The following is a 115343-nucleotide window of genomic DNA, read 5'->3' as shown; positions in this document are numbered from 1 at the left end:
CGACGACGTCCGCCTGGGCCACAAGGTGATGGACGAGGTCGGCGTGCGCCGCCCGATCATCGCGAAGGTCGAGAAGCCCGAGGCCGTCGCGCGCCTCGAGGAGATCGTCCGGGCCTTCGACGGCGTCATGGTCGCCCGCGGCGACCTGGGCGTCGAGATGCCCCTCGACGAGGTCCCGATGGTGCAGAAGGAGATCGTGCGCCTCTGCCGCGAGAACGCGAAGCCGGTCATCGTCGCGACCCAGATGCTCGACTCGATGATCGAGAACGCCCGGCCGACCCGCGCCGAGGTCTCCGACGTCGCCAACGCCGTCCTCGACGGCACCGACGCCGTGATGCTCTCCGGCGAGACCTCGGTCGGCAAGTACCCGATCGGGACCGTGCGCACCATGGCGAAGATCGTGGAGACCACCGAGTGCGGCCCGATCGCCCTGCGCGAGCTGCTCCACGACCCGAAGACCAAGTCCGGGGCGGTGACCCACGCGGCCGCCGAGATCGCCGACGCGATCGGCGCGAAGGCCCTCGTGGCGTTCACCCAGACCGGCGACACCGTGAAGCGCCTGGCCCGCCTCAAGCCGGACCGCCCGATCATCGGCCTCACCCCGATCGAGAGCGTCCGCAACCAGATGGCGCTGTCCTGGGGCACCGACGCCTACCTGGTCGACCACGTCGACCACACCGACGCGATGTTCCAGCTGGTCGACAAGACCGTGCAGGAGCACCACCTGGCCGCGCCCGGCGACCTCGTGGTCATCGTGGCCGGCACCCCGGCGGGGACGCCCGGCTCGACCAACACGGTCCGGGTCCACAAGATCGGATCCTGATGCCTGAGGTCCTCGTGGGTCAGGACGCCGTGGACTCGCTCCTCGGCGTCCTCGACCTGGAGCCGATCGACACCGGCCTGTTCCGCGGGCCCCGCGCCGAGGTCGGCCTCCAGCGGGTCTTCGGCGGGCAGGTCGCCGGCCAGGCCCTGGTCGCGGCCGGGCGCACCGTCCCGGCCGACCGGCGGGTCCACTCGCTGCACGGGTACTTCGTGCGCCCGGGCGACTCGACCAAGCCGATCCTCTACCAGGTGGAGAACATCCGCGACGGGCGGTCGTTCTCCGTACGCCGTACGGTGGCGTTGCAGGGCGGGCAGACGATCTTCTTCATGTCCGCCTCGTTCCACACCGGCGAGCCCGGCCTGGAGCACGCCGACCCCGCCCCCGAGGGCCTCCCGGCCCCCGAGGCGATCCCCCCGCTGTCCGAGCAGCTCAAGGCGCACCCCGACCGGCTCGGGATCTGGGCGCGCGTGCCGCGCCCGATCGACGTGCGCTACATCGGCGGCTCGGGCTTCTCGGCCTCGGGCGAGCGCCCCGCGCTGGACCACCAGCGCGTGTGGATGAAGACCGACGGGAAGCTCCCCGACGACCCGCTCATCCACGTGTGCGTGCTCACCTACGCCTCGGACCTGACCCTGCTCGACTCGGTGCTCAGCCGCCACGGCGCGGTCTGGGGCCCCGGCGGATACCTGGGCACGAGCCTGGACCACGCCCTGTGGTTCCACCGGCCGTTCCGCTTCGACGAGTGGACCCTCTACGACGCGGTCTCGCCGACCGCCGCGGACGGGCGGGGCCTGGCCCAAGGGCGCTTCTTCGACGCCCGGGGACGCCACCTCGCCTCGGCCACCCAGGAAGGGCTCCTGCGGCAGACACCGGAGGCCCCCGGCATCCCGTAACGGGCCGTCACCGCGCGATTGAGGCTGATATCACCCGGTTCAAGGGGGTCGGTCCGGATAAACGGGGAATGCTAGGGTCACCATTCGTCCCCGATACCGACCCCCTGACCGACCGGCCGCCGCCCGAACGGCCGGACCGAATCCTGCCCGGTGAACCGTTGCGGAGACCGAACCTATGCGTCTGACCAGCGCTGGAACAACGGCGACGCCCCCGAGCGACGCCCGTGTGCACGACACGACCGCCGAAGCGCCGAAGGCCGCCCGCCCCGGCCACTGGCGGCCCGACATCGAAGGGCTCCGCGCCGTCGCCGTCGGCGCCGTGATCGCGGCCCACATCGGCTTCTTCCACTCAGAGGGCGGCTTCATCGGCGTCGACGTCTTCTTCGTCATCTCCGGCTTCCTCATCACCTCGCTGCTCCTGCGCGAGATCGACCGGACCGGGCGCGTCTCGATCGCCGGGTTCTACGCCCGCCGCGCCGTGCGCCTCCTGCCCGCCGCCGCCGTCGTCCTCATGGCCACGCTCGCCGCCGCCTGGATCTGGCTGCCGCGCACCCGCCTGGGCGACATCGCCGTGGACGCCGCCACCGCCGCGCTCAACGTCGTCAACGTCCGCCTCGCCATGGCCGGCACCGACTACCTCAACGCCGACGCCGAGCCCTCCCCGCTCCAGCACTTCTGGTCCCTCGCCGTCGAGGAGCAGTTCTACCTCGCCTGGCCGCTCCTGCTCCTGGCCATCGCCCTGCTCGCCAGGCGCGTCTGGGGCGGCGACTTCGCGCCCCGCGCCCACCTGCGCCGCCGCCGCACCGCCACCGTCGCGCTCGCGCTCGCCCTCATCGCCGCCGGCTCGTTCGCCCTCAGCGTCCTCCAGTCCGGACCCGACCCCGTCTGGTCCTACTTCGGCATCCACACGCGCGCCTGGGAACTCGCCGCAGGCGCCCTCGTCGCCGTCGCCGCCGACCGGCTCCGGCGCCTCCCCGCGCCCCTGGCGGCCCCGGCCTCCTGGGCCGGGCTCGCCCTCATCGCCGCCGCCGTCTTCACCATCGACGAGCACACGGTCTTCCCCGGCTACGCCGCCGCCCTCCCCGTCGCGGGCACGGCCCTGGTCATCGCCGCCGGCTGCGCCCCCCACCGCTTCGGCGCCACCGCGGTCCTGGGCCTGGCGCCGCTCCAGTACATCGGCAAGATCTCCTACGGCCTGTACCTGTGGCACTGGCCGCTGGTCATGATCGGCCCCCGGATGCTCGGCGTCGAGGAGCCGCGCCTGCGCCACTACCTGCTGCTCATGGGGATCGCGTTCCTGCTCGCCGTCGCCACGTTCCACCTCGTCGAGAACCCGATCCGGACGCGCAAGCCCCTCGTCCAGGTGCCCTCCCGGGCGCTCGCGATGGGCGGCGGCCTCATCACCGCCGCGCTCGCCGTCTCCCTCCTGGTCTCGGTGCAGCCCATGCCCACCACCGACAACGAGGAGGCCGCCGAGGTCACCGGCGACGAGACCACCGTCTGGGACCTCCTCGGCGAGTCCTCCGACGTGGACACCGTCCCGGCCAACCTCACCCCCGCCCTCGACGAGGCCCGCCTCGACGAGCCGGCCGTCTACGCCGACGACTGCGTGACCGGGCGCAGCAGCACCGAGGTCCTGGACGACTGCTGGTACGGCGACCCCGACGGCGAGAAGACCGTGGTCCTCTTCGGCGACTCCCATGCGGCCCAGTGGTTCCCCGCGCTCAACCAGCAGGCCGAGGCCGCGGGCTGGCGGCTGCTCCCGCTGACCAAGGCCAACTGCTCGGTCGCCGACGTCGCCGAGCTCGACTCGAAGCTCGGACGCGAGTACACCGAGTGCCCCGAGTGGAAGGACGGCGTGTTCGACCTCCTCGAGGAGATCGAGCCCGAGGCGGTCGTCGCGGCCTCCTACGACAAGAAGGAGGTCATCGCCGACGACCCCGACCAGGCCTGGATCGACGGCTGGGCCGACAGCATCGAGCGGCTCCGGGGCGTCGCCGACGAGGTCTACTACATGGCCGACTCGGCCGACATCGGCGAGGACGTCCCCAGCTGCCTCGCCGACAACCCCGACGACGCCAGCTCCTGCGTCGCCGACCTCGAGACCGCCGTGGTCGAACCCGACCGCCGAGAGGACCTCATGGCCGCCGCCGCCGACGCCGGCGCCCACGTCGTCGACCCCCTCCCGTGGGTATGCGACGTCGACCAGGGCACCTGCCCGGTCGTCGTGGGCAACCTCCTGGTCTACCGCGACTCCAACCACCTCGCCGCGCGCTTCGTCGCCGAGCTCGCCCCGCAGCTGGCCGCCGCCGTCCCGCTCGAGGCCGCCGCCCCCGGCGAACCCGGGGGCGACGACGGGGCCGCCGACTCCAGGTAGTCCCGGAACACATTGCGCCGCACCGAGGTGGGCCCGCATTCGCACCCGAATGTAGGCTCACCTCGTTTGCGTGGGCAGGACCGAAGGAGTGCTCTGCATGGAACGCGTCGCACCCTGGCTCAAAGCGGTCAACACGGTCCTCACCCCCGCCATCGCGGGCCGCCGCAAGAAGGTCGACCGCATCATCGACCGCGCCGTCCGCGAGGCCGAGCACCGCACCGGCTCCACCGCCAGCGGCGACGAGGCGTTCATCGAAGGGCTGCGGGTCCTGCTCCGCGGCTACGCCGACATCGACGACCTCACCCCCACCGGCTGGGTCACCGTCCAGCAGGAGGTCACCGACCGCCTCGAGAACCGCCTGCGCGTCCGCAAGCTCCACGCCCTCAACCCCGAGATCGCCGACGAACCGGTCTCGCGGCCCCTCGTCGTCACCGGCCTGCCCCGCACCGGCACCACCATGCTCCAGCGGCTCCTGGCCGTCCCCGACGGCCACCGCGCCCCGCTCCTGCACGAACTCATGCACGCCGACCTGCCCGGCACCGGGCACCGCCACCGCACCGAGCGCCTCGTCGACGCCCTCGGCAAGGCCGTCCCCAACTTCGGCGCCGTCTACGACATGGACGCCGACCGGCCCGACTCGTGCGTGTTCGTCCTGCCCCACGGCATCGGCCACCTCGTGCGCGCCCAGCCGCCCGGGTACATCCAGTGGATGCTCGACCGCGACGGCGCGGCCGACTACCGCTACCTCAAGCAGACCCTCCAGGTCCTCCAGCACGGGCGCCCGCGCCGCCGCTGGGTCCTGCGCGCCCCCGCCCACCTGTGGCACCTCAACGCCCTGATGAAGGCCTTCCCCGACGCGCAGCTCCTGTGGACCCACCGCGACCCCGCCGCCGCCCTCGCCTCGCTGGCCTCCATGACCGAGACCGCGACCGCCCTGACCACCGGCCGCGTCGACCCGGCCGAGATCGGCCGGATGTGGCTGGGGCTCATCGCCACCGGCCTCGACCGCGCCCGCGCCGCGCGCCGCCGCCTCCCCGCCTACGCCGTCGTCGACGTCCCCTACCGCGACCTCACCGACCAGGCCCGCCGGGCGGTCCCGGCGCTCTTCGACCGCCTCGGCGCGCCCTGGGGCGAGCCCGAGCAGCGCGCCCTCGACGCGTCCCTGGCCGACCGCCCCGCCGCCCGCGAGTACGACCTGGCCCGGTACGGCCTCACCCAGGGCGACGTCGACCAGGTCCTCGCCGACTACCAGCGCGTGTTCGCCGACTACCTCTGAAGGTCCAGGGCGAACGCCCACAGGAGGACGTCGGGCAGGGGCCGCCAGTCCAGCTCCGGGGCGCGCTCGAAACCGAGCCGCGCGTAGATGCGGTGCGCGGCGCGCATCGACTGCTGCGAGCACAGCACGACCCGCTTGATGCCCGGGTCGGCCCGGGCCTGCTCGACGCACGCGGCGGCCAGCGCCGACCCGACGCCGCGCCCGTGCGCGGCCGGGTCGACCGCGAGCATCCGGATCTCGGCCTCGCCGGGCCCGCCGAGCTCGGCGAGCGCACTGCCGGGGAAGGCGAGCGTGACGCCGCCGAGCAGCGCGCCGCCGGCGTCGACGGCGGCGAGCACGCGGGCGGCGGCGGCCCGGCCCGCGACGTCGCGCAGATGCGGCGTGTAAGGGTCGTCGAGGCCGCCGATGAGGAACCCGCCGTCGTGATAGGAGCGGACGGTCAGCTCCCCGAGCGCGGCGTGCTCGGCGGGGAGGACGGGGCGGATCTGGAACGCGTCGTCTGAGGGCACCCGACGATTCTGCCGCGCCCCTCCGGCACCCCGCCGGCCGGCACCGGACCGCCGGGCCGGACCCGGCCGCCCACCGCCCCGAATCGGACATAAGACCAGCTCAGCGGTGGTGAAAGGCGCCGGAGGTGTGAGCCGCCGCCGTCCGGGTATCCGAAGGGCGATCACTTCGTTCATGAAAGGAGCGAACCGATGGGCGCTTTCGACAAAGCGAAGGACAAGGCCGAACAGCTCAAGGGCAAGGCCAAGGAGCACTTCGGCGATGCGACCGACAACGAGAGCCTCGAGAACGAGGGCCGCGGCGAGCAGGTGAAGGGCAAGACCAAGGAGGAGTGGCACGACCTTCGCGAGAAGGGCGAGGACAAGCTCCACGACGCCAAGGAGCGCTTCACCGACGACGACCGCCGCTGAGCGGCGACGCGAGTCGGTCACCTGAACCGCACAGGGCCGGGCCGCAGGCCCGGCCCTGAACGCCGTCCTCCCGCGCCCTACGCGGCCCGCCGCGGCGGCGCCACCGTCTCGCGCACCACGATGTGGGTCCCCAGCACCACCTGCTCGGCCTCGCGGCGCAGCCCCAGTCGCACCGCCTCCCGGCCCAGCTCCTCGTGCGGCACGTGCACCGTCGTCAACGCCGGCGTCAGGTCCGAGGCCAGCGGGATGTCGTCGAAGCCGACCACCGACATCTCCTCCGGAACGGCGACCCCCGCCTCGCGCAGCGCCTTCAGCACCCCCGCGGCCACCATGTCGGTCGCCGCGAACACCGCCGTCACGTCGGGGCGCTCGGCGATCAGCCTCCGGGTCAGCTCGAACCCGCTCGACTTGAGGAACTCGCCGGGGACGAGCAGCGACTCGTCCACCTCCACGCCGTAGTCGGCGTGCGCCCGGCGGTAGCCCGCCACCCGCTCGTTCGTGGTCGACAGCCCGATCCCCATGCCCATGTAAGCGATCCTGCGGTGCCCGGCCGACAGCAGGTGCGAGGTCATCGCGTAGGCCCCGCCCTCGTTGTCGTAGTGGACCACCGACGCAGGGACGTCCTCGCCGAGCGAGGGCCGCCCGCACAGCACCAGCCGCGACCCCGACCGGTCCAGCGCCGCCGCGAAGTACCGCATCCGCTCGTGGTACTTCTCGTCGTCCCACGAACCGCCGACGACGATCACGGCCTCGGCGTGCTGCTCGCGCATCAGCTCGACCACCGCCAGCTCCCGCTCGGGGTCCCCGTGCGTGGTGCACAGCAGGCACAGCCGCCCCTCCGAGGCGGCCTGCTGCTCGACGCCGCGCGCGATGTAGGCGTAGAAGGGCCCGGTCACGTCGTCCACGACGAACGCGACGGTCTTCGTCGTCGCCCCCGCCAGCGCCCGCGCGTGCGCGTTGACCACGTAGTCGAGTTCGCGCATGGCCCGCAGCACCTTCGAGCGGGTCGGGGGCGCGACCGGGTAGTTCCCGGCGAGGACCCGCGAGACCGTCGGCACCGACACCCCGGCCCGTGCGGCCACGTCCCGGATGGTCGGGCGCTTGCCGTTCTCGGCGTTCGACTTCCTGGGCACTGGCGCCTTCTCTCAACGTTCTGCTCGTGCGACGGGTCCGCGGCCTCGGAACCCGCGCGGTGGATCCCATTGTGCGCGAACCCGTCGCACCGTCGTCACTCGGTCACTGCGAACCCGAGCGTGAAAGCGGTCGCCTGTGGCAGCAGGCGGTGCTCGGGGAGCACCCCCGGGCCGCACGCGGCCGACCCGATCCCCTGGAGGGCGGCGTCGAGGTTCACGTACCACCGGTCGCGCTCGACGAGGTCCGTGGCGTGCGCCGCCGCCTCCAGGTCCTCGCTGGTCCACGGCCGCACGGTGAACGCGAAGTACGGCGCCCCGAGGACCGTGAGGGCCCGCTCCGGCCCGGAGAGGGCCGCCCAGCGCACGTCGATGCGCGAGCCGTTCTCCTGCGGGAACACGTACGGCGTCTGGAGACCGGCCACGGTGGACGCGAACCGCCCGACGCGGGCGGCCGCCCGCGTGTCGGCGTACGCCTCCCCGGGCCCGCCGCCGAACCACTCGATCCGGTCCAGGTCCCTCGGGACGGCGGCGCGCACGCCCAGGCGCGGCAGCGGGAAGTCCCACTCGCCCCGCGGGTCCACCTCGACGGTGAGCCACAGCCGATCCCCGTCGAGCCGCCACCGGTAGACCGCGTCCATCGCGATCTCGGCGCCGGCGGCGCCGACGCGGGTGGCGACGACGAGGCCCTCGTCCGTCGCGGCGATGTCGAGGACCTTGTGCTCCAAGCGGTGCAGCGCCGCGTCGCGGTGCCGCCACCGGTCGGCCAGGGCCTCGTTCGCGTGCCAGCCGCGCAGGTCGTTGTCGGTGGGCGCCCGCCACAGGTCCAGGCGCGGCCCGTCGATCTCCAGACCGCCGACGGACGTCAGGCGCCCGAGGGCGTCGAAGGCGGCGCTCCCGAGCCGGTACCCGCCGTCCGCGGCCTCGGCCGCGACGCCCGGACCGGTCGGCGCCGGGGCGCTGACGGCCGCGAGCGGCGCCTGGCCCCAGGCGACCTCGTGCCCGGCCCCGGCCCAGGACGCGTCCTCGGCCAGGACGGCCCGGACGGTCAGCCAGCGCTCGCCCTCGGCCGCGCCCAGCGCGAACTCGGGGAACGGGACGACGGCGGAGGCCCCGGCGCCGACGGCGGGGACGTCGAGGCCCCCGCGGGCGACCTCCGCGCCGCCGTCCTCGACGGTCCAGGTGAACCGCAGGTCGCCGGTGTCGGCGAAGTCCCGCAGGTTGGCGACCGCGATCGCCTTCGCGCCCGCCTCGACGGTGATGCGCACGGGCTCGACGACCTTCTTGAACTCGACGAGGCCGGGGGAGGGCTCGCGGTCGGGGAAGACCAGGCCGTCGATGACGAAGTCGCCGTCGTGGATCGGCTCGCCGAAGTCGCCGCCGTAGGCGAACCACTCGCGCCCGTCCGGGTCGCGGCGGCGCACGCCGTGGTCGATCCACTCCCAGACGAACCCGCCCTGGCAGCGCTCGTGCTGCTCGAACAGGCGCTGGTACTCGCTCAGCCCGCCGGGGCCGTTCCCCATGGCGTGCGCGTACTCGCACAGGAGGAACGGGAGGCTCCGGCGGTGCCCGTCGAGCGCGGGGTCCTTCGTGGCGGCCTCGGCCCGGTCGCCGATGCGGTCGGTCTCGGCGTGGTCGGCGTACATGCGGCTGTAGACGTCCACATAGCCCGAGTCCCAGTCGCCCTCGTAGTGGACGGGGCGGCCGGGGTCGCGCTCCTTGACCCACGCGGACATCGCGGCGAGGTTCCGCCCGGTGTGGGACTCGTTGCCGAGGGACCACATGACGACCGAGGCGTGGTTCTTGTCGCGCTCGACCATGCGGGCCATGCGGTCGAGGTAGGCCTCGCGCCACATCGGCTCGTCGCTGGGGTTGCGGCGCCACCCGTGGTGGAAGAAGCCGTGGGTCTCCAGGTCGCACTCGTCGACGACCCACACGCCGATCTCGTCGCACAGGTCCAGGAAGCGCCGGTCGGGCGGGTAGTGGCTGGTGCGCACGGCGTTGACGTTGTGCCGCTTCATGATCTCGAGGTCGCGGCGCATCGTCGCCACGGTGAGGGTGCGTCCGGTGCCGGGGTCCCACTCGTGTCGGTTGACGCCGCGCAGGAGGATCCGCCTGCCGTTGACCTTGAGGACGCCGTCCTCGACCGCGACGGTGCGGAAGCCGACGCGCAGCGCGACGCGCTCGGTCTCGGTGGCGACGGCCAGGTCGTACAGGCGCGGGGTCTCGGCGGTCCACGGGTCGACCGCTACTGTGGCGGTCTCGCCCGCGGCGATGTCGATCCCGAGTTCGGGGACGCGGACGCGGGCGCCTTCGGGGGCGTCGACGCGCAGGGTGCCGAGGCCGGTCAGGTGGTCGTAGTCGGCGTGGGCGAAGACGTCGTCGACGCCGCGCTCGGGGCGGTGCACGAGCGCGACGGGCCGGAAGATCCCCGAGAGCCACCACATGTCCTGGTCCTCCAGGTAGGACCCGGCGGACCACTGGTGGACGCGGACGGCGACGGTGTTCTCGCCGGGCCGCAGGTGCGCGGTGGCGTCGAACTCGGTGGGCAGGCGCGAGCCCTTGCCGTCGCCGAGGCGGGTCCCGTTGAGCCACACGGCGAACGCGGAGTCGACGCCTTCGAAGCGCAGGAGGGTGGCACCGGTGCCGGGCCAGTCGGCGGGGAGGGTGAAGGTGCGGCGGTACTCGCCGGTGGGGTTCGCGTCGGGGACCCGGGGCGGGTCGACGGGGAACGGGTAGTAGGTGTTGGTGTACTGCGGCCTGCCGTAGGGGGCCGCGCCGTCGAGGTCGTGCATCTGCCACATCGACGGGACGGCGAGGACGTCCCACCCGCGGGGGTCGAAGGCGGGGTCCTCGAAGCCCTCGGTGAGGTCGTGGAGGCCCGCGCCGAGCCGGAAGCGCCAGTCGCCGTCGAGGCCGAGGGCGGCGGCGTCGGAGGCCGGTGCCGCCCGCGGATCGCGGCGCCCGCTTCCGGGGCTAACGCTTTCCACATAGGTGAGATCGGTTCGGCTCATCGCCAGGTTCCCTTTCAGTGTGCGATCGGTCCGGCCGCACCGACCGCGGCCGCGCCGCGCCCCGTGCCGCCCGCCGGCGTCCGCCTGCGCCGGACGTGCCGGGCTTCGGCGCGACCGCCTCGTCTCGGCCCGGCGGTCCGGGTCCGGCCTATTCTGCGTCATGCGCCGGCCGCGCTGCCAGCTTCGGACCCGGCTTTCTCGATCGGCGCCCCGACGGATAGATACCGGTTTCTATCCTAGGGGCGCGGCACCGCCCGCACGATGCGGGTACCGCTCACGTTCCCGCCCGGGGAAGAATGACGGATCCCCGGAGTACTTTCGAACCAGGGGTCCCTTAAGGGGGAAATATCATCCTTTATCGTGATTGACCTTATTCCTGGGTCTCCACGGGCCTGAGCATCGCCGAGAACGCCACCGTGTCCTCCGGGAAGTGCTCGGCCGCGTAGGCCTCCAGCTCCGGCGTCACCAGCAGCGTGTCCACCAGCGCCACCCCGTTCTGCTCGTCCGCCCAGCCGCCGTACACGTACACCGGGAACTCCGCGGTCAGCTCGTCGGCGATCGCCTGGAGCTCCTCGGCGCCCAGGTCCTCGGCCGGATCGCCGATCTCCGGCTCGCTGTACTGGAGCTCCGGGTGCTCCGCCATGTCGACCTCCTCGGTCGGCACCGGGTCCTCGGTGAGCACCAGCGACTTGCCGTCGAACGCGCCCGTCACGATGTACGAGCCCCAGCGGACCCCCTCGGCCTCCTCGTGCTCGACCGCGTCCCAGTCCCAGCCGGTCACCGGCAGGCCGCCGCACTGCGGCGGATACGACTCCGCCACCACCCCGCACAGCTCCGCGGCGTCGCGCTCGACCCCCTGGAGCACCGTCAGCGCCCCCCGGTAGACCGGCCCGTCGACCGGGGCCCCGCCCCCGTCCGCGACCGCGCCGTCGGCGGACGAGGCCGGGTCCTCCGAATCGGCGCCCGTATCGGTCCCCTGACCGCACGCCGCCACCGCGAGCAGCGCCGCGACCGGGATGAGCCGCTTCCATGTCATGTGTCCCATCATGTCCTTCAGACGCCGCGCGCCGGCCCCCGGTTCCCAGTCGTTTAACAGATGACCGAAATCGGACACCAGTGCTAGATTGGGCCGGGCGCCGACGGCGCCCCCCGGACGGCGCCGACCGCCGACCCGCCCGCGGCGCGCCCGCCCGCACGAGGACGCCGCCCATCCCGAGGAGCGTCGCCCATGAGCGAGCGATTCAACCCCCGTGCGGCCGCGGCCGTCGGCGTCACCGTCCTGTGCTGGGCCTCGGCCTTCGTGTCGATCCGCGCCGCGGGGGAGCACCTCGACCCCGGACCCCTCACGCTCGGCCGCGCGGGCGTCGCCGCCGTCGTCCTCCTCGCCGTGTGGGCCCTGCGCCGCGAAGGGCTCCCCCGGCGCGCGGCCTGGCCCGGCATCGCCACCGCCGGCGTCCTGTGGTTCGGCGTGTACATGGTCGCCCTCAACTGGGGCGAGCAGCTCGTCGACGCCGGCACCGCCGCGCTCGTCGTCAACATCGGGCCCATCCTCATCGCCCTCCTCGGCGGCTGGATCCTCAAGGAGGGCTTCCCGCCCCGCCTGTTCCTCGGCATCGCCGTCTCCTTCGCGGGCGTCGCGGTCGTCGGCCTCTCCATGTCCGGCGGCGGCGCCTCCTCGGTCCTCGGCGTCCTGCTGTGCCTGGTCTCGGCCGTCACCTACGCGATCAGCGTCGTGGTCCAGAAGCCCACCCTGCGGCACTGCACCTCGCTCCAGTTCACCGCCTTCGGCAACCTCATCGCCGCCGTCCTGTGCCTGCCCTTCGCCCCGCTCCTGTTCTCCCAGCTGGGCGCCGCCCCGTCCTCGGCGGCCCTGCACGTGCTCTACCTCGGCCTGTTCCCGACCGCGCTGGCCTTCCTCACCTGGGGCTACGCCCTGCGGTTCACCTCGGCCGGGAAGCTGGGGGCGACCACCTACGTCGTCCCGGCGATCGTGGTCGGCATGTCCTGGCTGTTCCTCAGCGAGATCCCGACCTGGCTGACCATCGCGGGCGGCGCCCTGGCCCTGGCGGGCGTCGCGATCTCCCGCTCGCGCGGGAAGCGCGACCGGGACGCGGTCGTCCCGCCGGTCGAGGCCACCGACGCCGCGGCCCCCGCCGCCAAATCCTGAGGCACCGCCGGGCGGCCGGGCTCAGTCCTTGCCGCCCGGCGCCCGCGGGCCCCGCTCCCGCTCGTAGGCCGCGGCGACGGACTCGGCCCACCAGCCGTCGATCTCGAACTCGCGCACCAGCATCCGGGCGACGGCGGCGCGGTCGAGCCCGGCCGCGCCCCGCTCGTCGAGCAGCTCCCGCCAGGTCCGCCAGTTCACGCCCGTCCCCTCGATGAGCGCCTGGTCGGACGGGACCCCGCCCCGCGGCGCCGTCGGTTCAGCCATACCCCTCACTCTAGAAGCCGCCGCGCCGCCGCGGCCCCGTTCGCCGCCCCGCACCCCGTGCCGATGCGCTGCGCCCTTCGTCGCTTACGCGACAGTTCTCACCATCTATGGCGCGTTCGCCCCCTTCCTGCCTGATCGGGCAATACAGTTCCCACGAACCCGATTCGGAACGGAGCCCGCATGATCCCCGCCCGCTTCTCGGCCGCCGCCGTCGCCGCGTCCGCCGCGCTCGTCCTCGTCCCCGCCGCCGCCTCCGCCCAGACCGCGCCGGCGCCGACCGACTACGTCGCGCTCGGCGACTCCTACTCGTCGGGGACCGGCGCGGGCGAGTACTTCGACCGGGACTGCCTGCGCTCGAACCTGGCCTACCCGAAGCTGCTCGCCGCCGCGACCGGCGCCGAACTCACCTTCGCGGCCTGCTCCGGCGCCACCACCGCCGACCTCCTCGCCCAGCAGCTCGAACCGCTCGACGCCGAGACGGACCTGGTCACGGTCACCATCGGCGGCAACGACATCGGCTGGGCCGAGGCCGTCAAGGCCTGCATCACCCCGCTCACGGACTGCACCGACGACATCGAGGCCGCCGAGGAGCGCGTCCGCACCGAACTGCCCGGCCTGCTCGACGGCGCCTACGGCGCCATCACCGACCGCGCCCCCGCCGCCCGCGTCTACGTGCTCGGCTACCCGCGGCTGTTCAACGAGACCGACGACTGCGACGCCCTCGGCCAGGTCACGGTGGCCGAGCAGCAGCGCATGAACCAGGCCGCCGACCTGCTCGCCGAGACCGTCGCGGCCGCGGCCGCCGCCCACGGACTCACCTATGTGGACGTGCGCGAGGCCTTCGCCGGGCACGCGGTGTGCGACGAGGTCCCCTACGTCCACGGCCTGCGCCACCCGATCGTGGAGTCCTACCACCCGAACGCTCTGGGCCACGCCGGCGGCTACTTCCCGGCGATCGCGAAGACGGTCCAGCGGAGCTGACGGCGCCGCCTCGCGGACGACCGCGAAGCGAACGACATGTACGAGTTTCCAGTTCACGCCGGTATGGCGTCCGCTCGCAGGCCGGTGGCGGACTCACCATGCGGAGCACGTCGACGACGACACGCGGAGGACCTTCCCATGCGCCGAATCAGCAGATCAGTGGTTCTCACCGCAGTCCTCCTCGCGGCGCTCCCGCCCGCCCCCGCGGCGGCTCGGGCCCAGTCGGCCCCGATCGAGTACGTCGCCCTCGGCGACTCCTACTCGTCGGGTGCGGGCGCGGGTGCCTACACCGACCTGCTGTGCCAGCGCTCCGAGAACGCCCACCCCCGGCTGCTGGCCGAGGAGCTCGGCGCCGACCTCACCTTCGCCGCCTGCGGCGGCGCGACCACCGGACACGTGCTCAACGGCCAGGCCGGCGCCCTCGACGCCGACACCGACCTGGTCACGATCGGCATCGGAGGCAACGACATCGGCTGGTTCAACGCCATCGCCGCATGCATCGTCCCGCTCGCGGACTGCGCCCCGCAGATCGAGGAGGCCGAGCGCAAGGCCACCGAGGAGCTGCCCGAGAAGCTCGACGACGTGTACGAGGAGATCGCCGACCGCGCCCCCGCCGCCGAGGTCTACGTGACCGGCTATCCGCGCCTGTTCGCCGCGCGGAACACCTGCGACGCCCTCGGGCAGATCAGCGTCGCCGAGCAGCGGCGCATGAACGACGCCGCCGACCTGCTCTCCTCCGTCATCGAAGCGGCGGCCGAGGACCACCGCTTCACCTACGTGGACACCCGCGGCGCCTTCGACGACCACGGCATCTGCGCCGGGACCCCGTGGCTGCACGGCCTCACCATCCGCGACCTGCCGTACCACCCCAACGCCCCCGGCCACCGCGACGGCTACTTCCCGACCCTGCTCGACGCGCTCTGACGCGCGCACCGCGCCGGGCCCGGCGGCCCGTCGCCGCGCTCATGACCGCAACGCGAGCACCAGCGGATGCACCGCCCTCGCCCCCGCCTCCCGCAACCGCATCGCGCCCACCGTCAGCGACCAGCCCGAGTCCCGCGTGTCGTCCACCAGCAGCACGCTCGCCGCCGGCACCGGGAAGTCCACGGTGAACGCGTCCAGGACCTGCTGGAGCCGCTGCGCGCTGTTGGCCCGGTGCGCCCCCGCCGCCACGCCCGGAGCCCGCCCCAGCGCCCCCAGGTACTCCATGCGGCCCAACCGCGCGATCCGCTCCGCCAGCCCGTTCACCAGGCGCGGCCGCGTCAGCGACCCCATCGACACCACCGCCGAGGGCCGCTCGGCCCAGTCCCAGGACGCCAGGACCTTCACCACCGCCCCGAACACGTCCTCGGGCACCTCCCGGTCGGCCCCGTCGGACAGCAGCGCCCGCAGCGGCCCGCCCCAGCCGATGTCCGACAGCCGCGCCAGCGCCCGGCCCGCCTCGGCGCCCCGCTCCGCCGGGATCTTCCCCTTCAGGTCGATCCCGATCGCCTGCAACCCCGTGGGCCACATGCGCTTCGCCTCCACCGCGACGCCCGGCTTCGACAGCGCCGCCGCCGCGCCCTCGGCCGCCTCGGCGGAGACCCCCGCCGCGGCCCGCGAACCCGTGCAGTTGTCGCAGCGCCCGCACGGCGCCGCCTCGGCGTCGTCGAGCTCGGCGCGCAGGAACTCCAGGCGGCACCGGTCGGTCGCCTCGTACGCGAGCATCCGCCGCTGCTCGTGCTCCCGGGCCGCGGCCACCTTCGCGTACCGCTCGGCGTCGTAGACCCACGGCCGCCCCGTGGCCTCCCAGCCGCCCTTGACGCGCCGCACCGCCCCGTCCACGTCCAGGACCTTCAGCATCATCTCGAGCCTGGTGCGGCGCAGGTCGACCCGCGTCTCCAGCGCCGCCGTCGACAGCGCCCGGCCCTCCGCGGCGAGCACGTCCAGCGTGCGCCGCACCGCCTCCTCGGCCGGGAACGACAGCGACCCGAAGTAGTCCCAGATCGCCCGGTCCTCGGCGCCCGGCAGCAGCACCACCTCGGCGCGGTCGCGGGCGCGCCCGGCCCGGCCGATCTGCTGGTAGTACGCCACCGGCGACGACGGCGCGCCCAGGTGCACCACGAACCCGAGGTCCGGCTTGTCGAAGCCCATGCCCAGGGCGCTGGTCGCCACGAGCGCCTTGAGCCGGTTCCCCAGCAGCGCCTCCTCGCGCTCGAGCCGGTCGGCGCCCTCGGTGCGGCCCGTGTACGAGGCGACCGCGTGGCCTCGCGAGCCCAGGTAGTCGCTGACCTCCTCGGCGGCGGCCACGGTCAGCGTGTAGACGATGCCCGACCCCTCGAAGCGCGGCAACTGCTCGTCGAGCCAGGCGAGCCGGTGGGCGTTGTCGGGCAGTTCGGCGACCGACAGGCGCAGCGACTCGCGGTCGAGGCTGCCGCGCAGCACGAGCGTCGGCTCGCCGCGGGATTCGGCGTCCGCCCCGGGCCTGTCGAGCTGCTCGGCGATGTCGTCCGAGACGCGCGCGTTCGCGGTGGCCGTGGTCGCCAGCACCGGCACCGCCTCGGGCAGGTCCTCGATGAACGTGGCGATGCGCCGGTAGTCGGGCCGGAAGTCGTGCCCCCAGTCGGAGATGCAGTGCGCCTCGTCGACCACGAGCATCCCGCACCCGGCCGCGAGCTTCGGCAGCTGGTGGTCGCGGAACGCCGGGTTGTTGAGCCGCTCGGGGCTGATGAGCAGCACGTCCACCGCGTCCTCGGCGATCGCCTCGGCGACGGCGTCCCAGTCCTCGAGGTTGGCCGAGTTGATGGTGCGGGCGCGCACGCCCGCCCGCTCGGCGGCGTCGATCTGGTTGCGCATGAGCGCCAGCAGCGGGGAGACGATCACGGTGGGGCCCGCGCCGCGGCGGCGCAGCAGCGCGGTGGCGGTGAAGTACACCGCGGACTTGCCGAAGCCGGTGCGCTGCACGAGGAGCACGCGGCGGCCCGCGCCGTCCTCGCGCTGCTCGCACAGGGCCTCGATGGCCCGCCACTGGTCCTCCCGCAGCTTCGCGTGCTCGCCCGCGAGGGCCCTCAGCAGGGCCTCGGCCTCCTCGCGGAGCGTCCCGGATTCCTCTGGCCTCGTCTGCGCGGTGCTCGGTGACATAGGGACCGTTGTACCTCACTGCTGTGACAGGACGCGATGACACTAGGCTCGGGGCGATGGAGAACGAAGCACCCATCGACATCCCGTGGAAGTCGGGCGCCTGGACGACGCTGCCCGCCGCGGCGGAAGAGGACACCGAGGGCCGCCTGGTCGTCCACGCCGCCGAAGGCAGCGACGCGTGGCGGCACACCTGCTACGGCTTCGTCCACGACGACGCCCACGCGCTCCTGGAGGCCTGGGATCCGGGGCGGGCCGTGGAGGTCAGCTTCGTGGCCGCCCTCGACGCCCAGTTCGACCAGGCGGGGCTGGTGATCCGGGCCGACGCCGAGCGCTGGATCAAGACCGGCCTCGAGTTCGCCGACGGCGCCATGCAGCTGGGCGCGGTGGTCACCGACGGCAAGTCCGACTGGTCGACGGCGCCGGTGCCCGAGTGGGCCGGGCGGGAGGTCACGATCCGGGCCACCCGCATGCGCGACGCGGTGATCGTCCGCGCCCGCGTGGAGGACGAGCCGTGGCGCCTGGTGCGCCTGGCCCCGTTCGACCCGGACGCCGCCGCCAAGGCCGGCCCCTACTGCTGCGCCCCGAGCCGGGCGGGCCTGGCGGTCACGTTCACCGCCTGGCGCCACACGGAGCCGGACGCGGAACTGCACTGACCGCCGACCGCCGCGGGCGCGAGAGAGGCTCGCGTTCGCGGGGATGTTGTACCCCAGGTGTACTTTTGCACCAGGGGTCCCTTAGGCCGGGAATATCACGATATTTGCGGATATTCCCGGTTATCGCTGTCGCCTGGTGATGCTCAGTCCTCGCCGGAATCGTCCTCGGGGCCCGGGCCGTCCTCCTCGAGTTCGGCCGCCAGCAGCTTCAGGTCGTAGACCGACATGCGCTGGGACCGGTCGGCCCGGCCCTTGGCGCTCACCTCGACGCCGTCGTCGCGCAGCAGGTCGGGCACGTCCCGGCCGCTGCGCCCGTCGGACCAGCGGAACCCCTCCGAGACCGTCCCGCCCGCCGTCAGCACCCGGTACGCCTTCGGCACGCCGCCGTCGTCCCTCATGAACGCCCCCACCTGCCGCGGCCCGGTCCCGATCAGCTCGGCCAGGTCCCCGTACGAGGTCCAGGTGCCCTCCGGCAGCGCGTCCACGACCCGGCGCACCAGCTCCCAATCCCGTTCAGCGGTCATCCCGGCAATCTACGGCCAGCGCGAGGCGCGCCCGCGTCCGCTCCCGCCGCCCCGCGCGCTCCCCGCCACCCCGGCCCCGCGCACCCGCTACCGCCGCACCACGTGGTGTTAACGTCGAAGCCGACAGGGGAGCCGATGGGCTGAGAGTGCGGAACCGACCGCAGACCCTCACACCTGATCCGGGTAATGCCGGCGGAGGAAGTCGTTCGTCGACCGCTGTCGCGTCGTGTCCATGAATTCCACGAAAGGCATGCCCATGCCCGACAGCGTCTCCTTCAACACCCCCGCCCCCGGCCGCTGGCGCACCGTCGACATCCTCACCTGCGCCGTCCTGGCCGTCGCCTTCGGCGTCGTCTTCTGGGCCTGGAACTTCGTCTGGGCCGGCATCGAGCCCGCCCTCGCGTTCCTGCCCCCGCTCAAGGGCCTCGTCTACGGCGTCTGGCTCATCCCCGCCGTCCTCGCCCCGCTCATCGTCCGCCGCGTCGGCGCCGGTCTCCTCACCGAGTTCCTCGCCGCCGCGGTCTCCGCCCTCCTCGGCTCCTTCTGGGGCCTCCTCGTCGTCTACCAGGGCCTGGTGCAGGGCCTCGGCGGCGAGCTCGCCTTCGCGGCCGGACGCTACCGCCGCTACGGCGCCCCCACCGCCGTCGCCGCGGGCGCCCTCGCCTGCTTCGCCGCCACGCTCTTCGACGTCATCGCCTACTACCCGTACTACGACTTCTGGGCCTACAAGGTCCCCTACATCGCCTTCGCCATGCTCTCCGGCGCGATCGTCGCCGGGCTCGGCTCCAAGGCCCTCGTCAAGGCCATGCTTCCCACCGGCGTCCTCGACCGGTTCCCCGCCGGCCGCGAACGGGCCCGGATCTGACCCCGTGATCGCGGTCGAGTTCCGCGGCTTCGCCTGGCGCCACGCCGGGCGCCGCGCCCGGGCGGTCGCGGGCGTCGACCTGCGCGTCGAGCCCGGCGAGCGGGTGCTCCTGCTCGGCCCTTCGGGGTCGGGCAAGTCCACCCTGCTCGCCGCGCTCGCCGGGCTCCTCACCGGCGACTCCGGCGAGCAGGACGGCGAGGTCCTCCTCGACGGGAAGCCCGCCGCCGAGCAGCGGGCCCGCGTCGGCGTCCTCTTCCAGGACCCCGAGACGCAGCTCGTCATGGCCCGCAGCGGCGACGACGTCGCCTTCGGCCTCGAGAACCAGGCCGCGCCCCCCGGCGAGATCCACTCGCGCGTCCTCGCCGCCCTCGAAGCGGTCGGCTTCCCCTACGGCCCCGACCGCCCCACCCACGCCCTCTCCGGCGGCGAGCAGCAGCGCCTCGCCCTCGCCGGGGTCCTCGCCCGCCGCCCCGACCTGATCCTCCTCGACGAGCCGACCGCGAACCTCGACCCCGAAGGCGCCCAAGAGGTCCGCGAAGCGCTGCGCCGCTCCCTGGCCGACTCCAGGGCCACCATGGTCGTGGTCGAGCACCGCGTCGCGGACGTCCTCGACCTGGTCGACCGCGTCATCGCCCTCGGCCCCGGCGGGACCCTCCTCGCCGACGGCCCCGCCGCGGCGGTCCTCGCCGCGCACGGCGACGCCCTCGCCGCCCAAGGCGTCTGGGTCCCCGGCGCGCCCCTGCCGGTCCGGCCGGCCGGGCCCGCGGGCGAGGTCGCGCTGCGCGGCGAGCACCTCTCCCTCGCCCACCCCGGCGCCGACCGGCCCGCCCTCGACGACGTCTCGTTCGCACTGCGCCGAGGCGAACTCGTCGCCGTCACCGGCCCCAACGGCTCGGGCAAGTCCACGCTCGCGCTCCTGGCGGGCGGGCTCGCCAAGCCCACGGGCGGCGCGGCCGCCGTCCCCGGCGAGGCACGGCCGCTGCACCGGCTCCCGGCGCGGCGCCTGGCCGCCCGCGTCGGCTCGGTCTTCCAGGACCCCGAGCACCAGTTCGTGACCGCCACGGTCCGCGACGAGCTCGCCTTCGGCCCGCGCCAGGCCGGCTGGCCCGCCGACCGGACCGCCGCCCGCGTCGCCGAACTCCTCGAGCGGCTGCGGCTCGCGCCCCTGGCCGAGGCGAACCCGCACACGCTCTCGGGCGGCGAGGCCCGGCGGCTGTCCGTCGCCGGAGCGCTCGCGGCCGCTCCCGAGGTCCTGATCCTCGACGAGCCCACCTTCGGCCAGGACCGCCGCACGTGGGGCGAGCTGGTCGACCTGACCGCCGACATCCGCGACGAGGGCACCGCGCTGCTGGCGGTCACCCACGACAGGGATTTCGCCGCCGCCCTCGCCGGACGCGAACTCGTGCTGCGCGGCGGCCGCCTCGCCGAGGAGGAAGGCCGATGACGGTGCGCACGGCGACCGCGCCCGCTCCGCCCGCCCGGAGGCGCCCGTGCTGACGCTCGCGCCCGTCTGCGACGCCGACGCGCCTATCGCGCGCGTCAACCCCGTCGCGAAACTCGCGGCCGTCGCGGTCGTCTCGACCACCGCGCTCGTGGCCGCCGACTGGCTCACGCCGCTGCTCCTGCTCGCCGCCCTCGCCGCCACCGTCCCGTTCACCGGCATCCGCCTCAGGGCGCTCGGGCGCCGCCTCGCCTGGCTGTGGGTCGCCGCCGGGACGGTCGTGATCGTCAACGCGCTCTTCGCCGCCGAGCAGACCGGCCGGATCCTCCTCTCCCTCGGCCCCGTCGAGATCGGCACCGGCGCCCTCCTCGACGGCACCGCCATCGGCCTGCGCGTCTGCGTCGCCGCGACCGCCGGCGTCCTCGGTTTCGCCACCACGGACCCGACCGACCTCGCCGACGCCCTCACACAGCAGCTGAAGACCCCCGCCCGCTTCACCATCGGCGCCCTCGCCGCTCTGCGGCTGCTGCCGCTCCTGGGCGCCGAGTGGCGGCAGATCACCACCGCCCGCCGCGCCCGCGGCCTCGAAGGCGGCTGGAACCCGGTGCGGCGCGCGCGCCTGTTCGCCTCGACCATGTTCACGCTCCTGGTCGGCGCGATCCGCCGCGCCGGGCGCCTCGCCGCCGCCATGGACGCGCGCGGTTTCGACTCCGAGACCCCCCGGACCCACGCCCGCGAGCAGCGCATGGCGGCCGGCGACTGGGTCCTCATCGCGGCGTCCGCGGCCGTGAGCGCCGCCGCGGTCGCGGCGAGCGTCGCCTCCGGCACGTTCACCGCCTTCGCCTGAGTCCCGAAACGGCCGGCAACCCGCTTGCGGCCCTTGGCATGACATGCGAAAGTGAGTCCATGACCGCGCCCCCGCCCCCTCGCGACCTCGACGAGGCCCTCGCTCTCGAAGGCGAGGGCCGCTCATGGAAGTACGTGCACTTCTGGCGGCACGACCGCGAACCCGACGGCAGTGTCGGCCGCGGCTGCCTGAGCCAGTGGTGGCCGGTCGAGTTCACCGAGGACGGGCACCGCTACGCCTCCGCCGAGCACTACATGATGGCGCGCAAGGCCCGGCTGTTCGGCGACGCGGACGCCGCCGAGCGCATCCTGGCCGCCGGGCACCCGGCCGAGGTCCAGCGGCTCGGCCGCCTCGTGCGGGGCTTCGACCACGCGACCTGGGAGGCCGAGCGGTTCGACATCGTCGTGCGCGGCAACGAGCTGAAGTTCGGGCAGCACCGGGACCTGCGCGACTACCTGCTCGCCACCGGCGGGCGCGTCCTGGTCGAGGCCAGTCCGCGCGACCGCGTCTGGGGCATCGGCCTCGCCGCCGACGACCCCCGCGCCGCGTCCCCGCGCACGTGGCGGGGCCTGAACCTCCTCGGGTTCGCGCTCATGGCGGCGAGGGACCGGCTCCAGGCGTGAGCCCCGCGGCCGGTCCACGCGGGGAGCGGCACCACGGCTCGGGCGCTCACCGGCCCGCAGGGAGCGGCGGGCACCAAGGGGCACGCCGGTAGGGACGCCCGCGGGTCCGCGCGGGGGAGCGGGGAATCCCCGGATGCGGTGCACCGAACCGCCTGCGCGTCTTACGGTGAGAACATGCGACTGACCAAATTCGGGCATTCATGCGTCCGCTTCGACACCGGCGAGGGCGCCATCGTCATGGACCCCGGGGTCTTCTCCGACCCCGCGGCCCTCGACGGCGCCGACGCCGTCTTCATCACCCACCAGCACCCCGACCACTGCAACGACCCCGAACTGCGGCGCCTCCTCGAGGACCGGCCCGAGGTGCGCGTCTACGGCCCGTCCTCGCTGTCCGAGGTGCTCGGGAACCTGCCGTTCACCACGGTGAGCGCCGGCGACGCGGTCCCCGCGGCGGGCACGGAGGTCAAGGTGTTCGGCGAGGAGCACGCCCTCATCCACGCCGACATCCCCGTGGTCCCGAACGTCGGCTACCTTGTCGACGGCGTCTTCCACCCCGGCGACGCCTTCACCGTCCCCGACGCGCCCGTCCGGCTGCTCCTCGCGCCGATCGCCGCGCCGTGGCTGAAGATCGGCGAGGCCGTCGACTTCATCCGGTGCGTGGACGCCCCGGTGGTCCACCCCATCCACGACGCCGTCCTCAGCGACGCGGGCACGGCGATCGTCGACCGCATGCTGTCCAACCTCATCGGCGACCGCTACGAACGCCTCGACAACGGCCGCACCGTGGACGTCTGACCCCGCGGCGCAGGGCATCAGCGCCCATCGGGCCCGCGCAGCCGGGCCGCCTGCTTGAGCAGGTGAGCCAGTTCGGCCGTGCTCGGGGCGGCCTGGGCCGCGGCCGCGTACAGGCGCGCCGCCTCGGCCCGGTTCCCCGCCCGCTCGTGGAGATGGGCGGCCACGGCGTCCCGGCGCGGCAGCCCCGGGTCCAGCTCCTCGACCAGCCGCAGCCCGGCGAGCGGGCCGTCGACGTACCCGACGGCGACCGCGCGGTTGAGCGCCACGACGGGGTTGCCCGGAGCGAGGCGCACGAGCTCGTCGTACCACTCGAGGATCTGCGGCCAGTCGGTCTCCTCGGCCGTCGCCGCGTCGTCGTGCAGCGCGGCGACGGCCGCCTGGGCCTGGTACTCACCGAGCCGGTCGCGCGCGAGCGCGCCCTGGAGGAGCTCCACGCCTTCGGCGATCATCGCGGTGTCCCAGCGGGACCGGTCCTGGAGCGCCAGAGGCACCAGGCCGCCCGACGCGTCCAGCCGCGCCGCCCGGCGCGCGTGGTGCAGCAGCATCAGGGCGAGCAGGCCCGCCGCCTCCGGGTCGCGCGGTACTGAGGCGGCCAACTGCCGCGTCAGGCGGATCGCCTCGGCGGCCAGGTCGGTGCGGCGGTCCTGACCGTTCGAAGCGGCGCCCCGTCCTCGAGCGCCTCCGACGCCTTGCCCCTGTTCGCCTCCGGCGCCCTGCCTCTGTTCGCCTCCGGCGCCTTGCCTCTGTTCGCCTCCGGCGAAGCCGTGATCGAACATCAGGTACAGCACGCGCAGCACGGCCCGCACGTCGCCGGGCCGCTCGAACCGCTCGCCCGCCAGCGTCCGCTTGGCGCGGGAGATGCGCTGCGCCATCGTCGCCTCCGGCACCAGGAACGCGCGGGCGATCTGCGCGGTCGTCAGACCGCCCACCGCGCGCAGCGTCAGCGCGATGGCCGACCCCGGGCTGAGCGCGGGGTGGCAGCAGCGGCTCAGCAGCAGCAGCGTGTCGTCCGCCTGCTCGGCCGGGCCCGCGGGCGGCTCGTGCGCCACCGCCACCTCGCGCAGCACCCGGGACGACGCCGAGCGGCGCGTGTCCAGGAATTTGCGCCAGGCCACGGTGACCAGCCACGCCTTCGGTTCGTCGGGGACCTCGTCCTCCCAGCGCCGCACGGCCTCCACGAGGGCCTCCTGGACGGCGTCCTCGGCCGCCGCGAAGTCGGCTCCGCGGCGGACGAGGACTCCCAGGACCTGCGGGGTCAGGTCCCGCAGCAGGTGTTCGCCGATCATCGGACCGAGGTCACTCCACCACCGGCGGCTCGACCATGAACGGCCGGACCTCGAGCCACTCGTGCAGCGGCTCACCGTCCTTGCCGGGCGCCGACGACAGGACCGCGGCGGCCTCGTAGGCGCGCTCCTTGGACTCGACGTCGATGATCATCCATCCGGCGATGAGGTCCTTCGTCTCGGCGAACGGGCCGTCGGTGACCGGCGGCCTGCCTTCGCCGTCGTACCGCACGAACTCGCCGTCGGGGGCGAGCGCCTGCCCGTCCACGAACTCGCCCCGTTCGGCGAGGTCGTCGGCGAACCTGCGCATGAACTCGATGTGCGCCGTGATCTCCTCGGGCGTCCACTGGTCCATCGACGCCTCGGCGTTCGGGTGCGGCCTCGGTCCGCCGCGGTAGTGCTTGAGCAACAGGTACTTGGCCATGGTGCCATCCTCCTTCTCCGGGCGGCTCGTCTCGCCGCCGACACCCCTGTGACGGAGCCGGGCCCCGGTTCTCGACATCGTCCGGTACCTGTTTCGCAGATTTTTTCGCGAGGCCGCGCCCGGAGGCGGAGGCGCAGGTCCGCCAGGGGGTGTTCGCCCGGCGGACCTGCCGCCGCGGGTCCAGGTCTCCTTCGTGCCTTCCGGTCAGGGGTGGACGGCCTCCTCCTCTTCGACCGCCGGCCGCGCGAACTGGGCCTCGTAGAGGCGGGCGTAGGCGCCGCCCTTGACCAGCAGGGACTCGTGGTCGCCCTGTTCGACCACGCTGCCGTGCTCCATCACCACGATCACGTCGGCGTCGCGGATCGTGGAGAGGCGGTGGGCGATCACGAAGCTCGTGCGGCCCTGGCGCAGGGCGATCATGCCCTGCTGGACCAGCATCTCGGTGCGGGTGTCCACCGAGCTGGTCGCCTCGTCCAGGATCAGGATCGACGGGTCGATCAGGAACGCCCGCGCGATCGTCACCAGCTGGCGCTCGCCCGCGCTCAGGCTGCCCTCCTCGGTGCCCACGACGGTGTCGTACCCGTCGGGGAGGGTGCGGATGAAGTGGTCGGCGTGGGCCGCCGCGGCCGCGGCCGCCACCTCCTCGCGGGTCGCCTCGGGCCTGCCGTAGGCGATGTTCTCCGCGATGGTGCCGTCGAACAGCCACGTGTCCTGGAGGACCATGCCGATGCGCCGCCGCAGGCGCTCGCGCTCGACGGTCGCGACGTCGACGCCGTCCACGGTGATGCGGCCCGCGTCCAGGTCGTAGAAGCGCATGAGCAGGTTCACCAGGGTCGTCTTGCCCGCGCCGGTGGGGCCGACGATCGCGACCGTCTGGCCCGGCTCCGCCGACAGCCACAGGTCCTCGATCAGCGGCTCGTCCTCCAGGTAGCGGAAGGACACGTCCTCGAAGGCGACCCGGCCGTCCACCGCCGCGAGGGCCGCGTCGGCGGCCCGCGGGTCCGGCGACTGCTCCTCGGCGTCGAGGAGCTCGAAGACCCGCTCGCCCGAGGCGACCGCGGACTGGATCTGCCCGAACATGGCCGCCAGCATGTTCAGCGGGTTCGAGAACTGGCCGGTGTACTGGATGAACGCCTGGATCTGCCCGAAGGTGAGCACCGCGGCGGCCACCTGGAGCCCGCCGACCACGGCCACGAGCACATAGGTCACCGAGCCGAGGAAGGCCATCGCCGGGCCGAGCAGCCCCGCCACCCACTGGGCGCGGACGGTGTTGTCGTACAGCTCCTCGTTGTGCCGCTCGAACGTCTCGGCGCCCTGGGCCTGGCGGCCGAACAGGGTCACCAGCTGGTGCCCGGTGATCATCTCCTCGACGTGGCCGTTGAGCCTCCCCGTGGTGGCCCACTGCTTCGCGAACCGCGGCTGGCTGCGCTTGCCGATCATCCTGGTGGCCAGGAGCGTCAGCGGCAGCGTCAGGACCACGACCAGGGTGAGCAGCGGCGAGATGGTGAGCATCATGATCGGGACGCCGACGAGGAACAGCAGGCCCTGCACGACCCGCTGGGTCACCTGGCCCACCGTCTGCGTCAGGTTGTCGATGTCGTTGGTGACCCGCGAGAGCACCTCGCCGCGCGAGTGCGAGTCGAAGTAGCGCAGCGGGAGCGCCGAGATCTTCCGGTCGGCCTCGGCGCGCAGCTCGAACGCCATCTGCTGGGCCAGCTTCGCGATGGTGCGCCCGTTGGAGACGGTGATCGCGAACGTGGCCAGCGCCAGCGCGACGGCGAGCCCGAGCATCCGGGCGAGGGCCCCGAAGTCGAGGCCGCCCGCGGCGGCGCCCTCGATCACCAGGTCGGTGGCGCGGCCCAGGACGGTGGGGATCGAGAGCATCCCGCAGACCATGAGCACCCCGAAGCCGACCACGGAGGCCAGGCGGAGCCGGTCGCGCCGCAGCAGCCCCAGGATGCGCCGGACGGTGCCGCGGAAGTCGTCCGCCTTCTTCAGGGCCGGCATGCCCGGCCCGCCGCGCATGGTCACAGCGCCTCCTGGAGGGTGAGTTGGGAGTTGACGATCTCGGCGTACACCGCGTTGCCCGCGAGGAGCTCCTCGTGGGCGCCGGTGCCGACCACGCGCCCGGCCTCGAGGACGACGATGCGGTCGGCGTCGCGGATCGTCGAGACCCGCTGGGCCACGATGACCTGGGCGGCGTCGGCGATCTCGGTGGCGAGCGCGGCCCGCAGGGCCGCGTCGGTGGCGGTGTCCAGGGCGGAGAAGGAGTCGTCGAACAGGTAGACCCGGGGGCGCGCCACCAGGGTCCGGGCGATGGCCAGGCGCTGGCGCTGGCCGCCGGAGACGGTGGTGCCGCCCTGGCCGATGACCGTGTCGAGCCCGTCGGGCATGGCGCGGACGAACTCGGCCGCCTGCGCGACCTCGAGCGCGCGCCACAGGTCCTCGTCGCTCGCGTCCGGGTCGCCGTAGCGCAGGTTCGAGCCGACGGTGCCCGAGAACAGGTAGGCCCGCTGGGGGACGAGCCCGATGGTGCGGGCGATGAGCGCCCGGTCCATCTCGCGGACGTCGACGCCGTCGACCCGCACCGCCCCCGCGTCCACGTCGAACAGGCGGGGGATGAGGTGGAGCAGGGTGGTCTTGCCCGCGCCGGTGGAGCCGATGACCGCGGTGGTCTGCCCGGGCCGGGCCACCAGGTCGACCTCGCGCAGGACGGCCTCCTCGGCGCCGTCGTAGCGGAAGGAGACGCCCGCGACCTCGAGCTCGCCGAGCCCGGCGATCTCGGTGACCGGCTCGGCCGGGTTCGCGATGGTCGGCTCGGTGTCGAGGACCTCGCGGAGGCGGCCGGCCGCGACCTTCGCGCGCGGCAGCATCATGAACACGCCCATGGACATCATGACCGCGCCGAGGATCTGCCCGGCGTAGGTGAGGAACGCGATGAGGTCGCCGATCTGCATGGTGCCCTCGGCGATGCGGCCCGCGCCGATCCACACGATGGCGATCGAGGTGAGGTTGCCGAAGACCATCGCGGTGGCGCCGAAGAAGGCCTGGACGCGGCCGACGCGCAGCGAGGCGTCGGTGAGCGCGGTGTTGGCCTCGGAGAAGCGGCGCTGCTCGTGGTCGTCGCGCACGAAGGCGCGGATGACGCGGATGCCGGTGATGTGCTCGCGCATGACCCGGTTGATCCCGTCGATGCAGCGCTGCATGAGGCGGCTGGCCGGGATCATCGCGTGGACGATGCAGAAGATGACGGCGGCGACGACGGGGATGGCGGCCAGGAGCACCCCGGCCATGGGCACGTCGAGGCTCAGGGCGAGCGCGAGGCCGCCGATCGCGGCGATCGGCGCCGTCAGGAGCATGGTCAGGCCCATGACCAGCATCGTGACGATCTGCGTGACGTCGTTGGTGGTGCGGGTGATGAGCGAGGGCGCGCCGAAGCGGTCCATCTCGGCGGCCGAGAAGCGCTGCACCTGCCTGAAGAGGTCGGCCCTGAGGTCGCGCCCGACGCCCATGGCGGCTCTGGCGCCGAAGTAGACGGCGAGGGCCGCGGCGGTGATCTGGACGAGGGTGACGGCGAGCATGAACCCGCCGTGGCGCAGTACGTAGCCGGTGTCGCCCTGGGCGACGCCGTGGTTGATGACGTCCGCGTTGAGCGTGGGGACGTAGAGGGTGGCCATCGTCTGGACGATCTGGAAGACGACGGTGAGGACCAGGGGGCGGCGGTGCGGGCGCAGGTATTCGGCGAGGAGCCGGAAGACCCGGCCCTCCGGCGAGGGTTCCCCGCCGTGCGGGTCGGCGCCCCTTCGGGTGAGGGATGCGGCTGGTGTTCCTGTCATGCGGACGAGCATAGCAGTACTCTTGGACCCGGTACAAATTTTTTCCCGGTTCAGATTTTGATCTGGTACAGTTACGGGTGTGGAGCAACACACCGGCCTGCGCGCCCGCAAGAAGAACGCGACCTGGGGACTGCTGAAGTCGACCGCGCTCACCATGTTCGAGGAGCGCGGCTACGAGAACGTGTCCGTCGCCGAGATCGCCGCCGCCGCCGAGGTCTCCAAGGCCACGGTCTTCAACTACTTCCCCAGCAAAGAGGACCTCGTCATCGGCGGCATGCGGCACCACACCGGCGACGCCGCCCGGGTCGTGCGCGAGCGCCGCCGCGGCCAGACCCCCCACGCCGCCATGCGCGAGCACTGCCTCCACCTGGTCGAGCACCACGCCCCGCAGGTCGGCCTCAGCGACGAACCGATGTTCCTCCAGGTCCAGCGCCTGCTCATCGCCACGCCCGTGCTCATGGTCAGCGCCATGGCCTACCGCCGCCGCTCCGCGGTCGAACTGGGCGAGGTCCTCATGGCCGAGGGCCACTCCCGGCTGACCTCGAGCCTGGTCGCCTCCCAGCTCCTCCACACCCAGCACATCCTCGCCGAGCTCAACATCAGGCGGATGCTCCACGGCGACCCGGTCGAGGAGATCCGCGCGCAGGCCGTCGGCGCCGCCCAGCACGCCTTCGGGCTGCTCGAGACCGGCATCGGCGACCTGATGCGCCGCGACACCGAGCCGCCCGCCGCCCCGGACGCCGCCTTCAACCGCGACGACTGCCCCACCGGCTACGAGCCCTGCGAGAGCGAGGCGCGCGACGCCGCCGAGCGGGTCCTCGCCGACACCGGGGACGAGCTGCTCCAGGCCCTCACCGACCCGCGGCGCTGAGCCGCGCCCGGCGGACCCGCGACACGCGAGAACACGAATCGCGGTCACGCCGGTGGCCCAGCGTGACTAGACTGCCCCCTATGTCCTCACTCGACCATCTCGTCCTCGCCACGCCCGACCTCGCCGCCACCGTGACCGAAATCGAGCGCCTCACCGGGACGCGACCCGTTCCCGGCGGCATCCACCCGGGCCGGGGCACCGGCAACTTCCTGCTCGGCCTCGGCGACGGCGGCTACCTCGAGATCATCGGGCCCGACCCCGAGCAGAAGGCCCCGAAGGGCCCGCGGCCCTTCGGCGTCGACGACCTCACCGAGGCCCGCATGGTCACCTGGGCGCTGCGCGTCGACGACCTCGACGCCGCGGTCGCGGGCGCCCGCGAGGCCGGGTACGACCCCGGCGAGCCCTGGGAGATGTCGCGGCGGACCCCTGAGGGCGACCACATCGAGTGGCGGCTCACGCTCGACCGCGAACGGGGCCACTCGGGGCCCGTGCCCTTCCTCATCGACTGGGGCCGGACCCCGCACCCGTCCGCGGGCCTGCCGCTCGTGCCGCTCGTCGGCCTCGAAGCGGTCCACCCCGAGCCCGACCTGGTGGAGGGCCCGATCGCCGCGCTCGACGTGAAGCTCCCGGTCAAGGCCGGCAACCGGATCTCCCTGGCGGCCACGCTCTTCGGCGAGACCGGCCTGGTCGTCCTGCACTGAGCCGGCGCGGCGGGCCGCTAGCCTGCGGACCCGCCCGGGGCGCCCGTGCCCGTCGGCGGCTCGCCGCCGGGACCGCCCCCGCCGCCCGGCGCCGCACCGCCGCCGCCCGCCTCGGTGCCCGTGTCCACGCCCACCGCCAGCGACACGGTGAACCCGGCGGCGACGTCGCCGGTCACGGTCGCCAGCTGGGACTCCCCGCCGTCGTCGCCGAAGACGTTGTCGGTGTCGAGGGCGACCTGCCCGAGGTTCGCGACCGACTGCTCGTAGCCGCTCTCGCCGTAGACCGTGTCGCAGACGTCCTCGGGCAGAGCGACCTGGGAGGTGGCGATCGCCTCGGCGCTGTCGGCGATCGCGTCCACGTCCGGGTAGACCTCGAAGTGGACGTGCGGCCAGCGGCCCGAATAGCAGGCCGGGAAGACGCTCGTGAACGCCACGACCCCGTCCTCGTCGGCGACCTGCACGCCCCGCAGGTAGTTCTCGTCCTCCAGGCCCTCGGCGTACATCGAGTACGCGCCGTCGCGGTCGCAGTGCCACACGTACACGGCCGCGCCCGCGAAGCGGGCGTTCCCGTTCGCCATGTCGTAGACCGTCAGCTCCAGGGTCATCGGCACGCCCTCGGCCGTGGCGCCGCCGGTGCCGAAGCTCGAGCGGATGTCGCTGCGCACGACCCCGCTCTGCTCCAGGACGTCGGCGCCGTTGGAGCCGTCGCCCGGATACGGGCCCGCGGTCTCCTCCGGGATCTCGGTCAGGTCCCCTGACGCGGCCGCGCCGGCGTCAGCCGCGGTGCACGCCGCGAGGCCCGCGACCGCCAGGCCCGCGCCCGCGAAGAGCACGCCGCGGCGGCTCAGCAGCGTCCCGATGTCGAATCGGAGGCCCTGGTCGACCAGCTCCTCGTCCGGTCTGGCGTACGGACGGCCCTGGTAGGCCGGTGTTCCCTCTGTCTCGGCGGCCACTGCCCGCTCCTCTCCGCTCGTGTGCCGCCATGGTCCGGGCGGAACCTCCCCGAACGGCTGGGAGGCGGATCAGAGTCGCCTCGGAAACCTAGGTCCTGCTCGCCTTCAGCGTGTACATCAGCGGGGCCTTCGGCGTGCCCTCGGGCTGCCGGTACGCCTCGCCGTCGCGCTCGAGCGTGCCGAACTGCTGGAAGAGCGTCCAGTCGAACTCGTGCAGGAACTCCAGGCGCAGGCCGTGCGCGGCCAGCGCCGACACGACCGCGCCGATCGCGTGGTTCCACTCGTAGCTGAGGTTGCGCTCGGTCTCGGCCCGGAAGTCGACGTAGGTGCCCGGCTCGTCGAGGACGACCGGCTCGCGGCCGAGGTAGTCGCGCTCGAAGCGGGTGCCGGTGTTCCAGTCCAGGACGTTGGAGAGCGGGTGGAACTCGGCCAGGTACAGGAACCCGCCGGGGGCGACCAGCGAGGACGCGACCTCGGCCCAGCGCTCGATGTCCGGCAGCCAGCACAGGGCGCCGATGCCGGTGTAGACGACGTCGAAGACCTCGCCGCCGAGGGCTTCGCGGGCGTCGTAGACGTCGGCGGCGGTGAACGCGGCCCGCTCGGGGGCGAATCCGAGCCCCGCCGCCAGGCCGCGGGCGACCTCGACCGCCGGTTCGGAGAAGTCCAGCCCGACGACGCGCGCGGCCCCGCGCCGCGCCCACGAGAGCGTGTCCTGGCCCATGTGGCACTGGAGGTGGACCAGGCTCTTGCCGGTGACGTCGCCCACTTCATCGGCCTGGAAGCCGGCGACGGTGTCCTTGCCGGCGAGGAACGCCTCGTGGTCGTAGAAGGCGCTGGCGGCGTGGATCGGGACGCGCTCGTCCCACATGGCCCGGTTGGCCTCGCGCCAGTCCGGTTCGGATGCGGTGGTCATGTCGATTCCTCTCGTCGGGTCGGTCGGGGTCTGCGGCCGATGAGGACCGCGTGCGCGCGTTGCAGGACGCCCCCGGCCCGGGCGAGGGCGCGCATGCGCAGGCGGAACTCCTCGCGGCGGTCGTCCGGCAGGTCCTCGATGAAGGCCAGGTAGCCGTGCGAGCGGCACCAGTCCCAGAGGGCGTCGCCGTCCGGGACGGGCACGACGACCTCGATGTGCCGCTCCTCCAGGTCGACGAAGCCCGCCGCGCTCATCGCCCGGCGCATGTCGATCGCGGCCCCCATGCCGCCGCCGGGCGGCAGGTGCGGGGCGAACTCGGCGAACAGCGCGTCCATGTCGTCCTGGATCGCGGCCGGTTCGGGGGCGCGGACCGCGGCGCCGACGGGCACGGCGAAGCGCCCGCCGGGGGCGAGGACCCTGAACGCCTCCTCGACGCCTCGCGCCGGACGGTCGAGGAGGTGGACCACGAACGCGGCCGTGGCCAGGTCGAAGCTCGCATCGGGGAACACCAGGTGCTCCGCGTCCATGACCAGGGTCCGGGCCTGCGGGAAGTCGGCGGCGAGGCGCGCGACCATCGCCGGGGCGGCGTCGACCGCGGTCACCGCGCAGCCGCGGTCGAGGGAGGGACCCACCAGGGCTCCGCGCCCGGCCCCGATGTCGAGGTGGCGGGTGCCCGGCCCGGGCCCGACCGCCGCGACGAGCCGCTCCCCGATCGCGGCGAAGAACGGCAGGACCTCGTCGTAGGCGCCCGCGACGCGTTCGAACACGTGCCAGGAGGGGAGAGAGCGCATGGGCTCCACCCTTGCAGCGGGCCCCTCCGGAGGCAACCGTTTTAGTCGCTCTTGCTGCGGGCTCCGGGGAAGTCGGACACGTAGGTCCAGCCGAGGTGCTCGTACAGGGCGCGGCCCTCGTCGCTGCCCACCAGGAGGCCCCACTCCATGCCGAGGGCGCGCGCGTTCCCGGACAGGGCCCGCATCAGCGTCGACCCCAGGCCGCGGCGCTGGTGGGCCGGGGCGGTGACGACCTTGTCGAAGACGCCGAACCCGCCCGACCGGCCCAGCCGCGCCGAGGCGGCCAGGTCGCCGTTGCGGTGGAAGGCCCGGGCCACGGTGAGCGCGCCCTCGGTCTCCACCGTCAGCCGGTAGTCATCGGGGACGGCGTAGGCGGTCGGCGCGAAGGCCGTGGTCATGAGGTGCCCGGCGGGGTCCATCGTCCACGTCGAGGGCAGTGATTCGCGCAGCAGCCCGGTGGGGCCCGCGATCATGATCTGGCGGCCCGGCGCCGACAACCGCTCAGCCGCCTCGGCGAGGGACGCGGCCGTGCAGGTGTGGAAGACCCGGCGGATCTCGGCGCTGGGCGGGCCGACCGGGACCTCGAAGCCGCCGGGCACCGGGACCGGCTGCGGCGTGACGCGCGAGACGGCCCGGCCGCGGCCCCAGGCCATGACGAGGTCGGGGATCGAGTGGGGCACGGGGACTCCTTAGCGGATCGGGTCTCCGCCATCTTATTGCAAGCATCTTGCAATAGTCGAACGGCGTCGGGACTGGATTGTCGGTGGCCTCGCGTAGGCTCGGCGCGACGTGCGAGGTGAGGGGAGCCGCGGTGAGCGATGCCGTGAAGTCCGACGACGGTCTGGCGAGGTGCCCGTGGGGCGCCGACCCGCAGATCTACCGGGAGTACCACGACGGCGAGTGGGGCCGCCCGATCCGCGGCGACGACGCCCTGTTCGAACGCGTCAGCCTGGAGGCCTTCCAGTCGGGCCTGTCCTGGCTGGTGATCCTGCGCAAACGCGAGGCCTTCCGCAAGGCCTTCGCGGGCTTCTCGATCGCGAAGGTCGCCGCGTTCACCGACGCCGACGCCGAACGGCTGCTCCAGGACCCCGGGATCGTGCGCAACCGCGCCAAGATCGCCGCGACGATCGCGAACGCCAAGGCCGCCGCCGAACTGGTCGCCGCCTCGGGCACCGGCCTCAGCGACCTCGTGTGGTCCTTCGCGCCCGAGCGGCGCGAGCGCCCGAAGCGGCTGGCCGACATCGCCGCGGTGACCCCGGAGTCCACCGCGCTGTCCAAGGCCCTCAAGAAGCGCGGCTTCCGGTTCGTCGGCCCCACCACGGCCTACGCGATGATGCAGGCGATCGGCATGGTCGACGACCACCTCGCCGACTGCCACGTCGCCGAACTCCCTTAGGTCCAATGCCGTTCAGTCAGGGCGTCGGTGCGCCGGGGTGGGTGGCTCGGTTGCCGGTGGCGCCGGGGTGGCGGTCAGGGCGGCGGCGACGAAGCGGTGTGTGGAGGACCGGTGTGGGTGTGCGGGGCCCGGGTCGGCGGGGCTCGGACTTACTGCGGCGGCGACGGTGGGGTGTGCGCGGGGCTGGTGTTGGTTGGCGGGTTCGGGGGCCGGTGTGGGTCGGGCGGGGCGCCATTGTGGATCTGGTGGTCGGTGTCGTTGCGAGACAGGAACACCGGTGGAAACGTGAGGGTTCTCTACCCGTGTGGGTGTTGCCGGGGTGGGGCTATCGGGGGGATGATTGGTGGTACGTACAGGGTTACGGAATCAGTGCAAGCGAACGAGATGTGTTCAATTAATGCAGACTACGACAGCCTCTGGCCGCTCGTACCGCCCACTGGTGTCGGGGCCGCCCTCGCAGCTAGGACGGGGATTGTTTGTCCCGCGTTTCGGTCCTGCGCTGGTACCACCGTCACCGCGGTCTACGGGCATGTGACGGGAGTGCGGCCTCCTTGAGGAGGTACCGCCGGCCAGCACAGTCGGAGTCCCGCACACACCCCCGGGCGTATCCAGCACACCCACCCGACCACCACCACCGGCAGGAAGGACAGGACGAGCCGGAGGAACAAGACCGCCAGGCCCGACAGGCCCGGCAGGACGATAGATCGTCCGGCACGCCAGGCAGGACAGGCAGGCCACGGCGGCGACTACTCGACGGCGATGCGAGACCCGGCCGCGAGAGCCCGCTGCGAGACGGTGCCGTCAGGCGAGGCGATCACCATCGCGCTCACGACCGCGTATCCGCCCGGACGCGACCACACCCACCGGGAGGAGGTGAACCCACCATGACCACCACGACCACGACGATGCCCTGCACTGCGACTCCTGCGGCACCCGCCGCGCACCAGGCCGCCTGGCGGCAGGCCGCTGCGACGAACCCGGCCGCCACCGACCCCGCCGCCGCGGCGACGACCGGCACCGGCCCCACCGCAGCGGCGACCGGCCGAGCCGCCGCAGCGAGGCCCGGCCGAGCCGCCACCGCACCGGCGACCACCGGCCCCGCCACCACCGCCGGAACACCGTCGCTCGTTCCCGGCGCCACCCACACCACCCCGGCCCTGGCAACCCGCCCCCCGAACCGGCCACTCCCGCACACCGTCGCTGCCCGCCCGAACACCGGACACGAACCGCCCCTGCCCTGGCAACACCTCCAAACCCGCTCCGCCGCCTCGCCGTTCGATCCCGGCGCCACCCCACCACCCCGGCCCCGGCGACAACTGCAGGACCGACCCCTCCGCCACACCGTCGCCGCCGCCTGCACCCCGCCCGAGTACCGACCCGACCCCGGCAACCCACCCCGGCCCCGGCCTCCACGCCTCCGTCGCCGACCACTCGAACCCCACCCCAGCACCACCCCGGCCCTGGCGAGGCGCCTTCACCCGATTTCCCGACACTGGTTCGCCGACCGCCCGAACACCGGACTAAGACCGACACCCCTAACTGAACGGCATTGCCCCCAGGCCCTCAGCTGAGACGGTTCCAGAAGCCGCAGTGGTGCCCCGCCGCCATGTCGGCCATGCCGCTCCCGGCGGCCGCGAACGTGTAGGCGCCGCGGCGCTCGTACTCCGGCCAGCCGGGGTCGCCGTCGACGGCGAACGCCGTCCAGTGGTCGATCATGGCCTCCGACAGCACTGACCGGTCGCCCTCGGGACGCGGTCCGAAAGGCGTGTCGAAGAAGTAGCCGAGATCGCTGCTGTGGTTGGCGCCGAAGGGAAAGCCGTTGTACGGCTCAGTCGGCTCGGCGAACTCGTAGGCGTAGGCCGGCGCGTACTGGGCGGCGGCCTCCAGCGCGGGCAGCTGCGAGCAGATCCCCAGTTGGCCGCCGTCGTCGGTGAGCAGGGTCGCGAGTGCGATGCTCGGCGACCCGTAGTCGCCCGCCGGGTACTTCGCGAGGATCGCGCGGGCGGTGCGCCCGCCGTAGAGGTCCTCGACGACCCGCGGGTACTCGGCCTCGGTGACCGGCCCGTCCAAGCCGTCGAAGGCGCCGTACACTATGGACCGCATCTCGTCGCTGGTCCCGCCGTGCAGGAGCGGCACGTCGGCCGCGAGGCCGCGCCGCATGGCCGCGAGCGGCTGGAGCGGCAGCGCCTCGGTCCCCGCGACCGGCGACCACGGCAGGTCGGCGGCCCGGCGGTGGAGCCCGTCGTCGGGCGCGAGGGCGACGAGGTCGGCCGGGTCCGCCTCGCGCAGGCAGGACTCGGCGTCGGCGCCGTCGCAGCCGAGCGCCGCCGCGTGCGCCAGGCCGCGCCGTTCGGCCTCCTCCACCGCGACGACGGCGTTGCCGCACGGGGCGCTCTGCACGATCGCCTTGTCGAACAGGCCCGCCGCGCCGGGCGCGGCGAGCTGCGCGCACACGCTCCGCCCGCCCGCGGACTGGCCCCAGAGGGTGACGTTGCCGGGGTCGCCGCCGAACGCGGCGATCTCCTCCCGCACCCAGGCGAGCGCGGCCTGCTGGTCGGCGAGGCCGAAGTTGCCCGCGTCCGGGTCGTCCAGGTCGGGGTGGGCGAGCCAGCCGAGGGCGCCGAGCCGGTAGTTGAGGGTGACCACGACCGCCTCGCCGCGTTCGACGATACGGACCGGGTCGTACATGTCGCCCGAGCCGGAGCGGAGGCCGCCGCCGTGGAGGAACACGAGGACCGGCAGCGGCCCGGCGGCCCTGTTCGGGGTGTGGACGTCGAGGTACAGGCAGTCCTCGCTGCCCGTCGGCGCGCCGGGGTCCCGGCTCGGTTGCAGGCAGGGGGCGCCGGGTGCGGCGGCGTCGCGGACGCCGTCCCACGGTGCGGCGGGCTCCGGTGCGCGCCAGCGCAGGTCGCCGACCGGCGGCGCGGCGTACGGGATGCCCTGGAAGGAGCGGGTCTCCGCGGTGACGGTGCCGCGCAGCAGACCGCCGCCGGTCCGGACCAGGCCGGTGTCGTCAATGTGCGCAGCGTCGGCGTGCGCGGCGGCGGACGCGGTCAGCGCGAGCAGACCGGCCGCCGCCGCGGCGAGGGTTCTGAGAAGCAGTGCGTTCATGGGTCCACACTGCTTCGCGGCGCCCGGGCCGCGCGTCGGCGCGGCCGCGTATTCGCGGCTACGCCGAGGCGCGTACCCGGCTCATCCGATCGTGACCGTGTCGCTCGCCTCGACGCCGTTGACGGTGGCGGTCAGCTCGACCGCGCCGCCGCGCCAGGCGCAGAGCTCCCGCGTCTCGGGGTCGAACCACGCGTCGTAGAACCACCAGGAGAGCGGCCCGGGCGGGTGCTCGCCGATGTGGACGTTCGAACCGGACCAGGTGACGCCCATCGGATACGCGACCGGCATCGTCGAACCGCCTTGCGCCAGTTCGGCTTCGACCACCACGGTCTGGCCGGGCGCGAGGTCCGGGACGTCCACGGCCAGCTCGTCCACCTGCGGCCGGACCACGGCGGTGAACGGCTCCTCGTCCCACCAGCCGGTGTCGGCGCCGACGCCGAACTCGGTCCAGCCGACGAACCCGCCCTCCTCCGGCGTGCTCGACGGGGCCTTCCCGGAGTTGCCGTTCACCCAGTAGGACACGCCGTCCACGCGGGAGGCGTCGAAGTAGCCGGCGTGCGCGCCGATGTAGAGCGCCTCCTTGCCGCTGTCGGCCTCGAACCCGGTGAGCCAGCGCTCCACCACCTCGGCCTCGAGCCGGTCGCCGAGCTGGCTCGCGGCCTGCGGGCTCTTGTCGTTCGTCGGCACGTGGGCGACCACGGCGACCGAGTCGACCGCGGGGTCGGCGGCGGCCTCGTCGAGCGCCTCGCGGAGCATCGCGACCTGGTCCCAGCCGCCGTCGGCGATGGTCAGCCCCGAGGTGTCGAGCGTGACGAACCGGGTCCCGCCGCGGTCGAAGACCTGGTGGGCGGGGCCGAACACCGCCGACCAGTCCTCGACGTCGCAGCCCATGGCCTCGTGGTTGCCCGGCACGTAGACCCAGTCGGGTCCGTCGCCGAGCTCCTCGTCCAGAATCCGCTCGGCCAGGGCGAGGTCGTCGCTCTCGCACTCGTCCACCAGGTCGCCGTTGACGATCAGGAGTTCCGCGTCGGAGGCCGCGATCTCGCGGAGCGTGCGGCGGGCCGACTCGACGATGGGGCCGTCGGGGTTCTCGGCGGTGAACTGCGCGTCCGACATGACCGCGAAGGTCCAGTCGGCCCCGTCGAGGCCGTCGGCCACCAGCGGGTCGGGCCGCGCCTCCTCATCCGGCACCTCGACATCGGGTGCGGTGTAGGCGGTGAGGCCGCTGATGGTGATCTCACCCTGGTAGGCCGCGTCGGGCCTGGTCTCGGCGACGTAGAAGCGGTGGACGGCGACCGGGTAGTCCACGCCCGCGGGCACGTCGAACTCGGCCCACTGCCAGCCCGGCTCGTTCAAGTGGTCGCCGCGCAGCACCACGTCGGTGCCCGCCGCGTCCTTGAGGTGCAGGGACGGCCACTCGCCGTTCCCCTGCGACTCGATCCACATCCCGAAGCGCTGCGGCTGGCCCTCGACGGCGATGCCCGCCGGCGGCCACGCGTAGGCGGCGCGGGTGGCGGTGGACTGCGCGAAGTCGTAGGCGAGCGTGAGCCCCTCGCCGTCGTGCCCCGCCCCGGGCGTCACCGACCCGGTCGCCCGCGCCGCCGTGAACGTCCACTGCGATGCGTCACTGAAGTCGGCGACGGTCCGCTCGGTGAGCCCGACCGTGACGGCGAGCGCCGTCGTCCGGCCCTTGACGGTGAACGCCACGGTGCCCGATCCGCTCGCGGCCTCCGCCGTGAGGGTGAAGCCGCCGAGGCCGTCGGGTTCGATCGCGAACAGGTCCTCGTCGTACTCGAGCGCGACGTCCGCCGGGTCGATCGGCGCGGTGAAGCCGTCCGCGTCGGTCCCGATGAGCTGGAACGGGGCCTCGGCCCCGGCCTCGGGCAGCGAGAGCAGTCGCTGCGAGGGCGCGATCGCGGCGAGCGGCCCGAGCACCGTCAGCTCCGTCGCGCCGGCGGCGCTCCCGGACCGGGCGGTGACGGTCGCGGTGCCCGGCAGGTACCCGGCGTGGAAGACCGCGTCACCGTCCACATGGCCCGACCAGGAGGGCGAGGTCCGCCAGCGCGGCGTCGCCTCGGCCGGGGCGAGCGTGTCGTCGTGCGCCGCCCACGAGAGCGGGCGCGTCAGCCCGGGGAAGACCCGGTCGTAGTCGGCGCCCTCGATCGCGCCGGGCGCGAACGGGGCCTGCGGTGCGACCGCGAACCCGTCCGCGTCGCCGTCCCCGGCCGGGACGGTCAGGGCCAGGCCGTTGCCCACGGCCCGCTCGGTGCCGTCCGAGGGGCTGTTGACCGCGACCAGGTCGTCGGTGCCCGGGGCGCGGGCGAGCAGCGTGGAGGAGCCGCCGCCGTCGAGGTTGAGCGCGTCGTGGGCGCCCATCGCCAGCAGCTGCTCGGCGAGCTCGTCGAGGCTGTACCCGCCGCTGGCGGCCTGGCGGCCGTCCACGGTGACGACGTACAGGGTGGCGCCGTCCTCGGAGACGCCGACGGCGGTGCGCGGGTGGCGGGTCCGGTCGTCGTGCGGGACGATCCGGCCGTCCTCGACGAGGACCTGGCGGCCCGAGACCGCCGTCTGCGGGACCTCGCCCTCGACCAAGGGCGCGTAGTCCACTGCGACCTCGTCGCCGACCGCGAGTGCTCCGAGGGCCTCGGCCCCGGCGTCGCGGCCGACGAGCGCGAGAGCGTCCTCGGCGATGGGCCCGGCCTCGGGCGCGTCGGTCACGGCCGCGACGACGCCGTCCACGATGGTCACTTCGACGATGTCGGCGGCGCCCTCGGTGACGCGGGCGCGGCTCGCCTCGCCCCAGTTCGCGTCGTACACGCCGATGCCGTCCGCGGGCAGCTCGGTCGTGTTGAGGCCGTGGAGGTCGAACGTGTGCGACCCGCTGACGGCGGTGCCGGTGAACCCGATCGGCTCGATCGCCGCGCGCCCCTCGGCGTCGAAGCCGAGCGTGTTCGCGGTGCCGGTGTCGGCGGACTTGACCAGTTCGCCGCCGGTGATGGCGACGCCCTCGGCCCCGCCGGTGTCGTTGATGTCGAAGAAGTCGGCGTTGAAGGCCAGGACCACGTCGTCGACTCCGCCGAGCTGGTCGCGGACCGGCGCGGCCTCGGCGACCGACCCGGGGGAGACGTACGCGGCGCGGACGTCGGCGGTGAGGTCGACGGTGGCCGCGTCGGCGCGCAGCCAGCCCTGGTCCTCCCACCGGTCGGAGGACTCGAGCGTGACGCCGGGGGCGAGCAGGGCGGTGTCGGCGTCGACGGTGATCGCCTCGCCTACCGCCTCCTGGGCGGCGGCGGGCGGCGCGACGGCGCCGGCGGCCAGCAGGGCCGCGAGGATCCAGGGGGTCTTGCGCACGATGGGACCTGGCCTTCGGGGGAGTGGCGGTGCAGGGTCCCGTCCAAGATCCCATGAAAATCAGCTACACGGGAAGGCCAAAACACGAAAATAATCGCCAAATTCTGGGCGAACCCCGGTGATCGCCTCGAGTCCCACTGGTGAACACGCGCCACTGATCAGGCGTCCGGGACGGTCGACCCCCTCGGGACGACGCGGCACTGGACGGTGCGGACGCCCTTGCCGTGCTCGGTGTCGAGCGACTCGAACAGGGCCCTGGCCGCGGTCCGGCCCAGGTCCTCCAGGTTCATGTCCACACTGGTCAGATGCGGGCGGGCGCCGGAGGTCATGACCTCCCAGTTGTCGAAGCCCATCACGGCGACGTCGTCGGGCACGCGGCGGCCCCGGTCCCGGAGCGTGTCCAGCACGCCCCGGGCGACCTGGTCGGAGCCGCACAGCACGGCGTCCACATCCGGGTCGCGGTCCAGCAGCATCCCGGCCGCGGCGCGGCCCCAGCCCTCCTCCCAGGTGCCGTAGGCGACCTGGCCGACCAGCGGGACGCCGGCCTCCTCGAGCGCGGCCCGCGCGCCCTCGACGCGGTCGCGCGCGGCGCTGTAGTGGCGGTCGCCGCTGATGTGCGCGATCCTGGTGCGCCCGCAGGCGAGCAGGTGCTCCACGGCCATGCGGCCGGCGCCGACGTTGTCGGGGACGATCGAGAGGTCCTCGGGGTCTTCGGAGGGCGCGTAGGCGTAGACGACCGGCACGTCCACCGAGTCGGCCAGGGGCGGCCGGGGGTCGGTGGAGGAGCCGACCACGATGAGGCCGTCGACCCGGCGGCTGAGCAGGGCCCGCACGTGGTGGCGCTCGCGGATCGCGTCGCCCCTGGCGTCGCACAGGAAGACCGAGACCTGGCCCGCGCCGAAGGCGTCCTCGGCGCCCATGAGGATCGGGAGGCTGAAGCGGCCCACCAGGTCCGAGGTCAGGAGGCCCACGGTGCCGGTGCGGCCCGCCAGCAGGCCCCGGGCGAGCGAGTTGGGGGAGAAGGACAGCTGCGCGGCCGCTTCGAGGACCCGCTCGCGGGTCTGGGCGTGGACGTGGTTGCGGCCGTTGAGGGCCTTGGAGGCGGTGGCCACGGAGACGCCCGCCAGCCTCGCCACGTCGGACAGTGTGGCGGCGCGCGTGCCGCGCGGTGCCGGGGACCTGGCCACGTCGTCCTCCTTCGTCGGCGCCGATGCTTTCGGATCGTCGCCGGGGGTCGTTTCGGTGCGTTGGGATCCGACTGTAGTCCACGGGCGGAAACACCGCCGCACCGACTTTCGGTCGACGGCACCGCAGCTCCGAGACCTGCTAAGAATTGACTGTGTTCGATGCATTGACAGCGCGTGGCCACGACCTCTAGCATCGTTGGCGACGAACGTACCGAAAAGGTTTTCGGTCGCTTTCGGCACCTCGGCGCACCCCCGCGCACCGAACCACTCGGAGGCTCGCAATGTCGCAACGCCCCCCGGCCACCCGGCTCCTCGCCGCTGTTATCGCTCTCATCGCCGGACTCGCCGGCGCCCTCACCGTCCAGGCCGGCCCCGCCGCGGCCCAGCAGACCATCGGCTACCCCGAGTTCACCGGCGGCGACGCCGTCCCTCCGGAGCCCGTCCCCTACGACCTCGACGGCATGATGCCGGCCATGTTCGAGGCCGAGGCCGACGGCACCGACTTCTGGATGGACCGCCTCCTCGCCCGCGAGGGCGCCGACCCCGCCGGCGACCAGTGGCTCATGACCCGCGGCCGGGCCGTCCTCATGCGCGTCCACGACCCCGACGTGATCGGCTTCGGCGGCCAGTTCGCCTACTACGACCCCTACTTCGACCGCGCCTCCAACACCGACGGGTTCACCGTGGACATCGGCGACGGCGGCTTCACCGAGGTCGTCGACGAGCGCCGCCAGACCCCCAGCCACTGGAGCAGCGTCCACGAGAGCGGCGACCTCACCGCCGAGGTCCAGAAGTTCATCACCCACGAGAACACCGCCGTCGCCAACGTCACCGTCCGCAACGACGGCCCCGCCGCGGCGGTCCCGCTGCGCGTCGAGTCCGACTTCGCCTGGCGGGCCGAAGGGGACGAGCTCACCGGCGTCCTCGACGTCCAGAACTCCCGCGGCGAGCGCCTCACCACCGTCTTCCCGCGCCTCTCCGGCACCGGCCTCACCCCCGCTGTAGAAAACGGCGCCGGCGGCGCCCTCACCGGCGAACTCCAACTCGCCCGAGGCGAATCGGCCACCGTCAAGGTCCAGCTCGGCATGGTCGCCGACGAGATCCCCGCCTCGCGCACCGAGTACGACCGCTACCGCGCCGCCGACCCCGCCGACGCCTTCGCCGAGCACGTGCAGACCTACAACCAGTGGTGGGCCGACAACCTCCCCTACATGGACTTCCCCGACGAGGCCCACGAGAAGTTCGTCTACTACCGCTGGTGGCTGATGCGCTACAACTACCTCGACGCGGACATCCCCGGCAACGACTTCCAGTTCCCCACCTCCATCGAGGGCGTCACCGGCTACAACAACGCCATCGCCCTCACCGTCCCGATGTTCATCGACGACCTGAAGTACCTGAGGGACCCCGCCTACTCCTACGGGCCCTGGGTCTCGACCGGCGAGTCCTCCGGCGGCGGCCGCTTCATGGACAACCCCGGCGACCCCGAGAACTGGTCCAACTCCTACGCCCAGTACATCGCCGAGGCCGCCTGGCGCTCCTACCAGGTCCACGGCGGGCCCACTGACATCGCCGAGAACCTCGCCCGCTACGCCGAGGGCGACGTCCGGGGCCAGCTGGAGACCTTCGACTCCAACGGCAACGGCCTCATCGAGTACGACTGGGGTGCCATGACCGGCAACGACGCCGACGCCGTGTCCTTCCACTGGAGGGACGGCGCCCTCGACCGCGCCGAGTCCGCCTACCAGTACTCGGGCGCCCTGGCCGCCGCCGAGGCGTACGAGCTCGCCGGGAACACGGCCAAGGCCGAAGAGATGCGCGAGCTCGCCCAGACCATCCGGGACGCCATCACCGACGTCCTCTGGAACCCCGACACCGGGCTGTTCGAGCACGTCCACGTCGACTCCGGCGACCACGTGCCGTGGAAGGAGATCAACAACTACTACCCGTTCTCCGTCGGCGCCGTCCCGAACGAGGAGCCCTACACCGACGCGCTGCGCCTGTTCGGCGACCCGTCCGAGTACCCGGTCTTCCCCTTCTACACCGCCAACCAGGCCGACAAGGCCGAAGCCGCCGAGCAGGGCAACCCCGGCTCCAACAACTTCTCCCAGATCAACTCCACCGTCCAGTTCAGGCTCTTCTCCTCGGTCCTGCGCGACTACGACTCGGACGCGATCACCACCGAGGACTACAAGCGGCTCCTCTACTGGAACGCCTGGTCCACCTACATCGGCGGCGACACCGCCTGGCCCGACTCGAACGAGTTCTGGGCGGACTGGAACCCCGGCACCGAGACCATCGACTACCGGTCCTGGATCCACCACACCACCCTCGGCTCCAGCATCTGGACCTATGTGGAGGACGTCGCGGGCCTGCGCCCCCGCACCGACGACAAGATCGAGCTCTCGCCGATCGACATCGGCTGGGACCACTTCACCGTCAACGACCTCCGCTACCGCGACGCCGACCTCACCATCACCTGGGACGAGCCGGGCGACGGCACCGACCACTACCCCGGCGTCCCCGAGGGCTACTCCGTCCACATCGACGGGAAGCGCGCCTTCACCCTCGACAGCCTCGTCCCGGCCGTCTGGGACCCCGACACCGGCAAGGTCGAGCTCGCCGAAGGCGGCCGGACCCTCAAGTCCCACAAGATGAAGCACCTCTCGGCCCCCGAGGACGTCGCCCTCGACGGCCGCGTCGTGGACGTCTTCGCCAAGGCCGGCGCCGACCTCCTCGGCGACGCCGGGAACCTCGCCGAAGGACGGCCCGCCACCGCCTCGTCCACCGCCGACGGCACCGACCCCGCGGCCGCCGTCGACGGCGCCACCTGGAGCGACCCCGTCTGGAGCAGCGACGGGTCCGGCGACGAGACCGACTGGTACGAGGTCGATCTCGGCGACACCGCCGAAGTGGACGAGGTCCGCCTCTACTTCTACCGCGACCGCTCGCCCACGGGCCTGGCCGAACCGGCGGTCTACCAGGTCCAGTACCACGACGGCACCGACTGGGTCACCGTCCCGGACCAGGCCAAGACCCCCGCGGTGCCCCAGGCCAACTACAACCTCGTCCAGTTCCCCGAGGTCGAGACCGACCGCGTCCGGATCCTCCTCGACCACCGGGACGGCCACGCCACGGGCCTCAAGGAGGTCCAGGTCCGGCGCACCGGCCACGACGCCGACCCGCCGGACAACACCGCCCCCTACGCCCTGGCGCGCCAGGACCTCGCCTTCCGCCAACCCATGCAGGCGCTGCTCACCGGCACCGTCAAGGACGACGGCCTGCCTCTGGACGGCGATCTCACCGCGCAGTGGACGGCCGTGGACGGCCCCGGCGACGTCGTCTTCGCCGATCCGTCCGCCTCCGGCACCGTCGCCACGTTCACCGAACCGGGCGCGTACACGCTCCGGCTCGCGGCGTCCGACGGCGCGGCCGACGCCGAGTCCACCGTGGAGGTCGAGGTCGCCGCGCCCGACGACCGCGCCAACGCGGCCCTCTCCGCCACCGCCACCGCCTCCTACACCTCCCCGTGGGAGAACGCCGCCGCCGTCAACGACGGCATCGATCCACCGCGCTCCAACGACGGGACCAACCCGCGCTGGGGCACCTGGCCCGAGACCGGCGAGCAGTGGGTCCAGCTCGAATGGGACACGCCCGTCCGCCTGAACGCCTCCGACATGTACTTCTTCGACGACGGCGGCGGCGTGCTCGCCCCCGCCTCCTGGAAGCTCCAGTACCGCGACGGCGACCAGTGGACCGACGTCGACGCCCAGGGCGCGTACGGGACCGGGACCGACCGGTACAACGAGGTCGCGTTCGACCCCGTCACCACCACCGCGCTGCGGGCCGTCCTCCAGAGCGGCGGCGCCAGCGTCGGCGTCCTGGAGTGGAAGGCCTTCGCCGAAGCGCCCGAGAGCGTCCGGGCCGTCCACCAGCCCACCACCGCCGGGACCGTGCCGGACCTGCCGCCTACGGTCACCTGCGTGTACGCCGACGGCTCGCGGCTCGACCTCCCGGTCGTGTGGGGCCCGCTCACCGAGGACGACGTGGCCGAGCCCGCCACCGCGGTCGAGGTCGGCGGGCTCGTGACCGGCCTCGCCCTCCCGGCCCACGCCACCGTCCACGTCAGACTCCACGACCAGGTGGAGGTCACCGCCCTGGAGTCCGAGGCCGTCACCACTCCCGCGGGCACCGCGCCCTCCCTCCCGGACACGGTCACCGCCGTCTACAACGACGGCTCCAAGGACAACGTCACCACCGCCGTCACCTGGGAGGACATCGACCCCTCGGCCTACGCCGAACCGGGGACCTTCACCGTCCGCGGCACCGTGGCGGGCACCGTGCTCGCCGCCGAAGCCGTCGTCACCGTCATCGCGTAACTCCCACCGGCACAAGGAGTCAGCCATGCAGACCATCAAGCACCCGAGACGGCCGAGTACGAGACGACTGAGCGCAAAACGGCTGCGGCAGGCCTTCGGCCTCGCCCTGGCCGCGGCCCTCGCCTGGACCCTCCAGGCCGCCGTCCCCGCGCAGGCCCAGACCGCGAACCTCGCCCTCTCGGCGACCCCCAGCGCCTCCTACACCTCCTCCTGGGAGACCGTGTCCGCGATCAACGACGGCATCGCCCCGCCCGGCTCGAACGACACCGCCAACCCGCGCTGGGGCACCTGGCCCGAGACCGGCGAGCAGTGGGTCCAGCTGTCCTGGAGCCGGCCCGTCACGGTGTCCTCTTCGGACATCTACTTCTTCGACGACTCCTACGACGGCGGACCCGACGGGGTCCGCGTCCCGGCGGGCTGGAGCCTCCAGTACCTCGCGGGCTCCACCTGGACGCCCATGAGCGCCGACGGCGCCTACGGCACCGCCGCGAACCGCTTCAACACCGTGTCCTTCGACCCGGTCACCACCACCGCGGTCCGCGCGGTCCTCCAGAGCGGCGCCGCCTCGGTCGGCGTCCTCGAATGGCGGGTCCACGGCTCCGGTTCCGGCTCCCAGTCGGGCAACCCGATCGTCACCGACATCTACACGGCCGACCCGGCGACCCTGGTCGCGGACGACACCATGTACGTCTTCACCGGCCGCGACGAGGCCGCACCGGGCCAGCAGGGGTTCGTGATGGACGAGTGGCACGCCTTCTCCTCCACCGCGCCCGACAACGACCCCGACGCCTGGGAGGCCCACGGCGCCGTCCTCTCCCTCGACGTGTTCGACTGGGCCGGCGCGAACGCCTGGGCCTCCGAAGTGGAGCAGGGGCCGGACGGGCGCTACTACTGGTTCGTCTCCGTGGATGGCGCCACCGACAACGGCTGGATGAACATCGGCGTCGCCGTCGCCGACGACCCCCTGGGCCCCTACGAGGACGCCATCGGGGCCCCGCTCATCGCCGACTCGACGCCGAACTCCTCGGCGCTCAACATCGACCCGACCGTCTTCATCGACGACGACGGCCGGATCTACATGTACTGGGGCTCCTACTGGCAGCCGCGCATGGTGCGGCTGAACCAGGACATGACCTCGCTCGCGGGCGCGGTCACGACCCCGCAGGGCCTCACCGACTTCTGGGAGGCCCCCTGGATGTTCGAACGCGACGGCACCTACTACATGGCGTACGCCTCCAACGGCGGCTCCGGCTGCGTCACCGACTCGGCCTACGCCTGCATCCGGTACGCCACGGCCTCGAGCCCGGCCGGACCCTGGACCCACCGCGGGGTCGTGCTCGGCCAGGTCACCTCGACCACCAACCACCCGGCGATCGAGCAGTTCGACGGCCAGTGGTGGATGGTCTACCACACCGCCGACGCCCCCGGCGGCGGGAACTTCCGCCGCTCGGTCGCCATCGACGAACTCCACTTCAACGCCGACGGGACCATGCAGCAGGTGGTCCAGACCGCAGGAGGCGCCTCATGAACCATCTGACCCGCAGAACCGCACTCCGACTGGGCGCTTTGGCGACCGCCGCCCCGGCCGTCACCGCCCTCCTCCCCGGCGCGGCCGCGGCCGCGCCGGGGGCGCCCGACTCCTGGACCGCCCGGCCCTTCGGCCTCGACGAGGTGACCCTCGACGACTCGGTCTTCACCGCCAAACGCGACCGCATGCTGGACTACGCGCTCGGCTACGAGGCCGACCGCGGCGAACTTGCCGGTCCCGACCGGATGCTCTGCAACTTCCGCGCCGCCGCAGGGCTCCCCAACCCCGAGGGCGCGACCCCGCCCGGCAGCTGGGACAACGCCACCGGCTACCTGCGCGGCCACTACAGCGGCCACTTCCTGACCATGCTCGCCCAGGCCTGGGCGAGCACCGGCCGCCGCGCCTACAAGCGCAAACTCGACCACCTCGTCGCAGGGCTCGCCGAATGCCGCGACGCGTTCGCCGCCGCGGCCGCCGAACCCGCGCCGCGCGTCGAAGGCCGCACCGGCACCGCCGTTCGCCTGACCGGCTCGCCCCTGGGCCACGCCGAGCACCTCGCGCTCCCGGCCGGACTCGTCGACGGGCTCGACGCGCTCACCGTCGCCCTCTGGATCAGACCCGGCGCCCCGGACCGCTCGCGGCTCCCCGACCCGAACGCCGACCCGGCGCCGCTCGCCAACGGCGTCAAGGTCTTCGACTTCGGCGCCGACGCCGACCGCCACCTGTGCCTCACGATCCGGGCCGACGACGCGAACCCGTTCCCGCGCTTCGCCATCACCACCGGCGGCGCGGCGGAGGAGCAGCGCGTCACCGCGACCGCGCCGCTGCCGACCGGGGAGTGGGTCCACCTCGCGGTGACCCTCGACGGCGCCACCGCGGTCCTGTACGTCGACGGCGCGGCCGCGGCCTCCGGCCCGGTCTCGCTCACCCCCGCCGACCTCGGCGCCACCGCGGCCAACTGGATCGGCCGCGGCCAGTTCCCGCAAGGGAGCGTCCAGTACCTCCAGGCCGACGTGGACGAGTGCCACGTCTTCAGCGCCGCGCTCGACGCCGGCGCGGTCGCGGCCCTCGCCGCCGGCGACGGCGCCATAGGCGACGTCGCCGCCTACCGCTTCGACGACGAGCCCGGCCCGGTGTGCGCCGACGCCTCCGGGAACGGGCGCGACGCCCGCCTCGCCGGACCCCAGGACCGCCACCCCGGCTTCCTCGCCGCCTACCCCGAGACCCAGTTCCTGCGGCTCGAGGAGTTCGCGACGTACGGCGGCAACGCCGGGATCTGGGCGCCCTACTACACCTGCCACAAGATCATGGCCGGGCTCCTGGACGCCCACCGCCTCGCCGGGAACGAGACGGCCCTGGAGCTCGCGACCGGCATGGGCGAGTGGATCCACTCCCGGCTCTCGCGGCTGCCGCGCGAGCGCCGCGACCGCATGTGGTCGATCTACATCGCGGGCGAGTACGGCGGCGTCAACGAGTCCCTCGCGGCCCTCGCCGCCCTCCACCCCGACCGGCCCGAGTTCCTCGAGACCGCGAGGCTGTTCGACAACACCGCGCTCCTGGAGGCCACCGCCGCGGGCACCGACCTCCTCGACGGCAAGCACGCCAACCAGCACATCCCGCAGTTCACCGGCTACCTGCGCATGTACGAGCAAGGAGCGGGGGAGCAGTACCTCACGGCCGCCGCGAACTTCTGGGACATGGTCGTGCCCCACCGCGCCTACGCCCACGGCGGCACCGGCGTCGGCGAGATCTTCCGCGCCCGCGGCGTGATCGCCGGTTCCCTGTGGCAGTACCCGAACGACCCCAACCACGCCGAGACCTGCTGCGTGTACAACCTCCTCAAGCTCGCCCGGAACCTGTACTTCCACACCGGCGACCCGAAGTACATGGAGTACTACGAGCGGGCCCTGTACAACCAGGTCCTCGGTTCGCGCCGCGACGCCGGCAGCACCGAGGACCCCCAGGTCACCTACTTCGCGCCCGTGCGCCCCGGCCGGTGGCGCGACTACGGCAACACCGGCACCTGCTGCGGCGGCACCGGCATGGAGAACCACACCAAGTACCAGGACTCGGTGTACTTCGCCGCCGCCGACGGCGAATCGCTCCACGTCAACCTCTACATTCACTCCACATTGGACTGGTCCGAGCGCGGGGTCACCGTCGAGCAGACCACCGACTACCCGTTCGAGGGCGCGACCCGCCTGAAGGTGCGCGCCCGCCGCCGCGCCCGCTTCGCCCTGAAACTCCGCGTCCCCACCTGGGCCGAGGAGTTCCGCGTCGAGGTCAACGGCCGCGAGCAGGACGTGGACGCCGCTCCCGGCGCCTACGCGGTGATCGAGCGCCAGTGGCGCGGCGGCGACAAGGTCGACGTCGCCATGCCGCTGCGCCTCCACACCGAAGCGGCCCTGGACGACCCCGGAATCCAATCCGTCTACTGCGGACCGACCCTGCTCGCCCTCCGGCACGAGGCCGTGGGCGACGACCTCGCCACCGGCCTCGTCGACCTCGCCGTCGGCGACGACCTGGAGGCGTTCGAACCCACCGGCGAACCGCTCCACTTCACCGCCGACGGCTACACCTTCGCGCCCTTCCACCTCGGGAACCGCGAGCCGTACCACCTGTACTGGCGCCGGCGCTGAGCCCGCGCCCGACCCCAACCCCTTGATCCCTATCCGTAAGGAGCCGGAAATGAGAATCCCCGACCGGACGAGACGCGCGGCCAGGGCCGCCGTCGTCGCCAGCGCCGCCGTACTGCTCGCCGCCTCGTGCAGCGGCAAGGGCGGCGACGGCGCCGCCGACCAGGAGGTCGTCCTCGAAGGCGTCGACGACGGCACCACCCTCACCATGTGGACCCGCGCCGCCACCGAGGCCCAGTCGCAGGCCCTCGTGGACGCCTACAACGCGAGCCACGAGAACCAGATCGAGCTCTCGGTCATCCCCACCGACGACTACCAGACCCGCGTCGGCACCGCCGCCGGGAACCAGGAGCTGCCCGACCTGTTCGCGCTCGACGTGGTGTTCGCCCCGAACTTCACCACCGCCGGGGCCTACCTCGACATCACCGACCGGATCGCCGCCCTCGACTTCGCCGACGCCCTCGCGCCCTCGCACCTGGACGTCGGCACCGTGGACGACCGGCAGTACCTCGTCCCGCACACCCTCGACCTCTCGGTCCTGTTCTACAACAAGGCCCTCTACGAGCAGGCCGGACTCGACCCCGAGGCCCCGCCGACGACGCTCGCCGAGTTCGCCGAGCACGCCCGCGCCGTGGACGCCCTCGGCGGCGACGTCAACGGCACCTTCTTCGGCGGCAACTGCGGCGGCTGCTTCGTGTTCACGTGGTGGCCCACGATCTGGGCCTCCGGCGCGGAGGCCCTGAACGAGGACGGCACCGAGTCCCTTCTGGACTCACCGGAGGCGGCGGAGCTCTTCGCGACCTACCGCGGCCTGGTCGAGGACGAGGTCGTGGCCCCCGGCCACAACGAGGAGACCGGCGCGACCTGGACCGGCCACTTCCCCGAAGGGAACATCGGCGTCATGCCGATGCCCTCCACGATGCTCGGCCTCATGCCCGAGGACCTGGACATCGGCGTCGCCCCCATCCCCGGGATCGACGGCGGCGAGTCGACCTTCGTCGGCGGCGACTCGATCGGCATCAGCGCCAACTCCGAGCACCCCAACCAGGCCTGGGACTTCCTGCGCTGGAGCCTCGAGGAGGAGCAGCAGGTCGAGATCCTCGCCGCCAACGGCGACGTCATGGCCCGCACCGACCTCGCCGACAACGAGTACTACGCCGCCAACTCCAACGCCGTCGTCATGAACGACCTCGTCCAGGTCGGGCGCACCCCCTACTCGCTCAACTTCGGGCAGACCTTCAACGACCCGCAGGGGCCCGGTCTCGCGCTGGTCCGCGAGATGATCTACGGCGACGCGGGCGCCGACCTGGCCGCCCTCAACGAGGGCGTCACGGCCTCCCTGTCGAGTTAGGACAAAACTGAATGCGTTACTCGCGCAAGCTGGCCGGCGCGGCCTACGCCGCCCCCGTGGCGCTGTTCGTGCTGGTCTTCTTCGTCGCGCCGCTGCTGCTGGTCGGACGCATGTCCGCGTCCGACTGGCCGCTGCTGGCCGGAGACATGGGCCTCAACCTGCCCGAGAACTACCAGGGCATAGGGGACAACCCCCTGTTCTGGCCCGCGGTCGGCTTCACCCTCAAGTACACCGGGATCGTCGTCGTCCTCCTTATCGGACTCTCGCTCCTGCTGGCGCTCATCGTCGCCGACCGGCGCAGGGGCACCGGGTTCTTCCGCACCGCCTACTTCCTGCCGACCACCCTCGGGCTCGCCTCGGCCTCGCTGCTGTTCTTCGGGTTCTACAGCCCCGCCATCGGCCCGCTCGACCCGGTCATGGAGTTCCTCGGCCTCGAACCGGTCTCATGGCTCGGCACCCCCACGGCCGCCCTGTGGTCCACCGTGGTGCTCATCGTCTGGAAGTTCGCCGGGTTCTTCATGATCATCCTGCTCGTGGGCCTCCAGTCGATCCCGCCGGACGTCTACGAGGCGGCCCGCCTCGACGGCGCGGGCCGCTGGCAGGCCTTCGCGCACATCACCGTCCCGCTGCTGCGCCCCGCGCTCGGCCTGGTGCTCATCCTCTCGGTCACCGGCTCGCTCCTGGCCTTCGACCAGTTCTTCATCCTCACCAAGGGCGGCCCCGACAACTCCACCGTCACCGTGGTGCAGCTGATCTACCGGGAGGCGTTCCAGCGCTTCGACCTCGGCGCGGCCGCCGCGATCTCCGTGGTCGTGCTCGCCGCCCTCCTGGTGCTCAACATCGCCCAGTTCCGCGCCCTCCGAAAGGACCACTGATGCGCACGAAGCTGTGGAGCACCTCCTACCACGTCCTCGCCGGAGGGCTCTCGGTCCTGTTCCTGTTCCCGCTCATCTGGACCGGCTACGCCTCGGTCGCCCCGCACGGCGCCACCAACCAGCAGGACGGCTACGGGTTCGGCAACTACGCCGCCCTGCTCGACTACGACGCCGGGCTCCTGCGCTACCTGTGGAACAGCACGTACGTCTCGGTCCTCACCGTCGCGTTCACGCTCGTCCTGTCGGTCCTCGGCGGCTACGCCTTCGCGCGCTTCACCTTCAAGGGCCGCGACGCCCTCTTCCTGATCACCCTCGCGATCCTCATGGTCCCCTACTCGACCCTGCTGATCCCGCTCTACTCGATGCTCGGCGACATGGGCCTGCGCGGCACCCTCGTCGGGCTCGCCCTCGTCCTCACCCTCTACCAGCTGCCGTTCGCGGTGTTCATGATGCGCATCTCCTTCGAGGCCGTGCCCAAGGAGATCGAGGAGTCCGCCATGTGCGACGGCGCCGGGACCTTCGGCGTCCTCACCCGCATCATGCTCTTCGCCGTGTGGCCCGGCCTCATCACCGTGGGCCTCTTCTCGTTCCTCGCCGCCTGGAACGACTTCATCGCCCCGCTCATTCTCGTCAGCGAGGCCGACAAGGCCGTGCTGCCGGTGGCCATCGCCAACCTCCGCCAGCAGTCGATGGGCGCCGTCGACTTCGGCGCGACCCAGGCCGGCGTGGTCGTGATGGCGCTGCCGTGCCTGGTGCTGTTCGCACTGCTCCAGCGCCACTATGTCCGAGGATTCATGTCAGGAGCCATCAAAGGATGAAGACACCCGTGGTGCCCGAACGCGGGACCCTGCGCCCGCTGGGCCTCGACGAGGTCCGCCTCACCGCAGGCCACTGGGCCGAACGCCAGGCGGTCAACGCCGAGCACACCATCAGGCACTGCCTGCACTGGCTCGAGGAGCTCGGCTGGATCGCCAACTTCGACAAGGCCGCCGCCGGGGAGCCGTTCGAGCGCGCCGGCCGCGAGTTCGCCGACTCGGAGGTCTACAAGCTCGCCGAGGCCATGGCCTGGGAGATCGGCCGCACCGGCGACCCGGACCTCGAAGAGCGCTTCCAGGCCCTGACCGTCCGCGTCGAGGCCGCCCAGGCCGAGGACGGCTACCTCAACACCGTGTTCGGCGGCCCCGGCCAGCGCCCGCGCTACTCCGACCTGGAGTGGGGCCACGAGCTGTACTGCACCGGGCACCTCCTCCAGGCCGGGGTCGCGCGGCTGCGGTGCCACGGCGAGGACGCGTTCACGCGGCTGTGCCGCCGCGCCGCCGACCACGTGTGCGAGGTCTTCGGCCCCGGCGGCATAGAGAGGGTCTGCGGCCACCCCGAGATCGAGGCCGCCCTGGCCGAGTTCGCCCGCGCCACCGGCGAGGCGCGCTACCTGGAGCAGGCGCGCCGGTTCATCGACCGGCGCGGCACGCGCACGCTCGCCGACGGCGGCTTCGGCCGCGCCTACTACCAGGACGACGTGCCGGTCCGCGACGCCGAGGCCCTGCGCGGCCACGCCGTTCGCGCGCTCTACCTCGCCTCCGGCGCGGTCGACGTCGCAGTCGGCACACAGGACGGTGAACTTCTCGACGCCGTCCGCCGCCAATGGGGCCGCACCGTGGCCCGCCGCACCCACCTGACCGGCGGCATGGGCTCCCAGTACGCCGACGAGGCGTTCGGCGCCGACTTCGCGCTGCCGCCCGAGCGGGCCTACGCCGAGTCCTGCGCGGGGGTCGCGGCGGTCCAGGCCTCGTGGCGGCTCCTGCTGGCCACCGGCGAGGCGCCGTACGCCGACCTCATCGAGCGCGTCTCCTGGAACGTGCTGTCCGGGGCCGTCGACCCCGGCGGCAGGGCGTTCTTCTACGCCAACCCGCTCCACCAGCGCACCGCCGACGAGGCGCCCCCGGAGGGGGAGCTGTCGCACCGCGCCGCGGGCGGTCGGCGCGCGCCGTGGTTCGACGTCTCGTGCTGCCCCACGAACCTGGCCCGCACCTTCGCGCAGTTCGCGGCCTACGTGGCGACGGCCGACGACACCGGCGTGCAGCTCCACCAGTTCACCCCGGCCCTCATCGACACGGTCGTGGGCGGCGCGCGCCTCGCCCTGTCCGTGGCGACGCGCTACCCCGAGCACGGGGACGTGGTCGTCCGCGTCGAGGCGAACGACGGCGGCGAGCGCAGCATCGCGCTCCGCGTCCCCGCCTGGGCCGAGGGCGCGCGCCTCACCGGCCCCGACGGGACCGCCCGGGAGGTCGAGCCCGGTCGGCCCGCCGCCGTGACGGCCGCCTTCGCGCCCGGCGACGAGATCCGCCTGGCGCTGCCGGTGGCGCCGCGGTGGACGCTGCCGGACCCGCGGATCGACGCCGTGCGCGGCTGCGTCGCCGTCGAGCAGGGGCCGCTGGTCCTGTGCGCCGAGTCGGTGGACCTGCCCGGCGGGGCCGACGTCGCCGGGCTCGCCGTGGACGCCGCGGTGGCGCCGGTCGAGCGCGACGGCCGCGTCCACGTCGCCGCCCGCGTCCACGACCGCGACGCGGACGCCTGGCCCTACGGCCCGGACGCCGCGGACGGCGACGGCAAGCCCGCCGAGGTGCCGCTGGTGCCGTTCCGGCTCCGGGCCACCCGCGGGCCGGCGTCGATGCGGGTGTGGCTGCCGCTGGCCTGAGGACCGGGGCCGGTGCGCTCGGGGATCGGGCGCACCGGCCCCCCTTGCAGTGCCTTCGGGGGACATCGCACTGGGAGTCCAAGGGCTGCTTGGTCTTGCACCTTTAGGATGAGGTCCGTCGGGTGGGCTAGACGGAGACGAGGAACCGAATAATGAGCGAGCTGCTGGATTTCCTGGGCACGGCCGAGCGCGCGGCCGAGACGGCGGTCGAGGCGATCCGGGCCGGGATCGGGCGCGAACGGGCCGTCAGCGGCAAGGGCGACCGCGACTTCGCCACCGATCTCGACTACGCGGCCGAGGACGCCGTCCGGGCGTTCCTCGCCCGCGAGACCCCCGAGATCCCGCTGCTGGGGGAGGAGCGGGGCCGCACCGGCGACGAGGAGTCGCACTACGAGTGGGTGCTCGACCCCATCGACGGCACCGTCAACTTCGCCCACGGCTCGCCGATGTTCGCCGTCTCGCTGGCGCTGACGCGCAACGGGATGCCGGTGGTCGGCGTCGTCCAGGCCCCGGCGTCCGAGGAGCGCTTCAGCGCGGCCCTCGGCCACGGCGCGGCCCTGAACAAGCAGGCGCTGGCCGCGACCGGCCCGATCGACCTCTCCTCGACGGTGGTGGCCTTGGGGGACTTCGCGGTCGGCGCCGACGCCGACCGGCGCAACCAGCGCCGCCTGGCCGTCCTCCAGCGGCTGGTGCCGAAGGTCCAGCGCATCCGGATCCTCGGGACCGCCGCCCTCGACCTGTGCTGGCTCGCGGCCGGGCGCCTGGACGGGGTCTGGCACGACCGCATCAACCTGTGGGACGTGGCCGCGGGCACCGTGATCGCCCGCGAGGCGGGGCTCCTGGTCACCGACATGGACGGCGTGGACTACGGCCTCGGCGCGGTCTCGATCGTCGCCGCGGGGCCCGGCATCCACCGGGCCCTGCTGGACGAGATCACCGCCCGCGGCTGACACTGGGACCGCGTTCGGCCGCGCGGCGATCAGCGGCACTGCGCCGGTCTCCCGCTCGCCTCAGGCGCCGTCGATCGAGGGGCCCGCGGTTCGCGGCACGCCCCCTTCGCCGGGTGCCGCTTGCGTCCGGACGCGGTGCCGCACAGAATGGTCGGCGAGGGCAGAGGAGACCGCCATGGAGTTCGAGCAGATCGTCATCGACACCGACCGGTTGGCGTTCCCGGCCCTGGCCGCGGGCGAGGGGCCGGTCGTGGTCTGCTGGCACGGGTTCCCCGACCATCCCGCCACGTTCGGGCCGCTCGCCGAGCGGCTGGTCGCGGCCGGGCGCCGGGTCGTCGAGCCGTTCCTGCGCGGCCTCCACCCCTCGCACGCCGACGCCATGGCCTACGCCGACGGCCTGACCCTCGCCGCGGACGCCGCCGCCGTGGCCCGCGCGCTCGGCGAGGGGCCCGTCGACCTGATCGGCCACGACTTCGGCGCCGGCATGGTGGCCCGCACGGCGGCGGCCTGGCCGCACCTGGTGCGCCGCGCGGTGACCATGGCGGTGCCCCCGCCCGCGGCCCTGCCCGGCGTGTTCGCCGACCCCGCCCAGCTCCAGCGCCTGTTCTACATGTGGCTGTTCCAAGTGCCCGGCATCGGCGACGCGGCGCTGAACCTCGACCTGGTCGACTACCTGTGGGCGACCTGGTCGCCGGGCCTGGACATCGGCGGGCACCGCGACCGCGTCCACGCCCTCTACGCCGACCCGGCCCTGGCCGCCAACGCGATACGCGTCTACCGGGCCAACTTCGACACCGCCCTGCACGACCCCGCCCTCGCCGACCTGGCGGCGACCACCGAAGCGCCCGCCCCGATCCCGATGCTGGTGCTCGGCGGCGAGGACGACGGCTGCATGCCGCCCTCGGCCTACGCCGACGCGGCGGCCGCGCTCGCACCGGGCTCTCGCGTCGAGATCCTCTCGCGCGCAGGCCATTTCATGCACCTCGACCGACCCGACGCGGTCGCGGCGCTCATCGGGGACTGGCTGCGGTAGCCGGCTCGTCATCCCCGGCGCCCGCCGCCCGGCATCACCGGTCCCGTGACCGGTGAATTCGCAGGACCGTCCTAGCCGGGCACGGTGACCGAGGCCTCGCAGGAGACGCACATGAAGGTCAACTCGGTGACCTCCCCGTCCTTGAACCCCACGCCCAGCTCGATGGTCGGATCGTCGCAATCGAGGCACAGCCAAGGGCCGCAATCGCCTTGCCGCTCCGACTCGATGATCTCGTTCCACCGCTCTTCGTCCATGGCCGGGACTCTACCGGGCACAGTCGACGGACCGGCCGGGGACGGCGGCGCGGTCTTCCCATGCTTCGGTAACGGGCCCCGGCCCGGCCGGGCCACGGGAATCGAGCCTTTAGCATCACTGCTCGTGCACGAATACAAGGACGTCGTCTACGCGCAGCTCCCCGGGTTCCGGCCCCTGCTGCTCGACCTTCGAGTGCCGTCCGGCGACGGCCCCTTCCCGCTGGCGGTGTGGATCCACGGCGGCGCCTTCCTGTTCGGCGACCGGCGATTCCTCCCCGACACCGTGCCCCCGGGCTCGGTGTTCGACGCGCTCATCGAGGCCGGCATCGCCGTCGCCACCATCGACTACCGGTTCTCGGGAGAGGCGGTCTTCCCCGCCCAGCTCGACGACGTCAAGGCCGCATTGGCCTACCTGCGGGCCTCGGCCGAGGACTGCAACCTCGACACCGGTCGCATCGGGGTATGGGGGGAGTCCGCGGGCGGCCACCTCGCGGCACTGGCCGGGCTCACCGACGGCGCGATCGCCGCCGTGGTCGCCTGGTACCCGCTCACCGACCTCAGCGTCCTCGACCCGCACGACCCCGAGACGCCGATGGCGAAGCTGATCGGCGGCGCCCCGGCCGAACTGCCCGCACTCGCGGCACAGGCCAGCCCCGTCAGCCATGTCTCGGCCGCCGCCCCTCCCTTCCTGCTCGTCCACGGCACCGCCGACGACGTGCTGCCGCTCAGCCAAAGCGAGGTGCTGCACGAACTGCTGACCGCTGCGGGCGCGAACTCGACGTTCCTGCCGGTGGAGGGGGCGGACCACACCTTCGAAGGCCACGACGACATCGCGGGCCTGATCGCCGCCTCGGTGGCATTCCTGGCGAAGGCCCTGACCTAGACTCCGTCAGCGGCCCGGGACGGCCCCGCCCCGCCACCCCGGCCGGGCATGAGCGACTCCCGCGCGACCGCCGCGCCACCGCCATCGGGCAGTCTCCCCGTCTCACGGCCGTCCTGACGGACGCGCCTCGGCCGATGCATCGGCCGCCATGGGAAGGAGGCGCGGCGAAACCGGTCGGCAATCTCGGGCCGTACGAGCGAGCACGTGAATCACCAGGGACATGAGGGCCGATCCTCCTTGCGGCGCAAGGGACGTGTCGTGGCCGTGGGCAGGTCCCTCGGGGTCAGCCTCGCGCAGGTCGCCGCTGCTCTCAGGGAACGGGTCCGGGAACGAATCGATCCGGACCGAGTCCGCAACCGTGGACGGTTACGCCAGTGCCATCGCTACCTACTCGGACGCTGGGATCCGGGTGATGGTGACCGTCATCGATCTCGACGGGCGCCTGGCGGGGGTGTCCTCGGTCTGTCCGGTGGACGAGACGGAGAGGATCGATCAAATCGTAGAGGTTCACGAGTCCCTCAGGGCGTTGTAATCACCGTTTCGGTGGCCGGTGGGAGGCCCAATGGTTTGACGTCCTCTGACTGTCGGACGTTCGAGCAGTGTCCTATGAGCTCATAACATGCCGGGCGGCGCCAACTGCGCGATCGAGTGTCGCGGCAGTGCTCCCCGTTCACAGCGGCTGGGCTCGGCGCATGGTCTGGACCGGTTCTGGTCGGGACTGGAACCGCACGCGAAGATCTGGGCCACGGCGCGGGCGCCCGCGAGTGCTGCCGCCTCACCGACGATCCGGAAGACGTCCCGGACTGGAACCGCGCCTGGAACGGCGACGAGCGGTGCCCCCGGATCATGGAGCGCTGCCCGGCCTTCATCGCCGAACCGGACGCCACCTGAAGTCGCTCCGCGGGCCGGCGACCGAACCTCGGTCGGGCTGCGGAGCCGGAAACGAGGCCGGGACCGGTCCCGGTCCGCGCGGTATACGGTTCCGGTCTCCCGTCGAGTCGAGACCGAACAGAGGCCGCCGTGCGATACCGCATCCCGTCGATTCCGCTCGCAGTGCTGCTTCTGGCGGCGTGCGGCTCCAACGGCGCTGAAGCGCCTTCGGGCCCTTCGGAATCCGCTTCAGCGTCCGTCGAGGCCCCCGTGGCCGAGAGCACGGCGCCCCCCGAACCCGCCTCAGTGATGCCGATCGGGCCGGACTCCGCCCTCGGCATCTCGTACCCGGACGCGGGCGGTGGGACGGCCGTCGAGTTCAACTACGCGGTGACCGAGGTCGAGGCGTTGACCGAGGGCCTGACCGAATTCGTCGTGTTCACCGTCGGCGTCGAGGTCGTCAAGGGCGAGGTGACGTTCATGTTCGGCCTCGCGGTCGCGCCTGCAATGACGCCGACCCTGATCGACGCCGACGGCGTCGAGTACACGGTCTCGATCCGGTCGGTCGGCACGATGCTCGACGGGACCGTCCCCGAAGGAGAGGCGATAGCGGGGCACATCGCCTTCGAGGCCCCGCCGAGCGCGGCCGACGCCGGTGTCTTCCAGCTCGCGATCCCGTCCCCCGAAGGCTCCGACCTCCTCCATTGGGCCTACTGAGCGCGGCTGCCGCCGGAGCGCGCCTCGTCTGCGGATGCGTTCGCGATCGCTCGGACAGGCGGCGATGAGGAGAACGAGTCCGGTGCGTCCGTCCGGGCGGCGCAGGGAGGGCGCCGCTGGCGCGATCCCGCCGGAAGGCTCAGGGCCGGGTCAGGCCGCCAGCGCCTCGTCGTAGCTGCGCCGGGCCTCGATGATGTCCGGCCGGTGCCGCTCGGCCCACGCGAGCAGGCCCGTGAGGTAGCCGTACAGCTCCTGCGCGGACTCGGTCGCGCGGTACTCCACCCTCGGGGGCACCGTGGGGTACACGGTGCGCTCCAGGAGGCCGTCGCGCTCGAGGTTGCGCAGCGTCAGCGTCAGCATCCGGCGGCTGATGCCCGGGATGCTGCGCTCCAGCTCCGTGTACCGCACCGGCCCCCGGGTGGCGGCCACCAGGATCGACACCGACCACTTGCCCGCGACGCGGTCGATGATCTGGACGATCGGGCAGGCCTCGGCCTGGACCTCCGACAGGGGCTCCACGCACTCGTCGCTCATCGCTCCGCCTCTCCTCCGGCCGCCGGAGCAGCCCCGTGTCGCACCTCACATCCAGGCTCCGGACCGGTTGACCTGGACGGGAACACCGATGTTTCCCCTGGCACATGAAAGTGCCTTCTTACGGATTCCTTCATTGGAACACATGATGGCCTCAGGAACAAATCGTTCCCCATGAAGCCGTTCAGTCCTCCGAGAGGAATCCCGATGCCCACCGCACCCGTCCGCAGCCTCCGATCCCGCTGGCTCGCGGTGATCGCCCTGGCCGCCGCCCAGCTCATGATCGTCCTGGACCAGAACATCGTCAACATCGCGCTCCCGGCCATCCGCGAAGACCTCGCGTTCAGCCAGGCGAACCTCGTGTGGACCGTCAACGCCTACGTGATCCCCTTCGGCGGCCTCCTGCTCCTCGCCGGGCGGCTCGGCGACCTGGTCGGCCGCAAGCAGGTGTTCCTGACGGGCCTGGCGCTCTTCACCGCCGCCTCGGTCGCGGCCGCGCTCGCCGACACCCAGGCGTTCCTGCTCGGCGCCCGGTTCGTCCAGGGCATCGGCGGGGCGGTCACGGCCGCCGGCCTCTTGGGCATGATCGTCACGATCTTCCCGGAGCCGCAGCACCAGGTGAGGGCCATCGGCGTGTACGGCTTCGCCTCCGCGGGCGGCGGCGCCGCGGGCAGCGTCGTCGGCGGCGTCCTCACCGAGACGCTCGGCTGGGAGTGGGTCTTCTACGTCAACCTCCCGCTGGGCCTGATCGTCGCCGCCCTCGCCTGGCGGCTCCTGCCCGCCGACCGCGGGCCCGGCCTGCGCGCCGGCGCCGACGTCCTCGGCGCCGCCCTGGTCACCGGCGGCCTCATGCTCGCCGTCTACACCCTGGTCGAGACCGAGCGCCACGGCTGGACCTCGGCCCGCACCATCGGCCTCGGCACCCTCGCGGTCCTCCTCCTCGCCGCTTTCGCCGTGCGCCAGGCCAAGGCCGCCGCGCCGCTCATCCCGCCGCGGATCCTCCGCTCGCGCAACGTCTCCGGCGCCAACCTCGCCCAGGCGCTCATGGTCGGCTCGGCCTTCGGGTTCATGTTCTTCACCGTCCTGTACCTCCAGCAGGTCCTCGGCTTCGACCCGCTGGCCGCGGGCCTGGCCTTCCTGCCCGCGCCGGTGGTCATCGCCGTGGTCTCCATGGCACTCGCCCCGAGGCTCCTGACGCGCTTCGGCGCCCGCCCGATGCTGCTGACCGGCCTGGCGCTCATGGCCGCGGGCTTCCTCCTGTTCGCCCAGATGCGCGCCGACGGGAACTTCGCCGCGGACGTCCTGCCGGGCATGGTCACCGCCCCGCTCGGCTTCGGCCTGGCGATGCCCGCGCTCATGACCCTCGGCATGGCCGACTCCCGGCCCGAGGACGCCGGGGTGACCTCCGGCCTGTTCAACACCGCGCAGCAGGTCGGCGGCGCGGTGGGCCTGGCGGTCGTGAGCACCGTGGTCTCGGCCCGCAGCGGCGCGCTCCTGGACCGGGGCGCCTCGACCGCCGAGGCGCTGACCGGCGGCTACCGTGCCGGGTACCTGGTCGGCACCGCGTTCGCCCTGACCGCGCTGGTCATCGCGATCACGGTCGTCAAGGCCCGCAGGACCGAAGCGGCCCCGGCCGAACCGGTCCCGGTCTAGGGGACGCGCCGCGAGTCGCCGTCCGAAAGGGACGACGGCTCGCGGCGTGCGCGGTGCGCGCTGCGTCCCCTGCGGCGGTCAGCCCGGAAACATCACGGCCCAGGCCGGTACGTGCCCGGTCAGCCAGACGCCGTTCTCGGAGCGGTGGAACACGTGCCCCTCCCGCGACATCCGCGCGGCGTCGACCACCAGCACCACCGGCTTCCCGCGCCGCGACCCCACCTTCACCGCGGTCTCGCGGTCGGGGGAGAGGTGCACGGCGTGCCGGTCCATCGCCTTGAGGCCCTCAGTGCGGATGCCCTCGAGGTACGCGCCCGTGGTGCCGTGGAAGAGCACCGGCGGCGGCTCCGCCGGCTCCAGGCCGAGGTCCACCTCGACCGTGTGCCCCTGGTTGGCGCGGATCCGCCCGTCCCGCATCGCGAACCGCTGCTTGTCGTTGCGCTCCACGACCTCCTCGAGCTCCTCGGGCGAGACGCGGAAGTTCCGGTCCGCGAGCGCCTTCAGCAGCACATCGACCTCGACCCAGCCCTGCTCGTCGAGCGTGATCCCGATCCGGCCCGGCTCGTGGCGCAGGTGCCGCGAGAGGTACTTCGAGACCTTCTTCAACCGTTGATCATCCATGTCGGACTCCAATCGCGGAGGGGGCCGGCTACAGCTGCGTCAGCGAGAGCAGCAGCGCCAGCAGCGGGAGCAGGCCCTGCTTGAGCGCGGACGGCGCCATCGCGCGGTCCCGCAGCACCAGCACGAGCGCGGCGGCCAGCATCGAGGCGCAGGAGGCGACGACCAGGGTCCACCCCACGGCGGGCGCCGACCGGACCACCGCGACGCCCGCGAGCGCCCCGACCGCCAGGAACAGGTTGTACCAGCCCTGGTTGTACGCCCACGGCGCCACCGCCTCGACCGACGCCGCCTCCACCCCGAACACCTCGCGGTGCACCTTCGGGTCGGCGAACCGCAGGCTCTCCATCACCCAGATGTACACGTGCAACAGCCCGGCGAGCCCGGCCAGGACCTGAACTGCGATCAGCATGGGATGCAGTCTCCCCGATCCGCGGCCCCCGCGCCGAACTTTTCGGCCCCGGTTCAGTCCTCGCCGAGCACCCGCAGGTCGGGCGGCACCAGCGTCCGCGTGTGCAGCAGCTCGAGGATGAGGTTGTGGTTGAGCATGTTGCCGACCGGCTCGCCGACCTCCTCGCGGGTCAGCCCCGGCACGCCCGCCGCCGACAGGCGCTTGCGCACCCCCGTCACCAGGTGCTCGATCCGCTTCGGCCGCCAGGTCCCCGCGGCCTCCAGCCGGGTGAGCTCGTCGGCGACCTGCTTCCACGAGCCGGGCTGCGGGTACGCCTCGTGCAGCAGGTACCGCTGCGCCAGGCACACCAGCGCCAGGCGCTCGGCGGCGTCGAGCTTCCAGGGCCGGTCCTTCAGCGTCGCCGCGTCCGGCGCGGGCGTCGGGAGCCGCCCGTCCACGTCCGCCACGTACAGCTCCACCAGGTGCCGCCGCCGCGCCGTCCCCCTGATGAACACCGGCGTGTACCCCGTCTGGAGCGGGAACGGCTCGTCCTCCAGCGACAGCATCCGCGAGCCCGGCAGCTGGAGCGGCAGGTGCCCGGTGTTCGCCAGCCACCAGTGGCCCCCGCGCCGCGCGAGCCGCCCGTGGCAGCGGCTCACGCGCCGGTCGTCCTCGCCCACGCACACGTGCACCTCGGGGCGGTTGCGGCCGAACAGGATCTCCCGCTCCTCCTTGGGGCGGAAGCGCACGCCGCCCGAGACCGAGAGCGCGTAGATCGTGCCCGGCGCGGACTCGGGGACGCCGAACGCCAGGCTCGCGTGGCTCGGCGGCAGCGGCTCCAGGCCTTCGACCTGGGAGATGTCAGTCATGTCGACCTCCGATGGACTCGCACCGGTCCAGCCTGGCACGCCCGCGCCGGGACCACTCCCGAGCGCGCCGGACCCCGCCTTCACGAGGGGTCGAACCCCCGCTGGGGGGGGCAGCGCCTCACACGTCCGGCAGCGCCGCCGCCAGGGGCCCGGCGAGGTCCATCGCCACCGCGCACAGCTCCTCCAGCGGCTCAGGGCCCTCGGCGGTGATGCGCACGTGCTCGGCGGTGGTCGTGCCGTCCCGGTCGGGGCTCGGGAACTGCCGGTGGACGACGCTCACCAGGCACGTGTCCTCGCCCCAGTGGTCCCCTTCGTTGAACACGTTCCGCCCCGAGAGCACGGAGTGCTCGCCGTCGTCCGCGCCCGGCGGCTCGTCGCGGTCGAACCGTATCTTCACGTCGACGTCGCTGGTGGTGCTGGACCAGATGCACTCCCAGCCCGCGAAGCCGCGCACCGGGTGGTCCGCGTCGACCCCGGGGAAGCGCTCGAGCGCCTCGTCGTCGAGCAGCCCGCAGGCGTCCGCGAAGAACAGCGACACGGCCTCGGGCTCGCCCTCCCGCCGGGGCACCGGGCCCTCCAGGAGCACGGCGAGGGCGCCGTCCACCGCCGTGTCGGCCACCGGGCACAGGTCGTTCTCGCCGCTCGAGTCCTGCTCCGCCGAGATCGCCACGACATGGTCCCCGTCCGGGAGCCACAGGTTCCGGTCGCACTCCTCGTGCTCGCCTTCGTGGCGGAGGACGCCGATCGGCCCGGCCATCTCGACCTCGGTGTCCTCCCGCGGTTCCGCGCTGGTGCGGTAGAAGTACACGATGACGTCGACGTCACCGCCGGGGGTGTCGATGATGAGGTCGCAGCGGCTGAAGTTGCCGTTGTCCGTGTCGAACCGGGTCCCGCCGTACGCGCCGAGCGCCTCGGCGTCGATCAGCGCGCAGGGGTCGGCGCCGGCCGGCTCGCCGATCAGGTCCACCGCCATCCCGTCGACGGGCGGGTCGGCCGGCGGCTCCTCGGGGCGCAGCGCGGTCCACGCCGCCGCGGCCAGGAGGACGAGCGCCGCCGCGGCCGCGCCCGCCCAGGCCCACCGGCGCGGGCGCCTCCGGCGCGGGCCGGACCCGATGGTCGGCTCGCCGCACAGCTCGCCGAGCGAGCGGCGCGCCTCGTCGAGCCCCGGCCGCCGCTTCGGCTCGGTCTGGAGCAGCCGGTCGAGTACCGGCGCCAGCACCCCGGCCCGCTTCGGCGCGACCCGGTCGCCCTGGGCCGTGCGCCACAGCAGCGCGTGCGCGTTGCCCTCGCCGAACGGCGAGGTGCCCTCGACGGCGTGGAACAGCGCGGCGCCCAAGGAGAAGGCGTCGGCGGCGGCCGTGTACTTCCCGCCCCTGACGACCTCGGGTGCCACGTAGCCGGGCGTGCCGGTGACCGCGCCGGTGCCGGTCAGCGTCGGCTCGGCGTGGACGCGCCGCGCGATGCCGAAGTCGGCGAGCTTCGCGTAGCCCTGGTCGGTGACGAGCACGTTGGCGGGCTTGATGTCGCGGTGGAGGACGCCCGCGGCGTGCGCGGCCGCCAGCCCGCCCGCGAGCTGGGCGCCGTACCGGGCCGCCGTCTCGGCCGGGACCGTGCCCAGTTCGGCGAGGGTGCGGCCCTCGACGAACTCCATGACGATCCACTGGTCGCCGTCCTCCTCGACGGTGTCGTAGACGGCGACGACGTTGGGGTGGCTGACGTGCGCGAGCGTCTCGGCCTCGCGCCGGACCTTCGCGGCCGCGGCCGGGCCGCCGCCGACCAGGGCCCGTTTGAGCGCCACGGGCCGGTCGCTCAACCGGAGGTCGGCCGCGCGCCACACCTCGCCTTGGCTGCCCGAACCCAGGCGCGACTCCAACCGGTACCGACCGCCCACGACCTGCCCAGAGCGCACTCGACTCCCAACCCGTCGAAATCCGAATCATCCCCGTGTGACGGGCTCCACCTTAATGCACCGAGGCGAACGGCTCGCCGCGAGCGCATCGGCCTCGACACCGACCGTGGCGGAATGTGACCCAGGACTCTCTCTGGTGGTTCGTAAAAGATCTAGACGAAAGTCGCCGGTCCGGCGAATAATGGGCGGCGCGCCGGACCTCCGGCACCGACGGCCGCCGAGAGGAACCCGCGTGTCGACCCAGACCACCCCGGCCCCGACCGCCGAGGCCGCGTACCCGAAGCGGCGCCGAGCGCTCGCGATCGGCGCGCTCGCCCTGGGCGCGTTCGGCATCGGACTGACCGAGTTCGTCGTCGTCGGCCTGCTCGGCCCCATCGGCGACGACCTCGACGTGTCGATCCCCACCGCCGGCCTGCTGGTCACCGGGTACGCGGCCTCGATGGCGATCAGCGCGCCGCTCATGACCGCCGCCGGAATCCGCCTGCCGCGCAAGACCATGCTCATCGTCCTCATGGGCCTGTTCATCCTCGGCAACGGGCTGTCCGCCGCGGCGCAGACCTACGGCGTGCTCATGGCCGGGCGGATCGTCGCGGCCCTGTGCCACGGCGCGTTCATGGGTATCGCCCCCGTCATGGCCGCGAGCCTCGTCGCCCCCGAGCGGCGCTCCCGCGCGATCGCGCTCATGATGACGGGCCTGACCGTCTCCACCGTGGCCGGCGTGCCCTTCGGCACCGCGCTGGGGCAGCGGCTCGGCTGGCAGGCCGCGTTCTGGGCCATCGCCGCGATCGGCGCGGCCGCGCTGCTCGCGATCGCCCTGCTCGTGCCCTCGCGCCCGAACGAGCCCGGGACCGGACTCCGCGGCGAACTCGCCGTCTTCCGCCGGCCCCAGGTGTGGCTGACCCTGGCGACCACGATGCTCGGCTGGGGCGCGGCGTACGCCGCCATCACCTTCCTGGAGCCGATGCTGACGCGCGTCTCCGGGTTCGAGGCGTCGGCGGTGCCGTGGCTGCTGGTGCTCTTCGGCATCGGCCTGACCGGCGGCAACCTCCTCGGCGGCCGGCTCGCCGACCGCGCGTTCACGCCCGCGCTGTACGGGACCGTGACCGCCGCGATCGCGGCGCTGACCGTGTTCGCCTTCGCGGTGCACCACCGGCTCGCCGCCGTGGTCATGGTGTTCGTCCTGGGGGCCGCCTGCTTCGCGATGGTCCCGGTCTTCCAGACCCGCATCATGGAGCAGGCGAAGGAGGCGCCGCTGCTCGCGTCCTCGACGAACGCCTCGGCGTTCAACGTCGGCATCGCCCTGTCGGCCTGGCTCGGCGGCCTCGCGATCGACGGCGGGCACGGGCTCGTCGCCCCCGTGTGGATCGGCGTGGCGATGGGCGCGGCCGCCCTCGCCGTCGCCGCGGCCGGAAGCGCCGCCGCCAGGCGATCGGCGAACATGGACGGATGAACGAACCCCATGGAACGCGAGTGCTCACGAGGTCGAGCCTGGCCGAGGACCTCCGCCGGATCGGCCTGGCCCGCGGCGACGCGGTGATGGCCCACGCGGCCTTCAGCCGCGTCGGGACGGTCCTGGGCGGCCCGGACGCGCTCGTCGACGCCGTGCTCGACGCCGTCGGCCCCGACGGGACCCTCCTGAGCTACCAGGACTGGGAGCTGGGCGCGGACGTGTGGGACGAGGACGGGCGGGTCCCGGCGGCGCTGCGCGACCACGTCCCGCCCTACGACCCGGCCACGGCCCGCCCGGCGCGCGACCACGGCGTCCTCGCGGCCGTGATCGGCACCCGCATCGGCGTGCGCCGCAGCGGCAACCCCGGCGCCGCCGTCGCGGCCCTCGGCGCCCGCGCCGAGGCGTTCACCGCGGACCACCCGCTCGACTTCGGCTACGGGGAGGGGTCGCCGTTCGCGCGCCTCGCGGCGGCGGGCGGCCGGGTGCTCATGGTCGGCGCGCCGCTGGACACGATGACGATCCTGCACCACGCCGAGCACCTGGCCGACCTCCCCGGCAAGCGCCGCGTCCGGATCGAGTACCCGCTCGCGACGCCGCACGGCACCCGGTGGCGCCTGGTCGAGGAGTACGACACCGCCAGGCCGGTCGTGCCCGGGCCCCCCGAGGACTACTTCGCGCGCATCGCGGAGGACTACCTCGCGACGGGCGCCGGCAGCCGCGGCCCCGTGGGCGGGGCGCCGAGCGTGCTCGTGGACGCGGCCGGCGTCGTCGCCTTCGCCGTCGCCTGGCTCGAAGGGCGCTACGGCCGCTGACCGCCCGCGAGGGCCCGCGCCCCCGCTTCCTGCCGCACCGGTACTGACACGCCCCGTCCGGCACCGCCGCGCCCGGGGGACGGCGAACCCGCAGGCGCTCAGCAGGAGTCGTTGCCGCGGTAGACGTACCCCACCGTGACCGGGTCGTCGTGCGCGTACTGCTCCCCGCCGCCCGGGCTCTGCGCGGTGACCTCGCAGTTGCGGTACTTGGGCCCGTCGTTGCTCCGGTACTCGCCCTCGGGCACCACGTTCGTGAACCCCGCGTCGGCCAGGAGGCGCTCGGCGTCGGCGACCGATTCGCCCACCACGTCCGGCACCGTGCCCTCGACCTCGGCCACCGGCGACGCCGAGGCCGGGCCGGTCGCGGAGACCGTGGTCGCCGAGTCCGCCGAAGGCGACTGCCCGCCCGCCTCCTCCTCACCGCCCGGCGTCTCGGACGACGCCGCCTCTTCGGTCGACTCCTCCTCGGCGCCTTCGGAAGCCGCCTCATCGGAGGCCGCCCCGCCCGCCGTGCCCGGCGCGGACGGCGCCATGCTGTCGGCGTCGAGCCCCTGCACGTCCGAGTCGTCGCGGTTGACCAGGCCCACGCCGGCGAAGGCGAGGACCATGACGATGACGGCCGTCATCGTCACCAGCACGTCGGGGCTCGTCCGCAACCGCGTGAACCGCGGAGCGGCGGCCGGCGCCGCCGCCGGGGCGCCGCGCAGCCGCGCGAGCCCCGCGAGCGCCGTCCCCTCGGCGATCACCAGGTCGGGCAGCTCGGGCCGCACCGGCTCGACGCCGAGGTGGTGGCCGAGGACGGAGGCGACGAGCGGCGTCCGGCTCGCCCCGCCCACCAGCAGCAGGGCCGCGATCCGGTCGACCTCGACCTCGGCCTCCCGCATGACGTCCTCGATGAGGCTCACGGCCATCAGGACCGCCGGGGTCAGGCACCGCTCCGCGTCCTCGCGGGTCAGCCGCAGCTCCCGGTCCAACCCCGGCGGGACCACGGTCGCGGACGGGTGCTCGGACAGGTGCTCGCGGGCGCGCCGCACCTCCTCGAGCGCGCCGGTGCGCAGCGCGGTCTCGCCCGGGTTGCGCAGCCGCGCCCAGTACTCGTCGTCGGCGGGGTGCGGCCGCCCGGCGAGGTGGTCGAGCAGCAGCTGGTCGAACGCCCGGCCGCCGATGTCGTCGGTGCTCTTCGCGGCCTCGACCTCGTACCGGTCGCCGTCGCGGCGGACGACGGCCACATGGCACGAGGCCGCGCCGACGTTGCAGACGACGAGCGACGCCCCCGGCGCGAGCGGCCGCCCCTCGGCCTCGGCGAACTGCCGCGCGGCCGCTTCGGGCTCGGGGACCACGAACGCCGCGTCGAACCCGGCGTTCGCGGCCGCTTCGGCGTGGGCCCGGCGCCGGGTCGGGTTCCAGGTGGCGGGTACGGCGAGCCCCACGACCACCGACTCGTCCGCGTCTTCCGGTGCGGCGGTGCGGGTCGTCTCGGATTCGCCCGCGACGGGGGTCGCGCTCTGGCGCACGTCCCGGGTCTGCGGCGGTTCGCCTTCACGGCGGGTGGACACGGTCGTGGTCGCCGACCCGAGGTCGACTCCGACGGCGACCGATCGAGGGGAGGGAAGCATGACCGCGAGTCTATTGCCTGGAAACAATGGGATTCAATAGGTCTCGCGCCCGCAGTGCGACTTCTGCTCCATCGACCGATGTGTTACTCATCGGTACCTCTGCGGCCGCGGCGGCCCTGGAACCATGGGCCGCCCGAGGCCGGCGCCGCTTCCGCGGGTGTTTTCGCCGTCGACGCGCCGGGTATTCACGCGGCATCGAAGGACAGCGCAATGGAGGAGTGAGGACACCATGGCCGATCCGATGCGAACGCTGACCCGCCTGGGCGACACCGATCTGACGGTCGCCAGCGAAGCCGACGACGTCCGGGGCCGCAAGGTCGTCGACCGCGGCGGCGAGGAGGCCGGCACCGTGGACGGACTCCTCATCGACGAGTCCGAGCGCAAGGTCCGCTTCCTCGAAGTGGGCTCCGGCGGCTTCCTGGGCCTGGGCAAGCGGCAGGTGCTCGTCCCCGTGGACGCGGTCGCCCGCGTCGACGAGGAGCACGTGTACCTCAGCACCGACCGCGAGCACCTGGCCTCGGGGCCCGGCTACGACCCCGAGCTGGCGCCCGCGCCCGAGCGCCCGTACGAGGAGGTCTACACGCACTACGGCCTCATGCCGCACTGGGGCGCCGGGTACATGTACCCGGGCTACCCCTTCCGCTGACGGCGCCCGCCGGGGCCGATGCGGCCCCGGCGGCTACAGTTCCAGCAGCCCGCGCCTGACCGCGGAGGTCACCGCCGCCGTGCGGTCGCCGACCCCCAGCTTCTGGTAGCTGCGCAGCAGGTGCGTCTTGACCGTCGCCTCGCTGATGTGCAGCCGCCTGCCGATCTCGGCGTTCGACGCCCCGTCCGCCACCAGCCGCAGCACCTCGAGCTCCCGCTCGGACAGGCCGTTGCCGCGGGGGAACCGCACGGTCCCGACCAGGCGGGCCGCCACCGACGGGGCCAGGACCGTCTCGCCGCGCGCCGCGGCCCGCACCGCCCGCACCAGCTCGGCGATCGGCGTGTCCTTGAGCAGGTAGCCGACCGCCCCGGCCGCCACGGCGCGGACGATGTCGGCGTCGGTCTCGTAGGTGGTCAGCACCACCACGTTCGCCAGGCGCGCCAGGTGCCTGGTGGCGGTGACGCCGTCCCCGCCGGGCATCCGCAGGTCCATCAGGACCACGTCGGGCGCCATCGCGGGCGCCGCGGCCCGCGCCTCGTCGCCGGACCCGGCCTCGCCGACCACCTCGATGTCCGGCTCGCCCGCGAGCATCCCCCGCAGGCCCGAGCGCACCACCGGGTGGTCGTCCACCAGCATCACCCTGATCACGCGGGCACCTCCAGCCGCACCGTCGAGCCCCCTCCGGGAACCGAGTCCACTTCGAACCTTCCGCCGAGGCCGGTCAGCCGATTCCTGGTGCCGCGCAGCCCGAAACCGGAGGACGGCGCCTCCGGGTCGAAACCGGGGCCGTCGTCGGCGACCGACACCGCCACCGTGGACTCCCGGTAGGCCAGCCGCACCCGGACCGCCGCGCCCGCGGCGTGCTTCCCGGCGTTGCGCAGCGCCTCCTGCACCGCGCGCACCAGCGCCACCGCCGTCGCCGGCGCCAACCCCCGAGGCTCGCCCTCCACGTCGAACGCCGCGCCCGCCGCCTCGGACAGCTCTGCCAGCGCCGCCTCGGCCTCGACCGCTCCGGCGTCCCCGTCCGCCAGCGCCTCCACCATCGCCCGGGCCTCGGCCAGGTTCGCGCGGGCGGTCTGCTCGATCAGGAGCAGGTGCTCCTCGCGCCGCGACTCGTCGGCGGCCGCGCGCGCCGCCTGCGACAGCATGATGATGCTGCTCAGCCCCTGGGTGACGGTGTCGTGCAGCTCGGCGCCCAGGCGCCGCCGCTCGGCCCCGACCCCGGCCTCGTGGGACAGGCGCTCCACCTCGGCGCGGCTGTCCTCCAGCTCCTCGATCAGCTCGTAGCGGTCGACGCTCTGGTCGATGACGCGGTGGATGAACACGCCGAGGGCGATCGAGGCGAAGGCGGTGACGGCGCACACCGGCACCGTCCACAGCACGTCGCCGAGCGGTTCGCCCCTGAACGCGTCCGCCAGCACGGGCACGAAGTTCAGCACCACCACCACGGCGATGGTCGGGCGCAGCGGGACGAGCCAGAACAGGTGGGTGATGACCGGGAACAGCAGCAGCAGGGCGTCCCCGTCGGTCAGCGCCAGGGGGACGAACAGCGCCACCACGCCGAGGCGGTAGAGGCGCGCGAGCCGCGCGTCGAGGTCGGCCACGGTGTAGTCGGTGGTGACCAGGCGCCGCCCCAGCACCAGGTACCACAGCACCAGGGCGGCGATCCACGCCGAGGCGGCGAGGTCGGTGCTGACCGGGTCGGCACCGCTCCAGATCCGCAGCGCGACGGCCGCGGTGGACACCGCGAAGAACCACTCCCAGTAGCGGAAGCCGCGGCTCCACGCGTGCGTCCTCACCGGGTGAGGGCGCTCCGCCAGCGGAAGGTCGTCAGGCACAGCACCAATCCTCCCGCACACCACAGGGCCAGGACAACCGCGACCTTCCCCAGCTCCCACTGGCCGGCCGGCTCGTGGGCGGCCATGTGGTCGGGCAGGAGCGCGGCGCGGAAGCCCTGCGCGAGCCATTTGACGGGGAAGAACGCGCCGATGTCGGCCATCCAGCCCGGGACGGACTGGAGCGGGACGTAGACGCCAGAGATGAACAGCAGCACGGTGTACGGCAGCGTCGTCATCGCCCCGGCGCTGCGGGCGCTGCGGGCCAGGCTGGAGGCGGCGATCCCGATCAGCGAGCAGGAGGTGACGCCGAGGGCGAACAGCCACGCCATCGTCAGCCAGGCGGCCGGGTCGCCCGGCAGCGAGACGTCGAACATCAGCACGCCGATGGCCAGCAGCAGCGCCACTTCGGCGATGCTCGCGACGATGACGAGCACGATCTTCCCGAGGAAGAACGCCACCGGCGGCATCGGCAGGGACCGCAGCCGCCTCAGGGTGCCGTCGTCGCGCTCCACGGCGAGGGCGGTGCCCAGGTTGACGAAGGACGTGGAGACGATCCCGGCGGCGGCGAAGCTCGCGGTGAGGACCTGGCCGCCGCCGACACCCCCGACGGCGTCGGCGTCGAAGACCGAGCCGAGCAGGACCAGCAGGAGGGCGGGGAAGATGAAGGTGAAGACCACCGAGCCGCGTTCGCGGAAGAACTGCTTGAGCTCGATCGCGCCGCGGGCGGCGCCGATCGCCAAGGTGCTCGGCATGCTCATGCCGCCGCCTCCTCTCCGGTGAGGCGAAGGTAGGCGTCCTCGAGGGAGGGGCGGGTGACGGTGAGCCCGGGGACCTCCCCGGCGTAGGCCGCGCCCAGCTCGGCGATGAGGGCCGTCGGCGCGTCGGTGGTCTTCTCGCCGTCGCGCCAGGCGACGGTGACCTCGCGGTCGTCCACGAGGTCGGCGACGGTGCCGGAGGCGCGGATGCGCCCGTCCGCGATGACGGCGATGCGGTCGGCCAGGGCCGCGGCCTCGTCGAGGTAGTGGGTGGTGAGCAGGATGGTGGTGCCGTCGGCGGCGAGCGAGCGCACGAGGTCCCAGAACTGCCGCCGCGCCTCGGGGTCGAAGCCGGTGGTGGGCTCGTCGAGGAACAGCAGCTCGGGGTTGCCCACGACGCCGAGGGCGACGTCGACGCGGCGGCGCTGCCCGCCGGAGAGCTCGCGGACCTTCTGCCTCGACTGCCGGGTGAGCCCGACCTCGGCGATGACCCGGCCGGGGTCGCGGGGGTCCGGGTAGTAGCGGGCGAAGTGCCGGACGACCTCGCCGACGGTGAGCTCGAGGAGGTCGTTGGCCGTCTGGGAGACGATGCCGAGGCGGGCGCGGAAGCGCCGGTCGGCCTTGGCGGGGTCGGTGCCGAGGACGGCGACGTCGCCGCCGTCCCGGGGGAGCTGGGCGGAGAGGATCTGCACGGTGGTGGACTTGCCGGCGCCGTTGGGGCCGAGGACGGCGAGGGTCTCGCCGCGCCGGACGTCGAGGTCGAGGCCCGCGACCGCGGCGGTGCCGCCGTAGGTCTTGCGCAGGCCGCGCACGCGGATGGCTGCATCGTTCATGCCTCAAGCCTGGTCCGCGCCGGGCGCGGCCGCGACGACCGCGCGGTCGAACCCGGGTGTCAGCCGATCGGTCGACAGCGGCGCCCCGAAGGGCTTCCGGCGCAAGGGACGCGCGGCGAACAACGGCGGCGTCCCGGACCGGGGTCCGGGGCGCCGCCGCCCCCTCTGCGGAATCGAAGCCGTAGTCCCTAAGGGACGGTGTATCCGGCGCCTCGGAACAGCTCGTACCACTCGGCCCGCGTCAGCGGCACGTCCGAGCCCTGCGCCGAGCCCGCCACCCGCTCGGGGGTGGTGGTGCCGATGACGACCTGCATGTTCGCCGGGTGGCGGGTGATCCACGCGACCGCGATGGCGATCGGCGGGACGCCGTACTTCTCGGCGAGCCGGTCGATCGAGGCGTTCAGCTCCGGGTACTTCGCCGAGCCGAGGAACGGCCCGTCGAAGAAGCCCGCCTGGAACGGCGACCACGCCTGCACCGTGATGTCGTTGAGCCGGCAGTAGTCCAGCAGCCCGTCGTCACGGCTGATCGACTGGTCGAGGCCCTGCATGTTCGCCGCGGTGCCCTGCGCGACGAGCGGCGAGTGCGTGATCGACAGCTGGAGCTGGTTCGCCACGAGCGGCTGCGCCACGTGCTTGCGCAGCAGGTCGATCTGGCGCGGCGTGTGGTTCGAGACGCCGAACGCCCGGACCTTCCCGGCCGCGGCGAGCTCGTCGAACGCGCGGGCGACCTCCTCGGGCTCCACCAGCGCGTCGGGCCGGTGCAGCAGGAGGATGTCGATGTAGTCGGTGTTCAGCGCCTCGAGGGAGCCGTTCACGGACGCGATGAGGTGCTCGTAGGAGAAGTCGAAGTACGGGCCGTCGCGGACGATCCCGGCCTTGGTCTGGATCACCAGGCGCTCGCGCTCGGCCGCGGTGAGCCGCATGGCCTCCCCGAAGCGCCGCTCGCAGCCGTGGACCTCGTGGCCGTACACGTCGGCGAGGTCGAGGAAGTCGATCCCCGCGTCGGTGGCGGTCTTGACGAGCGTGCGCACCTCCTCATCGGTCTTGTCGGGGATGCGCATGAGCCCGAGCACCACGTTCGGCGCCTCGATCTCCGTGCCGGGCAGCGTGAACCGCTTCATCGGAATTCCTCTCGTCAGTGGATGCTAGGCCGCGGACAGCCGGGCGACCTGGTCGTCGGTCAGCCGGAGCTCGGCGGCGCCGGCCGAGTCGCGGATGCTCTCGGGCCGCGACGCGCCCGGGATCGGGACCACCACGGGCGCGAGCGCGAGCTCCCACGCCAGGGTCACCTGGTAGACGCTGACGCCCGCCTCCTCCGCGACCTCGTTGAACACGGCGTGGCGGCTGCCGAGCTCGGGCGCGCCCTTGATGCCGCCCAGGGGGCTCCAGGGCAGGAACGCGACGCCGAGCTTCGCGCAGTGCTCGAGCTCGCCCTCGCTGGAGCGGAACCGCGGCGAGAACTGGTTCTGCACCGACGCGAGCCGCCCGCCGAGGATCTCGTTGGCTTCGTCGATCTGCGCGACGTCCGCGTTCGAGATGCCGGCCAGCTCGATGACGCCCTCGTCGAGGAGGTCGCGGATCGCGCCGATCGAGTCGGCGTAGGGGACCTCCGGGTCGGGGCGGTGGAACTGGTAGAGGCCGATGGCCTCGACGCCGAGCCGCCTCGCCGAGGCCTTCGCGGCCTCCTTGAGGTACTCGGGGCGGCCGTTCTTCGTCCAGCTGCCGTCGCCGGGGCGCAGGTGCCCGCCCTTGGTCGCGACCAGGACCCCTTCGGCGCCCGAACCGTACTCCTTGAGCGCCTTGGCGATCAGGGTCTCGTTGTGGCCGACCTCGTTCGCGTCGCGGTGGTAGGCGTCGGCGGTGTCGATGAGCGTCACGCCCGCGTCGAGCGCGGCGTGGATCGTCGCGACCGACCGCTCCTGGTCAGGGCGTCCCTCGATCGACATCGGCATCCCGCCGAGCCCGATCGCCGAGACCTGCCGGTTCCCGATGGTGCGCTGCTGCATGGTGCTCTCCTTGCGGCCGGGCGGGGCGCGGCGCCGCGCTCCCGCGGACTGGCGGATGACCTGGCTGATGCTAAGGATCGCTAATCTAGAAGTCCAACAACTGGCGTTTCTGATATTGAGAACCCAAGGGAATGATTCATGGACCTGCGGCAGATGGAGTACCTGGTCGCGCTCGCCGATGAGAGGCACTTCACACGTGCCGCCGAGCTCACCGGCATCTCCCAGTCGGGCCTGTCCGCGGCGATCCGCAGCCTCGAGGACGAGCTGGGCACCGCCCTGTTCACCCGCACCACCCGCCGGGTCGAGCCCACGGAGGCGGGCTTCGCGCTGCTGCCGTACGCGCGCATGATGCTCGAGCAGGCCGCGGGCGCCCGCGACGCCGTCGTCAAGGCCAGCCGCGCCGTCTCCGGCTCCCTCTCGATCGGCGCGGAGCAGTGCCTCGGCCTGGTCGACGTCAACGCCCTGCTCGACCGCTTCCACCGCCGCCATCCGCGGGTCGAGACCATGTTCACCCAGTGCGGCTCGCACGACCTGCTCGGGATGCTCCGCGCGGGCGAGCTCGACGTCGCCTTCGTCGCCACCGACCGGCACCTGAGCGCCCTGCCCCACCGCGAGCTCGGCCGCGAGCCCCTGGTGGTCGTGACGCCGCCCGACCACCCCCTCGCGGCGCGCTCCTCCGTCCACTGGGACGCCCTCGACGACCAGGACTTCGTCGACTTCGGCGCGGCCTGGGGCGTGCGCACCCTCAACGAGTCGGTGTTCGCCGCGCGCGGCTCCCGGCGCCGCGTCCGCTGCACCGTCAACGACGTCCACACCCTCCTCGACCTGGTCGACCGCGGCCTCGGCATCGCCGTGGTCCCCCGGCACGTCGCCGCGAAGCCGCAGGCCGCCGCGCTGCGCGTCCTCCCGCTCGCCGACGAGGACACGCCGCAGTGGACGGTCTCGGTCGTCTCCACCGCCTGGGGCCAGGCCGACTCGCCCGCCGCGCACCTCCTCGAGCTCCTGGGGGACGGCCCGCTGTCCGACGCCGTGCCGCCGCAGGCCGGGCCCGTCCGGCTCCCCGCCTTAAAGGGGTCCCCCCTACCCGGGGACGACCAGGCGGAGGCGCCGGTCGGCCAGCCCGATCGTGATCTGCTGGCCCCAGGTGACGGTGAGGTGGTCGGACTCGACGCCGTCGGCGAAGACCACGAGCCGCTCGCTCTCGCAGACCAGCCGCAGCCGCTCGCCCGCCTGGAGCCTCCCGGCGGTCAGGTCGGTGCCGGTCGCGGGCGAGGGCCACGCCTCCCGCACGAACCAGGACAGGGACCGCTCCTCCGGGTCCGGCAGCGCCTCGCCCCGGTGCCGTTCGGCCGCGATGGAGGCGGTCCAGCCGGTGGCCCCCGTGCCCGTGCCGACGAGCACGCCGGACGAGGACTGGCGCTCGCCGCGCCCGTCGGCGGCGACGAGCCGGTACCGCGCGGACTGGTGCCCGCTGTGGCCCGCGTACACCTCGTTGAGGCCGGCCAGCTCCTGCCCGTCGTCGAGGCGGGCGGAGACCATGGTGAGCCGCCGGACCGCCGCCGTCTCCGCGGCCGCCGCCCGGAGCGCGGCGCCGACCGAGTCGGCCCGGAACCGGATCAGCACGCCGAGGCCCCGGCCCGGCTCGGGGTCCACCCCGATCACCGGCTGCCCGTCCAGGTACTTCGCGAGGTTGGCCACCAGGCCGTCCTGGCCGACGGCGACGACCAGGTCCTCCGGTCCGAACAGGAACCGGGGGAGGTCCTCCCGGTCCACCCGGCCCCGGCGCCAGTCGGCCGGGACCGCCGCGTCCACCGCGGTGAGGGCCGCCTCCAGCGCCTCGTGCCGGGCGGCGACCTCGTCCAGGTCGCGCCCGCGCTGGCGCAGGAAGTGGTCGGCCGCCGCGCGGGTGCCGTGCCGGACGAGCAGCTCGTCCAGTTCGCTGCGGCGGCTGACCACCACCACCCTCGGGGCCAGCGTCCCGGTCACCGCGAGCCGTCCGCGAGTCGCGACAGGGCCCCGGTGAGGAGGTCCGGGGTGATCGTGAGCTGGCCGATCTCGGGCATCTGGCCCGCGAGCTCGCGCAGCGCCAGCGCCTGCAACACCGTCGGCGGCAGGTCCCGGTAGGCGGCCATGCGGGCCGCCTCGGCCTCGGCCTCCGCCGCGCCCACCGACCGCACCTTGTCGGCGTGGGCGGCCGCGAGCGTGCGCTCGCGCTCCGCCTCGCCCTGCGCGGCGGCGAGCCCGGCGGCCGCGGCCAGCTCGGCCGACCGCCGGTCGTTGGCGCCCTTCTGCTCGACCAGCTGCTGCTCGCGGCGGGCCAGCTCGATCTTGTTCTGGAGCTCGTTCTCGGCGATCGCCCGCTCCTGCTCCACGGCCTGGGCCCGCCGCGCGTACGTGGCCTTGTCCGCGTCCTGCTGCACGGCCTCCCGCGTCGGGGTCTGGAGCGACCGCTCCAGCTCCGGCTCGGGCCGGACCGACACCACGCGGGCGCTGACCACGGCGACGCCGATGTCGGCGAGGCGCGCGTCGTCCGAGAGCGCCTCGGCGACGGCCTCCCGCAGCTGCGGGACGGCGACGGTGAGCGCCTCGGCCAGCGGCAGGCGGGCCAGCAGGTCGATCGCGGGCTGCTGGGCCAGTTCGGTGAGGAGGGTCGCGACCTGGTCGAGCGGCCGGGCCCGCGCCCGGCCGCGGTAGGGGTCGACGGAGAAGTCCAGCCTGGCGGCGGCCAGCGCCGGATCGGCGATCCGGTAGGTCACCGTGGCCTGGACGGTGACGTCGGCGAAGTCGGCGGTGCGGGCGTGGAACAGCAGCGGCAGCTCCCGGTCGTCCACCGGGACCTCCGAGAGCACCGCCACCAGCGGGCGGTACCAGAACGACTGGCCGGTGCCCTCCTTGGCGGGGCGGCCCTGCTTCTCGTACCGGATCCACACGGTGGGGGTGCCGCGGAAGTGGCGCAGGAACAGCAGTCTCGTTACATCGGCCATGAGGGGCCTCCTTTTCTCATCACCTTGACGATAACTCGTGTGCTACCTTATCGTCAAGGTGGTGATAATGAGTTATCCGGTGTTCGCGGTCACTGTCGACCTGGTGGTCCTCACGGTCCAGGAGGGCGAGCTGCGCGTGCTGCTGGTGCGGCGCGGCATCGAACCGCACCTCGACCGATGGGCCCTGCCGGGCGGATTCGTCCACGCCGACGAGGACCTGGCCGCCGCGGCGCGGCGCGAGCTCGCCGAGGAGACCGGCCTGGCCTGGCCGGGCGGACACCTCGAGCAGCTCGCCAGCTACGGCGCGCCCGACCGCGACCCGCGCGGGCGCGTGGTCACGGTCGCCTACCTGGCGCTCCTGCCCGACCTCCCCGCCCCGCTGGCGGGCACGGACGCGGCGGCGGCCGAATGGCGGCCGATCGGCGGGCAGCACCTGGCGTTCGACCACGACCGCATCCTCGCCGACGGCGTCGAACGCGCCCGGTCCAAACTGGAGTACACACCGCTCGCCACCGCCTTCTGCCCGCCCGAGTTCACCGTCGCCGCGCTGCGCCAGGTCTACGAGGCGGTCTGGGGCGAGACGATCGATCCGCGCAACTTCCACCGCAAGGCCACCTCCGCCCCCGGCTTCGTGGAGCCCACCGGCCGCTCCACCGAGGGCGAGCCCGGCCGCCCGGCCAAGCTCTACCGGCGCGGCGACGCCGCGCTCCTGAACCCCCCGATCCTGCGCCGCAAGGACGATTGAACGCGCTCCACTCCAAACTCCACACTGCACGGAAGGGCGCCGGACGCGGTCCACGCCGCCCGAAACGCGGAACGGCGCCCCCGCGACAGGGGCGCCGTCCTCGCGGATCGGTCCCGGACTACCCCTTCGCGGTGATCCGGTCGAGGGCGGCGAGCACCTCGGAGGCGGTCACCGGGTCGATCGCGGCGGGGCGGCCGCCGTCCAGCCCGCGGTAGTAGCCGTTGACCCGGTCCGTCAGGCGCACCGCCGACAGCCGCTGGTCGTCCACATCGGCGCCCATGCCGATCTGGAGGCCCGGGTCCAGCGCCACGGCCACGAATCCGCCCGCGGGCAGCGGGAAGTGGAACCCGAACTCGGTGCCGTTGTCCTGCGGCCGCCCGCGCACCCATCCGTGCCCGGTGAGCCCGAGGATGCTTCCGGCCGGCACCACGGCCCCCTCGAAGCGCTCCAGCCGACCGGTCGCCAGCTCCTCCTCGGTGAACGCCATGACCGGGCGGCCCAGCTGCTCGAACGGTTGCAGGATCTCGTAGTCGGCGAGGAGCCGGCCCCACGCGGCGCCCTCCTCGGGCGTCAGGTCGACCGGGTGCGCCAGGCGGACCGCGGCGCCCTCGGGCAGCGCGACCGCCTCGTCCTCGGCGTCGCTCAGCGAACCGTCCTCGGCGACCCGGAACCCGAACCGAGCCCCGCCGGCCTCGGCGAGCCAGACCATGCGCCGGACCAGGTGCCGCATGAGCGGGTGGCCGTGGAGGTACCGCTCGAACTCCTCGCGGGTCCAGGTGCGCGCGTTGACCATCGCGGCCTCGAGGCGCCGCACCTGGTCGACCGAGACCGTGCGCAGCTCCTTCTTCAGCTCGCCGAACCGCTTGTATGCGGCGCCCGCCAGCTCGGGGTCGTCCTTGGTGCCCGGCTTCGGCAGCGTCTTGCGCGGCCTGCCCGACTCGTCGGCGACGTGCGGCTTCAACTGCTCGTCGAAGACCACGCGGAACCGGCGCGGCCCGTAGTCGAGCACGAGCGCGCCGTCCTCGCCGAGCCCGAAGTCGGGCAGGAGCCGGTCGGCGAGCTGCTCGCGGGTGAGCCCGAGCCTGCCCGCGATGACCTCCATCTGCTGCGCCGCTTCGGCTTTGATGGCCTTGAACTTGGCGCGCTGCGAGATGTGCTGCATGGCCCGCAGCGCCGCCTCGGACCCGATGCCGCCCAGGACCCGCAGGCCCGCGACGGCGCGGTGGTGCTGGCTCTGCCCGGGCCACTCCTTGACCAGCGGCGTCAGGCGGGCGACGGTCTCGTCGTCGCCGAAGTGCCCGAGCGCCCCCAGGGTCCAGTTGTCGGCCGCGGGAGCGCCCCCGGCGATCCACTGCTCGAACAGGGCCCAGGAGAACCGGCGCAGCGAGTCGCGGTCGCAGGTCTCGGCGAGCACCGCGAGGCGCGGGTCGTCCGACATGCCGACGGCGATCCCCAGGACCACCGCGACGTGCCGCAGCGAGGCCTCCGGCAGCGCGTGTTCGCCGCCGCGCAGCAGTACCTGCGGGAGCAGGACCGGGTCGAACCACCTGCCCGGGTTCGGGACCCGGTCGGGCAGCAGGTCCACGGGCCCGGCATCGAGGAGCGCCGCGACCCCTGCGCGGGCGGGCTCGCCGTAGGCTCCGGCGGCGTCCAGGACCGCTTCGGCCCCATGCGTCTCGGCGATGCGCAGCAGTGCGACCTCCGCCGGGCCGCGACGCGTCTTGGAGCGGTCGAGGGCGCTCGGCACCAGCAGCTTCGCGGCCGCCGCCCCGTGCCGGTCGAGCCAGGCGGCGCCGTGGTCCCGGGCGGACTTGACGTTCGCGAACCAGTGGGCCGCGATCCGGGCGGCCTCGGGGGAGCGGACCGGCCCCATGAGCGCGCCGGACTTCACGTTCCGCACCAGGTGGGCGACCACGTGGTGGCCCACCGCGTCGCCGTGGCGGGCGAGGACGGCCTGGGCGCGGGCGGCGGACCGCTCCTCGTCGTAGTCGCCGAGGTCGCCGTTCCAGGCCTCGACGTACTCCTCGGCCAGCTTCTCGGGCCCGTAGGCCACGATCACGCCGATGTCGCGGTTGCGCCGGTACCCGGAGAGGCGCGCGGCGTACTCGTCCCAGTCCTCGACCTCGGGGGCGCGCGCGGCGGCGTTCGCGAGGTACCGCTCGCGCTCCCCGGGAGCCCAGACCACACGGCTCTCGGGATCGGCCTCGAGCCCCTTGACGACCATGGGCTTGCGCTCGGGCCGCTTCACGGTCCAAGGTGGACGAACGAGCAGCTCGGGAAGGTCCGCTTCGAGGGCTTCGGGAACGGGCCGCACCTGCGCGCGGAGTTCGGCCAGCGCGGCCCGCTCGCCGTCGGCGAGGGCGTCGTGCGCGCGCGGATCGGCGCGTGACACGAGGCTCGCGAGCAGCGGACGGCGCTCGGGCGGGGCCCCGGGAGCATGGGCGGCGACGGCGCGGAGCGTCCGCACGGGGAACCGCGCCGCCGCCGCGGCGGCCGAGTCGAAGGCGAACTCCTCGGCGAGGTGCTCGACCAGGTGCCCCACGGCCTCGTCGTGCGGGATCATCGCGACGGCCTCGAAGCGGATCCGACGCTGGTCGGCGTCGAGCGGGCTCTTCGGCCGGTCGGTCAGGAGCGGCAGCGCCTCGACGCCGATCCCGTCGAGCAGCGGTGCGATGACCTCCACTGCGTGCTCGTGGGGTTCGATGCGGCTCATGCCCATCGCCGTGAGCTGGGCCCGCGAGGTCGCCGAGTGCGCGAGTCCCGTCACGAGGCGGCCCTTGTGCGGCAGGGCGGCGAGGTCGCCGGCGGTCTCTTCGATCCAGTCGGTCCGCGGCATGAGGAAGGCGGCCAGGTATCGGCGGGACCCGCTGTCGCGCAGCCGCTCCACCACCGCCTCGGCCTGCGCGTACACCTCGTCGGGGGCGTCGGCGAGCAGCCCCCGCAGCGTGCGGAGGTCCTGGTTCCGGTAGAGGACGATGTTCATCATCTCGAGGGGCCGCTCCCGGATTCGCCGCCCGCCGTACTCCGCGAGCGTCTGGTGCGGCGGGATCGTCGAGCCCTTCTCATCGTCCTCGAAGGACAGGAAGGACAGCGCGGCGCCGACCGCGAACGGCAGGCCGTGCTCCTCGAGCCACGCGCCGAAGGCGGGGCGCACGCTAGGGGCGGCGTATCGCGAGCCCGGGGGCGCCACCAGGGCGGCGACGAGTCCGGCGCCGCGGGGATTCGGCCCCCCGTCGAGGTACTCGGCGCCCTCGCGGACCCCCGCGGCGGTGAACGCCGACCGCAGCGCGGCCTCATGGTCGCCGACGAGCTCGCGCCAGAACGCCGGATCGTCGGGGTCGGGCTCGAAGGCGTCGCCTGGCCGCACGCCGCGCCGGGGGAGGAGCTCGGCCCGCCACTCGTCGGGCATGAGGAGGCGGTCTTCATCTGGCAAGGAGTTCATCTGATCCACGGCCGCAACAGTAGGGAACGGGTGCGACATCCGTGTCGCCCGCCGCGTCCCGTCGTCCCGCACACGGCGATAACGGTTCGCGAACGGACGCCGCCGGTGGCTATGCTGGCGCTCCCTCGACACCCCTGGAGCCATACCCACGTCCCCTTCACCGGTGATCCGCCGACGCCGCCGGTCGCGCCCGGACCGGCGGCGTCGGTTCGGCACGGTCCTCTTGGCCGCGGCGGCGCTGGTCTTCGCGGCCGCGATCGGCTTCGCCGACCGCGTCGGCGGCGTTCCCCTCATCCTGGCGGGGGCCATCGCGTTGACGCTGGCGATCAAGGGTCTGGCTTCGCGCCGAACGGACGCTGCGCCGAGTTGGCCTGCCGCGATGGACAGGCCCCGGTACCGGACCAAGGCGCTCGCGGCCACCGCCTCCCGGTCCGGCGGCACCCCCGACCGGCTCAGGAATCCCGCGGTGCTCCGACTGCTCGACGCCGCCGACGACGGCGACCGCGCCCGGACCGCTCTGGACGGACTGCTCGCATCGGGCCCACGCGCGTGGGCGGCGTTCGACGACGACGTGCGGACCTGGACCATGTACCGAAGCGACCGGATCGACGTCATCGATGCCGGTGCGCCCGTGCCCGAGACGCCGCTCGGGCTCGCCTTGGCGATGTCGGCGGCGGACGGCCGTCGGCGCGCCGAGGCGCTGCCGCACGTGGTGGAGCACCCGCAGCTGTACCCGCTGGTGCTGCTCCGCGCCGTCGACCATGTGGCGCCGATCCGCGAGCTCGCCCTGGAACTGCTGCCCCGACTCCTCGCCGCCGGTGATCACGAGACGTTCGGCGCGGTGCTCACACTCGCCCACCGCCTGCGGAAGCGCATGCGCGCCGCGCCGATGTTCGACCTGGTGCTGACCGCATTGAGCGATCTTCCGGACGGCGACCTCCTGGCCGTCCTCGCCGCGGCCGACGGCCGGTCGGCCCGCTGGGCGGGGGAGGCGCTGATCGGGCGGGGACGTCTGGACGCGCCGTTGCTGGAGGCCATCGCGACCGGGCGGTTCGGCGACCGCCTGCAGGAGCGGTGCGCCGAGGCCCTGGCCGACCACGCCTCGGCCCGCGACCGCCCCGATCTGCTGCGGCCCCTGCTCACCGCGCGATCGGCCCGGGTCCGGACCGCCGCGCTCACCGCACTGGTCAGGGTTGCGCGGTTCGACGGCGTCGAGGACCTCCTCACCGATCGCAGTGCACCCGTGCGCGCCACCGCGCAGTGGGGCCTGCGCCGCGCCGGCCGCGATCCCGCCGCGCACTACCGGGCGCTTCTCCAGATCCCGCAGTCCGCGCCCCGACCGGTGATCCAGGGCCTGGGCGACTGCGGCCGCCCCGAGGACGCCGACCTCATCGAGCCCTACCTCGAAGACCCGCGCCCGAAGACCCGGGCGGCCGCCGTCACCGCGTTCAAGAACCTCCGCGTCGACCGGGACCTCTCGCGGCTCCTCCTCGACCCCGCGCCGGTGGTGGCCCGCGCCGCGGCCGACCACCTCGCGGACCGGCGGTTGCTGCCGCCGGTCGCCGCCCTGCGCGAGCTCGTCGAGCGCCCGCATCCGGCCCACACCCGCCGAGCGGCGGTGGCCCTCCTTCGCGCGCACGGGATCTGGCACCGCATCTGGGCCGACCTGGCCCTCTACGACGACGTCGACCAGCCGCTGTCATTCGTGGGCCTGACGGGCCTGGACCTCCTGTGCCGCCACCGGACCGCATCGATCACCGCGCCGCTGGACGACCGGCTCCGCGACGAGATCCGCGCGCTCATGCGCGCCCGGTCCGACACCCTGTACCTCGACACGCGCCAGACGCTGGACTGGCTCCTCGAGACCGCCCGGCCCGGGAGGCCGGACACCGCGTCTTCGGCCAACGGTCGAGGAGCGGACCGCTAGGCGTCTCCCGGAGCTGGTGCGGGCGCTGGATACTGGAGCGGTGACCCCGCCTCCACCGCCGCGGACCCCCAAGTCCGGCCTCGTCCTGCTGCTGTTCGCCCTGCCCTGCGGCCTCGCCGCGTGGTACCTGCTCCAGCGGGGCAACGCCGAAGCCCATCTCATCCCCTGGTCCTGCTGGGGCGGCGAGTGCAGCACCGATGACCCGCGCGTCTTCCTGATCATCGGCGGCGTCGCCGCGAACATCGCATGCTTCGCGTTCGCACTGGCGGCGCTGCGGGCCATCGCCTTCGGCGCCGCCATGGCCCTCGGCCCCCTGGCCTCGATCTCGGGCTGGCGGGAGGCCGTCGCCGGCGGCCTGCCCGCCGCGGAGGTGTCCACCGAGATCAAGGTCTGGGGCGCGGTCGCCGGCGTCGGCGCCGTCATCGCCCTGCTCGGGCTGGTGTACGAACTGCGCGTGTCCGCGGCGTTCGCCGCCCTGCTCGGCCGCGAGCGCGTCCCCGCCGCGCTGGAGGACTACAAGGACGCCGGGTCCGGCAGTGGTGTCGGCACCGCCGCCCTCGCCTTCCGCGACCGTCGCGGCCACCCGCACCGCGTCGAGGTCCGCGTCCCGCGGAGCTGGACGCGGGCGCCCCTCGCGGCGGTCTATCCCGCGGGCGATCCCGCCCGCGCCAGAGCCGCCCTGCCGTGGCTCCGCAGGCTGATCACCGCCGAGACCGTCGCGTCCACCGTGTCCGCGGAGACGGGCGCGCCCGCGTCCGAGCCGTCGCTGGTCGGCGAACTCGAACGCCTCGCCGCCCTGCGCCGCGAAGGCCACCTCACCGAGGAGGAGTTCCAGCTCGCCAAGCGGCGCCTGCTCGAACCCTGAGCCGCTAGACCGTCTCGACGGACTCGAACGTGCCGTCGCCGTCGGCGTCCGTGGCGTACGTGTCGAGGAAGCCGTCGCCGTCGGTGTCGGACTCCACGCTGTCGACGTAGCCGTCGCCGTCCGTGTCGGTGGCGTACGTGTCGAGGTAGGTGTCGCCGTCGGTGTCGACGAGGAGGGTCTCGGCGTAGCCGTCGCCGTCGTTGTCGCTCGCGACCGTGTCGATCCAGCCGTCGCCGTCGTAGTCGGACTCGACGGTCTCCTCGTAGCCGTCGCCGTCGTAGTCGGAGGAGACCGACTCGTTCACGCCGTCGCCGTCGAGGTCGGTGTCCACGGTCAGGGTGTAGACGTCGTCCGAGGACGCGTCGCCGGTGTAGGAGTCCTCGGCGGCGTAGTCCTCGGTCGCGTCGGTCCCGTAGTCGTCCGCGGCGAAGTCGTCTTCCACCGTGGGGTCGTACTCGCTCATCGCTTCTCCCGATCTCGTGTGAGCAGTGTCAGGTGCTTTCACCCAGCACCATAGGACCCGCCCGCAAACCGGGCGTTTCCAGGACCGGCCCCCGGCGCGGCCCGGCGGACGGCGAACCAGGTGGGGCGGGATCGAGGCCCGCCGAGATCGCGCGGCAGCGATAGGATCAGTCGTCCAGGACACAGGTCCGCCTCACGTTCATGCCGCGCCGCCGGCGCTCGACGAATCCATGGCCCCCGTTCCGAAAGCTGCCCCGATGTCCACTCCCCTCACGCCACGCCGCAGAACGACCATGGAGACGACGGCGATCGTCGGCGCGGTCGCCGCCGTCTTCGCGGCGACGACCACCTACGTCTTCTCCTCCAAAGGCAGCCCCTTGTGGATCGGGGCCGCCTGCGGCGCCCTGATCGCCTTGGGAGTCTGCTGGTCCTTGTGGAGCCGGGTCCGCTCGTACCTCTGCGTCCTGCGGTACCGGAGGCTGTTCCGCGGCAACCGGTACATGAACAGCGTGATGCTGCTCGGCGTGACCTCGCGCAAGCTCCCGCAGCTCACGCTCGGCGACGTGTACGTCGACGTCGTGCTCCGCGACGACGAGACCGAGAGCGGCGGTCAGAAGGTCTACGGCTGGTCGCCGGGACGCCCGGGCGAGCGCGCCAAGCTCGACGACTTCCTCAGCCGCGGAAAGGGACAGCAGATCGCGGTGTACGGCATGCCGGGCTCCGGAAAGTCCACATTGCTCAGATGGACGGCCATGCGGATGTCCCGGACGAGACGGCCGGGGGCCCCGATGCCGATCCTCGTGGTGCTCGCCCACCACATGAACCGGATCGTCGAGGACCCGGAGGTCGACCTCGCCGAGATCGCCGTGACCGCCCGCGGATTCGACCACGACGCGATCCCCGTCCACGAGGTCAGGCGCTGGCTGGCCAAGGGCCGTTGCGTGATCATGCTCGACGGCCTCGACGAGGTCCCCGCGCAGCACCGGCCCGCCGTGATGCTGTGGGCCGAGCGGCAGCATGGCGGCTACAAGGACTGCAGCCTGGTGGTCACCTCGCGGGAGCTGGGCTTCGAATCGGCGAAGTTCGACGCGGCCGACCTGGTGCTGGAGGTCTGCCCGCTGACCCGGGATCAGATCGACCGCTTCGTGGAGAACTGCTACCGCGCCTTCCGCGAGGGAGGCGAGGTGAACGGGACCGATGCGACGGCCGAGGAGGCCGAACTGCTGGCGGGCCTCCGGGCCGACCCGGCGCTCTACGACCTCGCGAGCACACCGCTGCTGTTGCAGCTCATGGTGTTCGTGCACCGCAACAGCGACGACGGCCTGCCCGCGAGCCGCGGCGAGCTGTACGAGCGCATGGTCCCGATGCTCCTGCACGAGCGGCGCAACCGCGTCAAGACCGCGGCGCCTGCGAACCCGCTCGAACTGAAGCCGAAGCTCCGCGTCGTGCAGCGGCTCGCCCTCGAGCTGATGCTCGAGGAATCGGTGCAGTTCGATCCGCTTCCGCTGGTGAGGGAGCTGGTCGAGGAGCTCGAAGTCGAGGTCTCGGCGCAGGAGCTGCTGCGCGACCTCCGCGAGAACGGCCTGCTGTCCCGATTGAGCCAGGACTCGGACACGTACATGTTCGTCCACCTGTCCTTCCAGGAGTACCTGGCCGCCAAGGAGCTCCACGAGCAGGGGCGCGTCGAGGTGCTGACCGGCCGCATCGACCAGCGCTGGTGGCGGAACACGGCGCTGTTCTGGGCGACCGCGTACGACCCGGACCCGCTGATCGAGGCGTGCGCGAACGCCGGAACCGCCGAGGGCTGGTCGCTCGCGCTCGAACTCCGGAACGAGGCCGAGTTCAGCGGCGGCGAGGTCGACGCGCGGCTCACCGACCGCATCGACGCGTTCCTCACCGCGGAGCACCCGGTTGACGGCGAGGAGTACCGCGTCGCCTGCACCGAGGTCATCGGCCGGAACCTGCGCGAAGTCGGCTTCTTCGAAGGCGAGGCGGTCTGCGTCGAGCCGGTGAACAGGGACGTCTACCGGCTGTTCGCCATGGCGGAACGCGCCGAGGGTCGACGGCTCTCGGCCCATCGCTTCGGACCGAACGGCGAACTGATGGGCCTCTGGCCCGGCGAGGTGGCCGCGTTCCTCGAATGGCTCTCGCGGTTCGACCACCACGGTTTCGGCTACCGGCTGCTTCGCGCCGATGAGTTCGCATCGCTGGAGACGGCTTCCGCGATCCAGGGGCGAAGGGCGACGGACGCCTTCTGGACGCTGTCGCGCGGGCGGGTGCGGCCGAGGTACTTCGCACCGAGGCCGAACCAGGGTTTCGAGACGGCTGAACGGAAGCTGCTCGACTGCATCCGGGCGGACTGGCGGTTCATGATGAGCCGGTTCGACCTGTCGGTGCGATCCGACGAGGCGCGGCTCGCCGCGGCGCAGATCAGGACTGCCTGCGCCGCCCTGAAGAAGATCGCCGACGGCTACAAGGCGGCGCTCTCCCGGATCGCCATGCCCAGGGATCGCGATTCCATCATGTCGAGAACGCTCGATTCCCATCGCGCCTACGCCGACGCGTTCACCGATATGTCCAAGGACCTGGTCTGGTTCGCGGAATCCGAATCCATCAACCTGCTGGCGATCATGCGGCTCATGAACTCGCACAGACCGCCGCCGGGCCAGGGCCGCTTCGAAGGCGTCGCCATACCGGCGGCGGCCATCAAAGACCAGTTCGACCTGTTGCAGCAAGCGGTGCGATCGGCCGTCCAGTCCTCATACCGCCTGCATCGCGATTGCTACCGCGACGGCGGCGACCCCGGTTTCCTCAAGACCGCCGGCGCCCTCCTTCTGGCCAGCCGACTCCCCGTCCAAGGGGCACCGCTGCCCTTCAAGCTCCCCAACCGACTGTCCGAAGCGGTGCGTTCTCCCAATCCGGTGCTGCCGAACGAACTTCCCTCGCTGCTGGACGAAGTCAGACTCAGGTACGGTCTCGGCGCCAAACCGCATCACTTTCGCCCCCGCAAGCAACTGGACTACATGATCTCCGAAATGCGCCGACCGCTGCTGGAGGTGGTCACGCGACAGGCGGAAGTCGACCTCGAGATGCTCGCATCGATGCGGATCGCACTGTGCGCCGTCGCGATCTGGATGGCGGCCGAGGAATCGGACCTCCTGTGGTCGTGCATCACGGGACTGGCGGCCATCGAGGCGCGGCACCGCGGCACCGTCGACATGAGCGAGATGATCCTGCTGGTGCGCGAGGACCCGGCCTGAGCGCGCGGGCCCGGCTGCGCGACCGAGGCATGACAGACGGTCATGAAAGCGATAGAATCTCGCCTTAGGCTCCGGACGGGCCTGGCCTCTCTCGTCGGCGTTGGGAATTCCCATGGCACGCAATGACAATCCGATGCGCTCGATGCTGGTGCGGCAACTCCGGCTTCATCTCGAGGACACCTACCGCGGACTGATCGATCTCTCCGACGTCTCCAGCCACGATGCGAAGGAGGTCGAACAGCATTTCCGCACTCGGGCGCTCGCGGCGATGGCGGTGCGGGACGTCATGGGCGTGGAACCCGCAGATGCCGCCTACGCGGTCATCGACGGCGACCGCGACTACGGCATCGATGCGATCGGCGTCGACGCCGAAGCGGCTCACATATGCCTCGTACAGGCGAAATGGAGTGACAACGGCGGAGGAAGCCTCACGAAGGACGCCAGCCTCAAGATTAAAGAGGGCTTCGAAATGCTCACGGAGGAGGATTTCGACGAGTTCAACAACCGTTTCCAGCGGTTGCGGGACGGCGTGCAGGATGTCCTCCGCGATCACAGCGTCCGCGTCACCGTGATCATGGCGATCGCCGGAGACTCGACGATCGCTGACGCGGCAAAGAAACCGTTGCAACGCGTCGTCGACGACTTCAGCACCTACTTCGGCGCTCACTTTGAAATCTGGCAGCTGCCGCAGCTGCGGCGGGTCATGCGGTCCGCCGAGGGAGGACAAGCGGTCGACTTGAAGGTCCGCATCGACGGATGCGGAAGAGTCGAAGCCCCCTACCCGGAGGTGTACGGCGTCGTCGACGTGGACCAGATCGCAGGGTGGCAGCGCGACTACGGTTTGCGGTTGTTCGAACGCAACATACGCAATCCCCTCGGAGGCACACCGGTCAACATCGGCATCATCGAGACCCTCACGCAGGAGCCGGAGAACTTCCTCTACTTCAACAACGGGATCACGGTGCTCTGCGAGTCGATCCAACGATCCGCGACCGGACGCCTCACCCCCGGGAGCAGCGGCGATTTCCTCCTCAAGGGCGCCAGCATCGTCAACGGTGCCCAGAGTGTGGCCGCCATTCACCGGGCCTACTCGTCGGTTGAGCGTCCGGAAGGCGCAGAGCCCGCCCGTATCAAGATCACCGCCATCGAGGTAGGGGCTGGAAACCAGGGTTTCGCCGACCGGATCACCGAGGCCACGAACACCCAGAACCGGATCCAGCAACGCGACTTCGCCGCCCAGGACCAGATGCAGCAGCACTTGAAGGAGGCCATGCTACGCACACTCGGCAAGGAGTACAGCATCAAGCAGGGGGAGGCGACGAGTATCGCCCCTGACGAGGGGTGTGCGATCGAGGAGGCACTGGAGGCTCTCGCATGCGCGAACCCCGACGCCGAACTGGCCACGGTCCTGGCCGAGAACCCGGAAGTCCTCTGGGGCAGGAGCACGAACGGCTATTACCGGCGTGTCTTCGTCTCAGGTCTCGATGAATACCGACTGTGGCGTACCGTGCTCCTTCACCGCAAGGCGAAGCAAAGCCTTGACGAGCAGACCAAGAGCCTCGTCAACCGCGGCGAGCGCATCGCCGAACTCGGCCGCTTCCTGGTATGCCACATTGTCGCCCACCTCTTGATCAGCGACCGCATCAGAGACGACGGATACGACTGGGACATTGAGGTGCTGGAGAAGGTCCCTCTCCTCACCAAGTCCGTCCTGGCCAGGCTTATTCACTGCGTCAACCAGAATTACGGCGAACGCGCTCAGCTGTCGGCGTTGTTCCGATCAGTTGCGAAGTCTCGTGATCTCGCCAAGGCCGTGGTCGACGACTATCTCGGCGAGCGCAACGCCCCGGTCCTCCCCGATGAGTACAGGAAGGACCGGCAACGCAAATCCACGAAGCGGCAGCAGAACGCGGTGGCCCTGCTCGTGCAGAGAGGGACGATCGCTGACGGCACCCGCTTGGAGTTCCGTGCCCAGACGAAACCGCTGCGGCAGAAGCTCACCCGCTGGCTGGCTCAGGACCCCTCCAGATCGGTGGCCCACTGGCGCAACGACCTGAAGGAGCCGCTCGTCTGGGAGGCTGACGGGAAGCCCTACTCGGCCACCGGCCTTGTGCATCACATCATCGAACTCGCCACGGGCAGCAAGGGAAGCCCGTTGCAGGGAACGTTGTACTGGCTGGTCCCCCACCGGGGGTCGATCGCGGACCTCGCCTTCAAGTCGGTCGATTCCCTGCCGTTCGACGAGGATGACTCCTTATCCTTCGTCGGACTTCGCCAGCGGGTGGTGGCAGTCGCCGGTCTCGCGGAGGTGCCGTAGCTTGACCCGCAGCGCCTCGGCCAGCGTGATGCGGCCGTTGAGGATGAGGAGCAGGTCGTTCCCGTCGAGCGTGATGAACCCGGCGCTGTTGGAGTAGACCTCCTTGAAGCCCTTCGAGAACCCGTTCACGCTGACGAACAGGCCCAGGGTGCCGCGGCCCTTCCGGGACAGCTTCGCGGCGAACTCGTCGCCGTGGCGCCGTTCGACCCGGCCCTCGAGCCACTTGTCCTCGATGAGGAGGCAGTCGCCGTCGAGCATGAGTGACCCGTCGATCTGCTCGCCGGCCAGCACGTACCCGTCCCGCGGCTCGAGCCCTTCGAGGTCGGCGAGGCGGAAGACCAGCTTCTCGAGCTTGATGCCGCGCTGCTGCGGACGCGACGAGCGCCGGAGCATGAGGTACTCGCGCAGGAGGAGTTCGCGGCCGTCGCGGTCGGGGGCCGCCGGGACTTTTCGGCCCCGTCGGGTTGGGTGGACCGGCGGCCGGACCGCCTCGGGACGGTCGGCGAGCAGGTGGCGCAGCGCCGCCACGGAGGCCCTGGCGACCTTGAGGAGGTCGGCGGCGTCCGGGTGGCTCCGCAGATCGGAGAAGTCGTTCCACGTTGCGAGCTCGCGGGCCATCTCGAGGGTCACCGCCCTGTAAGCGGCGTTCCCGGCGAGGATGCCGATGATCTGGTCGGCGGTGTCGCGCTTCGACTGCGTGAAATCGACCTGCTCGAGGATCTCGGGGTGGTCGCGCAGCAGGATGCCGACACGCCGCTTGAGCGAGCGTTTGTACCAGCAGAAGCTGGACAAGGCGGTGCCGAGCGCTTCGTAGACCTGCGCGCTGATGACCGGGTCGTGGTCTGCCATGGGGTTTCCTCTCCGCGAGGTGTGGGTGGATCGCCGGGTGCACTGTTCTCGAATGGCCTGGTTGTCGTGCTCGGGGAAGAAGTGCCGGAGCGACGTCGAAGGGGGCGCGATGCAGACAGTGCCGCGGGATTGCCACGACACTCTATGAGGATATCGTGAAAGCACTGTTAACATAATCGAATATTCATGCATGTGGGGCGGGCCTCAGTTCCATGGCGGAAACCGTTGCGTCCGGCTTACAGACGAAACACGGGCGTGGGGGGGGGGGGGGGGGGGGGGGGGGGGGGCCGCCCCGGGGGGGGGGGGGGGGGCGCGCCCGCGCCGCCCCCCCCCCCCCGCGGGGGGGGGGCCCGGGGGGGGGGGGGGGGGCGGGGGGGGGGGGCGGCGGCGGTTGTGTGGGGGGGGGGGGGGGCCCCCGGCCCCCCCCCCCGCTCCTCTGCCTTCGGATCAGCGCGCGTTGCCGCGCAGGGCCCTGCCGACCGCCACCGCGGCGATCAGGACCAGGGCCGCGGCGACGAGCGCGGTGATCCTGAGGCCGTCGGTGAACGCGGTGCGCGCGGCGGTGAGCAGCGCCTCGCCGGCCTCCGCCGGGAGGGTCGCCGCGACGTGCGCGGCCTCGCCGAGCGTCTCGGCCGCCCCGGCGGGCGCGTCGCCGAGCTCGGACCGGTAGACGCCCGTGGCCAGCGATCCGAGGAGCGCGACGCCCATCGCGCCGCCCAGCTCGTACGCGGTCTCGGAGATCGCCGAGGCCGAGCCCGCCCGGTCGGCCGGGGCGGCCGCGAGGATCGCGTCGTTGGTGACGGTCTGCGCCAGGCCGGCGCCCGCGCCGATGAGCGTGGAGGCCGCCACGACCACCAGGGCGCCCTCGTCCACGCCGACGAACGCCATGCCCGCGAACCCGGCGATCACGAACGCCATGCCGCCGATGATGGTGCGCGCCATCCCGACCCGCTCCGACAGCCGCACCGCGAACAGGCCGGCGACCACGGACACCGCCATCTCGGGCAGGAGCAGCAGCCCCGCCTCCATGGGGGAGAAGCCCAGCACCAGCTGCAAGTACTGCGTGAGCAGGAACAGCGAGGAGATCATCGCGAACACGATCGTGAAGTTCGTGGCCAGCGAGGCGCTGAAGCGCCGCAGGCCGAACAGGCGCAGGTCCAGGAGCGGGTGCTCCAGGCGGCGCTGGCGGCGCACGAACAGCGCCGCCATGAGCGCGCCGAAGAGGATCGCGGCCACGGCCGCCCAGGTGACGCCGCGCTCGGCGACGGTCTTGACCCCGTAGACGAACGGGAACATCGCCAGGAACGACATCGCGACGCTGAGCAGGTCGATCGGGCCCGGGTTCGGGTCCTTCGACTCCGGCAGCAGCAGCGGCGCGGCCACCATGACGGCCAGCGACACGGGCGCGGCCATGAGGAACACCGAGCCCCACCAGAAGTGCTCCAGCAGCCAGCCGCCTACGATCGGCCCGGCCGCGGCGCCCGCGGAGAACCCGGACCCCCAGATCGCGATCGCGAACTTGCGCTGGCGGCCGTCGGTGAACAGGTTCCGCATGAGGCCCAGCGTGGTCGGCATGAGGGTCGCCCCGGCCAGGCCCAGGAGGGCGCGGGCGGCGATGAGGGCCCCGGCGGTCGGCGCGTACGCGGCGAGCACGGAGGCGGCGGCGAACGCGGCCGAGCCGATGACGAGCAGGCGGCGCCGCCCGAACCGGTCGCCGAGGGAGCCCATGGTGACCAGGAGCCCGGCGAGCACGAAGCCGTAGACGTCGACGATCCACAGCAGCTGGGAGCTGGTGGGCCCGAGGTCCTCGGACAGGAACGGCACGGCGAAGCCGAGCACGGTCATGTCGATCGAGATGAGCAGCACCGGCAGCACGAGCACCGCCAGGGCGCCGATCTGCCGGGCGCTCATGCGGGGACGGCGCTGCTCGGGTGCGCGCAGCTGGGTGTCCATTGGTATCTCTTTCTCTGACGATGCACGGAGGCGCGCCGCCGAGCGCGCCGCTCGTCAACTGTACCGTCCGGACGGTACAGTAGCAATCAGGAGGCAACATGAACGAGCCCGAGGTCACCACCCGTGACCGGATCCTCAACGCGCTCCAGCGCATCCTCGTCGAGGAGGGCAGCTCGGGCGTGACCCTGGAGAAGGTCGCCGCCGAGGCCGGCGTCTCCAAGGGCGGCCTGCTCTACCACTTCGGCTCCAAGCCCGACCTCTACGACGGACTCGCCGCGCGCTTCCGCCGCCAGGAGGAGGCCAGCATCGAGCGGGCCCGCGAGGCCGGCGCGGTCGAGACGTTCCTGCGCGTCTCCGAGGTCGAGTCCGCCGAGTCCGCCGCCGGGCTCTGGGCCCTGCTCACCGCCATGCGCGGACGCGACGGCCTCTCCGAGACCGCCAAGGCCGACGTCCTGTTCATCTTCGAGGGCTGGGCCGCGCTCCTGCGCGAGCAGATCGAGGACCCCGTCACCGCCGAGATCGTCCGCCTCGTCGGCGACGGCCTGTTCCTCTCGGCCCTCTCCGGCGTCCCCCTCCCGCCCCAGGAGGTCGTCGACGGCATCCTGCGCCGCCTCAAGGACGCCTCCGGAGAGGCCTGAACCCGCGACGGCAGCGGACTAGTGTGGCCCTCGTGCATGAGTACCGAGTTCTCGACAGCGAAACCATCCACCGCGGCTGGTGCTACGACCTGACCGCCGAGACCGTCGCGATGCCCGGCGGCACCGAGGAGGCGCCCCACACGGCCCGGCGCGAATTCCTCGACCACGTCGGCGCCGTCGTCACCGTCCCCCTCGACGAGCACGGCCGCGTCGGCCTCATCCGCCAGTACCGCGTCCCGCCCAAGGAGCTCCTGTGGGAGTTCCCCGCGGGCCTGCGCGACATCCCGGGGGAGGACCCCGCCGTCGCCGCCCGCCGCGAGCTCGCCGAGGAGGTCGACCTCCACGCCGCCGACCTGGTCGAGCTCGGCGAGTACTACACCACCCCCGGCATCTCCAACGAGCTCATCCACTACTACCTCGCCACCGGGCTCACCCCGGTCCCCGAGGCCGACCGGCACGAGCGCACCGACGAGGAGTCCCACATCGAACTCGTCTGGTGGGACCTCGGCAAGGCCCTCGACGCCGTCGCCTCCGGCGAGATCCGCAACGGCGTCTGCGCGCTCGCCCTGAACCTCACCCGGCTCCACCTCGAACGCCGATAGCGCACGGCACCGCTTTTTCGCAACGACGCCGCCCGCCGCCTTCCCAGGCGGCGGGCGCTCGGTCTACGATCACGACGACGACGCCGTCCGAACCGCTGACCCACGAGGAATGCGGGCTCCTGGGCGAACCGCGTCCTAAAATGCCCGTGCGGGATGCCGACCGGCCCCGAACAGGCCCAACGCTTCGGAAGGAACCCGCAACGTGAAAGTCGCCGTCCCCCGCGAGATCAAGAACAACGAGTACCGCGTCGCCCTCACCCCCGCCGGCGTCCACGAGCTGGTCGCCGCCGGACACGACGTCACCGTCGAGACCGGCGCCGGGACCGGCTCCGCCATCACCGACGACGACTACCGCGCCGCCGGGGCCCACATCGCCGCGGACGCCGACGAGACCTGGGGCACCGGCGACCTCGTCCTCAAGGTCAAAGAGCCCGTCGAGGCCGAGTTCCACCGCATGCGCCCGGGCCAGACCCTCTTCACCTACCTCCACCTCGCCGCCGGCGCCGCGTGCACCGACGCGCTCATGGAGCGGCACGTCACCGCCATCGCCTACGAGACCGTGCAGACCGCCGACGGCCGCCTGCCGCTCCTGGCCCCCATGAGCGAAGTGGCCGGGCGCCTCGCCGTCCAGGCCGGCGCCTACCACCTCCAGCGCCCCGAAGGCGGCCGCGGCACCCTGATGGGCGGCGTCCCCGGGACCGCCCCCGCCCGCGTGGTCATCATCGGCGCCGGCGTCTCGGGCATGAACGCCGCCGCCATCGCCGTCGGCATGAGGGCCGACGTCGAGCTCCTCGACCTCAACATCGACAAGCTCCACGCCGCCGACGACCAGTACCAGGGCCGCCTGCGCACCATCGTCTCCAACCGCTTCGAGGTCAAGCGCGCCTGCCGCGAGGCCGACCTCGTCATCGGCGCCGTCCTCGTCCCGGGGGCCAAGGCCCCCACCGTGGTCGACGACGAGGTCCTCGCCGAGATGAAGCCCGGCGCGGTCCTGGTCGACATCGCGATCGACCAGGGCGGGTGCTTCGCCCACTCCAGGGCCACCACCCACGACGAGCCGACGTTCACCCACGGCGGCAAGCTGTTCTACTGCGTCGCCAACATGCCCGGCGCCGTCCCGAACACCTCCACGTACGCGCTCACCAACGCGACCCTGCCCTACGTCATGAAGCTCGCCAACCTCGGCTGGGCCGGCGCGCTCAAGGCCGACCCGGCGCTCGCACGGGGCCTCAACACCTACGAGGGGCAGGTCGTCAACGAGCCCGTCGCCCTCACCCACCACCTGCCGCTGAAACCGCTCGCGCAGGTGCTCGCGGAGAACTGACGTCCCCTCGGGTCCCATGCCCCCCACCGCACAGCGGGCGATCCCACACCGGGTGCCTCGGAGTCTCGCGAGCCGTCGACAGCCTCGATACACTGACGTACAGTCGCTATGACAGGCAATGGTGAGACGCCCGGCACCCGGTGTCGACCTCGCACCAGGAGGCGGAAATGAGCAGTGTGGACAGCAACGACAAATGGGCTGCCCTGCGCGGGGCCGCGCAGGCGCCTCCCGTCGAAGGCGAGGGCGACCTCTCCTCGCCCGACCCCGAGTCCTACACGGGCAAACGCGACATCCCGCAGCCGCAGCCGCTGGAGCGCCACGGCCCGGCCCGCGTCATCGCCATGGCCAACCAGAAGGGCGGGGTCGGCAAGACCACCACGACCATCAACCTCGGCGCCGCGCTCGCCGAGTACGGCCGCAAGGTCCTCCTGGTCGACTTCGATCCCCAAGGGGCCCTGTCGGTCGGGTTCGGCACCAACCCCCACACCCTCGACCTGACCGTCTACAACCTGCTCATGCAGGACGACGTCGACATCGACGACGTCATGGTCAAGACCAACGTCGCGGGCCTGCGCCTCCTCCCGGCCAACATCGACCTGTCGGCCGCCGAGATCCAGCTGGTCAACGAGGTCGCCCGCGAGCAGACCCTCGCCCGGGTCCTGCGCCCCATCATCCCCGACTTCGACTACGTCCTCATCGACTGCCAGCCCTCCTTGGGGCTCTTGACGATCAACGCGCTCACCGCCGCCCACTCCGTGCTCGTCCCGCTCGAGTGCGAGTTCTTCTCGCTGCGCGGCGTGGCGCTGCTGCTCGACACCGTTGACAAGGTCCGCGAGCGCCTCAACTACGACCTCGAGCTCGACGGCATCCTCGCGACCATGTACGACTCGCGCACCACCCACTCGCGCCAGGTCCTCCAGCGCGTCGTGGAGGCCTTCGGCGACAAGGTGTTCTCCACCGTCATCACCCGCACCGTGCGCTTCCCCGAGACCACCGTCGCCGGCGAGCCCATCACCACCTGGGCCCCCGCCTCCTCGGGCGCCCGCGCCTACCGCCAACTCGCCCGAGAGCTCATCGCCGCCACGGACAAATAGGTCTCCGGGAGCATTCCGTCACAGGTCGCCCGGAGTTCGCTCCGCGGCCCTCGGGGCGCCCGTCTAAGCTTGCCTGCGTGACCGACCAGCAGCCGACCCCGCTCCCGACCCTGCGGGACGGCGAACCGCAGGAGGCCGAGAGCGGCTTCCACGTCCGGCTCGCCAACTTCGAGGGCCCGTTCGACCTGCTGCTCCAGCTCATCGGCAAGCACAAGCTCGACGTCACCGAGGTCGCCCTCCACCAGGTCGCCTCCGAGTTCATCGCCTACGTCACCTCCCTCGACGAGGCCTGGAACCTCGAGGAGACCTCCGAGTTCCTCCTCGTCGCCGCCACCCTCCTCGACCTCAAGACCGCCCGGCTCCTGCCCGGCACCGTCGTCGACGACGAGGAGGACCTCGCCCTCCTCGAAGCCCGCGACCTCCTCTTCGCCCGGCTCCTCCAGTACAAGGCCTACAAGGAGGCCGCAGGAGCCCTCGCCGGCCTCGTCGAGGCCGCCGCGACCCGCGTCCCCCGCAACGTCGGCCTCGAGGCGCGCTACCAGGGCCTCCTGCCCGAACTCGTCCTCGACCTCACCCCCGAGGCCCTGGCCGCCCTGGCGGGCGAGGCGATGCGCCCCAAACCGCCCCCCACGGTCGGCACCGGGCACATCCACATCCAGCGCGTCTCGGTGCGCGAGCACGCCGTCATCCTCTCCCGCCGCCTCCAGCGCGTCCAGACCGCGACCTTCCGGGCCCTCACCTCCGACTGCGAGACCCACCTCGAGGTCGTCGCGCGGTTCCTGGCGCTCCTGGAGCTCTACCGCGAGGCCCTGGTCGGCTTCGAGCAGATGCAGGCCCTGGGGGAGCTGACCGTGCGCTGGCTCGGCGGCACGGGGAACACCGAGATCGACGTCGACGAGTACGCGGGCAGCCCGCAGGCCGAGGAGGAGACCACGGATGAGTGAGGACGTCGAGGCGTCCCTGGAGGACGCCCTGCCGACCTGGCGGATGCCCGGCGCGCGCCGGGAGGACCCGCCGCGGCGGCCCGACACGCCCGCCGACGAACCGGTCGGCGACACCGACGAGTACGCCCGCGCCGTGGCCGGCGCCCCGGCCGACACCGAGGCGGACGACCAGGTCACCGCCGCCGCCCCCGTCCCCGAGGACGTCGACCTCGGCGCCGTCCTGGAGGCGATCCTCATGATCGCCGAGGAGCCGCTCTCCGAGGAATTCCTGTCCGCGGTATTGGAGCGGCCACGTTCGCAGATACGCGAGCGACTGGGCCGACTCAGCGCCGAATACACTGGTGACGGACGCGGATTCGACCTGCGTCGCCAAGCCGGCGGCTGGCGCTTCTACACCCGGGCCGAATACGCCCGCTACGTGGAGCGGTTCGTCACCGACGGCGCCTCCGCCCGCCTCACCAAGGCGGCCCTGGAGACGCTCGCCGTGGTGGCCTACCGGCAGCCGGTCACCCGCGGCCGCATCTCGGCCATCCGGGGGGTCAACTGCGACGGCGTCATGCGCACGCTGCTGGCGCGCGGCCTGGTCGAGGAGTGCGGGACCGACCCGGACTCCACGGCGACGCTCTACCGCACCACCACCCTGTTCTTGGAGAAGATCGGCTTGGACTCGGTCGGCCAGCTGCCTGAGCTGGCCCCGTTCCTGCCCGACGACGTGACGGATATCGAGGAAGATGAACAACGCTGACGCAGAGGGCATTCGCCTGCAGAAAGTGCTGTCGCAGGCCGGGATCGCCTCCCGCCGGGCCGCCGAGGACCTGATCTCCCGCGGCAAGGTGAAGGTGAACGGCGAGCCCGCCCGCCTCGGCCAGCGCGTGGACCCCGCCAAGGACGTCATCCACGTCTCCGGCAAGCGGGTCGTGACCGACGTCGACACCGTGTACTTCGCGATCAACAAGCCGCGCGGGATCGTCTCGACCATGGAGGACGACGAGGGCCGCCCCTCGCTCGCCGAGTTCGCCAAGGGGATCGACCAGCGCGTCTTCCACGTCGGGCGGCTCGACACCGACTCCGAGGGCCTCCTGCTGCTCACCAACGACGGGGAGCTGGCCAACCGCATCATGCACCCCTCGCACGGGCTGCCGAAGGTCTACCGGGCCCAGGTCAACGGGATCATGGACCGGGCCACCTGGAACCGGCTCCTGGCCGGCGTCGAGCTCGAGGACGGCCCCGCCAAGGCCGACAAGCTGAAGATCATCGACGAGCACGCCGGGCAGTCGTTGATCGAGATCACCATCCACGAGGGCCGCAAGCACATTGTGAGGCGGCTCATGGACGAGGTCGGCCACCACGTCTCGCGCCTGGTGCGTACCGAGATCGGCCCGGTCAAGCTGCGCAACCTCAAGCCTGGGACGCTGCGGCGCCTGACCCCCAACGAGGTCGGGGAGCTGTTCCGCGAAGTCGGGCTCTAAGTGGTGCCAGCACTACCACCGGTCCCGGTGCCAGCTGTAGCGACAGGACCGGCAAGGGCGGGTTAGCCTTTCGGCGTGTCAACGATTCTGAACGTCATCTGGTTCGTCCTCGCCGGCCTGTGGCTCGCCATCGGCTACTTCTTCGCGGGCCTGCTCTTCTGCGTCTTCATCGTGACGATCCCGTTCGGGATCGCCAACATGCGACTGGCGAAGTACGTGCTGTGGCCGTTCGGCCGCACCGTGGTCTACGACCGCTCCTCGGGGTGCTTCTCCCTGCTCGGGAACATCCTGTGGCTCATCCTCTTCGGCTGGGAGCTGGCCGTCGCCCACCTGGTGACCGGCTTCCTCCAGGCGATCACGATCATCGGCCTTCCCCTCGCCGTCGCCAACTGGAAGATGATCCCGCTCGCCCTGTGGCCGATGGGGGCGCGGGTGGTCGAGCGCGGCTGACGCGGCAAGTCACCGCCGCGCAAGCGTTCGCCGTGGAAGAGCCGCGACCGGGCATGATGTAGGTTTGCGGGGTTTGCAGTTGAAGAACGGAGCGCGATAGTGCCTGAGCAGCAGAGCGGACCGGTCGTCGCCATCGACGGCCCGTCGGGGGCCGGCAAGTCGACCGTGTCCAAGACCCTCGCCACCGCGATCGAAGCCGCCTATCTCGACACCGGTTCGATGTACCGCGCCGCCACCCTGGCCGTCCTCAAGGCCGGCGTCGACCCCTCGCAGACCGCGCAGGTCACCAAGACCGTCAAGAACGCCAAGCTCGAGTTCGGCACCGCTCCCGACGACCCCTTCACCCGCGTCGACGGCGAGGACGCCGACCTGGCGATCCGCGGCGACGACGTCACCAAGGCGGTCTCGGCGGTGGCCGGGAACAAGGCGGTGCGCAAGTTCCTCATCGAGGAGCAGCGGCGCATCATCAAGGCCGCGAAGCGCGGCATCGTCGTCGAGGGCCGCGACATCGTCGAGGTGGTCGCCCCGGACGCCGACGTCAAGGTCTACCTCACGGCCGACCCCGTCGAGCGCGCCAAGCGCCGCGCGGCCGAGATGGGCGCCGACGAGCAGACCATCAAGCAGGACATCGAGCGCCGCGACACCGCGGACTCGAAGACCACCAAGCCCCTGGAGGCCCCCGAAGGGGCCGTGGTGATCGACTCCACGGCACTGCCGATCGTGGAGGTAGTGGCCAAGATCCTGGCCTTGCTGAACAACAGGGACATCGATGAGTGACGAAGCGACCTGGGCCGAACTCGAGTCCGACGAACGAGGCCCGGTCCCGACGGTGGCCGTCGTCGGCCGCCCCAACGTGGGCAAGTCGACGCTGGTCAACCGCATCCTGGGCCGCCGCGCCGCGGTGGTGCAGGACGAGCCCGGCGTGACCCGCGACCGGGTGGCCTACGACGCCGAATGGGCCGGCAAGGAGTTCAGCCTGGTCGACACCGGCGGCTGGGACCCCGACGCCGAGGGCATGGCCCGGTCCATCGCCGTGCAGGCCGAGCTGGCCATGCGCACCGCCGACGTGATCGTCTTCGTCGTGGACTCCCGCGTGGGGCCCACCGACGCCGACGAGGCGGCCGTGAGGATCCTGCGCCAGACCAAGAAGCCGGTCATCCTCGTCGCGAACAAGGTCGACTCGGAGCGCCAGGAGGCGGAGATCCACGAGCTGTGGAGCCTCGGCCTGGGCGAGCCGTTCCCGATCTCGGCGCTCCACGGCCGCAACTCGGGCGACCTGCTCGACAAGATCGTGTGGGCGTTCCCCGAGGAGCCCACGGGGGCGCTCAAGGAGCGCGGACCTCGCCGGGTGGCCCTCGTCGGCCGCCCGAACGTCGGCAAGTCGAGCCTGCTCAACCGCATCGCCGGTGAGGAGCGCGCCGTCGTCGACAACATCGCGGGCACCACCGTCGACCCCGTCGACTCCCTGGTGGAGATCGACGGCGAGGACTGGATCCTGGTGGACACCGCGGGCCTGCGCAAGCGCGTCAAGTTCGCCTCGGGCACCGAGTACTACGCGGCGCTGCGCACCGAGGCCGCAGTCGAGGCCGCCGAGGTGGCCCTCGTCCTCCTGGACGCCTCCGAGCCCATCTCGGAGCAGGACCAGCGGGTCCTGACCCAGGTCACCGAGTCCGGCCGGGCCCTGGTCCTCGCCTTCAACAAGTGGGACCTGGTGGACGACGACCGCCGCTACTACTTGGAGAAGGAGATCGACCGCGAGCTGGGCCAGGTCTCGTGGGCGCCCCGCGTCAACGTCTCGGCCATGACCGGCCGCGCCGTGGAGAAGATCGCCCGCTCCCTCCGCGAGGCCCTCGCGGGCTGGGGCCAGCGGATCAGCACCGGCGAGCTGAACCAGTGGATCAGCGCCCTCCAGGCGGCCACGCCGCATCCCGTGCGCGCGAACAAGGCCCCGAAGGTGATCTACGCGACCCAGGCGGCCGCCGAGCCGCCGCGGTTCATCCTCTTCACCAACGCGCCCTTCGACAAGCAGTACCTCAAGTTCATCCAGCGCAAGCTCCGCGAGGACTTCGGCTTCCCGGGCACGCCCATCGAACTAGTGGTCAAACCACGCGAATCGCGCAAGAAGTCCAAGAAATGACCGGGGCACCTCACAGAGGGGACCTCGCCTCAGTGACACCGGAGGCCATGCGCTAAAGTTGTCACCGCTGCGGACAACGCGGCGAAAAACGGGCTGTGGCGCAGCTTGGTAGCGCACTTGACTGGGGGTCAAGGGGTCGCAGGTTCAAGTCCTGTCAGCCCGACGTTTGCCCAGGTCAGAGGTATAATCTCTGATCTGGGCTTTGTTGTTTTCGGATATTTCGTCCTAGGTTCCGGACTGGTCAAGGGGCGGCAGGTTCAAGTATGGCCATGCCGTACACCCGATCGGGGTCAAGTGTTTCTCGGCTCTGACGCTGCCTCGCCCCACGACCATCAAGCAGTGGCAGGTCATGCTCAAGGCCGCCGGGCTCTCGGCGGCGAACCGCTGCATGCTCAAAATGGTCTTGAGTGCGGTCTTCACCAGTGCTGTCGACGAGATCATCTCCTTCAACCCCTGCCGCTGCGCCAAGACCGATCCGGTCCCGACCAAGCCGCTGGTGATCATCACCCCGGCGCAGTTCGATCGCTTCTACCACGTCCTCTCTGACGCGATGTCGAAGATCCTGGTCGAGACCGGCATGCGCTGGGGCGAGCTGACCGAACTGCGCCCAAAGGATTTCGACCGCCGCACCGGCCCGTTGCAGCGTCGAATGGGAGCAGCGGGCCGGTGGGGGAGGGCGGTCCCCGGTGCGAGGCGAGACCCGCCGGGTACAGGTCAGGAGTCGCCGGAGAATCCGCCGCCTTGCGGCAGCGTGTTCATGCAGGCTTCCTGAGCGGCGGCCCAGTCCTCCTCGCTGACGCCCTCAGGAGCGCTGAACCCGCCTGAGGGCATGTCGGTGGGCATATCCGTGGGCATGTTCGAAGGCAGGTCGGTGGGCATGTCCGTCGGCATGTCGGAGGGGGCGTTCTCGGGATCGAAACTGCCGCCGAACCCGGCGTTCCAATCCTCGGGCAGCTCGATACCCTGCGCCTCGAGGCACTCGGTGTACGCGGCCATCGGGTCGCTCCCGGCCGAGGCGGTCTCCTCGGAGGATTCGGCGTCGCCCGACCCGCAGGCCGCCAAGGCGAAGCCGGCGGCCGCCGCCGCGATGAGTCTGAGCGGTCGTGAAGGTGCGATCAGGGTGCGCATGAGGGACCACGATGCTCGGTTCGCATCGGAACCGGCTCGGAACCGACTCCGAGTTCCGTGGGAGTCGCGGTTCTGAGCCGCCTTTGAGCTGGATCCGAGGCCGCGTTCAGGCAGTGCGGCCAGGATGGGCGCATGAACCAGCCCTACGCGTCCCCGGAACAGCCCGCACCGGTCACAGGCGGCGGACCGTCGACCGCGCCTCGGCTCGACCCGCGAGACGGGCGGAGGGTTCACGACGAAGCCTCGAGACTGGGGAACGGCCGATGAACGACACCGAGGCGGGCCTTGCCGGGTCGACCGCCGCGACCGGCTTCCATGGAGAGACGGAACCGGGCGCCGCCAAATCCCGTGTCCTGGTCGTGGACGACGAGGAGAACATCGGCGCGCTCCTTTCGGCCACGCTCCGGCTGACCGGTTTCGACGTCGAGGTCGCGACCACCGCCGCCGAGTGCTTCCAGGCCGCCGGCGCGTTCCGCCCCGATCTGGTCATCCTCGACGTGATGCTGCCCGACCTGGACGGCTTCGAAGTCGCCAAGCGGCTCCACGCCGACCACCAGGAGCTGCCCGTGCTGTTCCTCACCGCCCGGCATTCGGTGCGCGACCGGGTCGCGGGGCTGACCCTCGGCGCCGACGACTACGTCACCAAGCCCTTCGACCTCGAAGAGGTCCTGCTGCGCGTCCAGGCGATCCTGCGCCGCTCCAAGATCGCGCAGCCCTCGGAAGAGCAGGTGATGCGGTACGCCGACCTCGAGCTCGACGAAGCGCTGCACGAGGTGCGCAGGGCGAAGCGGCCCGTCCAGCTCTCGCCGACGGAGTTCCGGCTGCTCCAGTACCTGATGATCAACGCCGGGAAGGTCGTCAGCAAGGACCAGATCCTCGACCGCGTCTGGGGCTACGACTTCGGCGGCAACGGGCGCATCGTCGAGTCCTACGTGTACTACCTGCGCAAGAAGATCGACGCGGAGGGCGTCCCGCTCATCCACACCATCCGCGGCTTCGGCTACGCGCTCCGGCTCCCGCGGCCCCAGTGAGACCCGCGCTGCGGCGGTGGCGGTTCTGGACCGTCCGCTCCCGCATGACCGTCACGATCGTCGGCATCTGCGGGCTGGCGCTCGCGGTGGCGATGCTGACGGCGACCGCGCTGCTTGAGAACGTGCTCACGGAGCGCATCGACGACCAGCTGCGCGGCGCGGCGGAGTTCAGTGAGGAGATGCCCCTGCCGCAGACCGCACCCGAGGAGCCCTTCACGCGGATGCCGCGCTCGAGCGAGATGCCCGAGAGTCCGCGGATCTACGTGTACGACATCGAGGAGGAGTTCCAGTACGCGCTCGGCGAGGAGCGGACCGAGGCCGACTTTCCCGCGCTGACGGACTTGGGCGACCTCGAAGCGCGGGCCGCGTCGGAGGCGTCGAGCACCGTCGAGGACGCCGAGGGCCATCTCTGGCGCGTCCTGGTCGTCGCCGGCCCTGAAGGCAGCGGCTACGCCGTCATCGCGCTCTCGGCCGACCAGGTCCAGGCGGCCACGGAGAGTCTCCTGCTCATCGGCGGCGCGGTCACGCTCACCATCCTCGGGCTGCTCGCCTGCGGCGCGTTCTGGGTGGTCAGGGCAGGCCTGCGCCCGTTGGACCGGATGGAGTCCACCGCCGCGGCGATCGCCGAAGGCCGGCTCGACGAGCGTGTGATCGACAGCGACCCGCATACCGAGACCGGTCGCCTGGGCATGGCGCTGAACACCATGCTCGCCCGGATCCAGTCCGCGCTCGACGCCAGCACCGCATCGGAGGGCCGCCTGCGCCAGTTCCTCGCGGACGCCTCCCATGAACTGCGCACACCGCTGACCTCGATCAAGGGCTTCGCCCAGCTCTACCGTCGAGGCGGGGTGCCGGGTCCCCTCGTGGACGAGACCATCGGACGAATCGAGGCCGAGGCCCGCCGCATGGGGCTGCTCCTGGACGACCTCCTGCTGCTGGCGGCGCTCGACCGCGAACGGCCGCTGCACTACGAGCCCGTGGACCTCCTCGGCATCGCGGCCGATGCCATCGGCGCGGCGCATCTGCGGGCACCCGACCGGTTCATCGCGCTCGAGCCGCTCAACGGCGGTGATGAGGAGTTCCTCGATGCGATCGAGCTCCAGGGCGACGAACCCCGGCTGCGTCAGGTGGTGACCAACCTGATCGCGAACGCGTTGCGCCACACTCCGTCCGAGAGCGGGATAACCGTCCGCCTCGGGCGCGGATCCGCGCCGGCGGGGCCGTGCCTGGCGCAGATCGGCGCCCTGCCCCCGCTCCCCGCGGCCGTCATAGAAGTGGCGGACACCGGTCCCGGGGTGGCGCCCGAGCACGCGGAGGCGATCTTCGAGCGACTCGTCCGCCTCGACCCGGGACGCGCCCGGCGCGCAGGGGCGGACGAAGGGGGCTCCGGTCTGGGTCTGGCCATCGTGGTGGCGATCGTCACCGCGCACGGCGGTTGCGTCCGTCTGCTGGAGACGCCCGGCGGCGGCGCCACGTTCCAAGTGCTGCTGCCCGATCCGTCCGGTGCTCCCGCGCCGCCGTGACCTGATCGAGTCGTCTGCCGACTGGACGGTGCGGGCGGTCGCAGGTCAGCGGCCGCCCGCCCCGTCATCGGTCATTCACCCGTGGCGGAGGCGCCGAGTTCCGTATCCAAGAACTCGGTGCGCTCCTGAATGACCGCCCGCAGCGACTCGGCGTCGGCGCTGACGTCAGCGCCGTTGAGTCCGGCCGCTCGCTGGGCGGTATCGAGCGCCTCGAGCGCGGCACCTGAGGCGTAGAGGCGCTGGTATAGGTCGCTATAGGCGGACATGTACTCGTCCTGGAACAGCTCGATGAAGCGCGTCTTGAACTCCGAGGCGCCACTGGAGCCGCCGAACCCCCCGCCCATGCCGCCGGCCATCTCGCCGCCACCGGGGAACTCCATGCCTTCCGGCATTTCCATGCCCTCGGCGAAGCCGCCCGCACCACCACCACCACCGAAGCCGCCGAGCGAGGCGGTCTCACCGGGGGCCAGGGTGGCATCGCTCAACGTCAGGTCCAGGTCCCACGTGATGACGCTGAGCAGACCCGTGTCGTAGTCGTACCAGAGGTAGTAGTTGCTGCCGGCCCCGGCCATGTCGTCGCCGTTGGTCAGGAGGTTCTGCAACGCGGCGTAGTTCGCGAACGATTCCACGTCCATCCACTCGCCCAGCTCGGCGGCGAAGGTCTCGTCGTCGGTGCCGTCGAGCCACTGGAGGAAGTCCACGATGTACTGGAGCTCGTCGGAGCCCTCCATGTTGACCTGCTTGAAGTCGTCCTCGTACTCCTCCGGGTCGGTGCCCTGATAGGAGAGGTCGCCCCCGGCGCGCGCCTTGTACAGCACGCCGGCCTCGGCTCCGTACTCCTCGGCGGCCCACGTCGTGTCCATGACGTCGACCACCCGGCGGGTGATCGCTTCCGAACCGTTGACCGACATGGTCGAGTACGTGTAGTCGTAGCTCGCCTCGCCGCTTTCCCCCACCAGTCCGATCGCGGTGGCCTCGGCCAGCGAGGACGATCCCATGCCGGAGTCGACCCGGAAGCTGATCTGCTGGTTGCCCTGGTAGACCTGGCCGTCGACGAACTTGGAGAAGTCGACCAGCCACGGCAGGCCTTCAGGCTCGTCGAAGCTGAGCGAGGCCATCCCGCCCATCATGCCCTCCATGCCCTCGCCCCCGCCGGGGAACTCCATGCCCTCGGGCCTCTCCATGCCTTCGGGGAACTCCATGCCCTCCGGCATTTCGCCCCCGCCGGGGAACTCCATCCCGCCTTCGGCGCCGCCGAAGTCGATGCCGCCGCCGAGGCTCGAGAGCGTCGAGTTGCCCTTCAAGCGGATGCCGACGTCGGTGATGGTGGTGCCGTCGATCGTGATGTCGGCCTTGATCCACTCCTTCTCGCCCGAGTCCTGGAAGGTCGACACCATGTCGTCGTAGTCGTCCTGGTCGTACTCGAGCGAGATCTCGTGGGCCACCGCGGTGTCGAACAGGTCCACGGTGCCCTCGATGTCCCAGTTCACCGCGAAGCCCTCGTTGCTGTCGGAGTAGGCGAGCGCCGAGACCCTGACCGTGCCGATGACGAGCGCGAGCGCGAGAACCACCCCCACCGAGCCGGCGATGAGCCGCCAGTAATGGCGCAGGCTCACCGGCAGCCGGTGGTGGAGCCTGCCGCCCTTGCCGCGCATGACTACAGATCCGTCTGGTCGTAGCCGGTCAGCACCGTCACCTGCTGGCCCTGCGTGACGTCGCGCAGGTCCGCGAGCAGATCGGCGGCCTTCCTGCCCTTCTTGAGCTTGACCGTGTAGGTCATCTCCGTCAACGCACCGCCCCTGATGGTCTCGATGCTCACCTGCTCGAACTCGTCCGTGTGGCGGATGAGCACGTCGTCGATCTCGCCGGAGAGGTCTTCATGGGCGGGGACCTGGGCCTTGACGACCTGCCGCTGCACCGAGTGGTGGAACCAGTTGAAGCGGTGCATGATGAGCAGGGCGAGGCAGATGACGACGGTGGCGATGATCGCGAGCGTGTAGAACCTGGTCCCGCAGGCCATGCCGACGCCCATCACCAGGAAGATGTACCCGACGTCGCGGGTCTCCTTGAGCGCGTTGCGGAACCGGATGATCGACAGGGCGCCGACGAGGGCGAAGGCCCGTGCCACGTTCGATCCGATGATGAGCATGATCATCGCGATGATCACGCCCATGACGATCATCGTCTGCACGTAGGACTGGCTGTAGGAGACGTTGCGGTGCGTCTTGCGGTAGACGATGCCGATGACGCAGCTCAGCACGAACGACAGCGACAACGACAGCGCGATGTCCAGGTAGCTGAACTCGCCGGTGCTGTCGTTGAGGGTGGTCAGAAAATCCATTGCGTTTGCCTTCCGTTGACTGGGGCGCATCGGCCCCGGGTTGGGTTGCCGGCCCCGCCGCGGCAGGTGATCCGGGGCGGCGACTACCGGCGGGCGGGCGCGGCGATCTCGTTGTGCTCGGGCTTGGAGTGGACGTCGTGGTCGTCCTCGACCGGCACGTGGAAGACCGAGCGCGGCGCCATGCCGTGCGCCTCGATGCTCTGGCAGTACTTGGACACGCGCACGACCTCCATGCCCAGGCGGGCGGCGGTGTCGGTGGCCCAATAGGGGACGCGCTCGTTGGCCTTGACCTCGACGATCGCCTTCTGCGGGGGGACGATGAGGCGGTTCTCGACCTCCGCACCGAGGTGGAAGTCGCGGTCGCGCCCGCGTACGCGGTGGTCGATGGTGACCCGCAGTCCGAGGTCGGCGTCCGATCCCAGGTAGGCCTCGCGGTTGTACGCGGTGATCGCGGTCGCGCGCAGCCCGTGGCCTTCGACGAGGCTGAGGACCTCCTCGAGGAAGGGCCGCTGCTCCGGCAGGTGGTCGATCAGCGCGCCGTCGTTGCACAGGCGCCGCGCCAGCAGGTACGGCACTTTCACGCGCCGCTTCTGCGTGACCCGGTTGACCCGCTGCTTGATCTCGACGTACACCGGGGTGTCGTCGGTCAGCTCGTGCCGCTCCCCGTAGTTGCGGATGCGCAGCTTGCGCCGGAAGTGCAGCCCTTCGATCTTCTCCCAGTAGTAGCGCAGCGACCGCGAATCGTAGTAGAGGCTGCAGACCGGGTACCCGCCCTTGACGGTGTACGGGTCCGGCTCCATGCGCGATCGCAGGATCTCCCGCAGGCGGGGAACGTCCTTGTACGACAGCAGGTACTTGATCTCGAACCGGTTGAACGAGTGCAACGCGCTCGCGGTCCGCCGCAGATGGCCGCCGTCAGGTCCGTCGGCTTGGCTCATGGTGCTCCTTCTCGCTCGGGAACACCTCGTAGTTAAGTTTCAGTAGGTTCAAGTGAACTCGCAGTGAACTCAAAATCGCGTCAAAGAATCGGCCTTACCAGGATCTGCCGGTCATACTCGGTCACACTGCGCAGTCCGTTCCGGCCCCCGGGCTCACGGGTGGCAGGGTCCGGCTCGACCGGCTATCGTTCGAAACGAAAACACTTCGTTTCGATGGGAGGCGGTAGATGGAAGGCCGCTCACGGCTCTCGCCCGAGCGCGAGGCCGAGATCTTCTCCACGGTCATGCGCCTGGTTCGGAAGCACGGCTACGAGAAGATCACCATGCAGCAGATCGCGACCGGGGCCCGCACCAGCACTGCGACCCTCTACCGGCACTGGAACGGCAAGCCCCGGCTCGTCGTCGAGGCGATCCGGCACCGCAAGCCCCACCCGCTCGAGAGCGTCGACACCGGTTCTCTGCGCGGCGACCTCCTCGCCGGAGTCGGGCCGATGGCGGAGGCCGCACCCGACGACCACGACCTCATGGCCGGCCTCCAGAACGCGGCCCGGTCCGACGCCGACCTCGCCGACGCCGTCCGCGAGGTGATGGCCGCACCGGTCACCCGCGCCGTCGAGGCCGTCATCGACCGCGCCGTCGAACGCGGCGAGATCGCCCCCGACCCGCCCGGGCGCCGCTTCGTCCACGAACTCCTCCTCGCGCCCGTCGCCTTGCGCCCCATGATGACCGGCAGGCACCCGGACACCGAGTACCTCACCGCCTACATCGACGCCGTCGTCCTCCCCGCGCTTGGAGTCCGCCACCGTGACTGACACGCTCACCGAACCCGCCGAACGCACGGCGAGGCTCCCGTCCCACTTCGGGTGGATCTACGCCGCCCTCATGGTCACGATGCTCCTGTCGGCACTCGACCAGACCATCGTCTCCACCGCCCTCCCGACCATCGTCGGCGAGCTCGACGGCCTCTCCCACATGGCCTGGGTGACCACCGCGTACATCCTCGCCGCCACCGTCGGCATGCCCGTGTACGGCAAACTCGGCGACCTCGTCGGCCGCCGCCGGCTGTTCCTCGCCGCCCTCGCGGTCTTCGTCGCAGGCTCCGGCCTCGCCGGGTTCGCGCAGGACATGCCGCAGCTCATCGCCTACCGCGCCCTCCAGGGCCTCGGCGGCGGCGGGCTCATGATCATGTCGCAGGCCATCATCGCCGACCTCGTCCCCGTCCGCCAGCGCGCGAAGTTCATGGGCCCCATGGGCGCCGTGTTCGGCCTCGCCGCCGTCGCCGGCCCGCTCCTGGGCGGCTGGATCACCGACAACGCGGACTGGCGCTGGGCCTTCTGGATCAACCTGCCCCTCGGCGTCGCCGCGCTCGCCATCTCCGCGGCCGCGATCCGCCTGCCGCGCAAGCAGGTCAAGATCAAGTTCGACTACCTCGGCACGGTGCTCATGGCCGTGGCCGTCACCGGCCTGATCCTGGTGTGCACGTGGGGCGGCACCGAGTACGAGTGGACCTCGCCGACGATCCTGTGGCTGGGCGCGGTCACGCTCGTGTCCGCGGTGCTGTTCGGCGTCGTGGAGCGCCGGGCCGCCGAGCCGCTCATCCCGCTGCGGATGCTCAAGAACCCGGTCTTCTCCATCGCGACGCTCATCGGCATGATCGCCATCGGCCTGGGCATGTTCGCCGTCGTCAGCTACATGCCGACCTATCTCCAGATGGTGTACGGGTACTCGGCGACCGAGTCGGGGCTGCTGCTCATCCCGATGGTCGCGGGCATGATGCTCACGGCGACGGCGTCGGGCGCGCTCGTGTCGAAACTGGGGCGGTACAAGGGGTTCGTGATCGCGGGCATGGCGATCATGCCGGTCGGCATCTGGCTCATGTCCACACTCGACCCCTCATCCTCGGTGGTGCTCCTGTGCGCCTACATCGCGCTGCTGGGCGCCGGCATGGGCCTGGTCATGCAGAACCTCGTCCTGGCGGTGCAGAACGCGTTCCCGCAGTCGGAGGTCGGCACGGCCACGTCGTCGAACAACTTCTTCCGCGAGATCGGCGCGACCGTCGGCGTCGCGGTGGTCGGGGCGATCTTCACCGACCGGCTCACCGACGGCCTGGCCGGGGTCGGCACGGACTTCGGCGGCGCCGGCGCCGAGTCGATCACCCCCGCGATCGTCCGCTCACTCCCGGACGCCTTGCGCGGCCAGGTGATCGACGCCTACGCCGACGCCCTGCTCCCGATCTTCCTCGGACTCGTCCCAGTGATCCTCGTCGGCACCGTCCTGGCCCTCTTCCTGCCGAACCAGAAGCTCCGCGACGACGCCGAGCACACGCCGGCGCACTGACTCCACGGCGCTGAAGTTCCTCACCACCGCCCGATGGATCGACAAGACCTCGAAGCCGGGCGACCGCAAGGACTACTACACCATCCGCCCCGGCGTCATGCCCGACCTGATCAAGCGGCAGGCCGCGCAGTACCGTCTCTTCACCGAGGTCACCGCCCGCGGGATGGCGCCGTGGACGTGGAGGCGTCCTGCTTTGCCGGCGGATCGGGCGACCGAAGTATCGTGAGGCGTACTCGCTGTTCCATGGAGGCCGCATTGAGAGCGTTCGGCTCGGACACCCGCCTGCCGACGGTCGCGCTGGTGCTCGACCTCCTCCGCGAGCGGACCACGGTCAGCCGTGTCGAGCTGGCCGAGGCCACCGGGCTCACGCGGGCCACCATGACCAATGCCGTCCGCAAACTGATCGCGCTGGGTTTCGTGCACGAGGTGGGGACGGCGCGGTCCCACCGGGGCACGCCGCGCCGCCTCCTCCGGCTCCAGCCCGCCGCCTGCCACATGGTCGGGGTCCAGTTCGACCGGTACGCGGCCGTCGGCGTGGTCGTCGACCTGGCGGGCCGCGTCGTGGCGCAGCGCGAGATGCCGGGAGCGGGCGGGCGGGGGCCGGACGCGGTCATACCCGAGATCGCCGAGCACGTGCGGGCCCTGCTGACTTCTGCGGGCGTCGCTCCCTCCGACGCGCTCGGCATCGGCCTGGCCACGTACGGGCCCTAGGACCGCGAAGCGGGCGTCCTGCTGACGCCGCAGCCGACCCCGGCGTGGCAGGGGTATCCGCTCGCGGCGGCGCTGGCGGAGGCGACGGGCCTGCCGGTGGCCGTCGAGAACGACGCCACCGCCGCCGGCATCGCCGGGAGCGCCTTCGCCGATGTCGGACCGGTCTACCGCGACGCGCTGCAAGCGGAGCTCGACCAGGCGGTGTTCATGCGCCACGTCCACAGCGTGCGGGTGGAACTCGCCGCGGACGTCTCGCAGGCCGCGGCCGTCGGCACCGCCATGGTGGTGCTGCGCAACCTGCTCGAGTCGCCGAACGCCGGCGACCGGTCAGCGCTCGCGCGCTGACCGGTCGCGCGGGTCACCGGTTCGCCAGCAGCTCCTTGACGCCCTCGCCGTACCCGGACGGGGCGCCGTCCCAGCCGGTGATCAGGCCGGGCATGTCGCAGCCGGGGTACCAGCTCCAGGCGAGCCAGCCGATGTTCCGGGAGTCGGCCCAGTCCGCCAGGGCGTCGCTGAAGTCGTGATTGCAATCGTCCTCGCCGAACTCGCCGTAAACGGTCGGGTATTCGGCCGCGATCGGCGCGATGTCGGCGTCCCAGCAGACCTGGGTGTTGCACCCCGTCGTCTCGTACACGTGGACGCTGGCGACGATGATGCGGTGTCGCCGGTTGCGGCCCGTGATGCTCCAGAGTGGCATCGGGCCAGAGAGTGAGTATCGCTCGTCTCTGCTTGTCGGATTCTCGACAATCGGCGGTAGCGGAACCGGTGATGGCGTCCTCGTGCTCGTGGTCCACTGTGTCGAGCCCGAGGCGGCCCGCTCGTTGCAGCGCCTTCGTTCGCAGACAGGGGGAGTTGCGATGGACAGGTCCATTCGAGCGTGTGCTCCCGCCTGCCCGGAGGGAGCTGAGAGCACCGACCCGATCTCCAGCACTCACCGCCGGCGGGCGGCCGCATGGCCGGGCACGCCTTGCACACGAAGGGAATCACCATGAACGCAGGCAACGCACGCCCTGCCGTCAGCGGAGCCCCGCGCGGCCTCGATGCGGGAGGGGAACCGGTGAGGGGGATGCGCACGGCGGCGCCGGTGTGGGCGGTCGTCGTGGCGCTGGGCGCGCTGCTCGCCGTCCCGTCGGCGGCCCTCGCCGAGGAGGCCGCGACGGAGCAGGCGAAGGAGCCGGCGGTCATCTCCCTCGGCGACAGCTTCATCTCGGGGGAGGCGGGACGCTGGCAGGGCAACGGCAACACGGTGTGGGGCAGCCGGTACGGCACCGACCTCGCCGCATACGACTGCAACTCGTCGGAGACCTCATGCTATTACGACCCGACTAAGGTCTACGGGTCGTCGTACGACAACGGGTGCAACCGTTCGGCGGGAGCGGAGATCCACCATCTGAGCACCGTCCGCGTCAACGGGCGGACCTTCGACATCGATGCGGACGACCGCATCAACCTCGCCTGCTCGGGAGCGACGACCGACGACATCCTCCGCACGCCGTTCAAAGGCGAGCGGCCGCAGATCGAGCAGCTCGCCGACCAGGCCGCCGCCAAAGACGTCAAACTCATCGTGCTGTCCATCGGCGGCAACGACATCGGCTTCAGCGACGTCATCGCGAACTGCGCCAAGGGATTCAGCCTCCCGAAGGACTTCGGATGGCACTGCAGCGAAAGCCTGGGGCCGCAGATGCCGGGCCGGATCGACACGATGGGCACCAAGGTGGAAGCGGTCCTCGAGGCCGTCCAGAACACCATGGCCGATGCCGGCTACCGGGACTCGGACTACCGCCTGGTCCTCCAGACCTATCCCTCGCCGATCCCGAGAGGAGCGGACAACCGGTACCCGGAGACCTCCTACGCCCGGCTCAACACCGGCGGGTGCCCCTTCTACGACGACGATTCGGACTGGGCCCGCGACACCCTCATCCCCGCGCTCGCCGAGGCGCACGAGCAGGCGGCGGCGAGTGTCGGCGGCGTGGACCTCCTCGATTTCCAAGACGCCTTCGACGGCCATGAGGTCTGCGCCGAGGGCGTCCGGCAGTCCGTCAGCGGCGACACGCTGGCGAATCCGCTGCCCGAGGCCGAGAGCGAATGGGCGCGATTCATCGTCTCAGGTTTCTCCCAGGGGCAGATGCAGGAGTCCATGCACCCGAACTTCTACGGACAGCGGCAGATGGGCGAGTGCCTGAACACCATGGCGGAGGCCACCGCCCGCACCTTCACCTGCAGCAGTTCCGCATGAGTCTTCGGTGA

Annotated in this window: 96 protein-coding genes, 1 tRNA gene, 2 pseudogenes and 1 riboswitch (1 of these 100 only partly in view); of the genes and pseudogenes, 57 read left to right on the top strand and 42 right to left on the bottom strand. The window is 72.4% G+C overall.

Going from position 1 to position 115343, the window contains the following annotated elements; translation table 11 throughout:
- From pyk to LO763_RS06450, 4 genes are all read left to right on the top strand, one after another.
- On the top strand, positions 1 to 823 hold the 3' portion of the coding sequence (gene pyk, locus LO763_RS06465; protein ID WP_230601143.1) for a pyruvate kinase. Its footprint begins 587 nt before the window's first position; only the last 823 of its 1410 coding nucleotides appear in the window; the start codon falls outside the window, past its left edge; the stop codon is at positions 821 to 823.
- The gene (locus LO763_RS06460) at positions 823 to 1716 is read left to right on the top strand and encodes an acyl-CoA thioesterase (protein ID WP_230601142.1); all 894 of its coding nucleotides are present in this window, start codon (positions 823 to 825) and stop codon (positions 1714 to 1716) included. Before pyk ends, LO763_RS06460 begins: the two co-directional genes overlap by 1 nt.
- Positions 1717 to 1942: 226 nt before the next feature.
- The gene (locus tag LO763_RS06455) at positions 1943 to 4093 is read left to right on the top strand and encodes an acyltransferase family protein (RefSeq protein WP_230601141.1); all 2151 of its coding nucleotides are present in this window, start codon (positions 1943 to 1945) and stop codon (positions 4091 to 4093) included.
- 97 nt (positions 4094 to 4190) lie between these two features.
- Positions 4191 to 5369, top strand: a complete 1179-nt coding sequence (locus LO763_RS06450; protein WP_230601140.1) for a sulfotransferase family protein — start codon at positions 4191 to 4193, stop codon at positions 5367 to 5369.
- Here LO763_RS06450 and LO763_RS06445 read toward each other — a convergent pair.
- Positions 5360 to 5878, bottom strand: coding sequence for a GNAT family N-acetyltransferase (locus LO763_RS06445; RefSeq protein ID WP_230601139.1), 519 nt, complete (start codon positions 5876 to 5878; stop codon positions 5360 to 5362). The genes LO763_RS06450 and LO763_RS06445 overlap by 10 nt on opposite strands.
- A 189-nt stretch (positions 5879 to 6067) precedes the next feature.
- Between LO763_RS06445 and LO763_RS06440 the strand changes: the two genes are divergently transcribed.
- On the top strand, positions 6068 to 6286 hold the full coding sequence (locus LO763_RS06440) for a CsbD family protein (RefSeq protein ID WP_230601138.1): 219 nt from the start codon (positions 6068 to 6070) through the stop codon (positions 6284 to 6286).
- Between the two features lie 77 nt (positions 6287 to 6363).
- Here LO763_RS06440 and LO763_RS06435 read toward each other — a convergent pair whose 3' ends face one another.
- The 3 genes from LO763_RS06435 to LO763_RS06425 all read right to left on the bottom strand — a co-directional run bounded on the left by LO763_RS06435 (position 6364) and on the right by LO763_RS06425 (position 11466).
- The gene (locus tag LO763_RS06435; RefSeq protein WP_230601137.1) at positions 6364 to 7419 is read right to left on the bottom strand and encodes a LacI family DNA-binding transcriptional regulator; all 1056 of its coding nucleotides are present in this window, start codon (positions 7417 to 7419) and stop codon (positions 6364 to 6366) included.
- Between the two features lie 95 nt (positions 7420 to 7514).
- Positions 7515 to 10430 (bottom strand): glycoside hydrolase family 2 TIM barrel-domain containing protein, encoded by a 2916-nt coding sequence (locus LO763_RS06430; RefSeq protein WP_230601136.1) that lies wholly within the window; start codon positions 10428 to 10430, stop codon positions 7515 to 7517.
- Between the two features lie 370 nt (positions 10431 to 10800).
- Positions 10801 to 11466 carry a hypothetical protein gene (locus tag LO763_RS06425; protein WP_230601135.1) on the bottom strand — a complete coding sequence of 222 codons (666 nt, stop codon included), beginning with the start codon at positions 11464 to 11466 and terminating at the stop codon, positions 10801 to 10803.
- Positions 11467 to 11658: 192 nt separating this feature from the next.
- Between LO763_RS06425 and LO763_RS06420 the strand changes: the two genes are divergently transcribed.
- Positions 11659 to 12597, top strand: a complete 939-nt coding sequence (locus tag LO763_RS06420) for a DMT family transporter (protein WP_230601134.1) — start codon at positions 11659 to 11661, stop codon at positions 12595 to 12597.
- Between the two features lie 21 nt (positions 12598 to 12618).
- Here the strand turns inward: LO763_RS06420 and LO763_RS06415 are convergent, their stop codons facing one another.
- Positions 12619 to 12861 carry a hypothetical protein gene (locus tag LO763_RS06415; protein WP_230601133.1) on the bottom strand — a complete coding sequence of 81 codons (243 nt, stop codon included), beginning with the start codon at positions 12859 to 12861 and terminating at the stop codon, positions 12619 to 12621.
- 180 nt (positions 12862 to 13041) lie between these two features.
- Here LO763_RS06415 and LO763_RS06410 point away from each other — a divergent pair, with 180 nt between their 5' ends.
- Both LO763_RS06410 and LO763_RS06405 read left to right on the top strand, forming a co-directional pair.
- The gene (locus LO763_RS06410; protein ID WP_230601132.1) at positions 13042 to 13842 is read left to right on the top strand and encodes an SGNH/GDSL hydrolase family protein; all 801 of its coding nucleotides are present in this window, start codon (positions 13042 to 13044) and stop codon (positions 13840 to 13842) included.
- Positions 13843 to 14001: 159 nt separating this feature from the next.
- Positions 14002 to 14766 carry an SGNH/GDSL hydrolase family protein gene (locus LO763_RS06405; protein ID WP_230601131.1) on the top strand — a complete coding sequence of 255 codons (765 nt, stop codon included), beginning with the start codon at positions 14002 to 14004 and terminating at the stop codon, positions 14764 to 14766.
- Between the two features lie 39 nt (positions 14767 to 14805).
- Here LO763_RS06405 and LO763_RS06400 read toward each other — a convergent pair whose 3' ends face one another.
- Positions 14806 to 16962 (bottom strand): RecQ family ATP-dependent DNA helicase, encoded by a 2157-nt coding sequence (locus LO763_RS06400; protein ID WP_230601130.1) that lies wholly within the window; start codon positions 16960 to 16962, stop codon positions 14806 to 14808.
- 56 nt (positions 16963 to 17018) lie between these two features.
- On the opposite strand from LO763_RS06400, the gene LO763_RS06395 reads away from it, so the two are divergent.
- Positions 17019 to 17615, top strand: coding sequence for a DUF1349 domain-containing protein (locus LO763_RS06395; protein ID WP_230601129.1), 597 nt, complete (start codon positions 17019 to 17021; stop codon positions 17613 to 17615).
- 143 nt (positions 17616 to 17758) lie between these two features.
- Here the strand turns inward: LO763_RS06395 and LO763_RS06390 are convergent, their stop codons facing one another.
- The gene (locus LO763_RS06390) at positions 17759 to 18139 is read right to left on the bottom strand and encodes an MGMT family protein (RefSeq protein ID WP_230601128.1); all 381 of its coding nucleotides are present in this window, start codon (positions 18137 to 18139) and stop codon (positions 17759 to 17761) included.
- Positions 18140 to 18254: 115 nt separating this feature from the next.
- A riboswitch (TPP riboswitch) is annotated at positions 18255 to 18357 on the top strand.
- A 14-nt stretch (positions 18358 to 18371) separates the two neighbouring features.
- Between LO763_RS06390 and LO763_RS06385 the strand changes: the two genes are divergently transcribed.
- From LO763_RS06385 to LO763_RS06365, 5 genes are all read left to right on the top strand, one after another.
- Positions 18372 to 19004 (top strand): ECF transporter S component, encoded by a 633-nt coding sequence (locus LO763_RS06385; protein ID WP_230601127.1) that lies wholly within the window; start codon positions 18372 to 18374, stop codon positions 19002 to 19004.
- Positions 19005 to 19008: 4 nt separating this feature from the next.
- Positions 19009 to 20448: an ABC transporter ATP-binding protein gene (locus LO763_RS06380; RefSeq protein ID WP_230601126.1), complete on the top strand. Its 1440-nt coding sequence runs from the start codon at positions 19009 to 19011 to the stop codon at positions 20446 to 20448.
- A gap of 46 nt (positions 20449 to 20494) precedes the next feature.
- The gene (locus LO763_RS06375; RefSeq protein WP_230601125.1) at positions 20495 to 21292 is read left to right on the top strand and encodes an energy-coupling factor transporter transmembrane component T family protein; all 798 of its coding nucleotides are present in this window, start codon (positions 20495 to 20497) and stop codon (positions 21290 to 21292) included.
- A gap of 59 nt (positions 21293 to 21351) precedes the next feature.
- Positions 21352 to 21915, top strand: coding sequence for a riboflavin biosynthesis intermediates N-glycosidase (ybiA, locus tag LO763_RS06370; RefSeq protein ID WP_230601124.1), 564 nt, complete (start codon positions 21352 to 21354; stop codon positions 21913 to 21915).
- A gap of 174 nt (positions 21916 to 22089) precedes the next feature.
- A complete protein-coding gene (locus LO763_RS06365) occupies positions 22090 to 22710 on the top strand; it encodes an MBL fold metallo-hydrolase (RefSeq protein ID WP_230601123.1) in 621 nt (206 codons plus the stop codon).
- 17 nt (positions 22711 to 22727) lie between these two features.
- On the opposite strand, the gene LO763_RS06360 is transcribed toward LO763_RS06365, so the two are convergent.
- The 4 genes from LO763_RS06360 to LO763_RS06345 all read right to left on the bottom strand — a co-directional run bounded on the left by LO763_RS06360 (position 22728) and on the right by LO763_RS06345 (position 28253).
- Positions 22728 to 23993 carry an RNA polymerase sigma factor gene (locus LO763_RS06360; RefSeq protein WP_369431933.1) on the bottom strand — a complete coding sequence of 422 codons (1266 nt, stop codon included), beginning with the start codon at positions 23991 to 23993 and terminating at the stop codon, positions 22728 to 22730.
- A gap of 13 nt (positions 23994 to 24006) precedes the next feature.
- A complete protein-coding gene (locus LO763_RS06355) occupies positions 24007 to 24417 on the bottom strand; it encodes a YciI family protein (protein ID WP_230601121.1) in 411 nt (136 codons plus the stop codon).
- A 204-nt stretch (positions 24418 to 24621) separates the two neighbouring features.
- Positions 24622 to 26442, bottom strand: coding sequence for an ABC transporter ATP-binding protein (locus LO763_RS06350; protein WP_230601292.1), 1821 nt, complete (start codon positions 26440 to 26442; stop codon positions 24622 to 24624).
- A gap of 2 nt (positions 26443 to 26444) precedes the next feature.
- A complete protein-coding gene (locus tag LO763_RS06345; RefSeq protein WP_230601120.1) occupies positions 26445 to 28253 on the bottom strand; it encodes an ABC transporter ATP-binding protein in 1809 nt (602 codons plus the stop codon).
- Positions 28254 to 28332: 79 nt separating this feature from the next.
- On the opposite strand from LO763_RS06345, the gene LO763_RS06340 reads away from it, so the two are divergent.
- Both LO763_RS06340 and LO763_RS06335 read left to right on the top strand, forming a co-directional pair.
- Positions 28333 to 29124: a TetR/AcrR family transcriptional regulator gene (locus tag LO763_RS06340; RefSeq protein ID WP_230601119.1), complete on the top strand. Its 792-nt coding sequence runs from the start codon at positions 28333 to 28335 to the stop codon at positions 29122 to 29124.
- Positions 29125 to 29204: 80 nt separating this feature from the next.
- On the top strand, positions 29205 to 29825 hold the full coding sequence (locus LO763_RS06335; RefSeq protein ID WP_230601118.1) for a VOC family protein: 621 nt from the start codon (positions 29205 to 29207) through the stop codon (positions 29823 to 29825).
- A gap of 17 nt (positions 29826 to 29842) precedes the next feature.
- Here the strand turns inward: LO763_RS06335 and LO763_RS06330 are convergent, their stop codons facing one another.
- From LO763_RS06330 to LO763_RS29635, 4 genes are all read right to left on the bottom strand, one after another.
- Positions 29843 to 30778 (bottom strand): intradiol ring-cleavage dioxygenase, encoded by a 936-nt coding sequence (locus LO763_RS06330; protein WP_230601117.1) that lies wholly within the window; start codon positions 30776 to 30778, stop codon positions 29843 to 29845.
- 88 nt (positions 30779 to 30866) lie between these two features.
- Positions 30867 to 31691: a class I SAM-dependent methyltransferase gene (locus LO763_RS06325; protein ID WP_230601116.1), complete on the bottom strand. Its 825-nt coding sequence runs from the start codon at positions 31689 to 31691 to the stop codon at positions 30867 to 30869.
- Entirely contained in the window at positions 31688 to 32482 is a 795-nt protein-coding gene (locus tag LO763_RS06320) for a class I SAM-dependent methyltransferase (RefSeq protein ID WP_230601115.1), read from the bottom strand. The genes LO763_RS06325 and LO763_RS06320 overlap by 4 nt, the downstream gene beginning before the upstream one ends.
- 41 nt (positions 32483 to 32523) lie before the next feature.
- Positions 32524 to 33162, bottom strand: a complete 639-nt coding sequence (locus LO763_RS29635; RefSeq protein ID WP_230601114.1) for a GNAT family N-acetyltransferase — start codon at positions 33160 to 33162, stop codon at positions 32524 to 32526.
- A gap of 131 nt (positions 33163 to 33293) precedes the next feature.
- Between LO763_RS29635 and LO763_RS06310 the strand changes: the two genes are divergently transcribed.
- A complete protein-coding gene (locus tag LO763_RS06310; protein WP_369431924.1) occupies positions 33294 to 33878 on the top strand; it encodes a DNA-3-methyladenine glycosylase I in 585 nt (194 codons plus the stop codon).
- 1563 nt (positions 33879 to 35441) lie between these two features.
- Here the strand turns inward: LO763_RS06310 and LO763_RS06305 are convergent.
- The 3 genes from LO763_RS06305 to LO763_RS06295 all read right to left on the bottom strand — a co-directional run bounded on the left by LO763_RS06305 (position 35442) and on the right by LO763_RS06295 (position 41527).
- Complete coding sequence (locus tag LO763_RS06305; RefSeq protein WP_230601113.1) at positions 35442 to 36989, bottom strand: carboxylesterase/lipase family protein; 1548 nt, start codon at positions 36987 to 36989, stop codon at positions 35442 to 35444.
- An 81-nt stretch (positions 36990 to 37070) separates the two neighbouring features.
- Positions 37071 to 40340, bottom strand: coding sequence for a phosphodiester glycosidase family protein (locus LO763_RS06300; RefSeq protein WP_230601112.1), 3270 nt, complete (start codon positions 40338 to 40340; stop codon positions 37071 to 37073).
- 158 nt (positions 40341 to 40498) lie between these two features.
- Positions 40499 to 41527: a LacI family DNA-binding transcriptional regulator gene (locus tag LO763_RS06295; RefSeq protein WP_230601111.1), complete on the bottom strand. Its 1029-nt coding sequence runs from the start codon at positions 41525 to 41527 to the stop codon at positions 40499 to 40501.
- Between the two features lie 281 nt (positions 41528 to 41808).
- On the opposite strand from LO763_RS06295, the gene LO763_RS28770 reads away from it, so the two are divergent.
- The 9 genes from LO763_RS28770 to LO763_RS06245 all read left to right on the top strand — a co-directional run bounded on the left by LO763_RS28770 (position 41809) and on the right by LO763_RS06245 (position 56974).
- Positions 41809 to 45906: a discoidin domain-containing protein gene (locus tag LO763_RS28770; protein ID WP_255671881.1), complete on the top strand. Its 4098-nt coding sequence runs from the start codon at positions 41809 to 41811 to the stop codon at positions 45904 to 45906.
- 25 nt (positions 45907 to 45931) lie between these two features.
- Positions 45932 to 47434, top strand: a complete 1503-nt coding sequence (locus LO763_RS06280) for a family 43 glycosylhydrolase (RefSeq protein WP_230601110.1) — start codon at positions 45932 to 45934, stop codon at positions 47432 to 47434.
- The gene (locus LO763_RS06275) at positions 47431 to 50073 is read left to right on the top strand and encodes a beta-L-arabinofuranosidase domain-containing protein (RefSeq protein WP_230601109.1); all 2643 of its coding nucleotides are present in this window, start codon (positions 47431 to 47433) and stop codon (positions 50071 to 50073) included. Before LO763_RS06280 ends, LO763_RS06275 begins: the two co-directional genes overlap by 4 nt.
- Before the next feature lie 49 nt (positions 50074 to 50122).
- Entirely contained in the window at positions 50123 to 51421 is a 1299-nt protein-coding gene (locus LO763_RS06270; protein WP_230601108.1) for an ABC transporter substrate-binding protein, read from the top strand.
- Positions 51422 to 51432: 11 nt separating this feature from the next.
- Positions 51433 to 52296 (top strand): carbohydrate ABC transporter permease, encoded by an 864-nt coding sequence (locus LO763_RS06265; protein WP_230601107.1) that lies wholly within the window; start codon positions 51433 to 51435, stop codon positions 52294 to 52296.
- Positions 52296 to 53114 carry a carbohydrate ABC transporter permease gene (locus tag LO763_RS06260; protein ID WP_230601106.1) on the top strand — a complete coding sequence of 273 codons (819 nt, stop codon included), beginning with the start codon at positions 52296 to 52298 and terminating at the stop codon, positions 53112 to 53114. Before LO763_RS06265 ends, LO763_RS06260 begins: the two co-directional genes overlap by 1 nt.
- Positions 53111 to 54991 (top strand): glycoside hydrolase family 127 protein, encoded by a 1881-nt coding sequence (locus LO763_RS06255; protein WP_230601105.1) that lies wholly within the window; start codon positions 53111 to 53113, stop codon positions 54989 to 54991. Before LO763_RS06260 ends, LO763_RS06255 begins: the two co-directional genes overlap by 4 nt.
- A 152-nt stretch (positions 54992 to 55143) precedes the next feature.
- Positions 55144 to 55941, top strand: coding sequence for an inositol monophosphatase family protein (locus LO763_RS06250; protein WP_230601104.1), 798 nt, complete (start codon positions 55144 to 55146; stop codon positions 55939 to 55941).
- A gap of 175 nt (positions 55942 to 56116) precedes the next feature.
- A complete protein-coding gene (locus LO763_RS06245) occupies positions 56117 to 56974 on the top strand; it encodes an alpha/beta fold hydrolase (RefSeq protein WP_230601103.1) in 858 nt (285 codons plus the stop codon).
- 71 nt (positions 56975 to 57045) lie between these two features.
- On the opposite strand, the gene LO763_RS06240 is transcribed toward LO763_RS06245, so the two are convergent.
- Positions 57046 to 57228 (bottom strand): hypothetical protein, encoded by a 183-nt coding sequence (locus LO763_RS06240; RefSeq protein WP_230601102.1) that lies wholly within the window; start codon positions 57226 to 57228, stop codon positions 57046 to 57048.
- A 124-nt stretch (positions 57229 to 57352) separates the two neighbouring features.
- Here LO763_RS06240 and LO763_RS06235 point away from each other — a divergent pair, with 124 nt between their 5' ends.
- Together LO763_RS06235 and LO763_RS06230 are read left to right on the top strand one after the other, a co-directional pair.
- The gene (locus LO763_RS06235; protein ID WP_230601101.1) at positions 57353 to 58111 is read left to right on the top strand and encodes an alpha/beta hydrolase fold domain-containing protein; all 759 of its coding nucleotides are present in this window, start codon (positions 57353 to 57355) and stop codon (positions 58109 to 58111) included.
- A 1140-nt stretch (positions 58112 to 59251) separates the two neighbouring features.
- The gene (locus LO763_RS06230) at positions 59252 to 59698 is read left to right on the top strand and encodes a DUF4352 domain-containing protein (RefSeq protein WP_230601100.1); all 447 of its coding nucleotides are present in this window, start codon (positions 59252 to 59254) and stop codon (positions 59696 to 59698) included.
- 150 nt (positions 59699 to 59848) lie between these two features.
- Here LO763_RS06230 and LO763_RS06225 read toward each other — a convergent pair whose 3' ends face one another.
- On the bottom strand, positions 59849 to 60232 hold the full coding sequence (locus tag LO763_RS06225; RefSeq protein ID WP_230601099.1) for a winged helix-turn-helix transcriptional regulator: 384 nt from the start codon (positions 60230 to 60232) through the stop codon (positions 59849 to 59851).
- Between the two features lie 204 nt (positions 60233 to 60436).
- On the opposite strand from LO763_RS06225, the gene LO763_RS06220 reads away from it, so the two are divergent.
- Positions 60437 to 61882: an MFS transporter gene (locus LO763_RS06220; protein WP_230601098.1), complete on the top strand. Its 1446-nt coding sequence runs from the start codon at positions 60437 to 60439 to the stop codon at positions 61880 to 61882.
- 78 nt (positions 61883 to 61960) lie between these two features.
- Here the strand turns inward: LO763_RS06220 and LO763_RS06215 are convergent, their stop codons facing one another.
- The 4 genes from LO763_RS06215 to LO763_RS06200 form a co-directional block, all read right to left on the bottom strand.
- The gene (locus LO763_RS06215) at positions 61961 to 62503 is read right to left on the bottom strand and encodes an RNA 2'-phosphotransferase (protein WP_230601097.1); all 543 of its coding nucleotides are present in this window, start codon (positions 62501 to 62503) and stop codon (positions 61961 to 61963) included.
- A 28-nt stretch (positions 62504 to 62531) separates the two neighbouring features.
- Positions 62532 to 62912 carry a DUF1304 domain-containing protein gene (locus LO763_RS06210; RefSeq protein WP_230601096.1) on the bottom strand — a complete coding sequence of 127 codons (381 nt, stop codon included), beginning with the start codon at positions 62910 to 62912 and terminating at the stop codon, positions 62532 to 62534.
- A gap of 53 nt (positions 62913 to 62965) precedes the next feature.
- Positions 62966 to 63760 carry an FHA domain-containing protein gene (locus LO763_RS06205; protein WP_230601095.1) on the bottom strand — a complete coding sequence of 265 codons (795 nt, stop codon included), beginning with the start codon at positions 63758 to 63760 and terminating at the stop codon, positions 62966 to 62968.
- 118 nt (positions 63761 to 63878) lie between these two features.
- Complete coding sequence (locus LO763_RS06200; protein WP_230601094.1) at positions 63879 to 65669, bottom strand: serine/threonine-protein kinase; 1791 nt, start codon at positions 65667 to 65669, stop codon at positions 63879 to 63881.
- A 232-nt stretch (positions 65670 to 65901) separates the two neighbouring features.
- Between LO763_RS06200 and LO763_RS06195 the strand changes: the two genes are divergently transcribed.
- A complete protein-coding gene (locus LO763_RS06195) occupies positions 65902 to 67119 on the top strand; it encodes an MFS transporter (RefSeq protein ID WP_230601093.1) in 1218 nt (405 codons plus the stop codon).
- Positions 67116 to 67931: an aminoglycoside 3-N-acetyltransferase gene (gene aac(3) / locus LO763_RS06190; protein WP_255671877.1), complete on the top strand. Its 816-nt coding sequence runs from the start codon at positions 67116 to 67118 to the stop codon at positions 67929 to 67931. Before LO763_RS06195 ends, aac(3) begins: the two co-directional genes overlap by 4 nt.
- Before the next feature lie 98 nt (positions 67932 to 68029).
- On the opposite strand, the gene LO763_RS06185 is transcribed toward aac(3), so the two are convergent.
- Complete coding sequence (locus LO763_RS06185) at positions 68030 to 69547, bottom strand: Hsp70 family protein (RefSeq protein ID WP_230601091.1); 1518 nt, start codon at positions 69545 to 69547, stop codon at positions 68030 to 68032.
- Between the two features lie 229 nt (positions 69548 to 69776).
- On the opposite strand from LO763_RS06185, the gene LO763_RS06180 reads away from it, so the two are divergent.
- Positions 69777 to 70193, top strand: coding sequence for a PRC-barrel domain-containing protein (locus tag LO763_RS06180; RefSeq protein ID WP_230601090.1), 417 nt, complete (start codon positions 69777 to 69779; stop codon positions 70191 to 70193).
- Between the two features lie 33 nt (positions 70194 to 70226).
- Here LO763_RS06180 and LO763_RS06175 read toward each other — a convergent pair whose 3' ends face one another.
- The 6 genes from LO763_RS06175 to LO763_RS06150 all read right to left on the bottom strand — a co-directional run bounded on the left by LO763_RS06175 (position 70227) and on the right by LO763_RS06150 (position 75625).
- Entirely contained in the window at positions 70227 to 70841 is a 615-nt protein-coding gene (locus tag LO763_RS06175; RefSeq protein ID WP_230601089.1) for a response regulator, read from the bottom strand.
- A complete protein-coding gene (locus LO763_RS29630; RefSeq protein WP_230601088.1) occupies positions 70838 to 72031 on the bottom strand; it encodes a sensor histidine kinase in 1194 nt (397 codons plus the stop codon). The genes LO763_RS06175 and LO763_RS29630 overlap by 4 nt, the downstream gene beginning before the upstream one ends.
- Positions 71989 to 72789, bottom strand: a complete 801-nt coding sequence (locus LO763_RS06165; RefSeq protein ID WP_230601087.1) for an ABC transporter permease — start codon at positions 72787 to 72789, stop codon at positions 71989 to 71991. The genes LO763_RS29630 and LO763_RS06165 overlap by 43 nt, the downstream gene beginning before the upstream one ends.
- Positions 72786 to 73619: an ABC transporter ATP-binding protein gene (locus LO763_RS06160; RefSeq protein ID WP_230601086.1), complete on the bottom strand. Its 834-nt coding sequence runs from the start codon at positions 73617 to 73619 to the stop codon at positions 72786 to 72788. Before LO763_RS06160 ends, LO763_RS06165 begins: the two co-directional genes overlap by 4 nt.
- 188 nt (positions 73620 to 73807) lie before the next feature.
- Positions 73808 to 74740 (bottom strand): aldo/keto reductase, encoded by a 933-nt coding sequence (locus LO763_RS06155; protein ID WP_230601085.1) that lies wholly within the window; start codon positions 74738 to 74740, stop codon positions 73808 to 73810.
- 24 nt (positions 74741 to 74764) lie between these two features.
- A complete protein-coding gene (locus LO763_RS06150) occupies positions 74765 to 75625 on the bottom strand; it encodes an aldo/keto reductase (RefSeq protein WP_230601084.1) in 861 nt (286 codons plus the stop codon).
- 138 nt (positions 75626 to 75763) lie between these two features.
- Here LO763_RS06150 and LO763_RS29625 point away from each other — a divergent pair.
- Positions 75764 to 76621 (top strand): annotated as a pseudogene (locus tag LO763_RS29625) (LysR family transcriptional regulator); the annotation flags it as partial.
- Between the two features lie 84 nt (positions 76622 to 76705).
- Here LO763_RS29625 and LO763_RS29620 read toward each other — a convergent pair.
- A complete protein-coding gene (locus tag LO763_RS29620; RefSeq protein WP_369431932.1) occupies positions 76706 to 77611 on the bottom strand; it encodes a hypothetical protein in 906 nt (301 codons plus the stop codon).
- Positions 77608 to 78609, bottom strand: coding sequence for an SPFH domain-containing protein (locus LO763_RS29615; RefSeq protein WP_369431923.1), 1002 nt, complete (start codon positions 78607 to 78609; stop codon positions 77608 to 77610). Before LO763_RS29615 ends, LO763_RS29620 begins: the two co-directional genes overlap by 4 nt.
- Positions 78610 to 78676: 67 nt before the next feature.
- On the opposite strand from LO763_RS29615, the gene LO763_RS06135 reads away from it, so the two are divergent.
- On the top strand, positions 78677 to 79354 hold the full coding sequence (locus LO763_RS06135) for an NUDIX hydrolase (protein WP_230601082.1): 678 nt from the start codon (positions 78677 to 78679) through the stop codon (positions 79352 to 79354).
- A gap of 118 nt (positions 79355 to 79472) precedes the next feature.
- Here the strand turns inward: LO763_RS06135 and LO763_RS06130 are convergent, their stop codons facing one another.
- Positions 79473 to 82787, bottom strand: coding sequence for a DUF4132 domain-containing protein (locus LO763_RS06130; RefSeq protein ID WP_230601081.1), 3315 nt, complete (start codon positions 82785 to 82787; stop codon positions 79473 to 79475).
- Positions 82788 to 82959: 172 nt separating this feature from the next.
- Between LO763_RS06130 and LO763_RS06125 the strand changes: the two genes are divergently transcribed.
- Complete coding sequence (locus LO763_RS06125; protein WP_230601080.1) at positions 82960 to 84723, top strand: amino acid adenylation domain-containing protein; 1764 nt, start codon at positions 82960 to 82962, stop codon at positions 84721 to 84723.
- A gap of 40 nt (positions 84724 to 84763) precedes the next feature.
- Positions 84764 to 85588, top strand: coding sequence for an SHOCT domain-containing protein (locus LO763_RS06120; protein WP_230601079.1), 825 nt, complete (start codon positions 84764 to 84766; stop codon positions 85586 to 85588).
- 4 nt (positions 85589 to 85592) lie between these two features.
- Here LO763_RS06120 and LO763_RS06115 read toward each other — a convergent pair whose 3' ends face one another.
- Entirely contained in the window at positions 85593 to 86051 is a 459-nt protein-coding gene (locus LO763_RS06115; protein ID WP_230601078.1) for a hypothetical protein, read from the bottom strand.
- Between the two features lie 256 nt (positions 86052 to 86307).
- Between LO763_RS06115 and LO763_RS06110 the strand changes: the two genes are divergently transcribed.
- Complete coding sequence (locus LO763_RS06110; protein ID WP_230601077.1) at positions 86308 to 89310, top strand: NACHT domain-containing protein; 3003 nt, start codon at positions 86308 to 86310, stop codon at positions 89308 to 89310.
- Positions 89311 to 89422: 112 nt separating this feature from the next.
- A pseudogene (locus LO763_RS30245) lies at positions 89423 to 90610 on the top strand (AIPR family protein); the annotation flags it as partial.
- A gap of 954 nt (positions 90611 to 91564) precedes the next feature.
- Here the strand turns inward: LO763_RS30245 and LO763_RS06100 are convergent.
- Together LO763_RS06100 and LO763_RS06095 are read right to left on the bottom strand one after the other, a co-directional pair.
- Positions 91565 to 92476 carry a hypothetical protein gene (locus tag LO763_RS06100; protein WP_230601075.1) on the bottom strand — a complete coding sequence of 304 codons (912 nt, stop codon included), beginning with the start codon at positions 92474 to 92476 and terminating at the stop codon, positions 91565 to 91567.
- A 447-nt stretch (positions 92477 to 92923) separates the two neighbouring features.
- Positions 92924 to 94429: an MFS transporter gene (locus tag LO763_RS06095; protein ID WP_230601074.1), complete on the bottom strand. Its 1506-nt coding sequence runs from the start codon at positions 94427 to 94429 to the stop codon at positions 92924 to 92926.
- 98 nt (positions 94430 to 94527) lie between these two features.
- Here LO763_RS06095 and LO763_RS06090 point away from each other — a divergent pair, with 98 nt between their 5' ends.
- The 12 genes from LO763_RS06090 to LO763_RS06035 all read left to right on the top strand — a co-directional run bounded on the left by LO763_RS06090 (position 94528) and on the right by LO763_RS06035 (position 103859).
- Positions 94528 to 95067, top strand: coding sequence for a TetR/AcrR family transcriptional regulator (locus tag LO763_RS06090; RefSeq protein ID WP_230601073.1), 540 nt, complete (start codon positions 94528 to 94530; stop codon positions 95065 to 95067).
- A gap of 32 nt (positions 95068 to 95099) precedes the next feature.
- On the top strand, positions 95100 to 95669 hold the full coding sequence (locus LO763_RS06085) for an NUDIX domain-containing protein (RefSeq protein ID WP_230601072.1): 570 nt from the start codon (positions 95100 to 95102) through the stop codon (positions 95667 to 95669).
- Between the two features lie 202 nt (positions 95670 to 95871).
- Complete coding sequence (gene ald / locus LO763_RS06080) at positions 95872 to 96993, top strand: alanine dehydrogenase (protein WP_230601071.1); 1122 nt, start codon at positions 95872 to 95874, stop codon at positions 96991 to 96993.
- Positions 96994 to 97133: 140 nt separating this feature from the next.
- Positions 97134 to 98087, top strand: a complete 954-nt coding sequence (locus LO763_RS06075) for a ParA family protein (protein WP_439650267.1) — start codon at positions 97134 to 97136, stop codon at positions 98085 to 98087.
- A gap of 77 nt (positions 98088 to 98164) precedes the next feature.
- Complete coding sequence (locus LO763_RS06070) at positions 98165 to 99031, top strand: segregation and condensation protein A (protein WP_230601069.1); 867 nt, start codon at positions 98165 to 98167, stop codon at positions 99029 to 99031.
- Complete coding sequence (gene scpB, locus LO763_RS06065) at positions 99024 to 99776, top strand: SMC-Scp complex subunit ScpB (RefSeq protein ID WP_230601068.1); 753 nt, start codon at positions 99024 to 99026, stop codon at positions 99774 to 99776. Before LO763_RS06070 ends, scpB begins: the two co-directional genes overlap by 8 nt.
- On the top strand, positions 99763 to 100500 hold the full coding sequence (locus LO763_RS06060; protein ID WP_230601067.1) for a pseudouridine synthase: 738 nt from the start codon (positions 99763 to 99765) through the stop codon (positions 100498 to 100500). The genes scpB and LO763_RS06060 overlap by 14 nt, the downstream gene beginning before the upstream one ends.
- Before the next feature lie 75 nt (positions 100501 to 100575).
- Complete coding sequence (locus tag LO763_RS06055; protein ID WP_230601066.1) at positions 100576 to 100950, top strand: YccF domain-containing protein; 375 nt, start codon at positions 100576 to 100578, stop codon at positions 100948 to 100950.
- 99 nt (positions 100951 to 101049) lie between these two features.
- Entirely contained in the window at positions 101050 to 101727 is a 678-nt protein-coding gene (gene cmk, locus LO763_RS06050; RefSeq protein ID WP_230601065.1) for a (d)CMP kinase, read from the top strand.
- Complete coding sequence (der, locus tag LO763_RS06045; protein ID WP_230601064.1) at positions 101720 to 103087, top strand: ribosome biogenesis GTPase Der; 1368 nt, start codon at positions 101720 to 101722, stop codon at positions 103085 to 103087. The genes cmk and der overlap by 8 nt, the downstream gene beginning before the upstream one ends.
- An 89-nt stretch (positions 103088 to 103176) precedes the next feature.
- A tRNA-Pro gene (locus tag LO763_RS06040) sits at positions 103177 to 103250 on the top strand.
- A gap of 186 nt (positions 103251 to 103436) precedes the next feature.
- Positions 103437 to 103859, top strand: coding sequence for a site-specific integrase (locus LO763_RS06035; RefSeq protein ID WP_230601063.1), 423 nt, complete (start codon positions 103437 to 103439; stop codon positions 103857 to 103859).
- On the opposite strand, the gene LO763_RS06030 is transcribed toward LO763_RS06035, so the two are convergent.
- The gene (locus LO763_RS06030; protein ID WP_230601062.1) at positions 103802 to 104215 is read right to left on the bottom strand and encodes a hypothetical protein; all 414 of its coding nucleotides are present in this window, start codon (positions 104213 to 104215) and stop codon (positions 103802 to 103804) included. The genes LO763_RS06035 and LO763_RS06030 overlap by 58 nt on opposite strands.
- Before the next feature lie 263 nt (positions 104216 to 104478).
- On the opposite strand from LO763_RS06030, the gene LO763_RS06025 reads away from it, so the two are divergent.
- Together LO763_RS06025 and LO763_RS06020 are read left to right on the top strand one after the other, a co-directional pair.
- Entirely contained in the window at positions 104479 to 105246 is a 768-nt protein-coding gene (locus tag LO763_RS06025; protein WP_230601061.1) for a response regulator transcription factor, read from the top strand.
- Positions 105247 to 105290: 44 nt separating this feature from the next.
- On the top strand, positions 105291 to 106769 hold the full coding sequence (locus tag LO763_RS06020; RefSeq protein WP_230601060.1) for a sensor histidine kinase: 1479 nt from the start codon (positions 105291 to 105293) through the stop codon (positions 106767 to 106769).
- Between the two features lie 71 nt (positions 106770 to 106840).
- Here LO763_RS06020 and LO763_RS06015 read toward each other — a convergent pair whose 3' ends face one another.
- The 3 genes from LO763_RS06015 to LO763_RS06005 all read right to left on the bottom strand — a co-directional run bounded on the left by LO763_RS06015 (position 106841) and on the right by LO763_RS06005 (position 110048).
- Complete coding sequence (locus LO763_RS06015; protein WP_230601059.1) at positions 106841 to 108424, bottom strand: CotH kinase family protein; 1584 nt, start codon at positions 108422 to 108424, stop codon at positions 106841 to 106843.
- Between the two features lie 2 nt (positions 108425 to 108426).
- The gene (locus tag LO763_RS06010) at positions 108427 to 109110 is read right to left on the bottom strand and encodes a DUF4956 domain-containing protein (RefSeq protein WP_230601058.1); all 684 of its coding nucleotides are present in this window, start codon (positions 109108 to 109110) and stop codon (positions 108427 to 108429) included.
- A gap of 83 nt (positions 109111 to 109193) precedes the next feature.
- Positions 109194 to 110048 carry a polyphosphate polymerase domain-containing protein gene (locus LO763_RS06005; RefSeq protein ID WP_230601057.1) on the bottom strand — a complete coding sequence of 285 codons (855 nt, stop codon included), beginning with the start codon at positions 110046 to 110048 and terminating at the stop codon, positions 109194 to 109196.
- Between the two features lie 227 nt (positions 110049 to 110275).
- Here LO763_RS06005 and LO763_RS06000 point away from each other — a divergent pair, with 227 nt between their 5' ends.
- From LO763_RS06000 to LO763_RS05985, 4 genes are all read left to right on the top strand, one after another.
- Entirely contained in the window at positions 110276 to 110860 is a 585-nt protein-coding gene (locus tag LO763_RS06000; protein ID WP_230601056.1) for a TetR/AcrR family transcriptional regulator, read from the top strand.
- The gene (locus LO763_RS05995) at positions 110853 to 112385 is read left to right on the top strand and encodes an MDR family MFS transporter (RefSeq protein WP_230601055.1); all 1533 of its coding nucleotides are present in this window, start codon (positions 110853 to 110855) and stop codon (positions 112383 to 112385) included. The genes LO763_RS06000 and LO763_RS05995 overlap by 8 nt, the downstream gene beginning before the upstream one ends.
- 255 nt (positions 112386 to 112640) lie before the next feature.
- The gene (locus LO763_RS05990) at positions 112641 to 113096 is read left to right on the top strand and encodes a MarR family transcriptional regulator (protein WP_230601054.1); all 456 of its coding nucleotides are present in this window, start codon (positions 112641 to 112643) and stop codon (positions 113094 to 113096) included.
- A gap of 96 nt (positions 113097 to 113192) precedes the next feature.
- Positions 113193 to 113441, top strand: coding sequence for a hypothetical protein (locus tag LO763_RS05985; RefSeq protein WP_230601053.1), 249 nt, complete (start codon positions 113193 to 113195; stop codon positions 113439 to 113441).
- Between the two features lie 13 nt (positions 113442 to 113454).
- Here LO763_RS05985 and LO763_RS05980 read toward each other — a convergent pair whose 3' ends face one another.
- A complete protein-coding gene (locus LO763_RS05980) occupies positions 113455 to 113793 on the bottom strand; it encodes a glycoside hydrolase family 5 protein (protein ID WP_230601052.1) in 339 nt (112 codons plus the stop codon).
- Positions 113794 to 114162: 369 nt separating this feature from the next.
- On the opposite strand from LO763_RS05980, the gene LO763_RS05975 reads away from it, so the two are divergent.
- A complete protein-coding gene (locus LO763_RS05975) occupies positions 114163 to 115332 on the top strand; it encodes a GDSL-type esterase/lipase family protein (RefSeq protein WP_230601291.1) in 1170 nt (389 codons plus the stop codon).
- Positions 115333 to 115343 lie beyond the last annotated feature (11 nt).

Source organism: Glycomyces amatae (genome assembly GCF_020991375.1).
Classification (GTDB): Bacteria; Actinomycetota; Actinomycetes; order Mycobacteriales; family Micromonosporaceae; genus Glycomyces; species Glycomyces amatae.
The sequence above is the reverse complement of the archived record's forward strand: the minus strand, read 5'-3'. Positions and strand labels throughout refer to the sequence as shown.

Coding starts and splice junctions, on each gene's coding strand:
- scpB (WP_230601068.1), top strand. CDS start 99,024: ATGAGTGAGGACGTCGAGGCGTCCCTGGAGGACGCCCTGCCGACCTGG.
- LO763_RS06210 (WP_230601096.1), bottom strand. CDS start 62,912: ATGCTGATCGCAGTTCAGGTCCTGGCCGGGCTCGCCGGGCTGTTGCAC.
- LO763_RS06100 (WP_230601075.1), bottom strand. CDS start 92,476: ATGGCAGACCACGACCCGGTCATCAGCGCGCAGGTCTACGAAGCGCTC.
- LO763_RS06365 (WP_230601123.1), top strand. CDS start 22,090: ATGCGACTGACCAAATTCGGGCATTCATGCGTCCGCTTCGACACCGGC.
- LO763_RS06390 (WP_230601128.1), bottom strand. CDS start 18,139: ATGACCGCTGAACGGGATTGGGAGCTGGTGCGCCGGGTCGTGGACGCG.
- LO763_RS06180 (WP_230601090.1), top strand. CDS start 69,777: ATGGCCGATCCGATGCGAACGCTGACCCGCCTGGGCGACACCGATCTG.
- LO763_RS06205 (WP_230601095.1), bottom strand. CDS start 63,760: ATGACTGACATCTCCCAGGTCGAAGGCCTGGAGCCGCTGCCGCCGAGC.
- LO763_RS06305 (WP_230601113.1), bottom strand. CDS start 36,989: ATGAACGCACTGCTTCTCAGAACCCTCGCCGCGGCGGCGGCCGGTCTG.
- LO763_RS06160 (WP_230601086.1), bottom strand. CDS start 73,619: ATGAACGATGCAGCCATCCGCGTGCGCGGCCTGCGCAAGACCTACGGC.
- LO763_RS05975 (WP_230601291.1), top strand. CDS start 114,163: ATGCGCACGGCGGCGCCGGTGTGGGCGGTCGTCGTGGCGCTGGGCGCG.
- LO763_RS06440 (WP_230601138.1), top strand. CDS start 6,068: ATGGGCGCTTTCGACAAAGCGAAGGACAAGGCCGAACAGCTCAAGGGC.
- LO763_RS06245 (WP_230601103.1), top strand. CDS start 56,117: ATGGAGTTCGAGCAGATCGTCATCGACACCGACCGGTTGGCGTTCCCG.
- LO763_RS06165 (WP_230601087.1), bottom strand. CDS start 72,789: ATGAGCATGCCGAGCACCTTGGCGATCGGCGCCGCCCGCGGCGCGATC.
- LO763_RS06270 (WP_230601108.1), top strand. CDS start 50,123: ATGAGAATCCCCGACCGGACGAGACGCGCGGCCAGGGCCGCCGTCGTC.
- LO763_RS06000 (WP_230601056.1), top strand. CDS start 110,276: ATGGAAGGCCGCTCACGGCTCTCGCCCGAGCGCGAGGCCGAGATCTTC.
- LO763_RS06265 (WP_230601107.1), top strand. CDS start 51,433: ATGCGTTACTCGCGCAAGCTGGCCGGCGCGGCCTACGCCGCCCCCGTG.
- LO763_RS06110 (WP_230601077.1), top strand. CDS start 86,308: ATGTCCACTCCCCTCACGCCACGCCGCAGAACGACCATGGAGACGACG.
- LO763_RS06255 (WP_230601105.1), top strand. CDS start 53,111: ATGAAGACACCCGTGGTGCCCGAACGCGGGACCCTGCGCCCGCTGGGC.
- LO763_RS06240 (WP_230601102.1), bottom strand. CDS start 57,228: ATGGACGAAGAGCGGTGGAACGAGATCATCGAGTCGGAGCGGCAAGGC.
- LO763_RS06025 (WP_230601061.1), top strand. CDS start 104,479: ATGAACGACACCGAGGCGGGCCTTGCCGGGTCGACCGCCGCGACCGGC.
- LO763_RS06020 (WP_230601060.1), top strand. CDS start 105,291: ATGACCGTCACGATCGTCGGCATCTGCGGGCTGGCGCTCGCGGTGGCG.
- LO763_RS06115 (WP_230601078.1), bottom strand. CDS start 86,051: ATGAGCGAGTACGACCCCACGGTGGAAGACGACTTCGCCGCGGACGAC.
- LO763_RS06395 (WP_230601129.1), top strand. CDS start 17,019: ATGGAGAACGAAGCACCCATCGACATCCCGTGGAAGTCGGGCGCCTGG.
- ybiA (WP_230601124.1), top strand. CDS start 21,352: ATGACCGCGCCCCCGCCCCCTCGCGACCTCGACGAGGCCCTCGCTCTC.
- LO763_RS06280 (WP_230601110.1), top strand. CDS start 45,932: ATGCAGACCATCAAGCACCCGAGACGGCCGAGTACGAGACGACTGAGC.
- LO763_RS06420 (WP_230601134.1), top strand. CDS start 11,659: ATGAGCGAGCGATTCAACCCCCGTGCGGCCGCGGCCGTCGGCGTCACC.
- LO763_RS06275 (WP_230601109.1), top strand. CDS start 47,431: ATGAACCATCTGACCCGCAGAACCGCACTCCGACTGGGCGCTTTGGCG.
- LO763_RS29615 (WP_369431923.1), bottom strand. CDS start 78,609: ATGGCCGATGTAACGAGACTGCTGTTCCTGCGCCACTTCCGCGGCACC.
- LO763_RS06090 (WP_230601073.1), top strand. CDS start 94,528: ATGAACGAGCCCGAGGTCACCACCCGTGACCGGATCCTCAACGCGCTC.
- LO763_RS06150 (WP_230601084.1), bottom strand. CDS start 75,625: ATGCAGCAGCGCACCATCGGGAACCGGCAGGTCTCGGCGATCGGGCTC.
- LO763_RS06415 (WP_230601133.1), bottom strand. CDS start 12,861: ATGGCTGAACCGACGGCGCCGCGGGGCGGGGTCCCGTCCGACCAGGCG.
- LO763_RS05980 (WP_230601052.1), bottom strand. CDS start 113,793: ATGCCACTCTGGAGCATCACGGGCCGCAACCGGCGACACCGCATCATC.
- LO763_RS06030 (WP_230601062.1), bottom strand. CDS start 104,215: ATGCGCACCCTGATCGCACCTTCACGACCGCTCAGACTCATCGCGGCG.
- LO763_RS06325 (WP_230601116.1), bottom strand. CDS start 31,691: ATGACCACCGCATCCGAACCGGACTGGCGCGAGGCCAACCGGGCCATG.
- LO763_RS06005 (WP_230601057.1), bottom strand. CDS start 110,048: ATGAGCCAAGCCGACGGACCTGACGGCGGCCATCTGCGGCGGACCGCG.
- LO763_RS06385 (WP_230601127.1), top strand. CDS start 18,372: ATGAATTCCACGAAAGGCATGCCCATGCCCGACAGCGTCTCCTTCAAC.
- LO763_RS06185 (WP_230601091.1), bottom strand. CDS start 69,547: ATGCTTCCCTCCCCTCGATCGGTCGCCGTCGGAGTCGACCTCGGGTCG.
- LO763_RS06155 (WP_230601085.1), bottom strand. CDS start 74,740: ATGAAGCGGTTCACGCTGCCCGGCACGGAGATCGAGGCGCCGAACGTG.
- LO763_RS06400 (WP_230601130.1), bottom strand. CDS start 16,962: ATGTCACCGAGCACCGCGCAGACGAGGCCAGAGGAATCCGGGACGCTC.
- LO763_RS06320 (WP_230601115.1), bottom strand. CDS start 32,482: ATGCGCTCTCTCCCCTCCTGGCACGTGTTCGAACGCGTCGCGGGCGCC.
- LO763_RS06035 (WP_230601063.1), top strand. CDS start 103,437: ATGCTCAAGGCCGCCGGGCTCTCGGCGGCGAACCGCTGCATGCTCAAA.
- LO763_RS06095 (WP_230601074.1), bottom strand. CDS start 94,429: ATGGACACCCAGCTGCGCGCACCCGAGCAGCGCCGTCCCCGCATGAGC.
- LO763_RS06425 (WP_230601135.1), bottom strand. CDS start 11,466: ATGACATGGAAGCGGCTCATCCCGGTCGCGGCGCTGCTCGCGGTGGCG.
- LO763_RS06220 (WP_230601098.1), top strand. CDS start 60,437: ATGCCCACCGCACCCGTCCGCAGCCTCCGATCCCGCTGGCTCGCGGTG.
- LO763_RS06410 (WP_230601132.1), top strand. CDS start 13,042: ATGATCCCCGCCCGCTTCTCGGCCGCCGCCGTCGCCGCGTCCGCCGCG.
- der (WP_230601064.1), top strand. CDS start 101,720: ATGAGTGACGAAGCGACCTGGGCCGAACTCGAGTCCGACGAACGAGGC.
- LO763_RS06225 (WP_230601099.1), bottom strand. CDS start 60,232: ATGAGCGACGAGTGCGTGGAGCCCCTGTCGGAGGTCCAGGCCGAGGCC.
- LO763_RS28770 (WP_255671881.1), top strand. CDS start 41,809: ATGTCGCAACGCCCCCCGGCCACCCGGCTCCTCGCCGCTGTTATCGCT.
- LO763_RS06350 (WP_230601292.1), bottom strand. CDS start 26,442: ATGCGCGGCGGGCCGGGCATGCCGGCCCTGAAGAAGGCGGACGACTTC.
- LO763_RS06335 (WP_230601118.1), top strand. CDS start 29,205: ATGTCCTCACTCGACCATCTCGTCCTCGCCACGCCCGACCTCGCCGCC.
- LO763_RS06355 (WP_230601121.1), bottom strand. CDS start 24,417: ATGGCCAAGTACCTGTTGCTCAAGCACTACCGCGGCGGACCGAGGCCG.
- LO763_RS06430 (WP_230601136.1), bottom strand. CDS start 10,430: ATGAGCCGAACCGATCTCACCTATGTGGAAAGCGTTAGCCCCGGAAGC.
- LO763_RS06010 (WP_230601058.1), bottom strand. CDS start 109,110: ATGGATTTTCTGACCACCCTCAACGACAGCACCGGCGAGTTCAGCTAC.
- LO763_RS06250 (WP_230601104.1), top strand. CDS start 55,144: ATGAGCGAGCTGCTGGATTTCCTGGGCACGGCCGAGCGCGCGGCCGAG.
- LO763_RS06345 (WP_230601120.1), bottom strand. CDS start 28,253: ATGACAGGAACACCAGCCGCATCCCTCACCCGAAGGGGCGCCGACCCG.
- LO763_RS06450 (WP_230601140.1), top strand. CDS start 4,191: ATGGAACGCGTCGCACCCTGGCTCAAAGCGGTCAACACGGTCCTCACC.
- LO763_RS06260 (WP_230601106.1), top strand. CDS start 52,296: ATGCGCACGAAGCTGTGGAGCACCTCCTACCACGTCCTCGCCGGAGGG.
- LO763_RS06215 (WP_230601097.1), bottom strand. CDS start 62,503: ATGGATGATCAACGGTTGAAGAAGGTCTCGAAGTACCTCTCGCGGCAC.
- LO763_RS06460 (WP_230601142.1), top strand. CDS start 823: ATGCCTGAGGTCCTCGTGGGTCAGGACGCCGTGGACTCGCTCCTCGGC.
- LO763_RS06015 (WP_230601059.1), bottom strand. CDS start 108,424: ATGCGCGGCAAGGGCGGCAGGCTCCACCACCGGCTGCCGGTGAGCCTG.
- LO763_RS06060 (WP_230601067.1), top strand. CDS start 99,763: ATGAACAACGCTGACGCAGAGGGCATTCGCCTGCAGAAAGTGCTGTCG.
- LO763_RS06135 (WP_230601082.1), top strand. CDS start 78,677: ATGAGTTATCCGGTGTTCGCGGTCACTGTCGACCTGGTGGTCCTCACG.